77 protein-coding genes, 1 tRNA gene, 1 pseudogene and 1 riboswitch (1 of these 80 cut by a window edge) are annotated in these 83,018 nt (G+C 63.7%); of the genes and pseudogenes, 44 read left to right on the top strand and 35 right to left on the bottom strand.

Annotated elements, in window-relative coordinates:
* The coding region (locus AACY13_RS05865; protein ID WP_339459961.1) for a beta strand repeat-containing protein at positions 1 to 3,488 on the top strand (3,488 nt) is incomplete at its 5' end.
* A 71-nt stretch (positions 3,489 to 3,559) separates the two neighbouring features.
* Complete coding sequence (locus tag AACY13_RS05860) at positions 3,560 to 3,898, top strand: tryptophan synthase subunit beta (protein ID WP_339459959.1); 339 nt, start codon at positions 3,560 to 3,562, stop codon at positions 3,896 to 3,898.
* A 323-nt stretch (positions 3,899 to 4,221) separates the two neighbouring features.
* Here AACY13_RS05860 and lapD read toward each other — a convergent pair whose 3' ends face one another.
* From lapD to AACY13_RS05840, 4 genes are all read right to left on the bottom strand, one after another.
* Positions 4,222 to 6,156: a cyclic di-GMP receptor LapD gene (lapD, locus tag AACY13_RS05855; RefSeq protein ID WP_339459957.1), complete on the bottom strand. Its 1,935-nt coding sequence runs from the start codon at positions 6,154 to 6,156 to the stop codon at positions 4,222 to 4,224.
* A 22-nt stretch (positions 6,157 to 6,178) separates the two neighbouring features.
* Positions 6,179 to 6,841 carry a cysteine protease LapG gene (lapG, locus tag AACY13_RS05850; RefSeq protein ID WP_445262534.1) on the bottom strand — a complete coding sequence of 221 codons (663 nt, stop codon included), beginning with the start codon at positions 6,839 to 6,841 and terminating at the stop codon, positions 6,179 to 6,181.
* A 190-nt stretch (positions 6,842 to 7,031) separates the two neighbouring features.
* On the bottom strand, positions 7,032 to 7,283 hold the full coding sequence (locus AACY13_RS05845; protein WP_339459956.1) for a DUF1145 domain-containing protein: 252 nt from the start codon (positions 7,281 to 7,283) through the stop codon (positions 7,032 to 7,034).
* Between the two features lie 337 nt (positions 7,284 to 7,620).
* Positions 7,621 to 8,094 carry a hypothetical protein gene (locus AACY13_RS05840; RefSeq protein ID WP_339459954.1) on the bottom strand — a complete coding sequence of 158 codons (474 nt, stop codon included), beginning with the start codon at positions 8,092 to 8,094 and terminating at the stop codon, positions 7,621 to 7,623.
* A 38-nt stretch (positions 8,095 to 8,132) separates the two neighbouring features.
* Between AACY13_RS05840 and AACY13_RS22620 the strand changes: the two genes are divergently transcribed.
* Entirely contained in the window at positions 8,133 to 8,309 is a 177-nt protein-coding gene (locus tag AACY13_RS22620) for a hypothetical protein (protein WP_445262536.1), read from the top strand.
* A gap of 17 nt (positions 8,310 to 8,326) precedes the next feature.
* On the opposite strand, the gene AACY13_RS05830 is transcribed toward AACY13_RS22620, so the two are convergent.
* Positions 8,327 to 8,500: a hypothetical protein gene (locus AACY13_RS05830; RefSeq protein ID WP_339459951.1), complete on the bottom strand. Its 174-nt coding sequence runs from the start codon at positions 8,498 to 8,500 to the stop codon at positions 8,327 to 8,329.
* Between the two features lie 358 nt (positions 8,501 to 8,858).
* A riboswitch (guanidine-I (ykkC/yxkD leader) is annotated at positions 8,859 to 8,968 on the top strand.
* 67 nt (positions 8,969 to 9,035) lie between these two features.
* Between AACY13_RS05830 and AACY13_RS05825 the strand changes: the two genes are divergently transcribed.
* The 12 genes from AACY13_RS05825 (at position 9,036) to AACY13_RS05770 (ending at position 23,125) form a co-directional block, all read left to right on the top strand.
* Positions 9,036 to 10,103, top strand: coding sequence for a putative urea ABC transporter substrate-binding protein (locus tag AACY13_RS05825; protein WP_339459950.1), 1,068 nt, complete (start codon positions 9,036 to 9,038; stop codon positions 10,101 to 10,103).
* Between the two features lie 82 nt (positions 10,104 to 10,185).
* Positions 10,186 to 11,001 carry an ABC transporter permease gene (locus AACY13_RS05820; RefSeq protein ID WP_339459948.1) on the top strand — a complete coding sequence of 272 codons (816 nt, stop codon included), beginning with the start codon at positions 10,186 to 10,188 and terminating at the stop codon, positions 10,999 to 11,001.
* Positions 10,998 to 11,789, top strand: a complete 792-nt coding sequence (locus tag AACY13_RS05815; protein WP_339459946.1) for an ABC transporter ATP-binding protein — start codon at positions 10,998 to 11,000, stop codon at positions 11,787 to 11,789. The genes AACY13_RS05820 and AACY13_RS05815 overlap by 4 nt, the downstream gene beginning before the upstream one ends.
* Positions 11,790 to 11,798: 9 nt before the next feature.
* Positions 11,799 to 12,527 carry an urea amidolyase associated protein UAAP1 gene (locus AACY13_RS05810; protein ID WP_339459945.1) on the top strand — a complete coding sequence of 243 codons (729 nt, stop codon included), beginning with the start codon at positions 11,799 to 11,801 and terminating at the stop codon, positions 12,525 to 12,527.
* An 11-nt stretch (positions 12,528 to 12,538) separates the two neighbouring features.
* Positions 12,539 to 13,174: an urea amidolyase associated protein UAAP2 gene (locus tag AACY13_RS05805; RefSeq protein WP_339459943.1), complete on the top strand. Its 636-nt coding sequence runs from the start codon at positions 12,539 to 12,541 to the stop codon at positions 13,172 to 13,174.
* A gap of 181 nt (positions 13,175 to 13,355) precedes the next feature.
* Positions 13,356 to 17,012, top strand: coding sequence for an urea carboxylase (gene uca, locus AACY13_RS05800; RefSeq protein ID WP_339459941.1), 3,657 nt, complete (start codon positions 13,356 to 13,358; stop codon positions 17,010 to 17,012).
* A 133-nt stretch (positions 17,013 to 17,145) separates the two neighbouring features.
* Positions 17,146 to 18,951 (top strand): allophanate hydrolase, encoded by a 1,806-nt coding sequence (gene atzF / locus AACY13_RS05795; RefSeq protein ID WP_339459940.1) that lies wholly within the window; start codon positions 17,146 to 17,148, stop codon positions 18,949 to 18,951.
* A 325-nt stretch (positions 18,952 to 19,276) separates the two neighbouring features.
* Complete coding sequence (locus tag AACY13_RS05790; protein WP_339459939.1) at positions 19,277 to 20,749, top strand: sensor domain-containing diguanylate cyclase; 1,473 nt, start codon at positions 19,277 to 19,279, stop codon at positions 20,747 to 20,749.
* On the top strand, positions 20,746 to 20,964 hold the full coding sequence (locus tag AACY13_RS05785; RefSeq protein WP_339459937.1) for a cysteine-rich CWC family protein: 219 nt from the start codon (positions 20,746 to 20,748) through the stop codon (positions 20,962 to 20,964). Before AACY13_RS05790 ends, AACY13_RS05785 begins: the two co-directional genes overlap by 4 nt.
* 2 nt (positions 20,965 to 20,966) lie before the next feature.
* Positions 20,967 to 21,668 (top strand): pseudouridine synthase, encoded by a 702-nt coding sequence (locus AACY13_RS05780; RefSeq protein ID WP_339459935.1) that lies wholly within the window; start codon positions 20,967 to 20,969, stop codon positions 21,666 to 21,668.
* 403 nt (positions 21,669 to 22,071) lie between these two features.
* Entirely contained in the window at positions 22,072 to 22,956 is an 885-nt protein-coding gene (locus tag AACY13_RS05775) for an alpha/beta fold hydrolase (RefSeq protein WP_339459934.1), read from the top strand.
* Positions 22,957 to 23,051: 95 nt separating this feature from the next.
* Positions 23,052 to 23,125: transfer RNA gene (locus tag AACY13_RS05770), tRNA-Gly, on the top strand.
* A 387-nt stretch (positions 23,126 to 23,512) separates the two neighbouring features.
* Here the strand turns inward: AACY13_RS05770 and AACY13_RS05765 are convergent.
* The 8 genes from AACY13_RS05765 to AACY13_RS05730 all read right to left on the bottom strand — a co-directional run bounded on the left by AACY13_RS05765 (position 23,513) and on the right by AACY13_RS05730 (position 30,308).
* Positions 23,513 to 24,142, bottom strand: a complete 630-nt coding sequence (locus AACY13_RS05765) for a dihydrofolate reductase family protein (RefSeq protein WP_339459932.1) — start codon at positions 24,140 to 24,142, stop codon at positions 23,513 to 23,515.
* Positions 24,143 to 24,383: 241 nt separating this feature from the next.
* Positions 24,384 to 24,821 (bottom strand): YybH family protein, encoded by a 438-nt coding sequence (locus tag AACY13_RS05760; RefSeq protein ID WP_339459931.1) that lies wholly within the window; start codon positions 24,819 to 24,821, stop codon positions 24,384 to 24,386.
* Between the two features lie 24 nt (positions 24,822 to 24,845).
* A complete protein-coding gene (locus tag AACY13_RS05755; protein WP_339459930.1) occupies positions 24,846 to 25,628 on the bottom strand; it encodes a DUF899 domain-containing protein in 783 nt (260 codons plus the stop codon).
* Positions 25,629 to 25,707: 79 nt separating this feature from the next.
* A complete protein-coding gene (locus AACY13_RS05750) occupies positions 25,708 to 26,091 on the bottom strand; it encodes a YciI family protein (protein ID WP_339459928.1) in 384 nt (127 codons plus the stop codon).
* Positions 26,092 to 26,266: 175 nt separating this feature from the next.
* A complete protein-coding gene (locus AACY13_RS05745; RefSeq protein ID WP_339459927.1) occupies positions 26,267 to 27,493 on the bottom strand; it encodes an RNA polymerase sigma factor in 1,227 nt (408 codons plus the stop codon).
* A gap of 66 nt (positions 27,494 to 27,559) precedes the next feature.
* Positions 27,560 to 28,321 carry an ABC transporter permease gene (locus AACY13_RS05740; RefSeq protein WP_339459926.1) on the bottom strand — a complete coding sequence of 254 codons (762 nt, stop codon included), beginning with the start codon at positions 28,319 to 28,321 and terminating at the stop codon, positions 27,560 to 27,562.
* Positions 28,318 to 29,247, bottom strand: coding sequence for an ABC transporter ATP-binding protein (locus AACY13_RS05735; RefSeq protein ID WP_339459925.1), 930 nt, complete (start codon positions 29,245 to 29,247; stop codon positions 28,318 to 28,320). Before AACY13_RS05735 ends, AACY13_RS05740 begins: the two co-directional genes overlap by 4 nt.
* Positions 29,248 to 29,411: 164 nt before the next feature.
* Positions 29,412 to 30,308 carry a LysR family transcriptional regulator gene (locus tag AACY13_RS05730; protein WP_339460029.1) on the bottom strand — a complete coding sequence of 299 codons (897 nt, stop codon included), beginning with the start codon at positions 30,306 to 30,308 and terminating at the stop codon, positions 29,412 to 29,414.
* A gap of 94 nt (positions 30,309 to 30,402) precedes the next feature.
* Here AACY13_RS05730 and AACY13_RS05725 point away from each other — a divergent pair, with 94 nt between their 5' ends.
* From AACY13_RS05725 to AACY13_RS05690, 9 genes and pseudogenes are all read left to right on the top strand, one after another.
* On the top strand, positions 30,403 to 31,269 hold the full coding sequence (locus AACY13_RS05725; protein WP_339459923.1) for a pirin family protein: 867 nt from the start codon (positions 30,403 to 30,405) through the stop codon (positions 31,267 to 31,269).
* Positions 31,270 to 31,426: 157 nt separating this feature from the next.
* Positions 31,427 to 32,053: an isochorismate family cysteine hydrolase YcaC gene (gene ycaC / locus AACY13_RS05720; RefSeq protein ID WP_339459922.1), complete on the top strand. Its 627-nt coding sequence runs from the start codon at positions 31,427 to 31,429 to the stop codon at positions 32,051 to 32,053.
* Between the two features lie 96 nt (positions 32,054 to 32,149).
* Positions 32,150 to 32,557 (top strand): OsmC family protein, encoded by a 408-nt coding sequence (locus AACY13_RS05715; protein ID WP_339459921.1) that lies wholly within the window; start codon positions 32,150 to 32,152, stop codon positions 32,555 to 32,557.
* An 11-nt stretch (positions 32,558 to 32,568) separates the two neighbouring features.
* Positions 32,569 to 32,963 (top strand): annotated as a pseudogene (locus tag AACY13_RS05710) (NADPH-dependent FMN reductase); the annotation flags it as partial.
* A gap of 6 nt (positions 32,964 to 32,969) precedes the next feature.
* On the top strand, positions 32,970 to 33,131 hold the full coding sequence (locus AACY13_RS22615) for a hypothetical protein (RefSeq protein ID WP_445262535.1): 162 nt from the start codon (positions 32,970 to 32,972) through the stop codon (positions 33,129 to 33,131).
* A 30-nt stretch (positions 33,132 to 33,161) separates the two neighbouring features.
* Positions 33,162 to 34,106, top strand: a complete 945-nt coding sequence (locus AACY13_RS05705; RefSeq protein WP_339459920.1) for a pirin family protein — start codon at positions 33,162 to 33,164, stop codon at positions 34,104 to 34,106.
* A 256-nt stretch (positions 34,107 to 34,362) separates the two neighbouring features.
* On the top strand, positions 34,363 to 36,165 hold the full coding sequence (locus AACY13_RS05700) for a monovalent cation:proton antiporter-2 (CPA2) family protein (protein WP_339459918.1): 1,803 nt from the start codon (positions 34,363 to 34,365) through the stop codon (positions 36,163 to 36,165).
* Between the two features lie 164 nt (positions 36,166 to 36,329).
* Positions 36,330 to 40,985 carry a DEAD/DEAH box helicase gene (locus AACY13_RS05695; protein ID WP_339459916.1) on the top strand — a complete coding sequence of 1,552 codons (4,656 nt, stop codon included), beginning with the start codon at positions 36,330 to 36,332 and terminating at the stop codon, positions 40,983 to 40,985.
* Positions 40,986 to 41,084: 99 nt separating this feature from the next.
* The gene (locus AACY13_RS05690; protein ID WP_339460028.1) at positions 41,085 to 42,197 is read left to right on the top strand and encodes an NAD(P)/FAD-dependent oxidoreductase; all 1,113 of its coding nucleotides are present in this window, start codon (positions 41,085 to 41,087) and stop codon (positions 42,195 to 42,197) included.
* Between the two features lie 155 nt (positions 42,198 to 42,352).
* On the opposite strand, the gene AACY13_RS05685 is transcribed toward AACY13_RS05690, so the two are convergent.
* Positions 42,353 to 43,246, bottom strand: coding sequence for a LysR substrate-binding domain-containing protein (locus AACY13_RS05685; RefSeq protein WP_339459915.1), 894 nt, complete (start codon positions 43,244 to 43,246; stop codon positions 42,353 to 42,355).
* 104 nt (positions 43,247 to 43,350) lie between these two features.
* Between AACY13_RS05685 and AACY13_RS05680 the strand changes: the two genes are divergently transcribed.
* Complete coding sequence (locus AACY13_RS05680) at positions 43,351 to 44,337, top strand: DMT family transporter (RefSeq protein WP_339459913.1); 987 nt, start codon at positions 43,351 to 43,353, stop codon at positions 44,335 to 44,337.
* 14 nt (positions 44,338 to 44,351) lie between these two features.
* Here the strand turns inward: AACY13_RS05680 and AACY13_RS05675 are convergent, their stop codons facing one another.
* Both AACY13_RS05675 and AACY13_RS05670 read right to left on the bottom strand, forming a co-directional pair.
* Positions 44,352 to 46,562, bottom strand: coding sequence for a putative bifunctional diguanylate cyclase/phosphodiesterase (locus AACY13_RS05675; RefSeq protein WP_339459912.1), 2,211 nt, complete (start codon positions 46,560 to 46,562; stop codon positions 44,352 to 44,354).
* Positions 46,559 to 47,095 carry a heme NO-binding domain-containing protein gene (locus AACY13_RS05670; protein ID WP_339459910.1) on the bottom strand — a complete coding sequence of 179 codons (537 nt, stop codon included), beginning with the start codon at positions 47,093 to 47,095 and terminating at the stop codon, positions 46,559 to 46,561. The genes AACY13_RS05675 and AACY13_RS05670 overlap by 4 nt, the downstream gene beginning before the upstream one ends.
* Positions 47,096 to 47,394: 299 nt before the next feature.
* Between AACY13_RS05670 and AACY13_RS05665 the strand changes: the two genes are divergently transcribed.
* Complete coding sequence (locus tag AACY13_RS05665; protein ID WP_339459908.1) at positions 47,395 to 47,787, top strand: GFA family protein; 393 nt, start codon at positions 47,395 to 47,397, stop codon at positions 47,785 to 47,787.
* Positions 47,788 to 48,000: 213 nt separating this feature from the next.
* Positions 48,001 to 48,294, top strand: coding sequence for an I78 family peptidase inhibitor (locus AACY13_RS05660; RefSeq protein WP_339459907.1), 294 nt, complete (start codon positions 48,001 to 48,003; stop codon positions 48,292 to 48,294).
* Between the two features lie 42 nt (positions 48,295 to 48,336).
* On the opposite strand, the gene AACY13_RS05655 is transcribed toward AACY13_RS05660, so the two are convergent.
* Entirely contained in the window at positions 48,337 to 50,163 is a 1,827-nt protein-coding gene (locus AACY13_RS05655) for a long-chain-acyl-CoA synthetase (RefSeq protein ID WP_339459905.1), read from the bottom strand.
* Between the two features lie 158 nt (positions 50,164 to 50,321).
* Here AACY13_RS05655 and AACY13_RS05650 point away from each other — a divergent pair, with 158 nt between their 5' ends.
* Positions 50,322 to 51,389: an AraC family transcriptional regulator gene (locus AACY13_RS05650; RefSeq protein WP_339459904.1), complete on the top strand. Its 1,068-nt coding sequence runs from the start codon at positions 50,322 to 50,324 to the stop codon at positions 51,387 to 51,389.
* Positions 51,390 to 51,410: 21 nt separating this feature from the next.
* Positions 51,411 to 52,949 (top strand): sigma-54-dependent transcriptional regulator, encoded by a 1,539-nt coding sequence (locus AACY13_RS05645; RefSeq protein WP_339459903.1) that lies wholly within the window; start codon positions 51,411 to 51,413, stop codon positions 52,947 to 52,949.
* Positions 52,950 to 53,028: 79 nt separating this feature from the next.
* Here the strand turns inward: AACY13_RS05645 and AACY13_RS05640 are convergent, their stop codons facing one another.
* The 6 genes from AACY13_RS05640 to AACY13_RS05615 all read right to left on the bottom strand — a co-directional run bounded on the left by AACY13_RS05640 (position 53,029) and on the right by AACY13_RS05615 (position 57,902).
* Positions 53,029 to 53,796 (bottom strand): crotonase/enoyl-CoA hydratase family protein, encoded by a 768-nt coding sequence (locus AACY13_RS05640; protein ID WP_339459902.1) that lies wholly within the window; start codon positions 53,794 to 53,796, stop codon positions 53,029 to 53,031.
* A gap of 164 nt (positions 53,797 to 53,960) precedes the next feature.
* Complete coding sequence (locus AACY13_RS05635; RefSeq protein ID WP_339459900.1) at positions 53,961 to 54,872, bottom strand: SDR family oxidoreductase; 912 nt, start codon at positions 54,870 to 54,872, stop codon at positions 53,961 to 53,963.
* Between the two features lie 107 nt (positions 54,873 to 54,979).
* Positions 54,980 to 55,510, bottom strand: coding sequence for a DUF1569 domain-containing protein (locus AACY13_RS05630; RefSeq protein WP_339459898.1), 531 nt, complete (start codon positions 55,508 to 55,510; stop codon positions 54,980 to 54,982).
* The gene (locus AACY13_RS05625) at positions 55,489 to 56,394 is read right to left on the bottom strand and encodes an alpha/beta fold hydrolase (protein ID WP_339459896.1); all 906 of its coding nucleotides are present in this window, start codon (positions 56,392 to 56,394) and stop codon (positions 55,489 to 55,491) included. The genes AACY13_RS05630 and AACY13_RS05625 overlap by 22 nt, the downstream gene beginning before the upstream one ends.
* Complete coding sequence (locus AACY13_RS05620) at positions 56,391 to 57,173, bottom strand: class II aldolase/adducin family protein (protein ID WP_339459895.1); 783 nt, start codon at positions 57,171 to 57,173, stop codon at positions 56,391 to 56,393. Before AACY13_RS05620 ends, AACY13_RS05625 begins: the two co-directional genes overlap by 4 nt.
* Before the next feature lie 276 nt (positions 57,174 to 57,449).
* Positions 57,450 to 57,902, bottom strand: a complete 453-nt coding sequence (locus AACY13_RS05615) for a flavodoxin (RefSeq protein ID WP_339459893.1) — start codon at positions 57,900 to 57,902, stop codon at positions 57,450 to 57,452.
* Between the two features lie 112 nt (positions 57,903 to 58,014).
* Between AACY13_RS05615 and AACY13_RS05610 the strand changes: the two genes are divergently transcribed.
* The gene (locus tag AACY13_RS05610; RefSeq protein ID WP_339459891.1) at positions 58,015 to 58,476 is read left to right on the top strand and encodes a PAS domain-containing protein; all 462 of its coding nucleotides are present in this window, start codon (positions 58,015 to 58,017) and stop codon (positions 58,474 to 58,476) included.
* 56 nt (positions 58,477 to 58,532) lie between these two features.
* Complete coding sequence (locus tag AACY13_RS05605; protein WP_339459889.1) at positions 58,533 to 59,138, top strand: PilZ domain-containing protein; 606 nt, start codon at positions 58,533 to 58,535, stop codon at positions 59,136 to 59,138.
* Positions 59,139 to 59,735: 597 nt separating this feature from the next.
* Here AACY13_RS05605 and AACY13_RS05600 read toward each other — a convergent pair.
* Positions 59,736 to 59,939 carry a hypothetical protein gene (locus AACY13_RS05600; protein WP_339459888.1) on the bottom strand — a complete coding sequence of 68 codons (204 nt, stop codon included), beginning with the start codon at positions 59,937 to 59,939 and terminating at the stop codon, positions 59,736 to 59,738.
* Positions 59,940 to 60,147: 208 nt separating this feature from the next.
* Positions 60,148 to 61,101: a MerR family transcriptional regulator gene (locus AACY13_RS05595; protein ID WP_339459887.1), complete on the bottom strand. Its 954-nt coding sequence runs from the start codon at positions 61,099 to 61,101 to the stop codon at positions 60,148 to 60,150.
* Between the two features lie 91 nt (positions 61,102 to 61,192).
* On the opposite strand from AACY13_RS05595, the gene AACY13_RS05590 reads away from it, so the two are divergent.
* The 7 genes from AACY13_RS05590 to AACY13_RS05560 all read left to right on the top strand — a co-directional run bounded on the left by AACY13_RS05590 (position 61,193) and on the right by AACY13_RS05560 (position 65,160).
* A complete protein-coding gene (locus tag AACY13_RS05590) occupies positions 61,193 to 61,615 on the top strand; it encodes a thiol-disulfide oxidoreductase DCC family protein (protein ID WP_339459885.1) in 423 nt (140 codons plus the stop codon).
* A gap of 328 nt (positions 61,616 to 61,943) precedes the next feature.
* Positions 61,944 to 62,648: a dihydromonapterin reductase gene (folM, locus tag AACY13_RS05585; protein WP_339459883.1), complete on the top strand. Its 705-nt coding sequence runs from the start codon at positions 61,944 to 61,946 to the stop codon at positions 62,646 to 62,648.
* Between the two features lie 21 nt (positions 62,649 to 62,669).
* Positions 62,670 to 63,230 carry a GTP cyclohydrolase I FolE gene (gene folE / locus AACY13_RS05580; RefSeq protein WP_339459881.1) on the top strand — a complete coding sequence of 187 codons (561 nt, stop codon included), beginning with the start codon at positions 62,670 to 62,672 and terminating at the stop codon, positions 63,228 to 63,230.
* Positions 63,230 to 63,601, top strand: a complete 372-nt coding sequence (folX, locus tag AACY13_RS05575) for a dihydroneopterin triphosphate 2'-epimerase (protein ID WP_339459880.1) — start codon at positions 63,230 to 63,232, stop codon at positions 63,599 to 63,601. Before folE ends, folX begins: the two co-directional genes overlap by 1 nt.
* Before the next feature lie 139 nt (positions 63,602 to 63,740).
* Complete coding sequence (locus tag AACY13_RS05570; protein ID WP_339459878.1) at positions 63,741 to 64,031, top strand: DUF1244 domain-containing protein; 291 nt, start codon at positions 63,741 to 63,743, stop codon at positions 64,029 to 64,031.
* Entirely contained in the window at positions 64,031 to 64,375 is a 345-nt protein-coding gene (locus AACY13_RS05565; protein WP_339459877.1) for a HopJ type III effector protein, read from the top strand. The genes AACY13_RS05570 and AACY13_RS05565 overlap by 1 nt, the downstream gene beginning before the upstream one ends.
* 197 nt (positions 64,376 to 64,572) lie before the next feature.
* Positions 64,573 to 65,160, top strand: coding sequence for a putative glycolipid-binding domain-containing protein (locus tag AACY13_RS05560; RefSeq protein ID WP_339459875.1), 588 nt, complete (start codon positions 64,573 to 64,575; stop codon positions 65,158 to 65,160).
* 343 nt (positions 65,161 to 65,503) lie between these two features.
* On the opposite strand, the gene trxB is transcribed toward AACY13_RS05560, so the two are convergent.
* Positions 65,504 to 66,451 carry a thioredoxin-disulfide reductase gene (trxB, locus tag AACY13_RS05555; RefSeq protein ID WP_339459874.1) on the bottom strand — a complete coding sequence of 316 codons (948 nt, stop codon included), beginning with the start codon at positions 66,449 to 66,451 and terminating at the stop codon, positions 65,504 to 65,506.
* 273 nt (positions 66,452 to 66,724) lie between these two features.
* Between trxB and cysZ the strand changes: the two genes are divergently transcribed.
* Positions 66,725 to 67,477 (top strand): sulfate transporter CysZ, encoded by a 753-nt coding sequence (gene cysZ, locus AACY13_RS05550; RefSeq protein ID WP_339459873.1) that lies wholly within the window; start codon positions 66,725 to 66,727, stop codon positions 67,475 to 67,477.
* Between the two features lie 4 nt (positions 67,478 to 67,481).
* On the opposite strand, the gene AACY13_RS05545 is transcribed toward cysZ, so the two are convergent.
* Entirely contained in the window at positions 67,482 to 68,603 is a 1,122-nt protein-coding gene (locus tag AACY13_RS05545) for an SRPBCC family protein (protein WP_339459871.1), read from the bottom strand.
* 82 nt (positions 68,604 to 68,685) lie between these two features.
* Between AACY13_RS05545 and bsrA the strand changes: the two genes are divergently transcribed.
* The 3 genes from bsrA to AACY13_RS05530 all read left to right on the top strand — a co-directional run bounded on the left by bsrA (position 68,686) and on the right by AACY13_RS05530 (position 73,359).
* Positions 68,686 to 69,588: a LysR family transcriptional regulator BsrA gene (gene bsrA / locus AACY13_RS05540; RefSeq protein WP_339459869.1), complete on the top strand. Its 903-nt coding sequence runs from the start codon at positions 68,686 to 68,688 to the stop codon at positions 69,586 to 69,588.
* Positions 69,589 to 69,646: 58 nt separating this feature from the next.
* Positions 69,647 to 70,825, top strand: coding sequence for a glycosyltransferase family 4 protein (locus AACY13_RS05535; protein ID WP_339459868.1), 1,179 nt, complete (start codon positions 69,647 to 69,649; stop codon positions 70,823 to 70,825).
* Positions 70,826 to 71,274: 449 nt separating this feature from the next.
* The gene (locus AACY13_RS05530) at positions 71,275 to 73,359 is read left to right on the top strand and encodes a TonB-dependent receptor family protein (RefSeq protein WP_339459866.1); all 2,085 of its coding nucleotides are present in this window, start codon (positions 71,275 to 71,277) and stop codon (positions 73,357 to 73,359) included.
* 139 nt (positions 73,360 to 73,498) lie between these two features.
* On the opposite strand, the gene sfsA is transcribed toward AACY13_RS05530, so the two are convergent.
* Together sfsA and AACY13_RS05520 are read right to left on the bottom strand one after the other, a co-directional pair.
* Complete coding sequence (gene sfsA / locus AACY13_RS05525) at positions 73,499 to 74,206, bottom strand: DNA/RNA nuclease SfsA (protein ID WP_339459865.1); 708 nt, start codon at positions 74,204 to 74,206, stop codon at positions 73,499 to 73,501.
* Positions 74,196 to 75,377, bottom strand: coding sequence for a pyridoxal phosphate-dependent aminotransferase (locus tag AACY13_RS05520; RefSeq protein ID WP_339459863.1), 1,182 nt, complete (start codon positions 75,375 to 75,377; stop codon positions 74,196 to 74,198). The genes sfsA and AACY13_RS05520 overlap by 11 nt, the downstream gene beginning before the upstream one ends.
* A 207-nt stretch (positions 75,378 to 75,584) precedes the next feature.
* Here AACY13_RS05520 and dksA point away from each other — a divergent pair, with 207 nt between their 5' ends.
* Complete coding sequence (gene dksA, locus AACY13_RS05515) at positions 75,585 to 76,028, top strand: RNA polymerase-binding protein DksA (protein ID WP_305623958.1); 444 nt, start codon at positions 75,585 to 75,587, stop codon at positions 76,026 to 76,028.
* Between the two features lie 63 nt (positions 76,029 to 76,091).
* On the top strand, positions 76,092 to 76,979 hold the full coding sequence (gluQRS, locus tag AACY13_RS05510; RefSeq protein WP_339459858.1) for a tRNA glutamyl-Q(34) synthetase GluQRS: 888 nt from the start codon (positions 76,092 to 76,094) through the stop codon (positions 76,977 to 76,979).
* A gap of 190 nt (positions 76,980 to 77,169) precedes the next feature.
* On the opposite strand, the gene AACY13_RS05505 is transcribed toward gluQRS, so the two are convergent.
* The 6 genes from AACY13_RS05505 to AACY13_RS05480 form a co-directional block, all read right to left on the bottom strand.
* Positions 77,170 to 78,087 (bottom strand): ADP-ribosylglycohydrolase family protein, encoded by a 918-nt coding sequence (locus AACY13_RS05505; RefSeq protein WP_339459856.1) that lies wholly within the window; start codon positions 78,085 to 78,087, stop codon positions 77,170 to 77,172.
* 122 nt (positions 78,088 to 78,209) lie between these two features.
* Positions 78,210 to 78,599 carry a hypothetical protein gene (locus AACY13_RS05500; protein ID WP_339459854.1) on the bottom strand — a complete coding sequence of 130 codons (390 nt, stop codon included), beginning with the start codon at positions 78,597 to 78,599 and terminating at the stop codon, positions 78,210 to 78,212.
* A gap of 107 nt (positions 78,600 to 78,706) precedes the next feature.
* Positions 78,707 to 79,018, bottom strand: a complete 312-nt coding sequence (locus AACY13_RS05495; protein ID WP_339459853.1) for a hypothetical protein — start codon at positions 79,016 to 79,018, stop codon at positions 78,707 to 78,709.
* A gap of 111 nt (positions 79,019 to 79,129) precedes the next feature.
* Entirely contained in the window at positions 79,130 to 79,411 is a 282-nt protein-coding gene (locus tag AACY13_RS05490; protein ID WP_339459851.1) for a hypothetical protein, read from the bottom strand.
* Between the two features lie 60 nt (positions 79,412 to 79,471).
* A complete protein-coding gene (locus tag AACY13_RS05485) occupies positions 79,472 to 79,801 on the bottom strand; it encodes a hypothetical protein (protein WP_339459850.1) in 330 nt (109 codons plus the stop codon).
* 542 nt (positions 79,802 to 80,343) lie between these two features.
* On the bottom strand, positions 80,344 to 83,018 hold the 3' portion of the coding sequence (locus tag AACY13_RS05480; RefSeq protein WP_339459849.1) for an RHS repeat-associated core domain-containing protein. The gene runs 2,206 nt beyond the window's last position; 2,675 of the gene's 4,881 nt are visible here — the last part of the coding sequence; the start codon falls outside the window, past its right edge; its stop codon occupies positions 80,344 to 80,346.

Genomic DNA, 83,018 nt, shown 5'->3' with positions numbered 1-83,018 from the left:
ATGGCAGCCTGACCTTCGTTCCGGCAGCCGACTTCAACGGCACCATCAGCTTCGACTATGTGGCCCAGGACATCGACGGCGACACCGATACGGCCAGCGTCAGCATCGACGTCAACGCCGTCAACGACGCTCCCACCGGCAGCGATGGCACGATCAGCCTCAACGAAGACAGCAGCCACAGCTTCAGTGCTGCCGACTTCGGCTTTGCTGATCCAGACGTCGGCGATGCCCTGCAGGCGGTGCGAATCGATAGCCTGCCAGGGGCGGGTTCACTGCAACTCAACGGTACAGCGGTCACCGCTGGCCAGGTCATTAGCCTGGCCGAGCTGGGCAACCTGACATTCCGCCCCGCACCCGATGCCAGTGGCGATAACTACAGCGCCCTGACCTTCTCGGTCAGCGATCAGGCCGGTCAGTTCGCCCTCGTACCCAACACCCTCAGCTTCGATGTGACGCCAGTAGCCGATGCGCCTATCGTCACCATCGAATTGGGCGCAAGCAGCATCAGCACCACAACCATCACCACCGCCAACGTCGCAGCCAGCGGTCAGGGCTTTAGCGTCAGCGCCATCAGTCTCGACGGCACTCCAGGGGTGATTTCCATCAACGGCAGCCCCGTGGGCTTTGGCGTCGTGGGGAATGCCTCCGGTGCCGACAACGAACTGGGCCAATCTGGCGACCAGTCCGAACGCATCGTGGTGGACTTCGATGCACCGGTTGCGAGCGCGACCGTGAGCTTCGCCTGGCTGCACACCGGCGAAAGGGCAACCTATGAGCTTTTCGACAGCGCCGGCAACCCCATCGGCAGTGGCACAATCGCCGGGCTGACCGATGTCGTCGATCCGGCCATCACGCTGACAAGCGACAACGGTACGGCGATCAGCCGAATCGAGTTCAGCGCTCCGGGCGCTGGAGATGACTACCTGATCAACTCGATCGAGTTTGTTTCCAGCATCGGCTATCCGTTGACCATCACGGCCACGCCGACGGATATCGATTACTCCGAGTCGATTGCCAGCATTACGGTTGCAGTCCCTACAGGTGCCAGCCTCTCTGTCGGCACCAATAACGGTGACGGCACCTGGACGTTGCCGCTGACCAGTGCGGGCGGCTACTCCGTGGTGGTTGACCCCACCACCAAGGGCGTAACCATTACCGGCCTGGAGATGACTGTCCCGGGTAACCCGGTTGGCAGCCTGAGCGTCACCGTAACCGCAACGGCCCAGGACGGGGCCGACACTGAGTCGACCTCCAGCACCGTCACCATCGGCGATATTGGTGCGCCCGAGACCAATGCGCTAGCCGTCGTTGCCAATGAGGACACCTCGGTTGTCGTCACGCTCAGCGCGACCGACGCATCGAGCAGCATTGCCAACTTCACCATCACCAGCCTGCCGAGCAACGGCACACTGATCTACAACGGCCAGGCGGTCCTGGTTGGTCAGGCCATCCCGGCTATCGGCAACCAGGCCAACCTGAGCTTCATGCCGAACGCCAACTGGAATGGCAGCACCGACTTCCAGTACCTCTCGAGCGATGTCGCCGGTAACGTGGATCAAACGCCGGCCAGCGTGTCCATCGTGATCAACCCGGTCAACGATGCGCCGGTCAACCAATTGCCGGCTGGCTACACGACCAATGAAGACACCACGCTCAAGCTCAGCGGACTTTCGGTGAGTGACGTGGATGTCGATGCGGGCAGTATCTCGGTCTCCCTGAGCGTGAGCAGTGGCCTGCTCAGCGCCAGTTCGAACGCAGGCGTAAACGTCACGGGCTCCGGCACCGGCAATCTGGTGCTTAGCGGCAGCCTGGCGGATATCAACGCCTACCTCGCCGACGCAGCCAGTCAGCCGGTGTTTACACCGGTCGCTGACGCCAGCGGCAATGTCACCCTGACCATGGTCAGCAATGACAACGGCAATACCGGTGCGGGTGGTGCGCTGATCGATACGGACATCAGCACCATCAGCATCAACCCGGTCGCCGACGCCGTGCCCGGCAACGATGTTTCGCTGGTTATCGGTGTGCCTGTAGTCAACACGATTAATCTCAGCTCAGGCAGCAGTGGTCTTGCCGGCCTATCAAGCTACACACTGCAGAACGGCATCACCCTTTCCACCGGCAACCCCAATACACCTTTTAGCTGGACGAATGGTAGCAAGCTGGCAATTACTTCCGGCGGTGGCGATAACCGAATAGACGGTTCAGACACCATCACGATGACCTTCCCCTCCGGCATGCAGTACATGGCCATGGGGCTTAAGAATGCTTCCGATGACTCCCTTTTGGTCCGCAGCAGACTCGAAGTTGGCGACCTTACCAGCGGAACCCTCTCCGGCACCATCACGTCGACAGGAGGGAGCTTCTCGGCCTCCTCGCTCAAGGTCAACTTAGTGCTGGATGTCGTTAATGGCGGCACCACCAGCACCGTGACCCTGGTCGCTACAGTGAACCCGGGCGGCACTTGGTCGGTATCCTATAACGGCGTTAGCGGGACCATCACCAAGGCAACCGTCGAGTCATATATCGACGGCAGCAAGTTCAACCAGGGCGGCAATGGCTCGGCAAACTTCACTTACTCGATCAGCTCAGACATGCAAAGCATGTCCATTAGCCAGGACACCAGCAACACCTACTCGCAGAACAACAACGGCTTCCAGATCGACTATATCGCTCTGGACGCGAGTCCGACCGGGCTGACCAGCTACACCTACCCGATCGACCTCTACGCCGTGGTACAGGACACCGTCGGCACGGCGGAAACCTTTACCGGCCTGAGCCTGAGCGACCTGCCAGCGGGTACCACTCTCAGTGTGGTGCGCGCCGATGGCAGCTATCTGGAGATCACCCCCAACGCCCAGGGCGAATATGACTTGAGCGCCTATACCGCTCTACTGAACACGCCGACCACCACATCGGGCACCGACAAGCTCTACCTGGTCACCGAAACGGCGCTGCCCAGCGGCTTCGTCCCGACCCTGACAGTGGAGGTCAGCGACGGCGGCACCAGCAGCGCCAAGACCATTATCGGCGGCTCTGCCAGCTCGACGCTGACAGGCGGTGATGGCAACGACTATATCGATGGCGGTGCCGGCAACGACATCCTGATCGGTGGCGAGGGCGACGATATTCTCCTCGGTGGCAGCGGTGCGGATACCTTCGTCTGGCAGGCCGGGCATAGCGGCAACGACGTAATCAAGGACTTCAACACAACCGAAGGCGACCGCATCGACCTGCGCGATCTGCTGCAGAACGAAGAAAGCACCAGCGACATCACCCAGTACCTGCGCGTGGATACGGCCACCTCGACCCTGTTGATCAGCAGCACCGGCGTGCTCAACGCCGACGGCAGCAATGCCGACGCCAGCATCAAACTTGAGAACAACGGCACGCCCGTCAACCTGAACCCAGGTAACCTGAGTCCGTCCGATCTGGTCAACTCGCTGATCGCCGGGGCCGACCCGATGATCAAGACCGACCATATCTGATAGACAGAACCCCGCTACCATAAGGAGCGGGGTTGTTTATCCAGGGTGGCCACTAAGGCAAGGAGCGGTCGATGCTGTATATAAAGCGTGATGCGTGGGGCAACCTGCAACAGGTTGAGGCCGCGCCCTTCGAAGGCATGGATGGCGAGTTGGCGGCGGACAGTCAGGAGGCTCAGGCCTGGTATGCCAACCAGAAGGTCGAAAGCAGCCTGCTGCAACTCCAGCAGAGCGATCTGGACATGATCCGGGTGCTGGAAGACCTGATCACCGTACTGATCCGCAAGGGTGTGGTACGTATCACCGATCTGCCGGAAGCGGCGCAGAGCAAACTGGTCGGCCGCAGCAAGGCGCGCGATGCGCTGGGCGGCTTGCATCGCTTGATCAATGATGATGAGTCGGAGCTGATCTAAGAACCTGTTTACGATCTGCTGCGCGTCGGTCCTGCTGCGTTGCAACGACCAACGGGAGTAACAGCCGCAGGCTGGCCCGGAGGGCGAGCAAAGCGAGTCAAAACAGGCTCGGAAAGCCGCTTGCGGCTAACGCGCTACAGCGCGGTCCTAAGGGCGAGTGAAACGAGTAATGCTCATGTACAGCTCGTACACTCCGCCTCCTCGCCTGTTTTCTGCCTTGCAGGACTCTAGCTTGCGAGATCGTAAATAGGCTCTACCGCCTCGACACACCGAATCCCCCAATAGGGGCCGGCTTGCCGGCCCCTATTGGTTTTGGCTCGGCCCTATGCCCAGGGCCCCGGCTCGCCGAACAGACGCCCCTGCACGCCTTCGATACCCATGGCGCGCAGCACCTGCCACTCCCCTGCGGTTTCCACCCGCTCGGCGATCAGCGGCAGGTCGATGCTGTTGGCCGCGCGCTGCATGGCCTCGATAAACAGACGCTTGTCGTTTTCCTGGTCGATAGCACGGATATAGCTGCCATCCACCTTGAGATAGGCCAGGCCGAGCTTGGCCAGGTTGCCGATCATGCTGAAGCGCCCGCCGAAATGCTGCAGGCCGAGGCTGAAGCCCAGGCCGCGCAAACGCTGGGTCAGGGCCTCCAGCTCAGCCTGTTCGGGCAGCTGGTCCTCATCCAGCTCCAGGCTCAGACGCGGGCCCAGGTGGCGGTATTGCTGCAGTAGCTCATACAGCCGGGCCAGGGCCTGGGGCTCGCGTACCGTGTGGCCGGACAGGCTCAGGGCCACCGCGGCACCATGGTTTTCCATCTGCTGCAGCACCTGTTCGAGCATGGCCAGATCGAGCCGGCTCGACCAGCCGAAACGCTCCAGCCAGGGAAGGAAGCGCCCCGCCGCCAACAATCGGTCTTGCTCATCGAGCAGCCGCGCCAGCACCTTATGGTGCAACACCCGCTCCGGCTCGTCGGCGGCCACCACCGCCTGGAAGAACAACTGCAAGCGGCCCTGTGTCAGCGCCTGATCGAGCAGGCGGTACCAGTTCTGCCGCTCATCCACCGCCGCTGCCGACACCCTCGTCGCGCTGAAGGCCCAGTTCGGCTGGGCCTGGCTCGCGGCCTGAGCCAGGGCGGCATCCAGGGCGCGATAGAGGTCCTGCGGCTCATCGCCCGGGGCAAAGGCGCTTAGGCCGAGGTGGGCCACCGGCAGGCAATCGCTGGCTCCGGTCTGCTGCAGGCTGAGCAGCGCACGCTCGAGATCTTCCGCCAACTGCTGGGCCTCACCACGCTCCAGGCCCGCCGCCAGAATGGCGAACTCGCCGCCACGGTTGCGCGCCAGCACAAAGCGCCCCTGGCTCGACTGCTGCAACAGCTCGGCGACGGCCTTGAGCAACTGGTCGGTACGCTGACCGCCGAGACGCTGGTTGAGCCCGGCCAGGTCGTTCAAGCGCAGCAGCAGGAGAAAACCGCTACAGGCCTGTTCCTCGACGCTCAGGCGAGCATGCAGTTGCAGATCGAAATAGCGCCGGTTAGCCAGGCCGGTCAGGCTGTCCTGATAGGCCTCGGCGCGCAGCACCTCGCTGCGGGCGGCCTCCTCGGCGAACAGCGCCTTGAGCTTGCCGACCATCTGGTTCATGGCATTGACCACCCGGCGGAACTCTGGAGTCTTGGGCAATTCCGGCAGGCTGAGGAATTCGCGGCGGGCGATGGCGTTGGACTGCTCGACCATATAATCCAGCGGGCGCAACTGGCGCTTGAGCAACAATACGCCGAGACCGACACAGAACACACCGCTCAGGGCCAGCCACAGCAGATTGCCCAGGGCGCTCTGCCAGAGTTTGCCAACCGCGAACAGCGGATGGCTGATCACCTGCACCTGGGCGGCCTGTCGCCAGCCGTCGCTGACAATCGCGTCACCGCGGGCCGGGGCCAGATCGACCAGGCGGGCAAACCACTGCGGGGCTTCCCCCGAGACCGGAGCGCCGATGCGCTCGACCAGCAACTCGCCGCTGGCAGGGTCGACCACGCGAATGCTCTCGAAATAACCACTGTCGAAGATCGAGCTGACCATCAGTTCGATCATCGCCACATCATCGACATGCGGGCTCAGGGACAGGCCCAGGGCGGTGGCGGCATCCTGGGCGTGGGCACGCAGCTGGTTAACCTGCTGTTCGCGGGAACTCTCCACGCTGACCAGGAAGCTGCCGGTGAAATTCACCAGCATCAACACGCAGATGGCAATAAACAGCTGCTTGAACAAAGACATCAGTGACTCCCGCTAGGCACGCTCAAGGGAAACCCTCGGCGCGCATCTTTTTCAACAGATCCTGCCAGCGCGACAGCTTCTTGCTGTCGCCCACCTGCTTGCCGCCACCGGCACCGGGTAACCACAGGCCTTCGGCATTGAAGGAATACACCGGTACCAGGTCACTGCGCTGACTGGCCGGCTCGATGGCATCAATCAGGTTATCCAGCACCAGCGGCATGGCCAGCGGATGGGCGTAATAGGTCAGCACCATATGGGCCTGATTCAGGCGCACCGCCTTGACATAGGTGATGCGCAGCTTGTCGCTGGGCACGCCGAGCTGGCGCAGGCTGAAATACTTGGCAAGCGCATAGTCCTCGCAGTCGCCGGCCCCACGCCACAGCGCCTCGACCGGCGTGGCCCAGTAGTCCTGCACCCGCCATATGGCGATATCGTCACGAAAGCGCAGACGCAGATTGAAGAAGCGATTGACCGCCTTGAGCTGCTCCAGCTCATCGGCTCCAGCCTGCTCCTGCAACAGCCGTTGCCAATCATTGAGACGCGCGCGGCCCTCGCCCAGGGGGCCATACAGCTGCTCGGCCCGCGTGGTGATATGGCCGAAATCCCAGTCGGCACGCAACATGCCCGCCGCCAGGACGAACAGCAGCGCAAGAGCCAGCGCGGCTTTGCCTCCAGAAACACGCAGAATTTCGATCCAGCCCGACTGCACGCCACGACTTCCACCACAAGATGGCGGCCATGGTGCGGGCCACGCTGGCAAAAGGCAATCACGGTTGGACGGCGGCCGGGGGCCGGGGTGGTGTTTATCGCCATCGCGGTGGCACACAGCCCGATGCCGATGAGCGACCGCGAGGAAGAGGTTTAGCGGGGACAGTTCAGGCCCTGGGCAGGCCCTGGATATGCAGCACACCGAACAGCAGCACCTGGGCCCGTTCCAGCCAGGGCTGCGGACGCCCCTGCAAACGCTGACGAAACAGCAGCACCTCGCCGACATGGGCCAGCAACACCGCCGCAGCGGCCAGGTTGACCGGCCAGAACCAGGCCTCGCCCAGAGGTACGAACAGATTGGCCAGCGCCAGCAGCCAGAACATGGCCAGCGCGCCCTTGGCAAAACTCAGCAGATGCATCGGTAGACTCCTCGCGTGCAATGGAAGCACCGAGGATGCCGCAGTCGAGCCGCGCTGCCCGCTGGACTTTGGTTGAGCCATATACCGGCAGCCGCCGCCCCTAGGCTGCGGCCGGGCGCAAGGAGCTATAGAGGGAAGATGGCGGCTTCAGCCGTAGGCCGCAGCCGCCTGGTTGCACCGGCCCTGCGGGCCACTAGCAGGCTGTTGAAAAACTACCTGCGTTGCCATCGCGGCGTTAAAAACAGGCTCAAAATGCTCATTTACAGCTCGTAAACTGCGCTTTTTCGCCTGTTTGTGCCTTGCGCTGGCTGCCTCGCCAACGTTTCTCAACAACCTGCTAGTTGCGCTGCTGTTCCCAGCCACGCCGATTATCGCCGCGTTGCTCGGCCCCCCGCTGGCGGCCATCCTGACGGCGCGGCTGAGCATTTTCCTGACGCTGCTGACGTGGCCGCTCCTGCCGGCGCTCGCCGCGACCCTCCCAGCTGGCCGAGCGCTCTATGCCGCGGTATTTGTGCCCATTGGACTGATAATGGCGCGGCGCGGGGGCCGGCACATAGCGGCGCGGCGCATGCCGATCATCGTTATAACGGCGACCGTCATAGCGATGACCGTCATGGCGGCGCGCGTCATAGCGGTAACTGTCGTGCCGATAGTGGCGTGGCACCACATACACCGGTTGGCGCGGCACATGGTAATAGCTGGTCGAATAATGGCGGTCATAGCCGCGATGGCCATAGCCACTGCCGCCGTATACCGCACAACCGGTCAGGGTCAGCCCCAACAACGCGATAAACATGGATTTAAACAGCATGCTGGCCTCCGTACCGCCAGTGGATAAAAGGCCAGCAAATGCTGGCCTTCTGGAACCGCTGCAATCGAACTTGCGAATCAGCAGCGACCTTTTTTCGCCTGCCCTGGCGGGCAATGGGGTGGACCGCCACCGCTGTCGCCGATATCGATCCCGATGCCTGGAAGACGCAGGCTACAGCCCTGTACGCTGACGGCCAGGATGGCGACCAGAAATAAGCTCAAATAAGTTTTCATCAGCAACGCCCCTGCATACGTAGACCCGGTGGACAATGACCACCATTGCCACCGCCACCGCCATACCCCACATCCACCCGCACAGGTTCACCGATGCGCGCATGCACACCCGGCGCGCTGAAGGTACAGCCACCAAGCAACAGCACTAAAGCCATCAGAGTTAGAACACGCATTGCGATACTCCTTGAATTTTCCACAGGCATCAGGTGCCTGCGGCTACCTTGGCTCCCATAAACGGAGCGGGTATGAACTTCGACAGCGCCGGAGCGCACCTGTTCAATTGCCTGACAATAGAGAACCAGCCCGCGCCCAGACCAACCCGCCAAGCCCAGCGGCCACCCCCATACCCGCACTTTATTGCGGCACACCCAACCGAACACGCACCACAACAGCGCAATTACCCCAGGACTCAATCGCGGGGTACCCCACTCGCACCCCGCGCCAGAGGCTTGCGGGGCAACTGGCACGATGTTCGCTTAGTAACCAGCGTGCAGGAATAACCCGCCATGCGGGATCGCGGCACCACAATTTGCAATAGCCGACTAGGGTTCCGGGCCGCCGATCAGAGGATCGACGGCTGGCTGGTCCGAGAGTTGGCGACCTCCTTCGAGGTTACACGGCGGGATAAAAGCCCGGGAGAACGCGCCCCAGCGATGGGGAAACCGCCGCGCACTCCTGCCCGCCCACTTTCGAACTGGAGGTTCCACCATGCGTAAGCCCCGTCTGTTCTCCGCTCTCGCCGCCGGCCTGGTCGCCGCCATCAGCCTCAATAGCCACGCCGCAGTGAAAAGCGACTTCAGCGTCTGCTGGACCATTTATGCCGGCTGGATGCCCTGGGAATACGGTGCCGCAGAAGGCATCGTCGACAAGTGGGCGAAAAAGTACGACATCAATATCGATGTGGTGCAGATCAACGATTACGTCGAGTCGATCAACCAGTACAGCGCCGGCCAGTTCGATGGCTGCAGCATGACCAATATGGACGCCCTGACCATCCCTGCCGCGGGCGGCATCGATTCCACCGCACTGATCATCGGTGACTTCTCCAACGGCAACGACGGCATCGTGCTCAAGGGCGAGAAGAAGACCCTGGGCGACCTCAAGGGCCAGCCGGTCAACCTGGTCGAGTTGTCCGTCTCCCATTACCTGCTGGCCCGCGGCCTGGAAAAAGCCGGCCTCAGCGAGAGAGACCTGAAAGTGGTCAACACCTCCGACGCAGACCTGGTCGCTGCCTTCTCCACCAGCGACGTAACCGCCGTGACTACCTGGAACCCGCTGCTGGCCGAGATCGAAGCCACCCCAGGCGTGACCAAGGTGTTCGATTCCAGCCAGATCCCCGGCGAGATCATCGATCTGATGGTGGTCAACAGCAACACCCTCAAGGACAACCCGGCGTTCGGCAAGGCACTGACCGGTGCCTGGTACGAAATCATGGCCACCATGAGCGCCGATACCCCGGCCGGCCTTGCCGCCCGCGAGCATATGGCCAAGGCCTCCGGCACCGACCTGGCCGGTTACGAAGCGCAGTTGGCGGTCACCAAGATGTTCTATTCGGCCAAGGACGCCGTGGCATTCGCCAACAGCCCGAAACTGCCGGCCACCATGAGCAAGGTCGCCGAATTCTCCTTCGCCCATGGCCTGCTCGGCGAAGGCGCGCAGAGCAGCGACGCCATCGGCATGAGCTTCGCCAAGGGTGTGGCCACCGGCGACAGCGGCAACCTCAAGCTGCGCTTTGACCCCAGCTATATGCAAATGGCGGCTGACGGCACGCTCTGAGGCTCGTAGGGTGCGCCGAGCGCACCACCCACTCCCACGAGTACCGATGGTGCGCACGGCGCACCCTACGCAGAGATACCCTATGCGCCTGATCAACCGTCACCCGGATCGCAGCGGTCGCCTGCTGCTGATCCTACTGCCCTTCGCCCTGCTGCTGTTCGCCTACTTTGCCGGCTCGGCGCAGCGCCTGGCGGACAACCCCAACGACAAGCTGCTGCCCAGCGCCAGCCAGATGGGAGCCGCCATCGAGCGCCTGGCCTTTACCGAAGACAAGCGCAGCGGCCACTACCTGTTCTGGCAGGACAGCGCCGCCAGCCTCAAGCGCCTGGCCATGGGCATCGGCATCGCCGCCCTGGTCGGCCTGTGTCTGGGTATCGCCGCCGGTACCCTGCCGTTGTTCAGCGCACCGCTGTCGCCGCTGCTCACGGTGCTGTCGATGGTGCCGCCGCTGGCGATACTGCCGATCCTGTTTATCGTCTTCGGCCTCGGCGAGTTATCCAAGGTGATGCTGATCGTGATCGGCATCACCCCGGTGCTGGCCCGCGACCTGGAACAGCGCGCCCGGGAAATCCCGCCGGAACTGCTGATCAAGGCGCAAACCCTGGGGGCCAGCACCTGGACCCTGATTCTGCGCGTGGTGCTGCCGCAGATCCTGCCGCGCCTGCTGATCGCCCTGCGCCTGGTACTCGGCTCGGCCTGGCTGTTTCTGATCGCCGCCGAAGCCATCGCCAGTACCGACGGCCTCGGCTACCGGATCTTTCTGGTGCGCCGCTATATGGCCATGGACGTGATCCTGCCCTACGTGGCCTGGATCACCCTGCTGGCCTGGCTGATGGACCTGGGCCTGCGCCAGCTCACCCGCCTGTGTTTCCCCTGGTATGAGGGGGCCAAGGCATGAGCTTTATTCAGGTCAAAAACGTATGGCAGGAGTATGGCGATCAGGTTGTTCTGGAGCGCTTGAATCTAAGCATCAGCGAAGGCGAATTCTGCACCCTGGTCGGCGCGTCCGGCTGTGGCAAGTCGACCTTTCTGCGCCTGCTACTGGGCCAGGAGCGCGCCAGCCGCGGGCAGATTCTGCTGGGCGGCGAGCCGCTGGCGGGTGAGCCCGATAGCAGCCGCGGCGTGGTGTTCCAGCGCTATTCGGTGTTCCCCCATCTCTCCGTGCTGGATAACGTCGCCATCGGCCTGGAACTGCCACGCGCGCCGCTGCTCGGCCGGCTGTTTGGCCGCGCCAAGCGCGAGGCCCGCGAGCAGGCCGAAGTGATATTGCACAAGGTCGGCCTCGGCCACGCCCTGGACAAGTACCCCAGTCAGCTTTCCGGCGGCATGCAGCAGCGCCTGGCAATTGCCCAGGCGCTGATCATGCAGCCGCGCGTACTGCTGCTCGACGAGCCCTTCGGCGCGCTCGACCCCGGTATCCGCAAGGACATGCACACTCTGCTGCTGGAGCTGTGGCGCGCCACCGGCCTGACCGTGTTTATGGTCACCCATGATCTGAGCGAGGGCTTCAGCCTCGGCACCCGCCTGCTGGTGTTCGACAAGACCCGCGTCGACCCTCACGCACCGAATGCCTTCGGTGCGCGCATCACCTACGACATTCCCTTGAACAGCGACCGCCGCGCCCGGCGCGCCGCCGTCGACGCCTTGCCCGCGCATATCGCCGGCAAGCTGCACCCGGCCCTGTAAGGAGTTGCCATGACAGCTGCACCGACCCTGCGCCCCACCCTCTACGAAGAATTCGTGCCCGGCGGTGGCCACACCTCCTTTGTCCTCAAGCGTGGTCAGTTGCTGCGCATCACCGATCTCGAAGGCGCGGCCAATGTCAGCCTGCTGCTGCTCAACGCCGTTGAAAAAAGCGAACGGCTGAATCTGCCCGACAGCCTCAAGTGCCAGCACACCGCCAAGCTCACCGCCGGCCACTGCCTGTACTCGGATATGGGCCGGGTCCTCGCCGCCATCACCGCCGACACCTGCGGCTGGCATGACAGCTTCGGCGGCGTACTGAATGCCGAAGAAGTTGCCGAAAAATACGGTCAGGGCTGCTATCAGGAGCTGCGCAACGGCTTCTTTCGCAACGGCGTGGACAACCTGCTGGTGGAAATGGGCAAGTGGAACCTGGGCCTTGCCGACCTGCTGATGTGCCTCAACCTGTTCAGCAAGGTCACGGTCGACAGCGACGGTTGCTTCCACTTCCAGCCGGGCAACTCCAAGGCCGGCGACTATATCGAGCTGTACGCGCCGATGGACACGCTGGTCGTGCTGACCGCCCTGCAGCACCCCATGGACCCCAACCTCGAATACGCGCCCAAGCCGCTCCAGCTGAGCTGGCATGCAGTGGCCAGCGACGGCATCAGCGTGCTGTGCCGCACCTCGCGCGCGGAAAACCAGCGCGGCTTCCATAACACCGAACGTCTGTATCTCTGAGGGTGGCCAGCATGACTCTTATCGCAAGCGACAAACACTCCGAAGCGGCGGTGTACCGCGCCACCATCGGTGCCGGCGAGCCCTTTCTCTGTGAAGTAAAAGCCGGCCAGACCCTTCGCCTGCTCGACCTGGAAGGCAACCAGGCGGTCGATACGCTGTTCTACTCGGCGCGCAACCCGCGCGAGCGCTACGACGTGCAGCGCACCCTGCGCAAACAGAACCGCGTCTACCTGACCACCGGCAGCGTGCTGTATTCCAACCTGGGCCAGCCGATGCTGAGCATCGTCGCCGACACCTGCGGGCGTCACGACACCCTCGGCGGTGCCTGCGCCCAGGAAAGCAACACGGTCAGGTACGCCCTGGACACGCGCTATATGCACAGCTGCCGCGACAACTTCCTGCGCGCCAGCCTGCACGACGGCCGCCTGAACAAAGCCGACATCAGCGCCAATATCAACTTCTTTATGAACGTGCCGGTCACCCCAGAAGGCGGCCTGACCTTCGAAGACGGCATCTCCGCCGCCGGCAAATACGTCGAACTGAAGGCGCATATGGACGTGATCGTACTGATCTCCAACTGCCCGCAACTGAACAACCCCTGCAACGGCTACAACCCGACCCCGGCCGAGGTGCTGGTGTGGGATTGAAGAAGCCAAACAACCTGTAGGAGCCAGCTTGCTGTGGTTCGGCACTCCGACGATGCTTTTGTGTCGCAGCTGATCGCCAGCAAGCTGGCTCCTACAAAAGGCACACCTGATTTTCAACCACGGACGACCGTGGTGCAGACCCAATACTGCGGGACGGCCCGCCCCTTCGAGGACACCTCGAATGTTCAGCAAACTCCTGATCGCCAACCGCGGTGCCATCGCCTGCCGCATCCTGCGCACCCTGCGAGCCCTCGATGTACAGGGCGTGGCCGTCTACTCCGAAGCCGACGTCGCCAGCCTGCATCTTCAGCAAGCAGACGAGGCGCACAGCCTCGGCGAAGGTCCGGCAGCCAACACCTACCTGGTGGTCGAGAAGATTCTAGAAGTCGCCAAGCTCAGCGGGGCCACCGCGATTCATCCCGGCTATGGCTTTCTCTCCGAGAACGCCGCCTTCGCCGAAGCCTGCGAAGCGGCGGGTATCGCCTTTGTCGGCCCGACCCCGGAGCAACTGCGGGTATTCGGTCTCAAGCACACCGCAAGGGCTCTCGCGAAACAGCATGGCGTGCCGATGCTCGAAGGCACCGAGCTGCTGGATAGCCAGGGCGCCGCGCTGATCGCCGGCGAGCAGGTCGGATACCCGGTGATGCTGAAAAGCACCGCCGGCGGCGGCGGCATCGGCATGCGCGTCTGCAACAGCGCCGCCGAGCTGAGCGAGGCCTTCGACACGGTCAAGCGCCTGGGGCAGAACAACTTCAGCGACAGCGGCGTGTTTATCGAGAAATACATCCCGCTTGCCCGCCATCTGGAAGTGCAGGTATTCGGCGACGGCTGCGGCGAAGTGCTGGCCCTGGGCGTGCGCGACTGCTCGGTGCAACGGCGCAACCAGAAGGTGCTGGAAGAAACCCCGGCCCCCAACCTGCCGTCCGGCATGGCCGATGAACTCTGCGCGGCAGCGATCCAGCTGGCCAAGGCGGTGAATTACCGCAGCGCTGGCACCGTGGAGTTCGTCTACGACAGCGAGGCGGCGCGCTTCTATTTCCTCGAAGTGAACACCCGCCTGCAGGTCGAACACGGCGTTACCGAACAGGTGTGGGGCGTCGACCTGGTGCGCTGGATGATCGAGCTGGCGGCCGGCGACCTGCCGCCGCTAAGTGAACTGGCAAAAACCCTGAAACCCCGCGGCCATGCGATCCAGGCGCGCCTGTACGCCGAAGACCCCGGCCGCGATTTTCAGCCCAGCCCCGGCCTGCTCACCGCCGTCGCCTTCCCCAAGGCCGACGGCCAAGCGCTGCGCATCGACACCTGGGTCGAGACCGGCTGCGAGATCCCGCCCTACTTCGACCCGATGATCGCCAAACTTATCGCCTGGGCCGATAACCGCGAAGCCGCCAGCACCGCCCTCGGTCAGGCCCTGGCCGACACAGTGCTGTATGGCGTGGAAACCAATAGCCAGTACCTGCGGCAGATCCTGCGCGACGCCCCCTTCGCCAGCGGCCATCCCTGGACCCGCTGCCTGGACGACCTGGTCTATCAGGCCAGCACCTTCGAGGTATTGAGCGCCGGCACCCAGACCACGGTGCAGGACGTCCCCGGCCGCCTCGGCTACTGGGCGGTTGGCGTACCGCCCTCCGGGCCGATGGACAGTCGCGCCCTGCGCCTGGGCAACCGCCTGCTGGGCAACGAGACTGCCGCCGCCGGCCTGGAAATCACCATGAGCGGGCCGACCCTGCGCTTTAACAGCGATGCGGTGGTGGCGGTAACCGGCGCGCCGATCCCGCTAAGCGTCGATGGCAGCGAGCAGCCACTCAATACCGCGCTGCTGATCAAGGCCGGCAGCACCCTGAGCCTCGGCACCATCCAGGGCGCAGGCGCACGTAGCTATCTAAGCCTGCGTGGCGGCGTGCAGGTGCCGGATTACCTGGGTAGCAAGAGCACCTTTACCCTCGGCCAGTTCGGCGGCCATGGCGGTCGTGCCCTGCGGGCCGGCGATGTGCTGCACCTGCTACCGCTTGGCGATACCAGCAGCGGTGCACAACTGCCCGTCGAGCTATGCAGCGCCCTGCCAGCCGTGCGCGAAATCCGCGTGATCTACGGCCCCCATGGCGCGCCTGAATACTTCACCGAGGGTTATATCGAGACCTTCTTCGCCACCGACTGGGAGGTGCACTTTAACTCCAGCCGCACCGGCGTGCGCCTGATCGGGCCCAAGCCTGAGTGGGTACGCGACAGCGGCGGCGAAGCCGGCCTGCACCCCTCCAATATCCACGACAACCCCTACGCCATCGGCGCGGTGGACTTTACCGGCGATATGCCGGTGATCCTCGGCCCGGACGGCCCGAGTCTGGGCGGCTTTGTCTGCCCGGTGACGATTATCGAGGCGGATCTGTGGCAGCTGGGGCAGCTCAAGGCCGGGGATAAGGTGCGCTTTGTGGCGGTGGATATCGCCACGGCGCGGGAGCTGGCCAAGAGCAACCATATTGAATGCAACGACCTCTGTAGGAGCCAGCTTGCTGGCGATCCTTCGGTATCGCTGATCGCGAGCAAGGGCTATGGTGCCCCCCTCGCTCCTACAAAAGACAATACCCTCACCTCCCCCATCGTCCTCGATATCGGCGAGGCCGATAAACGCCTGGTTGCGCGCCTGTCCGGCGACACCCATCTGCTGCTGGAGATCGGCGCGCCGGAGCTGGATCTGGTGCTGCGTTTCCGTGGCCATGCGCTGATGCAGGCGCTGGAGGCCAAGCAGCTGGTTGGGGTGATCGACCTCACCCCCGGCATTCGCTCGCTGCAGGTGCACTACCAGCCGGAAACCCTGGCCCTGAGTGATCTGCTCGGCATAGTTGCCGGCGAATGGGATGCGGTGTGCGCCGCGCAAGACCTCAAGGTGCCCTCGCGGATCGTCCATCTGCCTCTGTCCTGGGACGACCCGGCCTGCGCGCTTGCCATCGAGAAATATATGACCACGGTGCGCAAGGACGCGCCCTGGTGCCCGAGCAACCTGGAATTTATCCGCCGGATCAACGACCTGCCCAATCTCGACGAGGTCTACAGAACCGTCTTCGAGGCCAGCTATCTGGTGATGGGCCTGGGCGACGTCTACCTCGGTGCGCCGGTGGCCACCCCGCTGGACCCGCGCCATCGCCTGGTCACCACCAAATACAACCCGGCGCGCACCTGGACTGCGGAAAACTCGGTGGGCATCGGCGGTGCCTATATGTGCGTGTACGGCATGGAAGGCCCCGGCGGTTACCAGTTCGTCGGCCGCACCCTGCAGATGTGGAACCGCTACCGCGAAGTGGCGGCGTTCGACGGCAAGCCCTGGCTGCTGCGCTTCTTCGACCAGATCCGTTTCTACCCGGTCTCGGCCGAAGAGTTGCTGCGCATCCGCCGTGATTTCCCCCTGGGCCGCTTTGACCTGCATATCGAACACAGCGAACTGCACCTGGCCGATTACCAGGCCTTTCTCGACCGCGAAGCCGAGGGCATCGAGGCCTTCCGCAGCCAGCAACGCGCCGCCTTCGACGCCGAGCGCCAGCGCTGGATCGAATCCGGTCAGGCGCATTTCGACAGCGAGGAAGTCGCCCCTGATCTCGGCGAAGACGCCCCGCTCGGTGCCGGCCTGCACGGCATCGAAAGCCATATCGCCGGCAACCTCTGGCAGGTGCAAGTGGCGGTTGGCGCGACGGTGAAAGCCGGCGAGGTGCTGGTGATTCTGGAGTCGATGAAGATGGAAATCCCCCTGCTCGCCCCGATAGACGGCGTGGTCAGCGAGGTGCGCGTACAGCCCGGCTCGCCGGTACGTGCCGGCCAGCGGGTGGTGGTACTCGAGGAAGCCTGACAGCCAACCGTAGGGTGGATCACGCTTCACCGATCCACCAAGCGGCCACCCCAATTGCGATGCCACGGCATCGACGGTGGATGGGTAAAGCGCCAGCTACGCGCCCCGATCCACCCTACAGAGGACGCTACCTATGCAACACGAATTCGATCTACGCCTCGATGCACTAAAAGCCGTCTACCAGGCCGGCAGCACCACCCCGCGCCAGTTGATCACCGCCCTGCGCGACCAGGCCGCGGCGCTTAACCCCGAGTTCAAGCTGTTTATCCATCTGCTGAGCGAAGCGGAGCTGGAGCCCTATCTGGCTGCACTGGATGACAAGTCGCCGAGTGAGCTGCCGCTGTACGGTGTGCCCTTTGCCATCAAGGACAATATCGACCTGGCCGGTATCCCCACCACCGCGGCCTGCCCGGCCTTTGCCTACACGCCGGAGCAGAGTGCCACCCTGGTTGAGCAACTGCTTGCCCTCGGGGCAGTGCCACTGGGCAAGACCAACCTCGACCAGTTCGCCACCGGCCTCAACGGCACCCGCTCGCCCTACGGGGCCTGCCGTAACTCGGTGCATCCGGACTATCCGTCCGGCGGCTCCAGCGCCGGCTCGTCCCTGGCGGTGGCACTGGGCGTAGCCAGCTTCGCCCTGGGCACCGATACCGCCGGCAGCGGCCGGGTGCCAGCCGCGTTGAACAACCTGGTCGGGCTGAAAGCCAGCAAGGGCCTGCTCTCCACCGCAGGCGTGGTGCCCGCCTGTCGCAGCCTGGACTGCGTCACCTATTTCACCGCCACGGCCAGCGAGGCCAGCCAGTTGCTGGCCCTGACCGCCGCCCTCGACCCGCGCGACGAATACAGCCGGGTCAACCCGCTGTGGAACGATGGCAGCGCCTTTGGCACACCCCGCCCGGGTTTTCGTTTCGGCGTGCCCAAACAGCTCGAATTTCTCGGCTGCAGCGAGAGCCCGGCGCTGTTCGCCGCCAGCATCGAGCAGCTCAAGGGCCTGGGCGGCGAAGCGGTGGAGATCGACTTCGCGCCCTTCCTCGAAGCCGCCCGCCTGCTCTATGAAGGGCCCTGGGTGGCCGAGCGCTACAGCGTCGCCGGCGCGTTGATCGAGCAGCAGCCCGACGCGGTACTGCCGGTGATCCGCGCCGTACTGGAAAAGGCACCGGGAACCACGGCCGTCGACGCCTTCCGCGCCCAGTACCGCCTGCAGGCGCTGAAAGCGCTCTGCGACAAGATCATGGCCGATGTCGATTGCGTACTGACCCCGGCCTACCCACGCCCGGTGACCCTGGCCGAACTGCAGGCCGAACCGGTGGAGCGCAACGCCGGCCTGGGCTACTACACCAACTTTATGAACATGCTCGACTACGCCGCCGTCGCGGTGCCGGCGGGTTTTATGGCCAATGGTCTGCCCTGGGGCGTGACCCTGTTCGGCCGCGTCTTTACCGACCAGTACCTCTTGAGCCTGGCCGCGGCCCTGCAACGCCAACATGCGCTGCCCCTGGCCGGCAAACGCAGCCTGGAGCCAGCCGCGCCGGCCACCAGCGCGCGCAATGACCGCGCCCGGCTGGTGGTCTGCGGTGCCCATCTGGATGGCCTGCCGCTCAACTGGCAACTCAAACGGCGCGGCGGCCGGCTGCTCGAAGCCACCCACAGCTCGTCGGACTATCAGCTCTACGCCCTGGCTGGCGGTCCACCGTTGCGGCCCGGCATGCTGCGAGTTGCCGAAGGCGGCGTGGCCATCGCCGTGGAAGTCTGGGAACTGCCGAGCGCCGAGCTGGGTTCCTTCCTCACCGGCATCCCGGCCCCCCTGGGCCTGGGCAAGGTGCAGCTGGCCGACGGCAGCTGGGAAAGCGGCTTTATCTGCGAACCCTATGGGCTGGCCGGTGCAGTCGACATCAGCCATTTCGGCGGCTGGCGGGCTTATCTGCAGAGCAAGGCCTGAGACCCGTAGGCTGCGCCGCGCGCACCGCCAAGCACCTGGCTGGCCCTGGAGCGCACGGCGCACCCTACACTCACCCGCTGTTCGCAGGTCGTTGAAAAATGTAGGCGAGGCCGGCAAAACAAGGCAAAAGCAGGCGAGAAACGCAGCGTAGCGAAGTAACAGCCATGGGCTGGCCCGCCGGGTGAGCGAAGCGAATCAAGTGGAGCTTACGAGTCGTAAATGAGCATTACTCGTTCTACTCGCCCTACGGGGCCGCGCAATAGCGCCGACAGATGCCGATGGCCGGGGCTACAATGCGCTTAACCTTACCCCGTAGACCTTACGTATGCCCCGCCCCGCCCCCGTTACCCGGCAACGCTCGCTGCTTCTGCTGATCCTGCTATTGCTCGGTTGTGGTTTCCTCACCACCTCGCTGGTCAGCTATTACACCGCCCTGGACTCGATCCGCGCGGGGATTATCGACACCGAGCTGCCGCTGACCTCGGACAACGTCTATTCGGAAATCCAGAAAGACCTGGTCCGCCCCATCCTGATTTCCTCGATGATGTCCCGCGACACTTATATGCGCGACTGGATTCTGGCCGGCGAGCAGGACGCCGCACAGATCACCCGCTACCTGCAGGAAGTGCAGGAGCACTACGGCACGGTCACCAGCTTTCTGGTCACCGAGCAGAGCCGCACCTACTACCAGGCCAAGGGTGTGCTCAAGCAGGTCGAGGCCGACGAGCCGCGCGACGCCTGGTATTTCCGCGTGCGCGATATGCAGGCCCCCTACGAGATCAATGTCGACGTCGACATGGCCAACGACGACCGCATGACCGTGTTTATCAACTACAAGGTGTTCGACTACCAGCAGCGCTTTATCGGCGCGACCGGTGTCGGCCTGACCGTGGATGCGGTGGTCAAGCTGATCGACACCTACCAGCAGCGCTACAGCCGCAGCGTGTTCTTTGTCGACACCGACGGCCGTATCGTCCTCACCGGAGCCAGCGGCGGCCCGATGGGGGCCAGGGTCGGCCAGTCGCTCAGCGAACTGCCGGAGCTGGCCAACCTGATGGCGCAACTGCCACTGCCCGGCAGCGGCAACTTCGAGTATCGGCAACAGGGCCGCGGCCACTTTCTCAATGTGCGCTTTATCCCCGAACTGAACTGGTACCTGTTTGTCGACAAGCCGGAAAACGCCGCCCTCGACGAGCTGCGCTACTCCCTGTACCTGAACCTGCTGATCTGCCTGCTGGTGACCCTGGTGGTGATCGGTCTGGTCAGCCTCGCCCTGCGCCGTTACCAGGCGCGCATCACCGCCCTGGCCACCACCGACCAGCTCACTGGGCTGCTCAACCGCCGCGGCTTCGACCTGCTGGCAGGCCAGGCATTGCAGGAGGCACGGCGCAACAACAGCCCGCTCTGCGCGCTGCTGCTGGACCTCGACAATTTCAAGGCGCTCAACGACCAGCATGGCCATCTGGCCGGCGATGCGGTGCTATGCGGCTTTGCCGACAACCTGCAGAACAATCTGCGCAAGTCCGACATCATCTGCCGCTGGGGCGGCGAGGAATTTATCCTCCTGCTCAAGGACACCGCCCCCGAACAGGCGCGCGAACTGGGCGAGAAAATCCGCCAGCAGACCGAGCACAACCGCGTCCTGCACAACGGCATCGACCTGCAGATCACCAGCAGTATCGGCCTGGCCCACCTGCAGGCGGACGACGCCCTCGACCAGCTGATTGCCCGCGCCGACCGCGCCCTGTACCGGGCCAAACAGAGTGGCCGCAACCGCCTGTGCGAAGAAACCGCATGAGCCCCTCGCCCCAGCATTGCCCGCGTTGCGGCCAGCCCAACCAGTGCGCCCAGGCGGGCGCAGCCGCTCCCGTCGAACACTGCTGGTGCTTCGACCTGAGCATCGCCCCCGCTGTGCTCGACAGCCTGCCCGCCGAGACCCGCGGGCGCACCTGCCTGTGCCCGCGCTGCGCCCGGGAACTGCCGTCGACGCAGCCCGACCAGCCTGCCGACTAACCATGCGTCTGGATCGTTTTCTCGCCAACCTGCCGCACTGCAACCGCCAGGCAGCCCGCCAACTGCTCGCCAGCGGCCGGGTGCAGGTGGACGGACAAATCCAGCGCGAAGGCCGCAGCGAAGTCAGCCAGTTCAGCCGCGTGCAGCTGGACGCAGAGCTGCTGCAGGCCGGCAAGGCCGCGCGCTACTTTATGCTGCACAAACCGGTCGGCGTGGTCAGCGCCACCGAACACCCCGAGCACCGCACCGTGCTCGACCTGCTCGACGAGCCGGATAAACACGAGCTGCACCTGGCCGGCCGCCTGGACCTCAACACCAGCGGCCTGCTGCTGCTCACCAACGACGGCCAGTGGTCGCGCCGGGCCACCGCCCCCACCGGGCAGCAACCCAAGGTCTACCTGGTCGAAACCCAGGATTTGATCGACCCGGCCTGCATCGAGGTCTTCGCCCGCGGCCTGTACTTCCAGTACGAGAACCTGACCACCCGCCCCGCCATCCTCGAACTGCTCGCACCGCGACACGCTCGCCTGACCCTCTTCGAAGGCCGCTACCACCAGGTCAAGCGCATGTTCGGCCACTTCCAGAACAAGGTGATTGGCCTGCACCGCGTCAGCATGGGCGCGATCCAGCTCGACCAGCGCCTCTGCCCCGGGCAATACCGCGCGTTGAGCGCGCTGGAGATCGCCAGCCTCGACAAAACCTGACGCTAATTTCCCCCGAGGTCACATCGTTCGCAAGCTAACCGATAAACGGTAGTATCCTAAGGGAATAAAGCCTTGCCAGCGCCAGGGTCCACTGCTTAAATCCAGCCATAAGGTCTTGATGTGACCGGCGAGTCACAGATGACCATCTAAGCGTTCTTTCGGTTGCTTGCGCGCTGCGCGAAATGGGTTCCTGCCTGGTGACACGACATCCCTCCGATAACTTGAGAAAGGTCGGCGCGATGCTCTATTTCAGCCCTAACCGTTTGAAAAATAAATACTTATAAAAATCTCCCAGCCTGACATTCGTTTGTCATGTCCAGGCGCTTTCCTGACTGTCCTTTATGCCCGGTTTAACGGCCCCCGCCGTTTTGCCACGCCCCGACTTGCGCCAGGAGAAAACGACATGAAGCCAGCCACCGCTGTCGTCGATGTTCACGGGATCTACAAGATCTACACGGAGTTCTACGCCAATCCGAGCGCGCGCAAGACCATCATCCTGGTCAACGGCTCACTCTCCACCACCGCCGCCTTCGCGCAAACGGTCAAATACCTGCGCACCCAGTTCAATGTGGTGCTCTACGACCAGCCCTATGCCGGCCAGTCGAAGCCGCACAACCATCACCACCAGCCGATCACCAAGGAAGACGAGGCCAGCATCCTGCTCGAGCTGATCGAACAGTTCCGTGCCGACCACCTGATGTCGTTCTCCTGGGGTGGCGTCGCCGCCATGCTGGCCCTGGCCCAGCGCCCGGCGCGTATCGAGAAGGCGGTGATCACCTCCTTCTCGCCGCTGCTCAACGAGCCGATGGTCGACTACCTGGAAAAAGGCCTGGCCCATCTGCACGCCCTCGACGGCGACCAGCTCGGTCACCTGGTCAACAGCACTATCGGGCGCTACCTGCCGTCGCTGTTCAAGCGCTATAACCATCGCCATATCAGCAGCCTGGACAGCCACGAATACCAGCAGATGCATGCCCATGTGCACCAGGTGCTGCACCTCGACGCCCATTGCCAGATGCAATGCCTGGCGGCCATCGATATCCCGGTGCTGTTCGTCAACGGCGAACACGACGCCTACACCTCGCCGGAAGACGTGCGCCTGTTCGCCGAGCACCTGCACGACTGCCAGTTCGTCACCATCGACAACGCCGGACACTTCCTCGACATGGAGCACAAGGCCGCGTGGCTGCAGAGCCAGGCCGCACTACTGGGCTTTCTGCAGAGCAAGCCACTGCGCCAGACCCACTACCGCCCACAGATGGACGTGCTGCACGCGCTGGCCGTATGAAGCCTGCACACAACCCGTGCCCGCACCGCGATATTGCAGATAACCGCGGCGCGGGCTTCATTTCAGGCCAGACTTCCGGTATAAAGGCACCCGCTGCGGGCGTCGTATAGTGGTAATACCCTAGCTTCCCAAGCTAGAGCTGTGGGTTCGATTCCCATCGCCCGCTCCAGATGTCTAACGAAAAAGCCCTGCTGATGCAGGGCTTTTTCGTTTCTGGCGTTACGCAGTGTCGTAAAAGTGTCGATTGGCGGGTTGAGCGCAAAGCCTTCTCAGGTGATCCAGCGACTGGTATGCATAGCCCATGACCAGGGATGCCTGCCCCATGATCCTCTGTAACGTCAGGTTGTTCCGCCGTCGACGACGAAGCAACCGGCAAACCCGATGAACGATTGATCACCTACCCCCGCTGCGCGAACTACAGAATGGCCAGGGCGGTAAAGCCCACAACAGGCCGGATATACGAATGCAACCGCGCTGACGACAGGTGCAAAAGAAAGGCTTTGCTCACTGCTTGTGGGGAGAGTCCATATAGTCCATATAGGTTGTTAGGCCGCCCTTACTGACGCACATAGCGCAAGTGTGTGGCGGCTGGACCATCAAGAACCCTGTCAATGCGAAACTGCGGCCCGGGCTCGCGTAAGTTCTCGAAGAGACGCCGCCCGCCGCCAAAGAACACGGGTGCCAGGGCGATTTCCAGCTCGTCGACGACTCCCAGGTTCAGGTACTGCTGGATCACATCCGCTCCACCCGCGATACGAATATCACGACTGCCTGCGGATTCCCGAGCCAGTTCTAGGGCACGCTCCGGCCCGTCATTGATGAAGTAAAAGGTCGTCCCGCCGGGGCGCACCCAAGGTTCGCGTTTCTCATGGGTAAGAACGTATACCGGTGTGTGAAACGGAGCCTCCTCTGGCCAGGCGACCTCGCCTTGGTCGAACATTCGCTTGCCCATAATGTTGGCACCGATGCGTTCCGTGGTGCTTCGAACCAAGTCATTGACCGGGCCGGTCTCCCCCCCTGGCCCGAGCTTGAGGTTGTCGCGGAAGTACTGTTGATTGATGATCCAGGCCATCAGCGCCCCCCACTTCGCGCCCCAGTTTTTGTACTCAGGCTTGCCCATGGTCATTCCTTCAGGTGCCATGTAGCCATCGAGGCTAAGTCCAATGTTGACGAATACTTTGCTCATGATTCTCCTCTCGCGTGTTCGGATCTCGGCCTAACGAGATTGTAGAAAAACTGAATGGCAAGTTTTACAGCTGGGGTTCTGGCTGTTTTTTTCAACCAAAAGCCAGCATCTCTCTTGAGATCTGACGTGTTCATTTCTCTTAATCCCTCCGGATCTCGCGTACGGAATAAGCTTTGAAGTTTTTCTACAGTCTCAACGAAAGGCCCTGCGCATGCAGGGCCTTTCGTTTTGCTTGGCTCACCTACTCCGGCTGCAGATCGAACAGCGCCTTGCCGCTCTCCATATCGCAGGGCATGGAGAAGTGTTCGTGCATGATCAGCCAGCGTCCGTCTTGCTGGCGCAGGCACTGGGTTACGCGCATCCAGCAGCTCTGCATCTGGCCTTTGTCGTCGCTGCCGCCGCAGTGCAGCAGGTAATGCGCCACGCCCAGTTCGCCGCTGGCGATAAAGCTGGGATCGTGGGGTTCGAACAGGGTCTCGCCGCTGCACATTTCCATGCAGGCCTGCCAGTGCGCCTGGTAGGCGGCCCGGCCGACGAAGCGCAGCGGGCCGATGGCGTCGTAGGCCACTACGTCTTCGCTGTAGTGGGCCATGATGCGCGCCACGTCCTTGCTTCTGCAGGCCTGGGTCCAGCTGTCCAGGGTGGCCTGCAGCGCGGTGTGAAGACTGTGATTGCTCATGCCGGTTGCCTCCTTGTGGGTGATTCAAGCCTTGTGGGCACAGCAGTCTTGCTGCGCCGCGGGCTGTTCGTACTCGTCGTGCAGGCGGGTCCAGTTCAGGCCCTTGCCGTCCAGGTCGGGCATGCCGTCCCAGCCTTCGCCACGACCGAAGGGGGTGAGGTCGAGGTAGTGGAAGCTGCTCATCAGCATTTCCAGGCCACGGGCGTAGCAGGAGTAGCTGTGGAACAGCTGGTCGCCGTCGCGCAGAAACACGCTGACCCCGGGCTGCTCGCCCTGCAGGTGGTAATCCAGGCCCAGGCGCTGCAGCTCGGCCTTGTCGCGGTAGTTGTATTCGACCGGGGCGACGCTCTCGTCGGTAGTGGCCTGGTAGTCGTAGTTGAAACGGCTGCCGTAGGAGCTGTACCAGGGCAGGGTCCAGCCCATGCGCCGCTTGAAGGCTTCGAGGTCGGCCAGGGGCGCGCGGGAGACCAGCACCAGGGTGGTGTCGCGGGCATGCAGGTGGGCCTGATGGCCGATGTTGTCGACCAGGCAGGAGCAACCGTCGCAGCCCTCGCCGCGGTCCATGTGGTACATAAAGTGATAGACGATCAACTGGCTGCGCCCGGCGAACAGGTCGAGCAGGCCCACTTCGCCCTGCGGGCCCTGAAAGCGGTAGTCCTGCTCCACGGCCACCATGGGCAGACGCCTGCGCGCCATATTCAGCGCATCGCGCTGACGGGTCAGGGCCTTTTCCTGCTCCAGCAGGGCCTTGCGCGCCACCAGCCACTCTGCGCGGCTGACGACCGGGGGAAAGTAACTGCGGTCCATGGCAAATCCTCCATTGGGATGATGGTTAACCGCCCCGGACTGCGGCCCTCGGGGCGTTGTTGGCTGCGCCACATGGCAATCAGATGCCGCGGCTCTCGCGAACCTGCTGCGGGGCCTGCTCGACCTGCAGCTCGCGCACCGGACGCACTTCCACGCAGCCGACCCGCGCCGCGGGGATATGTCCGGCCAGCTGGATGGCCTCATTGAGGTCGCGGGCCTCCACCAGGTAGAAGCCGGCCAGCTGCTCCTTGGTTTCGGCGAAGGGGCCATCGGTGATCGACAGCTTGCCGCCGCGCATGCGCACCGTGGTAGCGGTCTGCACCGACTGCAGGGCCTCGGCGGCAAGCATGCGGCCGCTCTGCCCCACCGCCTCGGCGTAGGCGAAGCATTCGGCGTCGTGGGGGCTGTCGGGGGAGCTGTGCAGCTCCTGTTCGTTGGCATAAACCAGGCAGAGGTATTTCATGGCGGACTCCGGTTCCTTTACGGGGTGAGTACTGGATAGTCGAGCGCGGCGCGTGGCGTTCGACAAGTGCGGAAAAAATATCGCTGCGGCCGACGAATGGTCGATGCCTCGGCTGTCGCGCAGCGTTGGCCGAGTGCATGTCCGGCAGCCAATGTCTCGGTGCGCGCGGCGCACCCTAGGTTTGCAGTTCGGCCAGGCGCTGTTGCAACAACTGTCGATCCGGCCCCTGCTGGGCCAGTTGCAAGGCGCGCTGGTAGGCCGCGCGGGCCGGGGCGATGCGGCCCAGGCGGCGATTGAGGTCGGCACAGGCGGCATGAGCCAGGTGGTAGTCCGCCAGTTCGCCGCTGGCCAGCAACCCCTCGATCAGCGCCAGGCCGGCCTCGGGGCCCTGCTCCATGGCCACCGCCACGGCGCGGTTGAGTTCGATCACCGGCGACGGGCTCAGGCGCAGCAAGGCGTCGTAGAGCCCGACTATCTGCGCCCAGTCGGTCTGCTCGGCGCTGGCGGCCTCGGCATGCACGGCGGCGATGGCGGCCTGTAGGCTGTAGGCACCGAAGCGCCGCGAATGCAGGGCCTGCAAGACCAGGGCCTCGCCCTCGGCGATCAGCGCGCGGTCCCACTGGCTGCGGTCCTGCGCCTCCAGCAGCACCACCTCGCCGCTGGCCGTGCTGCGCGCGCCGCGCCGTGACTCATGCAGCAGCATCAGGCCCAGCAGGCCCATCACCTCGGGCTCGGGCAGCAATTGCAGCAGCAGCCGCGCCAGGCGGATGGCCTCGTCGGACAGCTGAGTGCGGGTCAGCTCGGCACCGGAACTGGCGAAATAGCCTTCGTTGAATACCAGGTAGATCACCCGCAGCACCGCATCCAGACGCTCGGCCAATTCGCTGCGCCCCGGCACTTCATAGGGAATGCGCGCGTCGCGGATCTTCGCCTTGGCGCGAACGATGCGCTGGGCCAGGGTCGCCGGGGTGGTGAGAAAGGCGCGGGCAATGTCCTCGGTACCCAGGTCGCAGACTTCGCGCAGGGTCAGGGCCACCTGGGCATCGCTGGCCAGGGCCGGGTGGCAGCAGGTGAAGATCAGCCGCAGGCGGTCGTCTTCGAGCAGCTCGTCGTCCTCCAGCACCGTTGCGGCGGGGAGCTCGGTCTGTTCGTCGAGGGGCTGGAAGCGGCGCAGGCGGCGCAACTGGTCGATGGCCTTGAAGCGCCCCGCCGACACCAGCCAGGCCCGCGGGTTGGCCGGTATGCCAGCCTCTGGCCATTGTTCCATGGCCGCGCGAAAGGCTTCGTGCAGCGCCTCCTCGGCCAGGTCGAAATCCCCCAGCAGGCGAATCAGACTGGCCAGCACGCGGCGCGATTCATCGCGGTAGATGGCGTCGAGCTGGGCTCGTTGAGCGTCGTCCATAACCCTCCCCGTAACGCTTGCGTGGAATGGAGTAACCCGGATTGCCTCCAGGCTACGGTTTCTGCCTTAGCTTTTAAGCCGATAACCGGTCTTGAAGATCCAGCCCACCGCCAGGATGCACAGCAGCAGAAAGCCGAGAATCATCCCCAGGCTGAGTACTACATTGACATCGGAAACGCCGTAGAAGCTCCAGCGGAAGGCGCTGATCAGGTACACCACCGGGTTGAACAGGGTCACCGTCTGCCATACCGGCGGCAGCATGCTGATGGAGTAGAAGCTGCCGCCGAGGAAGGTCAGCGGCGTGACGATCAGCGCCGGCACGATCTGCAGTTTCTCCCAGCCATCGGCCCAGACGCCGATGATAAAACCGAACAGGCTGAAGGTCAGCGCGGTGAGCACCAGAAAGGCCAGCATCCAGAACGGGTGGAGAATCTCGAAATCGACGAACAGCCGCGCCGTGACCAGGATCACCAGGCCGAGGATGATCGACTTGGTGGCCGCCGCGCCGACATAGCCGATCAGGATTTCCAGGTAGGACACCGGGGCCGACAGCAGCTCGTAGATGCTCCCCGAATACTTGGGCATATAGATGCCGAACGAGGCGTTGGAAATGCTCTCGGTGAGCAGCGCCAGCATGATCAGCCCCGGCACGATAAAGGCCCCGTAGCTCACCCCCTGGATCTGGGTCATGCTCGAACCGATGGCCGAACCGAACACCACGAAATACAGCGAGGTGCTGATCACCGGGGTGGCGATGCTCTGTAACAGGGTGCGCCAGGTGCGCGCCAGCTCGAACAGATAGATGGCCTTGATGGCATACAGGTTCATGCGCGCGACTCCTTGACCAGGCTGACGAAAATCTCCTCAAGAGAGCTCTGGCTGGACTGCAGGTCCTTGAAGTCGATGCCGTGCTGGGCCAGGTTCTTGAGCAGCTCGGCGATGCCGGTGTGCTCGCTTTGCGCATCGAAGGTGAACACCAGGGCATGGCCCTCGTCCGCCAGTTCCAGGCGGTGGCCGTTGAGCTCCGCCGGCAGGCTGGCCAGGGGTTGCTGCAAATGCAGGGTCAGCTGCTTCTTGCCCAGCTTGTGCATCAGCACCTGCTTGTCTTCCACCAGGATGATCCGGCCCTTGCTGATCACCCCGATGCGGTCGGCCATTTCCTCGGCCTCCTCGATGTAGTGGGTGGTGAGAATGATGGTCACCCCGCGCTCGCGCAAGCCGCGCACCATGTTCCACATGTCGCGGCGCAGCTCGACGTCGACCCCGGCGGTGGGTTCGTCGAGAAACAGTATCTGCGGCTCGTGGCTCAGCGCCTTGGCGATCATCACCCGGCGCTTCATGCCACCGGACAGCTCGAAGATCTTCGCCTCGCGCTTGTCCCACAGCGACAGGTCGCGCAGCAGCCGCTCCAGGTAGGCCGGGTCGGGCTTCTTGCCGAACAGGCCACGGCTGAATTTCACCGTCGCCCAGACCGTCTCGAACACGTCGCTGACCAGCTCCTGGGGCACCAGGCCGATCTGCGAACGGGCCGCGCGGTAGTCCTGAATGATGTCCTTGCCGCCCACCAGCACCCGCCCACCGCCCGGATTGACGATGCCGCAGACGATGCTGATCAGGGTGGTCTTGCCCGCGCCGTTGGGCCCGAGCAGGGCAAAAATCTCGCCCTGGCGAATATCCAGATCGATGTTCTGCAGCGCCGGATGGCCGCTGGCGTAGGTCTTGCTCAGTTGCTGAATCGAGATCACCGGTTGCACGGGAAGGCCTTGCCTGGAAGAGAGAGGGACAGAGTGTATGTAACTTGGGGTGGGGTCAGGCAAGTGCCATCGTGTTTGCAGCTGACCCAGCGCCCGCGAGCGGGCTCAGGGTCTGTTGCCGTTTCGTGGCGAGCCGTGTTGCTGCGACGAAACGGCAACAGACCCTAGGACAAGGGCAGCTGCTCGGCGAGAAAATCGATCAGGCCGCGCACCGAGGGCAGCAAGCCACGGCGCGAGGGGAACAGCGCATGCACCACGCCGCAGCGCGGCACCCACTGCGGCATGATGTCGAGCAACCGCCCCTGCGCCAATTCCTGCTCGACCACCATGCACGGCAGCTGCACCAGGCCAACGCCGCGCAGGGCGGCCTGTAGCAGAGTCGTCATGTCGTCGCTGATCAGGCGCGGCTGATGCCGGACCTCGGCCATGGCTCCATTGGGGCCTTCCAGTTGCCACAGATGATCGCCCTGTTGCCGCCAGTCCAGGCTGGGCAGGCCACTCAAGTCGGCGGGTAGCAAGGGCAAGGTGCGGCCCTTGAGCAACTCCGGACTGGCGACCAGGCGCTGGGGGCTGTCGGCCAGCACGCGCATCACCAGGTCGCTGTTTTCCAGCGGCGGGAAACGCACGCGCAGGGCCAGGTCGAGGCCTTCGCCGAGCACGTCGACGTGCCTGTTGGTGGCGTCCAGGTGCACCTGAACCTTGGGGTTGAGGACCATGAAACGGCTGATCAGGTCGCCAATCCGGTACTGCAGCAAGGTGGTGGGGCAGCTCATGCGCACGATGCCCTGGGGTTCCGAGCGCGTGCGTTCGATCGCCTCCCGCGCGGCTTGCGCCTCGATCAGCATGGCCAGGCAGTGCCGATGATACTCCTGACCGATTTCGGTGACCGAGAAGTGCCGGGTCGAGCGCTGCAGCAGGCGTACGTCCAAGCGTTCCTCGAGCAGGGCAATGCGCCGGCTGAGCTTGGACTTAGGCGTATGCAGCGCCCGGCCTGCCGCCGCGAAACCGCCGTGTTCGACCACTTGGGCGAAGTAGTACAGGTCGTTAAGGTCATCCACCAGTGTTCTCCTTATAGAACGCTGAGGCTAATTTAACGGGTCTACCGCGATAAGTGTTGCACTCATAAGCTTTCTCCATGCACAGAGGAGGCATCTCATGAAAAAGATTCTTGGTCTTTACAGCAGCCCCAAGCAGCACTGGGTCGGTGACGGCTTTCCGGTTCGCTCGCTGTTTTCCTATGACAGCCTGGGCCAGCACATCAGCCCGTTCCTGCTGCTCGACTATGCCGGCCCCCATGAGTTCGCCCCAGCCCAGCAGCCGCGCGGCGTCGGCCAGCACCCGCATCGCGGTTTCGAAACCGTGACCATCGTCTACCAGGGCGAGTTGGAGCACCGTGACTCGACCGGCAGCGGCGGCCTGATCGGCCCCGGCGACGTGCAGTGGATGACCGCGGCCTCGGGCATCCTGCATGAAGAGTTCCACTCCGCCACATTCACCGAGCAGGGCGGCACCCTGGAGATGGTGCAGCTGTGGGTCAACCTGCCGGCCCGCGACAAGCTGGCCGCACCGGGCTACCAGACCATTCTCGATCAGGACATCCCGGTGGTGCCGCTCGACGACGGCACCGGTTCCCTGCGCCTGATCGCCGGGGAGTTTGCCGGGCAACAGGGGCCGGCCCACACCTTCACCGCCATGGACGTCTGGGATATCCGCCTGAATGCCGACAAGCCGCTGGCCTTGCCCGTCACCGAGGGCCGCAGCACTGCGCTGATCGTGTTGCGCGGCACCGTGCTGGTGAACGGCAGCCAGCTGGTCAGGGAGGCGCAGATGGTGCTGCTCGACCGCGCCGGCGACGAACTGTTGCTGGAAGCCAACAACCAGGCGCTGGTGCTGCTGCTCAGTGGCGAGCCCATCGATGAACCGGTGGTCGGTTACGGCCCCTTCGTAATGAACAGCCAGGCCGAAATCGCCCAGGCGGTTAAGGACTTCCAGAGCGGCTCGTTCGGCCAACTACCGGCCTAACGGTCATTCGCCGCCGGTATCACCATCTAGGCTGAATGGGCCGGTTCTTTGGGTCCCGATGATTGAGCCGGCCCGCGAGCACAGTAAAGAAGCAAGATTCCACCCCCGCCGAGCCCTGCACAGGGTTCGGCACTCACCCACCCATGAGGAAACCGTCATGAGCACTCCCTACAAGCGTCTCGACAAGGATCAGGCCGCGGTCTTGCTGGTCGATCACCAGACCGGCCTGCTGTCGCTGGTGCGCGACATAGACCCGGACAAGTTCAAGAACAACGTGCTGGCCCTGGCCGATCTGGCCAGCTACTTCAAATTGCCGACCATCCTCACCACCAGCTTCGAGGATGGCCCCAACGGCCCGCTGGTGCCCGAGCTCAAGCAGCAGTTCCCGGATGCGCCCTATATCGCCCGCCCCGGCCAGATCAATGCCTGGGATAACGAGGACTTCGTCAAGGCGGTGAAAGCCACCGGCAAGAAGCAGCTGATCATCGCCGGGGTGGTCACCGAGGTCTGTGTGGCATTTCCGGCGCTGTCGGCGATCGAGGCAGGCTTCGAGGTGTTCGTGGTCACCGATGCCTCCGGCACCTTCAATGAAATCACCCGCCAGTCGGCCTGGGATCGCATGTCCGCCTCCGGTGCCCAGCTGATGACCTGGTTCGGTCTGGCCTGCGAACTGCACCGCGACTGGCGCAACGATGTCGAGGGCCTGGGCACGCTGTTCTCCAACCACATCCCCGACTACCGCAACCTGATCAACAGCTACACCACGCTGACCGCGGGCAAGTAAGCGCTCAGCAAGGGCTGCGTTGCGCAGCCCTTGCTCTTTGCGCCACCTGCAGCTGTTCTTAACAGCCTCAGCAGTCCAACTGGATTGGAGTTTGCAATGAGCACAGCGTCAATCACCGCCTCCCTCGGCGGACTGCCCTATCAGGTCAAGCTCAGCGATGGCGTACACCAGTGGCTGGCCGACGAACCCCGGGCCAACGGCGGTGGCGACAGCGGGCCGTCGCCCCATCAGCTGCTGCTCTCGGCCCTGGGTGCCTGCACCTCGATCACCGTGGCCATGTACGCGCAACGCAAGGGCATGCCGCTGCAGGGCATCGATGTGCAACTGAGCCTGCTGCAAGCGCCCAGTGCGCAGCATCCGCAGACCCGCATCGGTCGCGACATCCACTTGTCTGGCGAACTGAGCGATGCGCAGCGCCAGCGCCTGCTGGAAATTGCCAACGCCTGTCCCATCCATAAGCTGCTGAGCGGCGAGATTCTGATCGACAGCCAGCTGGCCGACTGAGGAGCACCGACATGACCACGACTCCAACCATCAAGGTGCTGGGTATCTCCGGCAGCCTGCGCGGTGGTTCCTACAACACGGCCGCCCTGCGCGAGGCGGCGCGGCTGGCACCGCCCGGGATGCAGATCGAGCTGGCGGACATCGCCGGCATTCCCTTGTACAACGAGGATGACTACGCCCAGGGTTTCCCGCCGGCGGTCGAACGCCTGCGCGAGCAGATCCGCGCCGCCGATGGCTTGCTGCTGGTGACCCCGGAATACAACTACTCGATGCCCGGGGTGCTGAAGAATGCCATCGACTGGGTCTCGCGGCCGCCGGAGCAGCCCTTCTCCGGCAGCCCGTGGCCATCATGGGTGCCAGCCCCGGCCGTTTCGGCACGGCGCGGGCGCAGTACCACCTCCGGCAAAGCATGGTGTCCCTCGACGCTCACCTGCTCAACCGCCCGGAGGTGATGATCGCCGGGGCGCAGAAGCTGTTCGACCCGCAGGGCAACCTCACCGATGAGCCGACCCGCGTACATATCCGCGGCCTGCTCGAAGCCCTCCACGTCTGGACCCTGAAACACAACGGCTAACCAGGTGCAACAAACAGCGAGGATAACGCCATGAGTACCCACGAGACCCAATGTCAGCTGTCGTCATCCAGCGATTGCCCGCTGGACAATGGCCAGCGCAGCATCCAGCGCGTGACCTCGCGCAGCGCCGAGATCGGTGGCGGCATTTCCGTCAGCCGCCTGCTGCCTAGCGCGCAACGGCGCATGATCGGTGCCTGGTGCTTCCTCGACCATGCCGGCCCCGCCACGTTTGCGGCCGAGCACGGCCTGCGAGTCGGCCCGCACCCACACATCGGCCTGCAGACCTTTACCTGGATGCTCGAAGGCGAAGTGCTGCACCGTGACAGCCTGGGCAATGTGCAGGTGGTGCGGCCGGGCCAGGTCAACCTGATGACCGCCGGACGCGGCATCAGTCATACCGAGGAGTCCCTGGCGGACGAGCGTCACCTGCATGCCGCGCAGCTGTGGATCGCCCTGCCCAGCAGCGAGAGTCAGCGCGAGCCGGCCTTCGAGCACCATCCCGAGCTGCCCAGCTGGGATCAGCAGGGTTGCCATTGCACCCTGCTCGCCGGCCTCTATGCGGGCCACTCCGCGCCGACCCGGGTCTACTCACCGCTGCTCGGTATCGACCTGCACAGCACGGCGGGTGCCACGCTTGAGCTGCACCTCGATCCGGCGTTCGAGTACGGCATTCTGCCGCTGCAGGGCGAGGTGCAGATCCAGGCCGAGCGCTTCGCCGACAACCAGCTGGCCTATCTCGGCCGCGGCCGCGACCAGCTGAGCGTAGGGCTGGCACCGGGTAGCCGGGCGCTATTGCTCGGCGGCGAACCATTCGTCGAGGAAACTCTGCTGTGGTGGAATTTCGTCGGCCATAGCCGCGCCGAGATCAGCCAGGCCCAGCTCGATTGGCAAGCCGGACACCCGCGTTTCGGCCGGGTCGAGGGCTATGACGGCGCGCCCCTGGTAGCGCCGCCCCTACCCTGGTCGGGTGCCTGATTCGACGCGATAAGATCAGCCGATAAGACCTGGTGGGTTAGCGGCGCACAGACGGACTGGCAAAGTCACCGCGCAAGTTGTGCGCCGCGTAACCCACCAAGCGCTGATCGGCCAGCTCCATCTGCTGGGTTACGGCCCTCGTATTGGGGCCACAAACATTCAATAACCCGTGCCCCCGGCTCTAGCGGGGGGCACCAAGCCTGTGCGGGAAGCGCTACCCTAGGCCGCTCAAGCCATCGCCAGTTAAGGAGTCCCCATGGCCGAACCAGGCAGCCTGTTGCAGACCTCTGTGGTGTTCCTGCTCGCCGCCGTATTGATCGTGCCCCTGGCCAAACGCCTGCAACTGGGCGCGGTGCTCGGCTACCTGCTGGCCGGGGTGCTGATCGGCCCGGCGGCCCTGCACCTGGTCGACGACCCGCAAAGCGTCAGCCATATCTCCGAGCTGGGGGTGGTGCTGCTGTTATTCATCATCGGCCTGGAACTGTCGCCCCGGCGCCTGTGGGTAATGCGCAAGTCGGTATTCGGTGTGGGCCTGGCCCAGGTGCTGCTGACCGGCCTGGTGATCGGCGCGGTGGCCATGTTCGGCTTCGCCCAGCCGCTGAAGGCCGCGCTGGTGCTCGGCCTCGGCCTGGCCCTGTCGTCGACCGCCTTCGGCCTGCAGTTGCTCGCCGAGCGCAAGGAGCTGACCAGCCCCCACGGCCGCCTGGCCTTCGCCATTTTGCTGTTCCAGGACATCGCGGCCATTCCGCTTATCGCCCTGGTGCCACTGCTCAGTAGCACCGCGGCACCCGACACCGGCAGCGACTTCGGCCAGCTGTTCAAGGTGCTCGGCAGCATTGGCCTGGTGGTCATCGGCGGCCGCTACCTGCTGCGCCCGGTGTTTCGCATCGTCGCCAAGACCGGCCTGCGCGAGGTGTCCACCGCCACCGCGCTGCTGGTGGTGATTGGCACCGCCTGGCTGATGGAGCTGGCGGGCATCTCCATGGCCCTCGGTGCCTTCCTCGCCGGGCTGCTGCTGGCCGACTCGGAATACCGCCACGAACTGGAATCGCAGATCGAGCCATTCAAGGGCCTGCTGCTCGGCTTGTTCTTTATCAGCGTGGGCATGACCGCCGACATTCGTCTGCTGTTCGCCCAGCCGCTACTGGTGCTCGGGCTCACCGCCCTGCTGATCCTGCTCAAGCTGCCGCTGCTGGTGCTGCTCGGCCGTCTGCCCGGCGGGCTCAATGCGCGTAGTGCCTTGCGCCTGGGTGTGGTGCTGGCGGCCGGCGGCGAATTCGCCTTCGTGGTGTTCCAGATGGCCCGCGACCAGGGCCTGTTTGAATCACATCTGCACAGCCTGCTGGTGCTGGTCATCACCCTGTCGATGGCCGTCACGCCGCTGTTGGTGCTACTGGTGGCGCGCCTGTGCAAGGTCAAGGAGCAACCCCGTGAGGTGCCGCCGGAGTACCGCGAGATCGACAGCGATGCGCCGCGCGTGGTGATCGCCGGCATCGGCCGCATGGGCCAGATGGTCGCGCGGGTGCTGCGCGCGCAACGGGTACCGTTTATTGCCCTGGACACCGAGGTCGACACCATCGAACTGTCGCGCAGCCTGGGCAGCATGCCGATCTTCTACGGCGACCCGCTACGCCCGGAGATTCTCCACGCGGCCAAGACCGAGCAGGCGGAGTATTTCATCGTCGCCACCGACGACCCGGAGATCAGCCTGCAGACCACCGAGCTGGTACGCCGCCTCTACCCGCACATGAAGATCATCGCCCGCGCGCGCAACCGCCAGCACGTCCATCGCCTGCTGGACGCCGGTGCCCTGCCGATCCGCGAGACCTTCCACTCCAGCCTGGAGATGAGCCGCCAGGTATTGCTCGGCCTGGGCCTCGACGAAGCGCAGGCGAACCAGCGCATCAAGCGTTTTCAGCAGCACGATGAAGAAGTGTTGGAGGCCCAGCACCGGGTCTACAACGACAAGGCCGCGGTGCTGCAGACCGCCCGCGAGGCGCGCGCCGAGCTGGAGACCCTGTTCGATGCCGACACCAGCGAGGCACCGCCGTCAGCCTAGATCCGTAGGATGGGTTGAGGCGCGTAGCGACGATACCCATCGAGCACAGTGATGGGTATCGCTGCGCTCAACCTGCGCGGCCCGACCCATCCTTGTATTTCGACTATTGCCTCCCTGACCCGCAGCCGGCCGAACGGCGCTTGAGGCCGGCGCACGGCGCTAGCATGATGGGTGACATGAAGCCGACTGCCGATTGCCTGCAAGCCGATGCCGCGCTGACGACCTTTCACCCGGCGGTCGCCGCCTGGTTTCGCCGCCAGTTCGAGACGCCCACCGCGGCTCAGGTCGGTGCCTGGCCGGCGATCGCCGCCGGCCGCTCGACCCTGGTAGCCGCGCCCACCGGTTCGGGCAAGACCCTGACCGCCTTCCTCGCCGCCATCGACGCTCTGGTGCGCCAAGGGCTGGCCGCCGGCGGCGAGCTGGAGGAGCGCTGCAGCGTGGTCTACGTCTCGCCGCTCAAGGCGCTGTCCAACGACATCCGCCTCAACCTCGAAGAGCCGCTGGCCGGCATCCGCGCCGAACTGCAACGCCAGGGCCTGGCCGATGTGCAGATCCGCAGCGCGGTGCGCACCGGCGACACCACCCAGGCCGAACGCCTGGCGATGCGCAAGCAGCCGCCACATATCCTGGTGACCACCCCGGAATCGCTCTATGTGCTGCTCGGCTCCGCATCCGGGCGGGAAATGCTCAGCGGCTGCCGCAGCCTGATCGTCGACGAGATCCACGCCATCGCCGGCAGCAAGCGCGGCAGCCACCTGATGCTCAGCGTCGAGCGCCTGGAAGCGCTGTGCCAGCGGCCACTGGTGCGCATCGGCCTGTCCGCCACGCAGAAACCGCTGGAGGCGGTGGCGCGCTTTCTGCTCGGCAGCCAGGCGGCGTTGCCGGCGGCGGCCGACGAACCAGCCCCGGATCGGCAGGTCGACAGCGACACTGGCCACGCTGCGATCAAAACTCCCTATCCTCTCCGGGGAGACGACTGCATGGATGCAGGAGGTAGGGCGACGCAGGACGCCAAAGCCGAGGGCTGGGGTGAGGGGCCGACGGCAGCCACCACTACCACTAAAGAAGACACACTCCCCGCCTGTCATATCGTCGATATCGGCTACACCCGCCCCCGCGACCTGGCCATCGAAGTACCGCCGCAGCCGCTCGAAGCGGTGATGAGCAACGAGGTCTGGGACAGCGTCTACCAACGCCTGGCCGAACTGGCCCAGCAGCACCGCACCACCCTGGTGTTCGTCAACACCCGCCGCCTGGCCGAGCGCGCCTGCCGCCATCTGGCCGAGCGCCTGGGCAACACTGCGGTCGCCGCCCACCACGGCAGCCTGGCCAAGGAGCTGCGCCTGGATGCCGAGCAGCGCCTCAAGCGCGGCGAGCTCAAGGTGCTGGTGGCCACCGCCTCGCTGGAGCTGGGCATCGACATCGGCGAGGTCGAGCTGGTCTGCCAGCTCGGCTCGCCGCGCAGCATCGCCGCGTTCCTGCAACGGGTTGGCCGTTCTGGCCACAGCGTCGGCGGCACGCCCAAGGGCCGGCTGTTCCCGCAGTCGCGCGACGAGCTGATCGAATGCGCCGCCCTGCTCGACTGCGTGCGCCGCGGCGAACTGGATGCCCTGGTGATCCCCCACGCGCCGCTGGACGTGCTGGCCCAGCAGATAGTCGCCGAGGTGGCCTGCCGCGAGTGGCGCGAAGACGAGCTCTACCAGTTGCTGACCCGCGCCGCGCCCTACGTCGACCTGCCACGCGTCAGCTTCGACGCCCTGCTGAAGATGCTCGCCGAGGGTTACAGCGGCCGCCGCGGGGTACGCGCCGCCTATATCCACCGCGACGCGGTCAACCAGCGCCTGCGCGGTCGCCGCGCCGCCCGCCTGACCGCACTGACCAGCGGCGGCACCATCCCCGACACCGGCGACTACAGCGTGCTGCTGGAACCCCAGGGCCTGCAGGTCGGCACCCTCAACGAAGACTTCGCCATCGAGAGCATGGCCGGCGACATCTTCCAGCTGGGCAACCAGTCCTATCGCATCCTGCGCATCGAGCCGGGCAAGGTGCGGGTCGAGGACGCCCGGGGCCAGTCGCCGACCATCCCCTTCTGGCTCGGCGAGGCCCCGGGGCGCACGGACGAACTGTCGGCCGCGGTGGCGCGCCTGCGCGAACAGATCGACCTATTGCTCGGCGGCACCGACCCCATCGCGGCCGAGGCCGCGCCTACAGCGCCCATGACTCCCCGCAGGAGCGGTCTTGACCGCGAAGCACTTCCGGCCACCAGCGTAAACATCGACAACGCTACCAACTGGCTGATGCAAAGCATCGGCCTCGAGCCATCCGCGGCGCAGCAGATCGTCGACTACCTGGCCCGCGCCCGCGCCGCCCTCGGCAGCCTGCCGACCCAGCGGCGGCTGGTGATGGAGCGCTTCTTCGACGAATCCGGCGGCATGCAGCTGATCATCCACTCGCCGTTCGGCAGCCGCCTCAACCGTGCCTGGGGCCTGGCCCTGCGCAAGCGTTTCTGCCGCAGCTTCAACTTCGAACTGCAGGCCGCCGCCACCGAGGACGCGCTGATCCTCTCACTGTCGACTAGCCACAGCTTCCCGCTCGACGAGGTGTGGCGCTATTTGCATTGCAACAGCGCCGAGCAGCTGCTGATCCAGGCCGTGCTGGACGCGCCGCTGTTCGCCGTGCGCTGGCGCTGGAACGCCGGCGTCGCCCTGGCCCTGCCGCGCTTCGCCGGTGGGCGCAAGGTGGCACCGCAGCTGCAGCGCATGCGCAGCGAAGACCTGCTGGCCACGGTGTTCCCCGACCAGGTGGCGTGCCTGGAAAATATCGTCGGCGAGCGTGAGATCCCCGATCACCCGCTGGTGGCCCAGACCCTCGACGACTGCCTGCACCAGGCCATGGACTGCGAGGCCTGGCTGGCCCTGCTGCGGCGCATGGAGGCCGGCGAGATCGAGCTGCTGGCCCGCGATCTGCCGGCCCCCTCGCCACTGGCGGCGGAAATCCTCAATGCGCGGCCCTACGCCTTCCTCGACGACGCGCCGCTGGAGGAACGGCGCACCCAGGCGGTACAGAACCGGCGCTGGTCCGCCCCCGAGTCGAGCGACGACCTCGGCGCGCTGGATGCCGAAGCCATAGCAGCGGTGCGCCAGGAGGCCTGGCCCGAGGTGCAGGGCGCCGACGAGATGCACGAAGCGCTGCTGAGCCTCGCCGCCATCACCCAGGCCGAGGCGCAGGACCATCCCGGCTGGTCGGCCTGGCTGGCGCAGCTGGCCAAGGGCAAACGCGCCACCTGCCTGCACCTGGCGGGCGCGCCGGCGCTGTGGCTGGCGGTCGAACGCCTCAGCCAATGGCAGGCGCTGCATGCAGACGCCACGTTCAAGCCAGCCATCCAGGCCCCTGCCGGCTTCGACGCGCCCTGGACGGCCGAGGCAGTCCTGATCGAACTGGTCCGCGCCCGCCTCGGCGGCTTCGGCCCCCTGCCCTTGCCACGGATCGCCGCCGACCTGCTGCAGGAAGAACCCGCGATCAACCTCGCCCTGCTGGCCCTGGAGCGCGAAGGCTATGTGCTGCGCGGGCGTTTCTCCCCAGGTGGCCGGGAGGAGGAATGGTGCGAGCGCCACCTGCTGGCGCGCATCCACCGCTATACGGTGGGGCGTCTGCGCCGCGAGATCGAGCCGGTGGAGCGCGCCGACTTTATGCGCTTTCTGTTCGACTGGCAGCGCGTGGCACCGGCCAGCCGGGTACGCGGTGCCGAAGCCCTGGCCGGGGTACTCGGCCAGCTGGAGGGTTTCCAGGCGGCGGCCGGTGCCTGGGAAAGCGAGATCCTGCCGAGCCGGGTGGCCGACTACGGGATCAACTGGCTGGACGACCTGTGCCGCTCCGGGTACCTGCTCTGGTGCCGCCTGGCCGGACGCAGCCGCAGCGCCGGCGGGCCACTGCGCAGCACGCCAATCGTCCTGCTGCCGCGCAAACACCTGGGCCTGTGGCGCGCCTGCCTGGCGGACAGCCCGGCCGCCGAGCTCTCGCCGCGGGCCGAGCGCCTGCGCCAGGTGCTGGCCAGCCAGGGCGCGCTGTTCTTCGACGAACTGCAGGACGAGGCGCACCTGCTGCGCAGCGAACTGGAGGATGCCCTCGGCGAGCTGGTCAGCCTCGGCCTGGTCCATGCCGACAGCTTCGCCGGGCTGCGTTCGCTGCTGCTACCGGCGGCCAAACGCAGCCAGCAGCAACGCCGTGCCCACCGCGCCCTGGCCAATATGCAGGACGCCGGGCGCTGGGCCCTGCTGCGCGGCGGCAGGCAGGCAGCCGACCCCAAACAGGCGAGCGAGGCCCTGGAACATGTGGCGCGCAGCCTGCTGCGTCGCTATGGCGTGGTCTGCTGGCAGCTGCTCGCGCGCGAGGCCGACTGGCTGCCGTCCTGGCGCGAGCTGCTGCGGGTCTATCATCGTCTCGAGGCCCGTGGCGAGATCCGCGGCGGACGCTTTGTCGCTGGCATCTCCGGCGAACAGTTCGCCCTGCCGGAGGCGGTCGGCCTGCTACGCGAGGTGCGCAAGCGCCCGGGCGACGAAAGCCTGGTCGGCCTCTCGGCCTGCGATCCGCTGAACCTGCTGGGCACCCTGCTGCCCGGCAACAAGGTGCCGGCGCTGGCCGGCAACCGCCTGCTGTACCGCGACGGCGTAGCGGTGGCGAGCCTGGTCGCGGGCAAGATCCAGCTGCTGCAACAGGCCGACACCTTCACCGCCGGGCAGTGGCAGGCCGCCCTGATCCGCCATCCCGGCACACCGCTGCCCCTGAGCCACGGCCCGCAGCGCATCGGCTCGCCACCCTGACAGGCTCACCCCCCCCTGTAGGAATCCGCTGGCTGGCTGCAATGGCGGACGGTCAAGGGCATCGTGCACGACCCGGACTCACGCCATTCGATCATCAAGCTGTCGTACTATCGCCCGGTCGACAGAACGGAGGTTGATATGGGCAATGCCGTAGGCAAACGGGTCGTGGTCGTTGGCGCAGGCATAGTGGGCGCGTCCCTGGCCTATCACCTGGCGAGCAAAGGCGCGCAGGTCACCGTGCTCGAGGCGGCAGGCATAGCGTCCGGAGTGACTGGACGCTCATTCGCCTGGCTCAATACCTCACACAGCGGGCCCGACCCAATCGCGCAATTGCGCGGTGCAGCCATCAAGGAGTACCGCCGACTCGAAGCCGAGCTGCCTGGTCTGAAGGTACGCTGGACAGGCTCCCTGTCTTACGACGCGAGCTCGGCTGCAGTGCTGCAGGCCTCAGGTCACCCGCCTGCGGCAACCCGGGTGTCCCGTGCCCAGATTCTCGGCCTTGAGCCAAACCTCAAGAATCCCCCTCGACATGCCCTGTATAACGCCGAAGAAGGCGCGCTGGACGCTGTGGAGGCAACCCATGCGTTGCTCACAGGTGCCCAGGCTTATGGCGCAACGGTTGTCACACAGACGCGGGTTCTCGGCGTGACAACCCAGGGGGCAACGGTGACGGGAGTCGAGACCACAACGGGCATCATCGATGCCGACATCGTCGTACTGGCGGCAGGGACAGGCATCACCCAGCTGGCAGACAGGCTTAAAGTGCCCCTGCCGATAGAGGCCTCTCCGGCAATCTTCATCCGCTACACAGCGCAAGCCAAGCTCGTGCACAGCATCATCTCCAGCCCTGAAATGGAAGTGAGGCAAAGCGCGGATGGGACGCTGCTAGCGGCGGAAGATCATCTGGACGACGCCGTGGAAAATCAGCCAGAAGCAATGGCGCTACGAACCGCCAAGGCCATCCAGAATGAACTCTACGGAGTGTTGTCCATTGAACCGGAAGTGGCCTGTGTCGGCCTCAGACCCATGCCTATCGATGGCATCCCGATCATCGGCTATCTACCGAGTATCGGCGGCCTGTACGTTTGCGCGATGCATCCTGGCGTCACCCTGGCGGCGGTAGTGGGCCGTCTTGCCAGCGAGGAGATAATCGACGACAAGGCATCGTCGGCCCTGGCTCCATGCCGTCCCAAGCGGTTCTTCCAAGCGTAGGGGATGCCCATCCTGGCCCTCAGCCCAGCACTCGCGATCAGCGGGTTGAGCTCGACGCGGCGGAGCCCGGTCAAGCCAGACGCGCCCCATCGCCAAGGCATCCCACCGGTGGTTGGCATCGCCCTCGCGGGCGAGGTGGGCCCAGCCTAGGCTGTTCAGTCGTCTTCGCCCGCGCTCAGAAAGTCGACCAGATCGGCGGCGAAGTGGGACAGGGACTCGCGTTTGCGCACGCACACTTTCAGGTCGCGCCGCGCCCAGGGTTCTTCGAGCTCGACGACGGCCAGCGGGGCCTGTGCGGCACCTGTCGATACCGCGCTAAGGGGCACCATGCCCAAGCCGACGCCGGCGCTGACCATTCTGCACACGGCCTCGAAGCTGCGCACCTGGATGCGCACTTCGAGATGCCGGCCGAGCGCGGCCGCGGTGTTCATCGTGAAGGTGTGGATGGCCGACCCCGCATGCAGCATCACGAAGGGGTAGTCGAGCACCTCGGCAAAGCGCGTGCTGGCCTGCTGCGCCAGCGGGTGGTCGGCGGGGGCGATCAGCACCAGGCGGTCGGTGCGGTAGGGAATGAGTTCGACTTCGGCACCCTCGACCAGATCCGCCACCACACCGACATCGACCTCGCCGCGGGCCACGGCCATCACCACTTCGGGGCTGGTGTGCTCCTCCAGGCTGATGGTGACCTGCGGATGGCGCTGCAAAAAGGTCGCGAGGCTGTCCGGCAGAAAGGTATGGGTGGCGTGGGTGTTGGCCCACAGGCTGACATGCCCGCGCACGCCTTTGGCGTAGGGCGTGAGGTCGGCGTGCATCTGCTCGAGCTGGGCGAACACCTGGCGCGCGTGGCGCAGCAGGGCCTCGCCGGCGCGGGTCAGGCTGACGCCGCGCGGCTCGCGCAGCAACAGCGCGGTGCCGATCGACTCTTCCAGCGAGCGCATGCGATGGCTGGCCGAAGACGGGGCCAAATGCACGCGCTCGGCACCACGGGTCAGGTTCTTCGCCTCGGCAATCGCGACGAAGAGGCGCAGGTCGGTCAGGTCGTAGCTCATAGGGTTGGTTAAATCCGAACGCCAGGTTGCGAAAACGCCAATTCTATAGGGGTTATACACCCGTCATCATTCGTCTCAAGACAACTCTTTGGGATTTATCCGCTATGCCGTGGAAAATGTGGTCGGCCGAACGAATGGGCATCGCGCTGGCGATCCTTGCGGCCTTTGGGTTTTCCTTCAAGGCGATTTTCGTCAAGCTGGCCTATGCCGCCGCGCCGGTGGATGCGGTCACGCTGCTGACCCTGCGCATGACCTTTGCGTTGCCGATCGTGCTCTGGGTCAGCCTGTCGCTGCGCCGCTCCGCCCCGCCGCTGACGCGCAAGGACTGGGGCCTGCTGATCGCGCTGGGCCTGCTCGGCTACTACGGCGCGAGCATCCTCGACTTTATCGGCCTGCAGTATATTTCCGCCGCGCTCGAGCGCCTGATTCTGTTCATCTACCCGACCATCACCGTACTGATCGGCGTGCTCGCCATGGGCAAGCGCCTGGAGAAACGCCAGGTGGCGGCGCTGTTGCTGTCCTATGCCGGCATCGGCCTGGCGTTCGCCCACGACCTGCAGGTGGCGCAAGACATCAACGCCGTGCTGATCGGCGCGGCCTTCGTCTTCGGCTCCGCGGTGTCCTACGCGCTGTATAGCGCCGGGGCCGAGATCGCGGTGCATCGCCTCGGTACCCTGCGCTTCGCCGCGCTGGCGATTCTGGTGTCCACCGTCGCCACGCAACTGCACTTCCTCGCCACCCAGCCGTTCTCCGCCTTGATCCAGCCCGCGCCGGTCTATGTGTATGGCGCGGCGATGGCGCTGTTCTCGACGGTACTGCCAGTGTTCTGGCAGTCGGCCGCGGTTCGCCAGATCGGCGCGGCGCGCACCGTGCTGATCGGCACGCTGGGGCCGATACTGACGATCCTGTTCGGCTGGCTGCTGCTCGCCGAGCCGGTGTCCCTCGCGCAACTGGCCGGTGCCGGCCTGGTGCTGGCGGGGGTGCTGCTGGTCTCGCGGCGCAGCAGCGCGCCGGTTCGGCTGGAGGCTGGTGGCGCGGCGGCCTCCGCCGAGGGCACGAGCGCGATCGCACGCCCTGCGGCCAGCCCGTAGACGTTAGCCGTGCCCTATAGCTGGGTGGCAGGAGGCGTGAAAGCCCCCTGCCTGTCGCGCGTCTCCACGTTTGCCTCCGCATCCAGCAGCCGATTGAAGGCCTCGATGCTCAGCGGCGGGTAGTAGTAATAGCCCTGCACCTCATCGATACCTTCGGCCTGGACCAGTTGCAGCTGCGCGGCGGTCTCGACCCCTTCGGCGGTGGTCTGCAGCGACAGGGCGCGGCACAGCCCCACGATTGACGACAACAGCGCCCGGCCGCGCGGCGACTGCTCGAGGTCAGAGATAAAGCTGCGGTCGATCTTCACCCGGTCCAGCGGCAGGTCCTTGAGATAGCTCAGGGACGAGTAGCCGGTGCCGAAATCGTCCAGGGCGATACGAAAACCGGCGTCACGCAGGGCCTGCAGGCGTTGCCGGGCGAAGGCGGCATCCTCCAGCAGAATCGACTCGGTGACTTCCAGCTCCAGCGCCTCGGCGGGTGCCGCGCACTGCTCCATGCTCTCGCACAACACCGGCAGCAGTTGCTCGTCGCGCAGTTGCCGGGCCGACAGATTGATCGCCAGGGTCAACGACCAGCCACGCCCTTGCCAGTCGTCGAGCAGCGCGGCGGCCTCGCGTACCAGCCAATGGCCGATCGGTACGATCAGGCCCAGTTCCTCTGCCAGGGGGATAAAGCTGTCCGGTGCAACCCGGCCGAATTCGTCGGTATCCCAGCGCAGCAAGGCCTCGGCCCCGACAATGCGTCGGTCGCTCAGGCGGATCTTCGGTTGCAGCGCCAGACTCAGCTGGTGTTGCGCCAGCGCGCGGCGCAGCAGGTTGGCCAGCCTGACCCGCTGCAGCAGCTGCTCGTTGAGTTCCGGGCGGTACAAGGCGTACTGGTTGCGCCCTTCGCGCTTGGCCACATACATGGCGGCGTCGGCATGACGCAGCAGGTCGCCGGCCTCCTCGCCGTGTTCGGGTGCCAGGGCGATGCCGATGCTGGGTGTCGCGGTGAGGATGTGGCCGGCAAAATCCATGGGTTCGTTGAGCGCCTTGAGCAATTTATCGGCGACCAGCAGGACTTCGTCCTGGCAACGCAATTCCAGCAGCACCACGAACTCGTCGCCGCCCCAGCGCGCCACCAGGTCGTCCTGGCGCAGGGTGTGCTGCAACCGCATGGCCACCTGTTGCAACAAGGCATCGCCAATATCGTGGCCGAAGGCGTCATTGACCTGTTTGAAGTCATCCAGGTCGACGAACAGCAGCGCCAGGTAACTGTCGTCCTGACGGTGCTGCAGGGCGCGCTGCAGGCGCTCCTGGAACTGCAGCCGGTTGGGCAGCTGGGTCAGCACATCGAGGCGAGCCAGGTGCTGCAGATGATCGGCGGCGCGGCGACGTTCGCTGATGTCGCGCAGCGACAGCACCAGCTGGCCGAGCGGCTGGTCGCGGGTGCGCACCAGGGTGCTGGTCAGCTCGATGGGGGTGCGTTGGCCGTTCTGCCGCAGGCAGGTCAGCTCACCTTGCCAGTGATCGCTGCTGCTCAGCACCTGCCAGGGGCAGCGTTCGTCGCTATCGAGCAGCAGCTGGTCCAGCCGCAGCGCGGGCAATTGCGCGGGGCCGATCCCCATAAGCTCGAGAAAGGCGGCGTTGGCTTGCAGCACGCGCTTGTCGCTGGCCAGTACCGCGCAGGCATCGCGGTTGTTGGCGAAGGCCGCGGCCAGCAGGCGCAGGTGTTCCTCTGCCTCGCGCTGGCGGCTGATGTCCTTGCAGGTGCCGGTGATGCGCTGCGCCAGGCCGGCCGCGTCACGCTCCACCGCGCGGCCCTGGGTTCTCAGCCAGTGCCAGGCATCCTCGGGCGTGCTGCGCACGCGAAATTCCAGGTCGTAGTAGTCGCAATGACCGCAGAGGTGATCATCCCAGGCGCGCAAGGCTGCGTCTTGATCATCCGGGTGCAGGCGCTGCACCCACTCGGCCCAGGGCAGGGTTTCGCACAGGGTTTCGCCAGGCTGGCTGGAGAAATAGTGCAGGCGCATCAGGTTGTCCTGGGCCTGCCACTCCCAGATCAATTCCCCGCTGCCCCACAGCGCCAGCTGCAGGCGGCGCTGGTCTTCCGAGGCGGCCAGGGCCTGCTTGAGTTCGACGGTGCTCTGGTACAGCTCGCGGGACTTCTCCGTGAGCAACTGCTCGGCGGTCTTGCGCGCCCGGCGCTCGCGGTCCAGGCGGCGCTGCCAGAGCTCTTCGCTCATGCGCGGGTCATTTCGAAGCGCGTCACGTATACGCCATCGTTGCTGGGCAGATCCTCGCGGTGTACCTGGATGGCTTCGCCGTAGTGGCCGATACAGCCGCGGATCAGGCCTTCGGCGAGATCGGCCAGGCCGCGGCTGGAACGGTAGATCAACACCAGCCGCTGCGCCGTGTGCTCGGCGGTTTCGAAGACGGGTAACTGCGCCTGCGGATAGAGCTTGTGCACCTCCTGGTGGACATGCCCGTCGACGCTGGCCAGCAGGCTGAAGGCATCGTGACAGTGCTGGAGCATCTGCGGGTAGAGTTCGACAAAGCGCTGGAACAGGTGCTCGCCATAGACCCGTACCAGCACTGGCACGCTACTACCGGTCAGCCTGGACAGGGTCGCCAGCAACGCCTGCATTTCCTCAAAGGGGTAGTAGCCAACGGCGGTGTAGGCCCCATCATTGGTCAGCCCGGTCTCGGTCAGCATCCGGTCCGCCAACTCGGGCGAAAAACGCTGTTCGACCATTTCCAGGAACTCGGTGAATACCATGCCCAGCATCGTGCGTCCCTTTGGGTAAACAGGCTATAGCAGGCCGTTGCAAAACGTAGGCGAGGCAGCCGAGGCTAGGCAAAAACAGGCGAAAAAGCGGAGTTTACGTGTTGTAAACGAGCATTTTGAGCCTGTTTTTAACGACGCATCGGCAACGCAGGTAGTTTTTCAACAGCCTGATAGAGGGTATAGATGGCGACAGTAAGGCCGGCAAGTGTGGCGACACCAGGCAGGATAGTCTGCTCACAAGCCTGCGCCAGACCCATCCCGCCACCAGTCGATGTCAGAGGAGACGCACTATGGACCGATTTACCGGTGGTTGCCTGTGCGGCAACGTCCGCATCGAGGCGTCTGGACGCCCCTACCGGGTCGGCCTTTGTCACTGCCTCGACTGCCGCAAGCATCATGGGGCGCTTTTCCACGCCTGCGCGGTATTCCCCCAGGAGGCGGTGACGATCACTGGCGAAACACGCGACTACGCCGGGCGGTTTTTCTGTCCCCGCTGCGGCTCGTCGGTGTTCGCCCGCAGCGCCGACGAAATCGAAGTGAACCTGGGCTCCCTGGATGCCCCTGACCAGCTGCAGCCAACCTACGAGCTCTGGACCCTGCGCCGCGAGTCCTGGTTGCCGCCGTTTCCGCTCAGCAAGCGCTACGCGCGCGACCGTGACGCCACGGGTCGCCTTGAGGAGTAGGCGGTGCGCAGGGCCAAAGCTTCGTGGCCAGGGCCGCACCTAGAGGTTCGCCGGGCACTCCCGGGCGGGGTGAGGGCGGCGATGCCACCCAGCAAACAGTCGCAATTGGCACGGCAACGTTGAGCGGCCATGGATACGGCTGCTAGGCTGGCAACAACCGTGCAACGCGTCGCACCCGCCATCGCCAGCGGTCCCCCAGACAAGGAATAGACCATGCGCTTCAGTCATCACCTCGCCAGTCTGGCCGTCATCGCTCTGCTGGCTGGTTGCAGCTCCCAGGACCCGGCGCAGCAGACCGGCCAGCGCGAGTGCAATGTGGACAAGCTGCAAGACCTGCTGGGCCAGACCATCAACGTGAGGCTGGTCGAACAGATCCAGCAGCAAGCCGGTGCCGGGCAGGTCCGGGTACTCGCCCCTCGCTCCCCCGCCACCATGGACTACAACCCGCAACGCCTGAATATCGATATCGACGACGCCGAAGCCATCCTGCGCCTGACCTGCGGCTGAGTGACCACTGAATCTTGAAGCTGGTGCATAGGCTGCTAGGCCTCAGTAACGGTAATTACCGGCGGCGATGGCCACCTGTAGCTCGCGCGTCAGCGGCACATAACGATCTGACCCTGGCAACCAGGCATACAGCGGATCGCTGCAGCGTTCGAGGTCATAGGCTTGCTCCTTCAACGGGGCCTTCTTGTGCTTGAAGGTACCGGTGGTTTCCATCGCTGTACTCAAACGCAAGAACAGCGGCACGGCGTAGGCCGGCAGTTCCTGGCGCAAGTGCGTGAGCAATGCCTGGAAATCAAAATCCTGTGGCGCGCAGGCCAGACGGATGCAGGCCATGCCGGCGCGGCCGTTGGTGTTGGCCACTTCGACGCCATAGACCACGGTCTCGCTGACCTCGGCAACGCCATCGAGCACCGCCTCGACCTGGGTGGTGGAGACGTTCTCGCCCTTCCAGCGGAAGGTATCACCCAGACGGTCGACGAACTGCGCATGGCGAAAGCCCATGTCGCGCATCAGGTCGCCGGTGTTGAACCAGGCGTCGCCCGGTTCGAACACGTCACGCAGGATGCAGCGCTCGGTGTCATGCGCACTGGTGTAACCATGGAACGGCGACTTGTCGGTGATCTTGCCCAGCAGCAGGCCCGCCTCTCCCTTGGCCACTCGCTGCAAATGGCCATTCTCGCGCAGCGGTGCCTCGCGCTCCTGGTCGTAGCGGACGATGGCATAGGGATAGGGCGAGAAGCCCACGGTGTTGTCCAGGTTAAGCAGGTTGGTGAAGCCGACGTTGCCCTCGCTGGAGGCATACAGCTCGACCACCCGTTCGACCGCGAAGCGCTGCTTGAACGCCTGCCAGATGCTCGGGCGTAGGCCATTGCCGACCATCACCCGGATCGGGTTGGCGGCGTCGCCGGGGCGCGATGGTTGGTCGAGCAGGTAGCGGCACAGCTCGCCGACATAGCCGAAGGCGGTCGCCCGATGCCGTTGCACCTCGTCCCAGAAGCGGCTGGCGCTGAACTTGCGCACCATGATCAACGCCGCCTGGCCAGCCAGCACCGAGCCCCAGCACACCACCATGGCGGTGCCGTGATAGAACGGCAGGCTGACGTACATGCGGTCCTCGCGGCCCAGGCGCACGGCGGCAAAGCCGAAGGCACCATAGCCTTTCAGAAAGCGCCCGTGGTTGAACACCACGGCTTTCGGCAGGCCGGTGGTGCCGGAGGTGTAGATGTAGAAGCAGGGGTCGGCGGCGCGCACCGCACGTTCCAGCAGCGGCGCATCGACGGGATAGTCATGCAGCGCGGCAGCCGGATGCTGCCAGCCCGCGGGTGCCTCGCCAGGGTCGCGCCAGGTCGGGCGGTCGGCGAAGTAGTGGCAGGCATCGGCGGGCAGCGCCAGCTCCGCCGCAATTTCCGTGAAGGCATCCAGCAGCTCCTCACCCACCAGCAGCATGCGCGGTGCCGCCAGGCCGATGCTGTGGGCCAGCACGCGACCGCGCTGGCTGCTGTTGATCAGCGCACTGACCGCACCGAGCTTGGCGCAGGCGACGACCCCGGCGAGCAACTCGAAACGGTTCTCGAACATCAGCGCCACGCTGTCGCCTTGGCGCAGGCCCTGAGCACGCAGGTAGTGCGCCAGCTGGTTGGCCCAGCGGTCGAACTCGGCATAGCTGAGTTGCTCGTCGCCCTGGATCAGCGCCGCGCCGTGCGGGTTGTCGCGGGCCGCCTGCTCGATACAACTGGCCAGGCTGACGGGATAGTCGCCACGGCTGCGGTTGCCGATATGCAGCCCCTTGACGATGCCCGGCAGGTCGACGAGCAGACGGGGCAGGCGGGACAACAGGCGGGGCAAGGTGATCAGATCGGCATGACTCATGGCGCAGGACTCCAGACGGTGCGAAGCACTCGATGTTGTTTGCCGGTCAATCTAGTCGCTCGCTGCTGTGCTTTTAATAGCCAGCGGTTGCATCGCAGTGGCAATTTGTCTCACTGGCAGCGCACAATCGAGCACCCCAGGTTGGAAAAGGACGCCCCATGCCACTGGCACACACACCTAGCGCGACCGCTTCACAGTTGCTGGATCTGTACCTGTCGCTGCAGGGGTTCGCCCTGGTCGGCCCCGACGATCTGCAGGAACTGGGCGTCGAACCGGAACAGTTGAAGAACGTGGACATGCGCGTGCCGGTGCCCTGGGCCTTGCACCTCTGGCAGCGAGCGGCCAGCCGTGGCGCGCGAGCGGAGATCGGCCTGCTGGTTGGCCAACAGCGCCATTTGCACACCCGCGGGCCCGTCGCCCAACTGGCCGCGCAGAGCGCCACGCTGGGCGAGTCGATAGAACTGTTTCTGCGCTATATCCCGGTCATGAGCGAGTGCGAGCACCTGCGCGTCGAGCCATTGGCCGGGCGGGTGCGTATCCACTTCCTGTTCACCGCGCCGCTGCTCGGCCACGCCGTAGCCTGCGAGCACAGCATCAGTTCGGCGCTGTGCTGGGCGCGCCAACTCACAGGGGTGCGACTGGTGCCGCAGGCCGTGGGCTTTCGCCATGAACCACTGGCGGCACCGGCGATCTATCGACAGGTGTTCGGGGTGCAGCCACGCTTCGTCGAGACGTTCGATTACCTGGATCTGCTGGAGACTGATCTGCTGCTACCGATACCGGGGGCCAATGCCTATCTCAAGGGGCTGATGCAGCAACGGGTAAGCGCCATGCAGGCACAGTTGCCGACGCAGCACAGCACCCGTCTGCAGGTGTTGCAACTGATCGAGCAGAGCCTGCTCAGCGGCGAACTGTCGGCGCAGAGCGTGGCGCGGCAGCTGGGTATCAGCCGGCAAACCCTGCATCGCCACCTGCGCGAGGAAGGCTGCTGCTTCTCCGAACTACTGGCCCAGGTACGCCGCGAGCAGGCGCTGCAACGTCTGCAACAGCCAGGCTGCCGGGTCGAGGCCCTCAGCCGCGAACTGGGCTTCAGCGAACCGAGTGCCTTCTACAAGGCCTTCAAGGGCTGGTTCGGCCTGTCGCCCAAGGCCTACCAACAGCACGCCGGCAGCGAGTCGACAGATTTAACTAAGCCAGGCAGACCGGGCATACTGGCGCACCTGTAAACCTGTCGGCCGCCCGTTTCCATGCGTATTCACGTCACCTTTATCGACCGCGTTGGCATCACCCAGGAAGTCCTGGCCCTGCTCGGTGGGCGCAATCTCAACCTGGATGCGGTGGAGATGGTGCCGCCCAACGTGTATATCGACGCGCCGACCCTCAGCCCCGCGGTGCTCGACGAGCTGCGCGAGGCGCTGTTCAAGGTGCGTGGGGTACAGGCGGTGACCATCGTCGACATCCTTCCCGGCCAGCGCCGCCATCTGCAGCTCGACGCCCTGCTCGCCGCCATGACCGACCCGGTGCTGGCGGTCGATAGCCAGGGCCGCGTGCTGTTGGCCAACCCGGCACTGATCGAGCTGTGCGGTCAACAGCCCGACGGCCTGGGCATCGGCGAGCTGTTCGCCGACCAGCAGTTGCAGGCGGAGCTGCTCGACCAGGGCTTTCGTCTGCCGATGCGCGAGGTCACCCTCAAGGGCCAGGCCCTGCTGCTGGACGCCGCGCCGATCAGCGAGACCAGCGACACCGGCGAGCTGCACCTGGCCGGCGCACTGCTGACCCTGTACGAGCCGAGCCGCATCGGCGCGCGCCTGGCCGCCCTGCACCATGATCATGCCGAGGGTTTCGACTCGCTGCTCGGCGATTCCGCGCCTATTCGCAACCTGAAAACCCGCGCCCAGCGCGTCGCCACCCTGGAGGCACCGCTGCTGATCCAGGGTGAAACCGGCACCGGCAAGGAGCTGGTGGCGCGCGCCTGTCACGCCATCAGCACGCGGCGCACCGCGCCGTTTCTGGCGCTGAACTGCGCGGCATTGCCGGAGAACCTCGCCGAAAGCGAGCTGTTCGGTTACGCCCCCGGGGCCTTTACCGGGGCCCAGCGCGGCGGCAAGCCGGGGCTGCTGGAGCTGGCCAACCAGGGCACGGTGTTTCTCGATGAAATCGGCGAGATGTCGCCTTACCTGCAGGCCAAGCTGCTGCGTTTTTTAAGCGATGGCAGCTTCCGCCGGGTCGGAGGGCAGAGCGAGGTCAAGGTCAATGTGCGCATCCTCAGCGCCACCCACCGCGACCTGGAAAAGATGGTCAACGAAGGTGCCTTCCGCGAGGACCTGTTCTATCGCCTCAACGTGCTCAAGCTGGAAGTACCGCCGCTGCGCGAGCGTGGCCAGGATATCCTGCTGCTGGCGCGGCACTTTATGCAGCAGGCCTGCGCGCAGATCCAGCGCCTGCCCTGCCGGCTGACGCCAGACACCTACCCGGCGCTGCTGGGCAATCGCTGGCCGGGCAATGTGCGTCAGCTGCAGAACGTGATCTTCCGCGCGGCGGCCATCTGCGAAAGCAACCTGGTGCAGATCGATGATCTGGATATCGCCGGCACCGCAGTGGCCGCGCAGCAGGTGGATGGCGAAGTCAGCAGCCTGGAGGCCGCGGTGGCCGAGTTCGAGAAAGCCCTGCTGGAAAAACTCTACCCCAGCCACCCCTCGACCCGGCAGCTGGCGACCCGCCTGCACACCTCGCACAGCGCCATCGCCATGCGCCTGCGCAAATACGGGATTCCGGGCAAAGACTGAACCCGGGCGCGACTCGAGTGTTCGCGGGCATGGGACTGGGCGTCCCCCCGCGCCTACAGGACGGGGCCAGCCAGGGTTGTCAGAAGCTCCCATGGCGGCCTTTGCCGTCCTTGAAGCGCTGCGCCCCCGCCTGGGTTTCGCCACTGGCGACCACCGCCATACCACCACGGAATTCGTTGGCAATGGCCTCAACGAACGGCAGAGCCCACTGCGCATAGGCGCTGGCGCGGTCGGCGAGCATGCAGCGCTGCGGGAAGCCGGCGAGCTCCAGCGCAAGCTGCTGCGCCGCTGCCAGCGCAGTACCAGTAGGCACCACCCGATTGACCAGGCCCATGCCCAGCGCCTCCTCAGCCAATACCGCACGACCGGTGAGGATCAGATCCAGCGCACGGCCCTGACCGATAATGCGTGGCAGACGTACGCTGCCGCCGTCGATCAGCGGCACGCCAAAGCGTCGGCAAAATACCCCGAGCACGGCGTTATCCGCCATCACCCGCAGGTCGGCGAGCAGAGCCAGCTCCAGGCCACCGGCCACCGCATGGCCCTCGATGGCGGCGATCAGCGGTTTGCTCAGCTGCATGCGACTCGGCCCCATAGGCCCGTCACCCTCTACCTGCAGACAATTGGCGCGCTCAGCGCCATCGGCCACCGCGCCCAGATCAGCGCCGGCGCAGAAGGTCCCACCGGCCCCAGCCAATACCGCCACCCGCGCCTGCTTATCCGCCTCGAAGGCACGCAAGGCGGCAGCCAGCGCCTCGGCCGTCGGCCGGTCGACGGCGTTGCGCACCTGGGCGCGGTCGATGATCAGGGTGGTAACCGGGCCGTTGTGTTCGATGATCACGCTCATGACAAGCTCTCCGTAGGGTGCGCCGCGCGCACCAGGACGCGAAATTCGGTGCGCGCGGCGCACCCTACAAAAGCCAAAGGCCGGCATTTAGCCGGCCTTCACCTTAAAACCTTTGCGATAGAGAAATCAGCCTGCTGACCGATCTCCCCAGCAGAGTGGCGCAATCAGAGGGCGTATTTCTGCAAGTTCGCCATCATCTCCTTTAGCGCCTCGAGGTTGTCGGCCGGGTGGGCCGCGCCTTCGAAGTCGCAGATCTGCGCGAAGTTGGCCGCCACATCTTCCGGGCTGTAGCCCACGCGCGGGTCGAAACCGGCACCCAGGCTGCGCTCCCAGCGCACCTTGCCCATCCAGCCGCCGCCGACTTCGAACAGACCGGAGGTTTCTTCGCAGGCGTTGCTCGCCAGGTACACCACCAGCGGGCTAACCAGCTCGGGCTTGAGCTGCTCGAACACCTGCGGCGGGATCAGCCCTTCGGTCATGCGCGTGCCACCGGTGGGGGCAATGGCGTTGACCAGGATATTGTTCTTGCGCCCTTCGATGGCCAGGGTGCGGGTCAGGCCGTACAGGCCGAGCTTGGCCATGCCGTAGTTGGACTGGCCGAAATTGCCGTAGATGCCCGAGGTGGACGCGGTGAAGATGATGCGGCCATAACCCTGCTCGCGCATATGCGGCCAGGCGGCGCGGGTCACCTTGTAGGCCCCCTCGACGTGAACCTTGTAGACCAGGTCCCAGTCGGCGTCTTCCATCTTGTGGAAGGTCTTGTCGCGCAGGATGCCGGCGTTGTTCACCACCACGTCGATGCGCCCGAAGGTATCCAGGGCGCACTGCACGATCTTCTCGCCGTCGGTCACCGAGTCATGGTTGGCCACCGCAGTGCCGCCAGCGGCGCGGATTTCCTCGACCACCTTGTCCGCCGCCGAAGCATTGGCCCCTTCGCCGTGGGTGCTGCCGCCCAGATCGTTGACCACCACCTTGGCCCCGTGTTTGGCGAACAGCAGCGCATGGGCGCGACCCAGCCCACCGCCGGCCCCGGTGACGATTACAACCTGATCTTGAAAACGGATGGCGTCGCTCATGCAGCATTCCTCGGCAGATTAACAATGCCCCGAGTGTCCAGCAGTCGCGCTCTGGTCACAATAGGTACGCGCCGCGCTGAATGGTGCGCAATAAAGCAGCGGGATAGTCAGGCCGGCCTAATCAGGCTGAGGTGGTTATACAAATGCAGCACATGGGCCTTGGCATAGTCAGCGTGATCTAACGCGCCATAGGCAAAGTGCGGCTGTAGCTCGCCCTGATAGGCGGCGAAATCGGCAAAGGCCTGCTGCAAACGCTGCAGGGCCTGGGCCTGAGTGGCCGGCATGTTCAGCGCGGCGGCAGCGGGGATGGCCTCATCCAATGGGTGGCGCATGGCCCCACGGGCAGCAAATACGCTGAACGCCAACGGGCCGACGCTGCTGCGAAACCAGCCGGGCTTGAGCTCGGGATAACCGCTGATGGAGTATTCGATGCTCTGCGCGCAGTGGTTGAACACTTCGGCCGGGCTCCAGCCCTTGAGGCTGAGCAACGGCTGATCGACCAAACCGGCTAGCAGCTGCCGAGCCGCGTCGAGGCTTACGGCGGCTGGTGCTTCAGCGCTGGGCAATGCCCAGAAGCCCGCGCCCAGAACCGCCACACTGCCGAGGGCGGCACCTTTCAGGACTGTACGTCGTCGCATCCTTTAGCCTCCAGCCGTTGACGGAATTGCAGGTAATGCGCCAGCACCTGATCCGGCGCTTCGGTCTGCGGATAATGGCCAATGCCCTCCAGCAGCACGGTGTCCGGCTTGGCAATCAGCTCGCGATAACGCGCCACCATATGCGCCCCGGAGATCGGGTCGACAGCGCCATCGATTACCCGCATCGGTACCGCAGTGGCCTGCATCGCCGCCACCCAGCGCTCACGCTGCGCGCGGCGCTCGGGCATATAGCGGATCAGCCGGTGCATCACGCCGGGGCCGTTATTGGCAGCAATCAGGCTCCAGAAATCATTCAGCTCGCTAACGCTGGGCTGGGTTTGCGGACCGAACACCTTGGCAAAGCTGGCGGCCAGTTTCTGGCGGTTGAACAGCCGACCGATCAGTGGGCCGATGGGACTGAGCAGCAGCTTCTGCACCAGCACCGGACGATGGGTTTCTGGAAACAGCCCGCCATTGAGAAACACACAGCTGGCCAGCGTGATACGCCCTTGCTGATGCCGGGCCAGCAGTTCCTGGGCCACGCTGTCGCCATAGTCGTGGGCCAGGACATGCACCGGCTCACCAATACCCAGGTGCGCCAGCAGCGCCTGCTGCAGATCGGCCTGTTCCAGCAGGCTGTAGGCATGACCGCGCGGCTTGGCCGAGTCGCCGAAGCCGAGCATGTCGCAGGCAACCACCCGGTATTGCTCGGCCAACGCTGCCCACAGGTAATGCCAGTCCCAGCTGGCCGTGGGGAAACCGTGGATCAGCAGCAGGGGCTCGCCCTGCCCGGCCGTCCAGTAGCGGATGCCATGGCCGTTAAAGCGCAAATCCTGCCCCGCGCTGCGCCAATCCGCCAGGGCGATCCCTGGCAGCGCACTCATGCGGCGTAACCCGGCATCTGCTGATCCAGCTTGCGCAGCAACGCCGGCCAGGGCAGCGCGCCGCCCATGCCCTGCGGGCTTTTCATCACCCCGGCGACCATGGCCTTGGCACCGTCGAGGACCTGCTGCGGGATATGGATCAGCTCGGTGCCACCGCTTTGCGCCATGACCTGGATCTCGCAGGCGCGCTGCAGAATGAACATCATCAGGAAGGCGTCGGCGATACTGCCGGCGGCGGTGAGCAGGCCGTGATTGGGCAGGATCATAAAGTTCTTGTCGCCCAGATCGGCCTGCAGGCGGGCCTTCTCGTCATGGTTGAGAGCCACGCCTTCGTAACCGTGGTAGGCCAGGCTGGCGAGGACGAACAGCGACTGCTGCGACAACGGCAGCAGGCCCTGCTTCTGCGCGGACACGGCAATCCCCGCCGGGGTGTGGATATGCAGCACGCAGGCCACATCGTGGCGCACCTCGTGTACCGCGCTGTGGATGGTGTAGCCGGCCGGGTTGATGTCGAACGGACTGTCCATCAGCTTGTTGCCGGCCAGGTCGATCTTTACCAGGCTGGAGGCGGTGATCTCGTGGAACATCAGGCCATAGGGGTTGATCAGGAAATCTTCGCTGCCGGGAATCTTCGCCGAGATATGGGTGAAGATCAGGTCATCCCAGCCATACAGGGCGATCAGGCGGTAACAGGCGGCCAGGTCGACGCGGGCCTGCCATTCGGCGGCAGACACCTGATCCTTGAGGCTGACAACAGGCAGTGCGTGGGCAGCGGTCATGATTTACACCTCGGCTTTTTGTTATTGACGTGCCAAGGAGTCTAGCGAGGGCGGCGGCAAAGGTGAGTCGCCCTGGCGGCCAGCATGCTGACCTTGCGGGTCAAACCAGCTCGGGGTATTGCAGCGCGTAGGGCGGCCCGGGACGCCGGCCGCTCGTCGCGCAGCGACAACCCGCCAGCTTTTGCGCCGCAGCGATCACCTCTGGTGCACTGTCTGCGACAAGTGCCCCTACGGCGCGCAGGTTGCCCTAGATCAGCGCCAGCGCGCGCGGGTGCATCAACCTTGCAGCGCCACAGTAAAGTCCGCCAGCCAGGGCTCGGCGTCGCTTTCCGGGGTGACGCTTTCGCTGCTGTCCAGACGCAGCATTGGCTGCACTTCACGGATGCCCAGCTCGGCATACAGCTCGCGCACCAGCTCGCCACCGCCACAGAAGGTATCGCCATAGCTGGAATCGCCCAGAGCAATCACCCCGCCCGGCAGGCCGCTCCAGGCCGGTAGATGGTCACGGATGGCGTAGTACAACGGCTGCAGATTATCCGGCAACTCACCCATGCCGGTGGTCGAGGTCACGGCCAGAAAAGCCTCGGGGGCAAAGGCCTGAATCTCTGCCAGGCTGGCGCGCGGGTTGTGCCAGGCCTCATGACCTGCGGCGTTGAGCAGGCGCTCGGCGTGGCGGGCGACTTCCTCGGCGGTGCCGTACACCGAACCGGAAAGGATGGCGATCTTCATGCAAAACTCCGAAACAGTCAGAACCAAATCGATAAGCCCGGCATTATGCCGCAAGTAGACAGCCCGCCCGGATGTTTTAGAATGCAGCGGACATAGACTGGGAAATCGCCTCATGATCAACGCCAAACTGCTGCAACTGGTGATCAACGCCTCCAACGATGGCATCGTGGTGGCCGAACAGGAAGGCGACGACAACATCCTGATCTATGCCAACCCCGCCTTCGAAAAGCTCACCGGCTACGCCAGCGAAGACATCCTCTATCAGGATTGCCGCTTCCTCCAGGCCGACGACCGCGACCAGCCGGGCCTGGCCGCCATCCGCGAAGCGGTGAAGAACCATCGCCCATGTCGGCAGATCATCCGCAACTACCGCAAGGACGGCAGCCCGTTCTGGAACGAGCTGTCGATCACCCCGGTGGTCAATGAAGCCGACCAGCTGACCTACTACATCGGCATCCAGAAGAACGTCACCGAGCAGGTCGAGGCCCAGGAGCGGGTCAAGCAACTGGAGGCCGAACTGGCCACCCTCAAGGCCGAGCTGGCGCGCTTACAGACGGTCGCTGCCAAGCAGTAACAAAAGGCCAATCTTGCGGTCACACGTGTAATAGCTATTACGCGTAGAACTCGATCATGCAAGAGCGCCCACTTCTCACTGCGGCTGAACTGGCCTTTATCCGCCAACTGCAGGATTCGACAGCGGACGCCGAAAAAACGGACCAAGCGGCTCTGCGGGTCGATGCGAGCGAGCAGATCGGCGAACTGCTTTCTCAGTGTGCAGCCAACGAACAGTTGAGCATTCATGCGCATATCGCCAACCAGCACCTGACCTTCGACCTGCATCTGAGCCGCGATGCGCAGAATGAACCGTGCCTGCAATTGGGTACCCCGCAGATTTTTGACGAAGGCGCGATCAACCGTGCCTGGCGCTCGCCACTACCGCAGCCCCTGCTCCTGCAACGCCCCGACTCCCGCCCCTGCGACCTGTGGGTTCACCAACTGTCGATGAATGGTGCGCTGATCGAACAGCGCGCGCGGCGCAAGCCCCCCGCGCATTTCCGCCTGATGCTGCCACTCGATGAACAACCGGCCATCACCCTTGAGGGCGAGCTTGTGCGTAAAACCGACGAAGGCCTGTTCGCCTACCAGGTGCATACCCTCGACCCGGACAGCGACGAGCATTTGCGCCTGTTTCTCTATCAGCAACACCGCCGGTACGAACAACAGCTGCAGCGCTAGGCAGCGGCTTCAGCCGAGAAACTCGCGGACAAACCCGCGCCCTGAATAGCCCCATCAGCCAATAACCTGTCTTAAGGCAATGTCCCAGTGCTGCGTTGCACTCGGACACCGCTACTCGAATGAGGGAGAAGGCAGGTGAGCGGAGCGCGTAGGAGCGGGCCATGCCCGCGATGACTTCACCGAGCATGCCCTGTTCGCGGCCATCATAGGAGTGGGCGTCCCCGCCGCGCTTACGAAGCCGCCAGTTGTGCAGGCCTGAATCGCGCAGCCCCTCTCCCCGTAGGGGCGAGGGCCTAATCGGCCTAAGCCGGACAATTGCGCACAGATAGTGGGTACATCCCCCCAAAAAAACCGCTCACTTGTCAGGTCAGCGGTATGACCGCCAAGGGCGGGACCGAAATGCAGGAATGATTCCTGCGGCAGGGATAAAAAAATCCGCTAGCCGAAAATGGGCACATCAGCTGGCTACCGGATTGCGCAGTCTTTCTAGGCCGCAAATGCTTCTTCGCAAACAGCTCGTCGATTTCGCCGTGGCGGCACCCCCACCGCCAGGCCAGGCTGGCCCGGGCCACGTAATCGCGCACCGCACAGCAGCGCCTAGCGGCAACCCGACTTGTCGTCAGGGCCGTTCAGCGGAGCCAGCACGTTCTCCGCCAGCCTGACGGCGTCTTCCAGAATGGTGCCACCGAGGTCGTCTCCGAACTCGCGCTGACCAGGCAGCGACTTCAAGGTGGCATAAACGTCGAGCACCTCGTCAAAAACACAACGCCTATCACGAAGGGATGCGCGGTATTGAGTCATGTTGCCGAGCCATCAATCTGTACAAGCGGACACAGATTATACAAAAACTAATAATGTACAGCACCTGTATAGCAAGCAACACCAGATAGCAAGCAGTTTTCTGTACAAGCAGTACAACTATCCGGAACCGGCGACAACTGGCAGACACGCAAAAGCGCGATCGCCATGGCGGCGGCCGCAACTGTTCAGGCGTGCTTGATAAGAGGAATCAGGTATCCAGGTGCCCAGCCAGAAACTGCTGCAGGCGGCGCTGCATCAGTCGCCCCTCGTTGCCCAGACAGGCAATCGGTGAGCCGCTGAGGCTTTCCTCGGCCAGGTCGGCACCGTCACCGGCCATCACCAGCGGGCAATCCAGCGCCAGGGACAGGCGCGCCAACATGCGTGGCAGATCATCGCTGGGCGGCTGATTGGAGAACAGCACCAGCGCCTGGGGCTGCATCTTCTCGCAGATCAGGGTCAGCTCTTCCAGCGGCTGCCCCAGCCCCAGCACGCTGACCGCGACCTCGGAACTGCTCAGCAGCAGCCCGGCGACCAGCAGCTCCAGTTCGCGGCAGTGCCCCGGCAAGGCCGCCAGCAACACCCGCTCCTCGACCTGGACGCGCATCATCTGCAGGCGCAGCAAGGTGCGCGCACGCAGAAAGGTGTCGAGAAACAGCCACTCGCTGGTCTGGCCGAACTCGTCCTGACGCAGCAACAGCTCCTGCCACAGCGGCATCAGGATGTCCTGAAACACCACCGGCAGCGGGTAGCTGGAGAACACCTGGCCATACAGACGATCCAGTCGCCCCTCATCGAAGGCCGCGACGGCACGGCGCAACTGCGCCTGCCACTCGGCCCATTCGCTGGCGCTGACTTCTTCATAAACCGGGGCACTGGCCGCCTTGATCGAGCTGCTTTTGGCGAGAATCTTGCCAACCTTGCTGACCGACACACCGCGCTCGATCCACGCCAGAATGCTGCGTACCGACTCGATATCCACCTGGGAATAGAGGCGATGGCCACTCTCGGTGCGGGTCGGCTGGATCAGCCCGTAACGCCGCTCCCAGGCGCGCAGGGTGACCGGATTGACCCCGGTCAAGCGCGCCACCTCGCGAATGGGGAACAACTCTTCCTGCTTGAGGGCATTCGAAACGAGGGACGAAGCACCGGCGTGATCGGACATGGGAGGCGGCATCACAGCAAAAATGTTACGCGCATTGTAACTCAGCTCCTTAGCGCATACTTTGTACAACACCTATACAAAGAGTTAGACCATGAACAACCCACCACAATGGCCCCTGACCCTCTACTACGATGGCAGCTGTCCACTGTGCGCCAGGGAAGTACGCATGCTGCGCCAGCGTGCCAGCAGACAGCGCCTGAGACTGGTGGATATCAGCCAGCCCGACTTCCAGGCCACTGCCCTCGGCCTGACCCAGAAAACCCTGCAAGACCGACTGCACGCGCACTTCGCCGATGGCCAGTGGCTGACCGGGCTGGACGCTACCCTGTGGAGCTGGCGCGCCGCCGGCATGGCTGCCTGGGTCGCGCCTCTGGCCTGGCGGCCCGTGCGTCCTCTATTCGAGCTGGGCTATCGCCTGTTCTGCCGGTTGCGCCCCCACCTCGACTGGCTGCCCCACCCGGATGCCGGCCAGCGCTGCCGGGAGAAGGCGTGCTCGAGCCGCGAGCGACGCTAAGCCTGTGACGGCCCGACCTGGCGACAGACCAGCGCCAGCCGCAGCTGCCAAGCCCCATAGCGCACCCCTCATACCTGTACAAGATCGCCATACTTGTACACGATAGAAACAATTATTTCAGCGCCTTCTCCTCGATGAAATCCCTTGCAGCTCAATAAAATAGGCAAAACCTCACCATCACACCCAGTACCCACACAGTGCAGATGGTTGTACAAAGCGCATTGCTGGTATAACTTTACCCCTGGTTCAGTCGAGGCCGCGCCCTACTGGTCAGGTATCCCGGCGCAGCGTCGCTGAACCCACCCCTTATCCTTCTACAGAGTCGAGCATGAGCGCAGCCCCCATCCTGATTACCGGAGCCAGCCAGCGTATCGGCCTGTACTGCGCCGAACGCCTGCTGGATGACGGCCATGCGCTTATCGTCACCTATCGCAGTGAGCGCGAAGGCATCGAACAGCTCAGGCAGCGCGGCGCGCTGACACTGCAGGCCGACTTCGCCAGCGAGGCCGGCATCCTCGGTTTTATCGCCACCCTGAAAAGCCACACCGACAGCCTGCGCGCCATCGTGCACAACGCCTCCGACTGGCTGGACGAAAAACCGGGCCAGGAAGCGGCCGCCTTTCAGCAGCTGTTTGCCGTGCATATGCTCGCGCCGTACCTGATCAACCTGCACTGCGAAGACCTGCTGCGCCGTTCGACACCCGCCGATATCGTGCATGTCGGCGACGACGTAACGCGCAGGGGCAGCGCCAAGCGCCCGGCCTACTGCGCCAGCAAGGCCGGGCTGGACAGCCTGACCCTGTCGTTTGCCGCACGCTTCGCGCCACAGATCAAGGTCAACGGCATCGCCCCGGCGCTGATCCTGTTCAACCCGGACGACGATGACGAATACCGACGCAAAACCCTGAACAAATCGGCACTGGGCATAGAACCCGGGCCGCAGGTGATCTACCAGAGCCTGCGCTACCTGCTCGACAACCCTTACGTCACCGGCACCACTCTTACCGTAAACGGCGGCCGCCACCTCAAGTGAGGTGCGCCGCGAGGACCTGCAATGAATTCTCAGATGCTTGACCACTACCGCGAGATCCTCGTGGGCGTCGGTGAAAACCCCGAGCGCGAAGGCCTGCTGGACACCCCCAAGCGCGCCGCCAAGGCCATGCAATACCTGTGCAACGGTTACCACAAGAGCCTGGAAGAAATCGTCAACGGCGCGCTGTTCGAGTCGGATAACGACGAGATGGTGATCGTCCGCGATATCGAGCTTTATTCATTGTGCGAGCATCACATCCTGCCGTTTATCGGCAAGGCCCATGTGGCCTATATCCCCACCGGCAAGGTGCTCGGTCTGTCGAAGGTGGCGCGCATCGTCGACATGTATGCGCGCCGCCTGCAGATCCAGGAAAACCTCACCAAGCAGATCGCCGATGCCATCCAGCAGGTCACCAATGCCGCCGGGGTGGCCGTGGTGATCGAGGCCAAGCATATGTGCATGATGATGCGCGGGGTGGAGAAGCAGAACTCGGTGATGACTTCATCGGTGATGCTTGGAGCCTTCCGCGAATCCTGCAACACTCGCCATGAATTCCTGCAACTGATCGGACGGAGCAAGTAATGCCGCGACTGGAACCTGGGATGGCGCGTATCCGCGTCAAGGACCTGCGCCTGCGCACCTATATCGGCATCAAGGAAGAGGAGATCAACAACAAGCAGGACGTATTGATCAACCTGACCATCCTCTACCCGGCGGTGGAGGCGGTACAGGGCAACGACATCGACCATGCCCTCAACTACCGCACCATCACCAAGGCGGTGATCCGCCACGTCGAAGAAAACCGCTTCGCCCTGCTGGAGCGCATGACCCAGGAGATTCTCGACCTGGTGATGGCCAATCCGGACGTGCGCTACGCCGAAGTGGAAGTGGACAAACTGCACGCCCTGCGCTTTGCCGAATCGGTCTCCATTACCCTCGCCGGCCACCGCTAGGAAGCACTTGCAGAACCCCGGCGCTGCCAGTGCCGGGCGACCCGGTCATCGCCGCCGCCGGGGAAGTAATTGACAGCACGCCCCATGCTCTTATCATCGCCGGCAACCTCTCCCCTGCCCGTCCCATGAGAGCACTGCCATGACCGAACAAGAACGTCTCGAACTCGAAGCCGCCGCCTTCCGCAGCCTGGTGCAACACCTGCGCTCTCGCCCCGATGTGCAGAACATCGACCTGATGAACCTGGCCGGCTTCTGCCGCAACTGCCTGTCCAAGTGGTTCAAGGCCGCCGCCGACGATATCGGCGTGCAGATCACCCCCGACGAGGCCCGCGAAGAAATCTACGGCATGCCCTATGCCGAGTGGAAAAACAAATACCAGAAGGAGGCCAGCGGCGAGCAGCAGGCCGCCTTCGCCAAAGGAAAAAAGTAATGAGTGCCTTGAACGATTTTCGCGCCAAGCTGCGCAGCGAACACGTCACCTTCGCCGAGACCCTGGCGTTTATCGCCGCGCACCATGACTACCAGCCCAGCGCCTTCAGCAATGGTCAGGTCGCCAACGCCGCCGGGCAGAACGAGGGCTCGTGCAAGACCCTGGGCCTGGCCCTGCTCGAAGACCTGAGCCTGGAAGAGACCCTGCTGTGCTTCGGCGAACACTACCGCAGCGTGCTGGCTACCCCGGACGGCAACGACCACGGCAATATCCGCGCCCTGATGGACACCGGCCTGGCCGGCGTGCGCTTCGAACAGCCTTCGCTGCAACGCAAGGCGCTGTAAGCCGGCCCGGACGGACTCGTCGAGACAGCGCGCAAAAACTTGCGCAACTGTCGGCAAAGGCTGACAGACAGCCGACTTGCGAGGCATTACCCTGGCGGCCATCAACGATCGGGCCACCAGGGAAGGTGCTTGTGCCAAGCCTCACGGCCGTACGCGACCTCCCTGCCCCCAACCCTAGCTGGCTTGGAGTCGCGTGCATGCAGCAGACCTTGGTATGGAAACCATGGCATAACCCCGGCGTGGAAAACCTGCGCCTGAATATCGACGAAAACGGCATCCAGGCCACCAGCCACCTGATGCAGAGCCTGCGCGGCCACAGCATCGCCGCCACCTATGTGCTCAACTGCGACCCGCGCTGGCGCTTTCGTCGCCTGTGGCTGAAAGTCGACAATCACGGCCAACGGCGCATCGACCTCAAGCGCGATATACGTGGCAACTGGTTCCATAACGGCGAACCACGACCCGACCTGCAAGACTGCCAGCAGGTCATGCTCTCCGACTCGCCCTTTACCCACACCCCGGCCCTGCAGCGCTGCGCCCTGGAAAACGGCCAGAGCGAACAGCTGCAGGTGGCCTATGTCGACCTGCTGACGCTCAAGATCGAAGCCCGCGGCCAGCGCTACCAGCACCTGCGCCAGGAAGGCGACACCACCCTGTACCGCAGCGACCCCGAAGGCCTGCAGAGCTGCGAACTGGCCGTGGACGAACACGCCCTGCTGGTCAAGGCCAGCGACCAGTTCCTGCGCCTGAGCTCGCGGGATCTCAGGCTCAATACCTGGGTCTGAGAAGTCGCAGAAAGGCCCCGGGCCTATCGCAATACTCCAGATAGATGCAGACCTGGTGTGGGAGGGGCTTTCGGCTCTGGCATCCTGCTTCGCGATCCACATGGATGTGGTGAATGCCGCAGGCCCGCCGGGAGCGGGTGCGGCCCTACCTCCTGCATCCATGCAGCCGCAGCCGCAGCCGCAGCCGCAGCCGCGATACAACCCCTATAAAGCTCGCCGCTGAAGCGCCTCCCACGAGGTTTCGCCATCACCTTAGGTTCCCGCCCCAGGCATAAAAATGCCGCTCACTTGATCCAAGTGAGCGGCATTGCGGCTTACATCGAGGCGTTGGGTAGTTACAGCCTTACTGACCGTCGAGATAACGCTCAACATCCAGCGCCGCCATGCAGCCGGCCCCGGCCGAGGTGATGGCCTGACGATAGACATGATCGGCCACGTCGCCGGCGGCGAACACGCCCGCTACGCTGGTGGCGGTGGCATTGCCGTCGCGGCTGCCACTGACCTGCATATAGCCATCCTTCAAGGCCAGTTGGCCCTCGAACAACGTCGTGTTCGGCGTATGGCCAATGGCGACGAACAGGCCATCGACTTTCAGCTCATCGCTGCTGCCATCGTTGTTCTTTACCCGCACCCCGGTCACGCCCATGTTGTCACCCAGCACCTCATCGACCTCGGCGTTGAGTTTGAGCACGATCTTGCCTTCGGCGACCCGCGCCTGCAGCTTGTCCTGCAGGATCTTCTCGGCACGGAAGGTCTCGCGGCGATGCACCAGGGTCACCTTGCTGGCGATATTGGCCAGGTACAGCGCCTCTTCCACCGCGGTATTGCCCCCACCGACCACCGCCACTTCGCGATTTCGGTAGAAGAAGCCGTCGCAGGTGGCGCAGGCCGATACGCCTTTGCCCATGAATGCCTCTTCGCTGGGCAAGCCCAGGTAACGGGCGCTGGCTCCGGTGGCGATGATCAGCGCATCGCAGCTGTAGGTGGCGCTATCACCCACCAGGGTGAAAGGCTTGCCGGCCAGGTCCACGGCATTGATGTGGTCGAAGACGATCTCGGTCTCGAAGCGCTCGGCATGCTCCTGCATGCGCTGCATCAGTGCCGGGCCAGTCAGGCCGTGGACATCGCCCGGCCAGTTGTCCACCTCGGTGGTGGTGGTCAGTTGGCCACCGGCCTGCATGCCGGTGATCAGCAAGGGTTTGAGGTTGGCCCGGGCGGCGTACACGGCAGCGCTGTAACCGGCAGGGCCGGAACCCAGAATGATCACGCGGGCATGGCGAGTGGCAGACATCGTTAACTCCTCTCCGGCACGGCCGGCGTAATAAAAGGGGCCCCCGTCGCTCAGGGACAGACACACGCGACAGGAGCCCGATAACAGGGAAAACCCGACAATGCCGCGCAGCCTAGGGGCACGCGCGTCATAGAGGAAATACCCTTTAGCAATTCCCTACATAGACGCGCCCTATGACAGCCCGCCACGGGCATGCAATCACGCCCCGACGCTTTCCCCTGACCGGCAAAGCCGGTAAGGTCGGCGCGACTTTTATCTCGCGGAGACCGCCCCATGCCTGCCCCCGTGCTCACCGGCCCGCAGTACCTCAGCGAAGGCCTGAAGCTGGTCCTCAGCCCCGGCCTGCGTCTGTTCGTGCTGCTGCCGCTGACGATCAATCTGCTGCTCTTCGTCGCCCTGATCGGCTTTGCCGTGCAGCAGTTCGGTGGCTGGGTCGACACCTTTATGCCCAACCTGCCGAGCTGGCTGAGCTTTCTCGAATACGTGCTCTGGCCGCTGTTCGTGGTGTTGGTACTGCTGATGGTGTTTTTCACCTTTACCCTGCTGGCCAATATCATCGCCGCGCCCTTCAACGGCTTTCTCGCGGAAAAGGTCGAGGTGGTGGTACGCGGCCAGGACGACTTCCCACCGTTCAGCTGGGCCGAGCTGGCAGCCATGGTGCCGCGCACGTTGGGCCGCGAGATGCGCAAGCTGGGCTACTTTCTGCCGCGCGCCATCGGTCTGCTGATCCTGACTTTTATCCCGGTGGTCAACCTGATCGCCGCGCCGCTGTGGCTGCTGTTCGGCGTGTGGATGATGGCCATCCAGTACATCGACTACCCGGCGGACAACAACAAGATGAGCTGGCAGGACATGCTCGCCTGGCTGCGTGAGAAGCGCTGGCAGAGCCTGGGTTTTGGCGGCATTACCTACGCCGCGCTGTTGGTGCCGGGCCTGAATATCCTGATGATGCCGGCGGCAGTGGCCGGTGCCACGGTGTTCTGGGTGCGTGAACGCCAGGAGCAGGCGCTCACGCCCACTCCCTAAGTTCTCACTCTACGGGCTGGCTGCGCTCGAGCACCGCGCGCAGCGCCTGCATGGATGCCAGGGATTCGCGCTCGATACGCCGCCCCAGCAGCAGGCGGTTGGCCAGACGCATCAGCATGCCGTCGAAGCCGTACTCCAGGGTGCGCACGAACTCACAACCGCCCTCCACTTCGATGCACTCGTAGGTCAGCAGCAGCGCCAGACCGTGATCGCCACGGGCGCTGGCCTGCCAGCGGCGGGCCGGCTGGTAGTCGAGTACGTCCCAGCGCAGATGGCCGCTACGGCCGCCGGCGTGGATGTCCTCCTCAAATACTTCACCGGCGAGCAACGCGCCATCGCGGCCGTAGATGCGCAACGACGACGGGTGCCACTCGGGCCAGTGGACCGGGGCGGCGGCATAACTCAGCACCTCATCGGCTGAACGGGCGATATGCACGCGATGCTGCTGGCGATTCTGTTTATGGGTCGCCTCTGCTTCCCAGTGCAGGGTGCCGTACAGCCAATCCATCAGCGGGTGAACGATGCCGAAGTTGCGCGACTGCATCAGCTCACGGCGATGATGCAACGCATGCAGGCGGCGCATCTGGCGAATCCACGGCAGGCGCGACACCGGGTGCTCGGCCGGCAGGTGTTCGCAGGCATGCACCAGCTCATAGGCCATGTAGCCCAGCAGCATGCTACCGGCGAACAGCGCGGCGAGGTTGCCGTCGATCTGTGCCAACAACCACCAGCTACCCAGCAGCGGCAGGCTGTAGAGCACGATCAGCCAGGCCGGAAAGAGGATCACCCGCCAGTCGCGCGGCGTCTCGTAACGCATCAGGCCCTCGACGAAGAAGCTGTGGTGATCGCCGGTATGACGCTTGTAGAACAGCTGGCCGAAGCGCGTCTTGTTGTGCCCCAGGCGCTTGTGCACCTGGTACTCGCCCCAGCTGAAGAACACCAGGCTCAGCGGCACCAGCAGCCACTGCCAGGCCGGCACCGCATCCAGGGTCCGCCACAGCAGGCCCAGGCAGGTCAGGCCGTAGGCCAGCACGAAGGCGGCATGCAGCCAGGGGTTGTACAGCGGATGGATGGCAGCCCGATAGCCTGTGCGGAACGCCTGGGCATTGTCGTTGTTATAGGCCATGGCAAGGCTCCTGTGCGGATTGACAACAGTCTAGGCCCGGTCAGATCATTCGAATAATGGATATTTAAAAAGAGCATTATTCTTGATAACGAATTTGCGCCAACTCGACCTCAACCTGCTGCTGGTCTTCGACGCGCTGATGCAGGAAGGCAACCTGACCCGCGCCGCCGAGCGCCTGCACCTGAGTCAGTCGACGGTGAGCAATGCCCTCGCCCGCCTGCGCCAGCAACTGGGCGAGGAGCTGTTTCTGCGCACCGCCCGCGGCATGACCCCCAGCGCCCGCGCCCAGGCCCTGTATGTACCGGTGCGTCAGGCCCTGCGCCTGTTGCAGACCGGTCTGGGCCCGGCCGAGCCCTTCGACCCGCAGACCCCGCATGCCTTCAGCCTGTCGCTCAACGACTATGCCCAGGCCGCGCTGCTGCCCATGTTGCAGGCGCATCTGGCGCGAGTCGCCGCGCAGGTCGAGCTGCTGGTGCAAACCGATGATGCCGACAGCCTGGTGCAACGCCTGGAAAGCGGCGCGCTGGACCTGGCCATCGACTACCTGCACTTCGAAGCGCCCGACCTGCACTATGCGCCCCTGCGCGAAGAATCGCTGGTGGTGATCGGTCGCGCCGGTCACCCGGCTTTCGTCGGTGGGCTGAGCCTGGACGACTACCAGCAAGCGCGTCATATCAGCGTGACACCGCGCGCCGGGCGGGGCTCGCCGCTGGAGATCGTCCTCGGCTCAGCCAGGGTGCGCCGCCAGGCGGCGCTGCACTTGCCCAACTACCTGCCGATCCCGGCCATCGTCGCCCAGACCGACCTGCTCGGCACCGTGCCCGCGCGCCTGGCCGAGGCCTTCGCCCCGGTGCACGCGCTGGAAATTGCGGCGCTGCCCTTCGATATGCCGCCGGTGCAGGTCAGCCTGATCTGGCATCGCCAACAGCACCTCGACCCGGCGCACACCTGGCTGCGCCAGCAGCTGATCGAGCTGCTCGACTGAAACACAAGCGCAACCCAAACGTCACAGTCACTACATAACAGCGGCCGACACTGCTGCCATGACTACAGCCTCCCTGCATATCGCGCTGATCAGCGAAACCTTCCCGCCGGAAATCAACGGTGTGGCCAACACCCTCGGTCGCCTGGTCGAGGGCCTGCGTGGCCGCGGCCACTGCGTGCAACTGGTGCGTCCACGACAGAACAGCGACCCGCACGGCGCAGCCGATCAGGCACTGTTGCTGACCCGTGGCTGGCCGCTGCCCGGCTACCCCGGCCTGCAATGGGGCCAGTCGTCCATGCACAAGTTGCTGCGCAGCTGGCAGCGACAGCGTCCGGATGTGCTGTATATCGCCACTGAGGGGCCGCTGGGGCTGTCCGCCCTGCGCGCCGCGCGGCGCTTGCAGATCCCGGTGGTCAGCGGCTTTCATACCAACTTCCAGCAGTACACCGGGCATTACGGCGTCGGCCTGCTAACCCGCCTACTGACCAACTACCTGCGCTGGTTTCATAACCGCTCGCAGATGACCCTGGTGCCCAGCGTCAGTCAGCAGATCGAGTTGCAGCGCCGCGGCTTCGAGCGCCTCGAACTGCTCGCGCGCGGCGTCGACAGCCAGCTGTTTCACCCGGCCAAACGCTGCGACAGACTGCGCGCCAACTGGGGGCTGGCAGAAGGCGATATCGCCATCCTGCATGTCGGCCGCCTGGCCGCGGAAAAGAACCTGGCCCTGCTCAGCAAAAGCTTTCAGGCGCTGCAACAGGCGCACCCGCAGCGGCGGCTGAAACTGATCCTGGTCGGCGACGGGCCGCAGCGCGCCAGCCTCCAGCAGCAACTTCCCGAGGCGCTGTTCTGCGGCCTGCAACGCGGCGAAGCCTTGGCCGCGCACTACGCCTCGGGCGACCTGTTCCTGTTCCCCAGCCTCTCGGAAACCTTCGGCAACGTGGTGCTCGAGGCCCTGGCTTCGGGACTTGGCGTGGTGGCCTTTGACCAGGCCGCGGCGGCGCAGCATATCCGCCATGGCCACAATGGAGCCCTGGCGGGCGCGCAGGACGAGCAGGGCTTTATCCAGGCGGCCAACGGCTTGCTGAACGATGCCGAAGGCCTGCGCCGGGCCCGCCTGAATGCCCGCCGGCACGCCGCCGGGCAAGGCTGGGCGGCGATAGTCGAACTGTTCGAACAGCACCTGCGCAGCGCCATGCAGCCAACCAACGACATGCCCGTCATGCATTCGCGGCCCTAAGCGGTGTCTTCAGGCCGATAGCGCCCCAGCCGCCTTGACCCAGCGCACCCACTGGGCGCGAGTTGGCGGCCATAGATGCCTGCACGATCGCCTCACAAAGCATATGGCTCTGCCACCGGGACGCACACCCAGAACGGGTCATACAAGATCAAGCGACCACAAACAGATTTACATTACCAAATGATAAGAACTACCATTTGGTAATGTAAATAAAACCGCTGCAGACCTTATGACCCATCACTGCTCCGCCCTCGCCCGCCAACACCATGGCGAAGAGGCCTGCGCCCCCGCTCAACGCTGCACCCTCGTCCCGCCCCGCTGCACCCCGACACTTTGCACGCCCAGGGTGTCCGCAGCCTTCGCCGGCGAAGACCCTGGCCTGCTGCACAGCGCCTTGAAGGCGCGGCTGCATGACCTGAAATCCATCTCTGAACCTTGATGAAGTGCCCATGACCCCGACCGTTCGATTGTTTTCCCTGCCACTCAGCCTCCTGGCGCTGGCCATCAGCCATGCAGCCTGCGCCGAAGAAACCAGCCCACAGAAAGTCCTCGCCCCGATGGTCATCAAAGGCGACGTGCTGAGTAGCGCCAGCGATAAAGAAGTGCGCACCTATGCCGGCAGCCGCAGCGTGGTCGACAGCGCAGACCTGAGCAAAGCCAGCGTGCGCGGCCTTGACGACGCCCTGCAGCGCGTCCCCGGGATCAAGGTATTCGACGAGACCGGCACCGGTGCCCTGCCGCAGATTTCCGTGCGCGGTCTGTACGAGAGCCGCAGCGGCCGCGCCCAGGTGCTCTCCGACGGCATCCCGCTGTCGCTGGCACCCTATGGCCAGACCAGCCTCTCGCTGTTCCCGCAGACCCTGGCCACCGTCGAGCGCATCGATATCGTCCGTGGCGGCGCGGCGGTGCAGTACGGGCCGAACAACGTCGGCGGGGTGATCAACCTGATCAGCAAGCCGATCCCTCGCACCTGGGAAACCACCCTGCAGGAAAAGGCCACCTTCGCCCCCGGCGGGCGCAGCCTGTGGGACAGCTACATCGGCACCGGCGGCTACCTGACCGACAACTTCGGCCTGCAACTGGACCTCAACACCGTCAGCGGCGAATACGGCCGCGAACATTCCGACAGCGAAGTGCAGAACTATCGCCTGCGCGGCCAGTGGGACATCGACGACACCCGCAGCCTGAGCTTCGGCGTGCAACGCTATATCGCCGACCTGGACCTGGCCGGAGCCCTCAGCGTCGCCGATTACAAGGACGACCCGCGCCAGTCGACCCGCGACCTCGACCGTTTCGAAGGCGATACCGACCGCGTCTGGGGCACCTACAGCCAGTACCTGGGAACCATCGGCCCCTTCGATGCGGTGGAATTCAGCTGGAGCAACTTCGCCCATCACAGCTATCGCAACTTCCAAGTCGGCCTGCCCTTCACCCCGGATGCCGAACCGACCACCTTTCAGGACGCCCCGCGCGACTTCCGCGTCTGGGGCAGCGAGCCGCGCCTGAGCCTGAGCATCGACGGCGATAGCGTCAGCCAGACCTGGCTGCTCGGCGCGCGCCTGGTCAAGGAAGACGTCGACTTCAAGGTCAACCGCGAGAACCTCAGCAGCGGCGCGCACAGCGTGATCCGCGACTGGACCTTCGACGACGAGGCCAAAGCCGTCTACCTGAGCAACGAGATCAAGCTGCTCGACGATCGCCTGACCCTGACCCCCGGCGTGCGTTACGAACACGCGCGCATGGAGTATGCCGATGGCGTCAGCGGGGTCGAGCGCGAAACCGTCGCCGAGGAATGGCTGCCCGGCCTGAGCGCCGGCTACCAGCTCACCGACCAGTGGTTCGTCTACGCCAACGCCCAGCGCTCACTGCGTTTGCCGCAGATCACCTCGATCGTCAAGGACGGCGATGTCGCTGCCGAACTGGCCTGGAACTACGAGAGCGGCGTGCGCTACACACCCTGGAACGGCCTGCGCGTCGACCTCGGCCTGTACCGCATCGATTTCGACGACCAGATCGAATACAACCGCAGCAACGACCGCTTCGAGAACCTCGGCAGCACCCGCCATCAGGGCATCGAAACCGAAGTGTTCTGGACCCCGGCCGTACTGCCGACCCTCGATCTGCACGCCGGCTATGCCTACCTCGACAGCGAACAGCGTAGCGGAGAGTTCAAAGGCAACGAAGTGCCCTTCGCCTCTGCACACCAGCTCACCGTCGATGGCCGCTACCGCTTCGCCGAAAACTGGACCTATACCCTCGACGGTCTCTACGTCAGCAGCGCCTACACCGACGCGGCCAACAGCCACGCCGAGGATGCCGCCGCGACAGTCGGCGAGCTGCCCGCCTACTGGCTGTGGAACACCGCCATCGAGCGCGAGTTCAAGCTCGACGACGGTAGCCTGCTGACCACCTCCGCCGGGGTCAGCAACCTGTTCGACCGCCAGTATTACTTCCGCGGTATCGACACCAGCCCCTGGGGCCGCCAGCCGGCACCCGGCCGCACCCTGACCCTGGGCGTCAACTACCGCTTCTGATCCGCACCCTTCGCACCTCGGCCCCTTACCCCAGGGGGGCCGTCCCGCCTACGCCTGCCAGCCGCCCCGGGCCGTCATCGACGGCCCGGACGGGCGGTGCCTGACGCCCATCAAGCCCCAGCCACCACGGAGCAGGCATTTAAAGCAGCACATCCAGACGCCTGACCAGCCGTACCTCCTGCGCGCTGATAGCCGCGCCATAGGCCAGCACTTCAACACCCGCATCGACCGCCTCACGCAACGCGGCGGCATAGGCCGGATCGATTTCCGCGGCCGGGCGCACCGCATCGATACCCGTCAGATTCACGCAATACAGCTGCACGGCACGGGTGCCGGCGCGGGCCAGCGCGGCCAGTTCGCGCAGGTGTTTGCTGCCACGCTCGGTGCGCGCATCGGGAAAGGCGGCAACACGACTGTCGGCAAAGCCCAGGGTGACGCTTTTGACTTCGACAAAGGCCGCTCCCTCTGGATAGTCCAGGCGGAAATCGATACGGCTGCGTTCCTGACCGTAAGGCACTTCGCGCTTGAGGCCGGTAAAGCCGTTCAGCTCGGCAATCAGTCCGCCGCGCAGGGCCTCCTCCACCAGGGCATTGGCGCGCCCGGTGTTGATCACCGCCAGGCGGCCATGGGGCGTTTCGCCAATCTCCCAGGTGCCCGGCAACTTGCGTTTGGGATCATTGCTGCGGCTAAACCAGATGCGCGCGCCCTCACTCATGCAGTTGAGCATCGAGCCGGTATTGGCGCAGTGGATGGTCAATAGCTCACCGCTGGCGGTCTCGATATCGGCGAGAAAACGCTTGTAGCGGCGCAGCAGTCGTCCTTCTTCGAGGGGGGGATCAAAGCGCATCGTGCTTCCAGCTGTTCAGGCCACGTTTGATCCGGTCAACCGCCTGTTGCAGGCGCGACAGATCCTGGGTGTAGGCAAAACGCACATGCTGCGCCGCCAGATGGCGACCGAAATCCAGGCCCGGGGTAAAGGCCACGTGCTCGGTCTCCAGAAAGTGCTGGCAGAAGGCGAAGGCATCGCCCCCGAAGGCGCTGATATCGGCGTACAGGTAAAACGCCCCCTGCGGCTCCACGGCGATCTTGAAACCCAGCTCGCGCAGGGCCGGCAGCAGGAAATCGCGGCGGCGCTGGAACTCATGGCGGCGCTGTTCGAGGATCTCCAGGGTCTGCGGCTGAAAACAGGCCAGCGCGGCATGCTGGGCCATGCTCGGCGCGCTGATATAGAGGTTCTGCGCCAGCTTCTCCAGATCGGCGACCGCTGCAGACGGCGCGACCAGCCAGCCGAGCCGCCAGCCGGTCATGCCGAAGTACTTGGAAAAGCTGTTGAGCACAAAGGCCTCGTCATCCGCCTCGAGCACGCTGGTGGCGTCCACGCCGTAGGTCAGGCCGTGATAGATCTCATCCACCACCAGATGCCCGCCCCGCGCTTTCAACGCCTGGGATAGCCCCGCCAGCTCGTCACGGGCCAACAGCGTGCCGGTCGGGTTGGCCGGTGACGCCACCAACGCACCAACGCTGTCCTGATCCCAATAGCGCGCCACCAGATCGGCGGTCAGCTGATAGTTCGCCTCGGGTCCCACCGGTACCAGCTGCGCCGCGCCCTCCACCAGGCGCAGGAAGTGGCGGTTGCAGGGGTAACCGGGATCGGCCAGCAGCCAGTGCTTGCCGGGGTCGACCAGCAGGCTGGTGGCCAGCAGCAGGGCCCCCGAGCCCCCAGGGGTAATCAGAATCCGCTCAGGGTCTATGCTTAGCCGATAACGCTCGGCATAGAAGCCGGCAATCGCCTCGCGCAGGGCCGGTAAACCGCGCGCGGCGGTGTAGCGGGTATGGCCATCGGCCAGGGCGGCCTGGCCCGCGGCGACTATGGGTGCGGCGGTGGTGAAGTCCGGTTCGCCGATTTCCAGGTGAATCACATCATGGCCTGCAGCCTGCAACTGATTGGCGCGGGCCAGTAGCGCCATCACGTGAAAAGGTTCTATGGCGCGGCTGCGCGCACTGTAGGACGGGGCCATGGAGCTGCCTTCAAATGGATTAAGGCGCGGATTCTAAACCAAGGCCTGGGCGAAACGTCAGTCACCACGACAACAGGGAGTGGCGCCGTGCGAGTCGATCTGGTAAGTTCGCCCGCTTGCAGCCGCAGGGCCAGTTCTACTCGACGTAGGATCGGCAAGGGACACCGTCCTGCGCAGTGGATTAGAGAGAGTGAGAGGCGGTCATCCATGCCCACCAAAGCAAAAGCAAAAAGCAGCCAACTGACTCGTGGTTTCGAGCCCTATAAAGAAGTAAAGGGCGAGGAATATATGGGTGAGCCGATGCGCGCCCACTTCACCGGCATCCTCAACAAGTGGAAGCTTGAGTTGATGCAGGAAGTCGACCGTACTGTGCACCATATGCAGGACGAAGCGGCCAACTTCCCCGATCCAGCGGACCGCGCCAGCCAGGAAGAAGAATTCAGCCTGGAACTGCGTGCCCGTGATCGCGAGCGCAAGCTGATCAAGAAGATCGACGAAACCCTGCAGTTGATCGAAGACAACGATTACGGCTGGTGCGATTCCTGCGGCGTCGAGATCGGCATCCGCCGCCTCGAAGCCCGCCCCACCGCCACCCTTTGCATCGATTGCAAGACGTTGGCGGAAATCAAGGAAAAACAGATCGGTTCCTGATCTGACCCAGAGGGTGCTTCGGCACCCTCTGTTGTTTCTGTCTCCCTGTGTGTGCCACGGCAAATGAACACACCTGCCTATATCGGCCGCTTCGCCCCCACCCCTAGCGGTTACCTGCACTTTGGCTCACTGGTCGCAGCCCTTGCGTCCTACCTCGACGCGCGCGCAGTAAATGGCCGCTGGCTGCTGCGCATGGAAGACCTCGACCCGCCCCGGGAAGTCCCCGGCGCGCAGAGCGCCATTCTCAAAACCCTGGAAAGCTACGGCTTACAGTGGGATGGCGAACTGGTGCACCAGAGCAGCCGACATGCCGAATATGCCGCCCTGGTCGATGACTTGCTGGCGCGCGGTCTGGCCTATGCCTGCACCTGCTCGCGCAAGCAGCTGGAAGGCTATCAGGGTATCTATCCGGGTTTTTGCCGGGGGGCCGGGCATCCTCGCGCCAATGCAGCGATTCGCCTGCGCGTAGCCGAACGGAGCTATGGCTTCACCGACCGGGTACAGGGCCCTTACAGCCAGCACCTGGGCCGCGAAGTCGGCGACTTCGTGATCCAGCGCCGCGACGGGCTATACGCCTACCAGCTTGGAGTAGTGATTGACGATGCCTGGCAGGGTGTAACCGACATAGTGCGCGGTGCCGACCTGCTCGACTCCACCCCGCGCCAGCTCTACCTGCAACAACTGCTGGGCCTGCCGCAGCCGCGCTACCTGCACGTACCCCTGATCATCCAGCCCGACGGCCACAAGCTAGGCAAATCCTACCGCTCGCCACCGCTACCGGCCGACCAGGCCACTCCCCTGCTGATCCGCGCCCTGCGCACCCTCGGCCAGCCAGTGCCGGAAGGCGCAACCTACGGTCAGCCACAGGAACTGCTGCACTGGGCCAGCCAGCACTGGAACGCCGAACGCATCCCGCGCACCCGCACCCTGGCCGAGGCGCAGCTGCGCTAAGAGCCGGAGTGCTCTGGTCGGATCTTGATTTGTGGCTGGGCTGGGTTAAATGGCGACGAAGTTGCAGAGGTCGCTAGCCGGCGACCGTGATTGAAGCCGTGCTCGGCGATAGCCAAGCTTTTGATGCCGCACAGGCAGCCCTGCTGCCTGTGCGCGCCCGACCGGAGTGGGCTGACGGCTGTTACAGAAATCAGGCCTGCCTAGACTTGGCGGCATGAAGCAGCGCCACCGCCATCTCTTTAATCTCCGTCCGCATATACAGCTTCTCAAGCCATTGAGCAGGAATACCCGACTCGCCATAGAACGCGCCGGCTAACTGACCGGTTATCGCTGCGGTGGTATCAGCATCATCGCCAAGGTTGGCCGCTTCCAGGATGGCCGACTCGAAGCTTTCCGAACGCCAAAAACACCATAACGCCGCTTCCAGCGAGGCAACGCTATAGCCCGTGCCAGCAATTTGCTCGCGGGTCTTAGGCATATATTCCCCAGCCGCGATGCTGCGAACCTTATCTTCGCTAAAGGTTGTCTGCGAAGCGCCGAGTATTTCGGTCTTGGACTTGCCTGACAAAGCCTTGGCGATCAGCTCTCCGAGCAGTTGGCAGCACTCGGTCGCTTCTGGGGCAGAGTGGGTTGTGCATGAGCTTGCCACTGTGAATTTGGCGACTTCATGAGGGGATGGGTAGTAGAAAAGCACCACAGGAGCGAGACGCATAAGTGAGCCGTTGCCAGCTGTATCTGGCTCTATGGAACCGGCAAAGGGTTGATTCGTTTGCTGGTACTTCAGGAGCGCTTGCCTGACTGTATTACCTATGTCAAAGCACTCGCCTGTGGAGCTCATATAACCCCATTGCCACCAGTTGAGATACCGTCCCATCTGATCTTTGGCATCGAAGCCATTCTTCGTCAGCAGGCTTTCCGCAAGGCATAGGGCCATTGATGTATCGTCAGTCCACTGGCCCGGTACAAGATTAAATGGGCCTCCTCCGACCATATCTACGAGCGGGCTGAACGTACCGCGGGGACAAAATTCCACTGATGTTCCCACTGCATCGCCGCAAGCCAAGCCCAGCAAGCTTCCTGCGTAGCGATCTGAAAGGCCAGGTGTCATCTGTCATTGTCCATGGTCTGGTTGAGTCGAATTATGGTGCTACCGGGCCAACCTGGATAAGCCTTCAATGATGGGCCGTAGGATCAATACGCAACGCCCGACCAGTATCATTTGCTAGAATATTACTTTAACGAACCGAGCCATTTCTTGAAAAAATCTGCTTGCTCTTCCGGCCCCTTAACGATATCTGATTCGTCGTAATCGAATATATTTACAATATCTTTTTTCAACGTTTGCTCGCCCAGCTTTAATTCATAGGCTAATAGCCCATTAGCCATCTGTGACGACATTCTAGATGGATACACATTTCTCTTTGCTCCCTTACACAAAAACACTATGTTTGGCAGCGACGCTCTTATCTGTGAGAAACATTCAAAAAGATTACTGCCAGAGCTTTTGATAGAGGAGCCGTCAGCAAAATGGACACTCAAGGCTACTGGGTCAGTCTCATAGAGAACCTCTGCAGCCTCGACATTCCGATTATTAATTATAGTTATGTATTTAGATCCCATGATTTTCACTTGAGAGATGGGTTTGACTTGGCGTTACACCCAGAACAACCTCTCTGGGCATGGGGTTTTCCGCCTCGTCGCTCGGTAGTATCTGATCAGCGCCCCTGTTAAGACTTTATTACTTCTACGGCACCTAATTTTGTTTTTATTTGCTTGACAAAAACATCTTTACTAGGGAGCCCTGTATTATCTATTAAATTTATAAACCAGTGGGCATCCAGCTCTGTAAATAATCCGCCCCATCTGACCTCTCTTGCAAGTGATTCCTCTAGTACCGCCCCATTAAACCCATGACCATTGCCCTCAATAAACAAAAAAGTGTTTTCCTCATAGCAATAGCCAATAATTTTTGGCCAATCTGGGCTATTTGGAAGCACCGGATCAACGGTCTTCTGCGCTATCACATAGAATTCTTTCATTAGTTATTCTGGCGGACATCCATTTCCGAAGCCTAGATGAGAAATCTACTTACTGATTTCACCATTCGAATTTTTAGTAAAGGCTGCAAGCTATAGTTAAATTGCTTCAGCCTACTTCGCGGCTAACAACCATGCCTCGCATTGATTTGCTTTTTCATGATCAGACATTGCATGCGAGAACTTTTTATCGAGCTCTTCGAATTTGGCTGGCGTATTTTCACGATAAAATATTAACCACCCGTCTCGTCCTTCGTGCTCAATCAGATAGTTATGTCCACCTTTATTGACAGTAATCGACCAAGAGGAGAAAAAATCTGGATGATCAGAAAACTGCACTATTTTGAAACCGCACTGCACGGCTATGCCATGAAGCTCACATTGACTTATCGGCATAAGACTCCAAAATAAAAGTCAATAACCGAACTACACTCAACTCCAGCAACAATGTAGGCTTTACTTGTCAGTGGTAATGAAAAATTCACTAGGAGCGGTCCAGCTAATCATTGTGAATTTCCCACTGAGAAGGCCAGTATCTCGAAGATGCTCAAACACTTCAGATGGACACCACTCTCTTCCATCAGAGAAACAAACATCCATATCTCTCAATCTGCTAAAGATTTCAGCTTTTTTCTCATCACCTAGAGTTACTATCTTGTATTCATTTAAGCCAACATCATTTATAAATCCAATATCTACTAATTTACCTTTTATCTTTGCATCTAGGATTTTTACTCTAACAAAATTGCCATCTGACTTTGTCACATATACTTTGACTGCATTCATTTAGCGGGCACCTCTGCTGTAGTAAAGACATTTGGCGAATCAGTCGTAGGAACTTAACCAACAAGCATCTCAGATGCACTCTCAAGGAGATGATTGCCCAGACCTTCAAACATGTCATTGCCAACTGGCAGCTTTCTCCGCACGCGTTTTTGCCACTCCATTTTTTAAACCATTACAACACCTTGCTTGCCCCCCATACATCTCGATATCATTCCGCCCAGCCAGACACAACCCAAATATAAAACTCAAGATCGGATCAACACCATTAACAGGACCGAACTACACGCCCCACATATACCGACGCGCTATTTATTGAAATACGGGAGGAGTAATCTCCCGATGAATATACAATGAGTAATTACTCCTTATATGCTCAGATAATTCGGCTGTTTGCTCAATACTAAGACTGCACTCATCACCATCCAGCAAGAAGGTCCTAGGATAATCTATTTGGTCAAAGAAAATCACAGTAATGACTTTTCTCCCATCAAGCAGATACAAATTGAAATCCCAGTCTTTTTTATGTAGAAGCTCTATCGTACTCATAATTTCTCTCCTGACCCTATATCCGTAGCGATGTAGTCGACGTCTTTCCCCATGCCTTCTGTTTTAAGAATGGCCTCAGACTTTCCGGTAGGGAGTTTACCTCCAGGAATCCACTGCGGGTTAGTTCCAAACTCGTTACCTGATGGCATTTCTGGTCGATATTTATCAGTAACTAGAAAATCAATCCGAATGAGCGAACCATTACCTAATTGCTCTCGGGGTATCCCTAGGGACTCTGAAATACGACCAACATCCCCATCGCTTTCTTTTAACAAGGAGTCTATATCATCTTTTGTACTTACATACTCAGTTCGGCCTGTATCAGGCTTACCAATACCATATTGCTCATAAGCATCTTTCAAAACAATTCTTGATGAGCCACCACTGAACTCATCCAAATGTGAATTTATATAGCTTTTCGGCAAATATGTTTCCGGAGCGGGTCTCTTCCCTTTAGGTTGAGTAACTATCTCGTCGATTTTTTCTTGGGAAATCGGCGGCAGATCACCTCTAGGACAATCCCCCTTCACCCCAGCCAACCCCAACGGATCCACCCACCCCGTCGGGTTGTTCACATACTGGTAGTTATTCAGTCCACCCGCCAGCTTGATCGGGTCGGGGGTGAGGTAGCTGCCGGTGTTGGGATTGTAGTAGCGGTGGCGGTTGTAGTGCAGGCCGGTTTCCGCGTCGAAGTACTGGCCCTGAAAGCGCAGGGGGTTGTCGACTTCGGCGATTTCCAGTTTGGCGACGTTGCCGTAGGCGCGGTATTTCACCGACCAGAGGATCTCACCGGCGGCGCTGGTGAGTTCCTGCGGGGTGCCGAGGTGGTCGAGCTGGTAGTAGAACGGCTCGGCCTCTTTACCCTTGCCCTGGAGCATGGCCAGGGGGCGGAAGCTGCCGGGTTCGTAGATGTAGCTGCGGTACTGCTCGGGGTCGCTTTCGGCGATCAGGCGGTCGCCTTGCCAGAGAAACTCTGTGGTCTTGCCGTCGACGACTTTAGCGATGCGCCGGCCGAAGGCGTCGTAGCGGTAGCTCACCTGGCTGCCGTCGGGCAGGCTGGCGCCGATCAAGCGGTGTTGGCTGTCGTAACGGTAGTCGGTGATCAGCCGCTGACCGGCACCGCGGCGTTCACGCATGAGGTTGCCGAAGGCGTCGTAGTCGAAGTGACGGTCGCCCTGCATCAGCAGGCGGTTGCCTTTGACATTGGCGCGGTCGTCGGCGACGGCACTGCTTTGTGCCAGCAGGGTGCCGGCCGGGTCGTGGGCGAAGCTTTCCGGGGTGTCGCCGCGCACCGCCACCAGGCGATCCAGCGGGTCGTAGTGGAAACTCTTGCTGCCTTTGCGCGAGTCGTCGATGCCGGCCAGGTTACCGTTGGCGTCGTAGCGGTAATTGCGCTGCAGCACGCGTTGCTGTTCCTGGCGCAGGCTGTGGGCGCGCAGGCGGCCTTGTTCGTCGTACTGGTATTCGCTGAGCAGCGCGCCCTGCTGGCGGTACTGTTCGCGCCCGCCCGCAGTAAATTGGTGGGCAGTCAGTGACTGGCCGTTGAGGTCGATCGCGGCGAGCGTACCGCCGCTCTGGTGGCGGTAGTCCAGGCGGCTGCCGTCAGGTAGACGGCAATGGCTGAGCTGGCCGAGGGCGTCGTACTCGTAACGCAGCGTGGCCCAGCCCTGGTGTTCTTCGATCAAGCGATCCTGCAGGTCGTAGCGGTAGGCCAGCGGCCACTGGCCGTCGTCGACACCTACCAGGCGGCCGAGGGCGTCGTAGGCGTAATGCACCTGCTCGCCGTCCGGCAGGGTTTTCACCAGCAGGCGTCCGGCGGCGTCGCGTTGGTAGGCGGTGATCAGCTCGCTGCCGTTGTCACCAAACTCCTTCTTCTCGATCAGGTGGCCGTTGAGGTCATAGGCGTAGGCGGTGCTGCGCCCGTCGAAGGCGGTTTCGCGCTGGATCAGGCCATTGGGGTGGTAGTCCAGTTTGTAGTGCTCACCGCGCTCGTTCTCGATCTCGGTGAGCAGCAGACGAGCATTGTCGTAGCGGTAACGCAGCTGGCTGCCGTCCGGGTTGATCCGCCGGCTGACCAGATGCAGGCCGTCGGCGTATTCGTAGCGAGTAACGCGGCCGAGTTCGTCGCGCTCGCCGGTGACCTTGCCGTAGGCGTTGTAGCTGAAGGCGCGGGTGCAGCCGCCGGGCAGGGTGATTTGCGCCAGACGACCCACGGCATCCCACTGGTACTGGGTGATGGCACCGCTTTCGACCTGGCGGGTGATCTGCCGGCCCTGGGCGTCGTAGCGGTAGCGCCGCTCACCGCCACTCGGCAGCTGTTCCTCGATCAACTGGCCCAGCGGGTTCCAGGTCAGTTTGTGCGTGCTGCCATCGGGGTGGCTGATGGCGAGCAGGCGACCCTGGGCGTCGTAGCTGTAGCGGGTGGTGTGGCCGTGGGGGTCGGTTTGCGCGGTGATATCGCCCTGGGCGTTGCGCCGGTATTTCCAGGTCGCCTCGCCGCGCTGCACCGCGCTGACGAAACCGTCGCGGTATTCGTAGGCGATCGGCTGGTCTTCCGGCGGGATCACGGCGGTGAGGCGGCCGGCCTCGTCGTAGCGGTATTCGGTGACGCCGCCGAGGGCATCCTGCTCGGCAATCAGTTGGCCTTTGTCGTCGTAGGACTTGAGGGTTT

Origin of the sequence: Pseudomonas sp. EA_105y_Pfl2_R69, assembly GCF_963970915.1 — a bacterium.
Taxonomy (GTDB): domain Bacteria; phylum Pseudomonadota; class Gammaproteobacteria; order Pseudomonadales; family Pseudomonadaceae; genus Aquipseudomonas.
This window is presented reverse-complemented; position numbering and strand designations above follow the sequence as displayed.

Excerpts from the sequence above, each read along its gene's own strand:
- AACY13_RS05860 (WP_339459959.1), top strand. The coding sequence starts at position 3,560 with ATGCTGTATATAAAGCGTGATGCGTGGGGCAACCTGCAACAGGTTGAG.
- lapD (WP_339459957.1), bottom strand. The coding sequence starts at position 6,156 with ATGTCTTTGTTCAAGCAGCTGTTTATTGCCATCTGCGTGTTGATGCTG.
- AACY13_RS05845 (WP_339459956.1), bottom strand. The coding sequence starts at position 7,283 with ATGCATCTGCTGAGTTTTGCCAAGGGCGCGCTGGCCATGTTCTGGCTG.
- AACY13_RS05840 (WP_339459954.1), bottom strand. The coding sequence starts at position 8,094 with ATGCTGTTTAAATCCATGTTTATCGCGTTGTTGGGGCTGACCCTGACC.
- AACY13_RS22620 (WP_445262536.1), top strand. The coding sequence starts at position 8,133 with ATGCTGGCCTTCTGGAACCGCTGCAATCGAACTTGCGAATCAGCAGCG.
- AACY13_RS05830 (WP_339459951.1), bottom strand. The coding sequence starts at position 8,500 with ATGCGTGTTCTAACTCTGATGGCTTTAGTGCTGTTGCTTGGTGGCTGT.
- AACY13_RS05825 (WP_339459950.1), top strand. The coding sequence starts at position 9,036 with ATGCGTAAGCCCCGTCTGTTCTCCGCTCTCGCCGCCGGCCTGGTCGCC.
- AACY13_RS05820 (WP_339459948.1), top strand. The coding sequence starts at position 10,186 with ATGCGCCTGATCAACCGTCACCCGGATCGCAGCGGTCGCCTGCTGCTG.
- AACY13_RS05815 (WP_339459946.1), top strand. The coding sequence starts at position 10,998 with ATGAGCTTTATTCAGGTCAAAAACGTATGGCAGGAGTATGGCGATCAG.
- AACY13_RS05810 (WP_339459945.1), top strand. The coding sequence starts at position 11,799 with ATGACAGCTGCACCGACCCTGCGCCCCACCCTCTACGAAGAATTCGTG.
- AACY13_RS05805 (WP_339459943.1), top strand. The coding sequence starts at position 12,539 with ATGACTCTTATCGCAAGCGACAAACACTCCGAAGCGGCGGTGTACCGC.
- uca (WP_339459941.1), top strand. The coding sequence starts at position 13,356 with ATGTTCAGCAAACTCCTGATCGCCAACCGCGGTGCCATCGCCTGCCGC.
- atzF (WP_339459940.1), top strand. The coding sequence starts at position 17,146 with ATGCAACACGAATTCGATCTACGCCTCGATGCACTAAAAGCCGTCTAC.
- AACY13_RS05790 (WP_339459939.1), top strand. The coding sequence starts at position 19,277 with ATGCCCCGCCCCGCCCCCGTTACCCGGCAACGCTCGCTGCTTCTGCTG.
- AACY13_RS05785 (WP_339459937.1), top strand. The coding sequence starts at position 20,746 with ATGAGCCCCTCGCCCCAGCATTGCCCGCGTTGCGGCCAGCCCAACCAG.
- AACY13_RS05780 (WP_339459935.1), top strand. The coding sequence starts at position 20,967 with ATGCGTCTGGATCGTTTTCTCGCCAACCTGCCGCACTGCAACCGCCAG.
- AACY13_RS05775 (WP_339459934.1), top strand. The coding sequence starts at position 22,072 with ATGAAGCCAGCCACCGCTGTCGTCGATGTTCACGGGATCTACAAGATC.
- AACY13_RS05765 (WP_339459932.1), bottom strand. The coding sequence starts at position 24,142 with ATGAGCAAAGTATTCGTCAACATTGGACTTAGCCTCGATGGCTACATG.
- AACY13_RS05760 (WP_339459931.1), bottom strand. The coding sequence starts at position 24,821 with ATGAGCAATCACAGTCTTCACACCGCGCTGCAGGCCACCCTGGACAGC.
- AACY13_RS05755 (WP_339459930.1), bottom strand. The coding sequence starts at position 25,628 with ATGGACCGCAGTTACTTTCCCCCGGTCGTCAGCCGCGCAGAGTGGCTG.
- AACY13_RS05750 (WP_339459928.1), bottom strand. The coding sequence starts at position 26,091 with ATGAAATACCTCTGCCTGGTTTATGCCAACGAACAGGAGCTGCACAGC.
- AACY13_RS05745 (WP_339459927.1), bottom strand. The coding sequence starts at position 27,493 with ATGGACGACGCTCAACGAGCCCAGCTCGACGCCATCTACCGCGATGAA.
- AACY13_RS05740 (WP_339459926.1), bottom strand. The coding sequence starts at position 28,321 with ATGAACCTGTATGCCATCAAGGCCATCTATCTGTTCGAGCTGGCGCGC.
- AACY13_RS05725 (WP_339459923.1), top strand. The coding sequence starts at position 30,403 with ATGAAAAAGATTCTTGGTCTTTACAGCAGCCCCAAGCAGCACTGGGTC.
- ycaC (WP_339459922.1), top strand. The coding sequence starts at position 31,427 with ATGAGCACTCCCTACAAGCGTCTCGACAAGGATCAGGCCGCGGTCTTG.
- AACY13_RS05715 (WP_339459921.1), top strand. The coding sequence starts at position 32,150 with ATGAGCACAGCGTCAATCACCGCCTCCCTCGGCGGACTGCCCTATCAG.
- AACY13_RS05705 (WP_339459920.1), top strand. The coding sequence starts at position 33,162 with ATGAGTACCCACGAGACCCAATGTCAGCTGTCGTCATCCAGCGATTGC.
- AACY13_RS05700 (WP_339459918.1), top strand. The coding sequence starts at position 34,363 with ATGGCCGAACCAGGCAGCCTGTTGCAGACCTCTGTGGTGTTCCTGCTC.
- AACY13_RS05695 (WP_339459916.1), top strand. The coding sequence starts at position 36,330 with ATGATGGGTGACATGAAGCCGACTGCCGATTGCCTGCAAGCCGATGCC.
- AACY13_RS05685 (WP_339459915.1), bottom strand. The coding sequence starts at position 43,246 with ATGAGCTACGACCTGACCGACCTGCGCCTCTTCGTCGCGATTGCCGAG.
- AACY13_RS05680 (WP_339459913.1), top strand. The coding sequence starts at position 43,351 with ATGCCGTGGAAAATGTGGTCGGCCGAACGAATGGGCATCGCGCTGGCG.
- AACY13_RS05675 (WP_339459912.1), bottom strand. The coding sequence starts at position 46,562 with ATGAGCGAAGAGCTCTGGCAGCGCCGCCTGGACCGCGAGCGCCGGGCG.
- AACY13_RS05670 (WP_339459910.1), bottom strand. The coding sequence starts at position 47,095 with ATGGTATTCACCGAGTTCCTGGAAATGGTCGAACAGCGTTTTTCGCCC.
- AACY13_RS05665 (WP_339459908.1), top strand. The coding sequence starts at position 47,395 with ATGGACCGATTTACCGGTGGTTGCCTGTGCGGCAACGTCCGCATCGAG.
- AACY13_RS05660 (WP_339459907.1), top strand. The coding sequence starts at position 48,001 with ATGCGCTTCAGTCATCACCTCGCCAGTCTGGCCGTCATCGCTCTGCTG.
- AACY13_RS05655 (WP_339459905.1), bottom strand. The coding sequence starts at position 50,163 with ATGAGTCATGCCGATCTGATCACCTTGCCCCGCCTGTTGTCCCGCCTG.
- AACY13_RS05650 (WP_339459904.1), top strand. The coding sequence starts at position 50,322 with ATGCCACTGGCACACACACCTAGCGCGACCGCTTCACAGTTGCTGGAT.
- AACY13_RS05645 (WP_339459903.1), top strand. The coding sequence starts at position 51,411 with ATGCGTATTCACGTCACCTTTATCGACCGCGTTGGCATCACCCAGGAA.
- AACY13_RS05640 (WP_339459902.1), bottom strand. The coding sequence starts at position 53,796 with ATGAGCGTGATCATCGAACACAACGGCCCGGTTACCACCCTGATCATC.
- AACY13_RS05635 (WP_339459900.1), bottom strand. The coding sequence starts at position 54,872 with ATGAGCGACGCCATCCGTTTTCAAGATCAGGTTGTAATCGTCACCGGG.
- AACY13_RS05630 (WP_339459898.1), bottom strand. The coding sequence starts at position 55,510 with ATGCGACGACGTACAGTCCTGAAAGGTGCCGCCCTCGGCAGTGTGGCG.
- AACY13_RS05625 (WP_339459896.1), bottom strand. The coding sequence starts at position 56,394 with ATGAGTGCGCTGCCAGGGATCGCCCTGGCGGATTGGCGCAGCGCGGGG.
- AACY13_RS05620 (WP_339459895.1), bottom strand. The coding sequence starts at position 57,173 with ATGACCGCTGCCCACGCACTGCCTGTTGTCAGCCTCAAGGATCAGGTG.
- AACY13_RS05615 (WP_339459893.1), bottom strand. The coding sequence starts at position 57,902 with ATGAAGATCGCCATCCTTTCCGGTTCGGTGTACGGCACCGCCGAGGAA.
- AACY13_RS05610 (WP_339459891.1), top strand. The coding sequence starts at position 58,015 with ATGATCAACGCCAAACTGCTGCAACTGGTGATCAACGCCTCCAACGAT.
- AACY13_RS05605 (WP_339459889.1), top strand. The coding sequence starts at position 58,533 with ATGCAAGAGCGCCCACTTCTCACTGCGGCTGAACTGGCCTTTATCCGC.
- AACY13_RS05600 (WP_339459888.1), bottom strand. The coding sequence starts at position 59,939 with ATGACTCAATACCGCGCATCCCTTCGTGATAGGCGTTGTGTTTTTGAC.
- AACY13_RS05595 (WP_339459887.1), bottom strand. The coding sequence starts at position 61,101 with ATGTCCGATCACGCCGGTGCTTCGTCCCTCGTTTCGAATGCCCTCAAG.
- AACY13_RS05590 (WP_339459885.1), top strand. The coding sequence starts at position 61,193 with ATGAACAACCCACCACAATGGCCCCTGACCCTCTACTACGATGGCAGC.
- folM (WP_339459883.1), top strand. The coding sequence starts at position 61,944 with ATGAGCGCAGCCCCCATCCTGATTACCGGAGCCAGCCAGCGTATCGGC.
- folE (WP_339459881.1), top strand. The coding sequence starts at position 62,670 with ATGAATTCTCAGATGCTTGACCACTACCGCGAGATCCTCGTGGGCGTC.
- folX (WP_339459880.1), top strand. The coding sequence starts at position 63,230 with ATGCCGCGACTGGAACCTGGGATGGCGCGTATCCGCGTCAAGGACCTG.
- AACY13_RS05570 (WP_339459878.1), top strand. The coding sequence starts at position 63,741 with ATGACCGAACAAGAACGTCTCGAACTCGAAGCCGCCGCCTTCCGCAGC.
- AACY13_RS05565 (WP_339459877.1), top strand. The coding sequence starts at position 64,031 with ATGAGTGCCTTGAACGATTTTCGCGCCAAGCTGCGCAGCGAACACGTC.
- AACY13_RS05560 (WP_339459875.1), top strand. The coding sequence starts at position 64,573 with ATGCAGCAGACCTTGGTATGGAAACCATGGCATAACCCCGGCGTGGAA.
- trxB (WP_339459874.1), bottom strand. The coding sequence starts at position 66,451 with ATGTCTGCCACTCGCCATGCCCGCGTGATCATTCTGGGTTCCGGCCCT.
- cysZ (WP_339459873.1), top strand. The coding sequence starts at position 66,725 with ATGCCTGCCCCCGTGCTCACCGGCCCGCAGTACCTCAGCGAAGGCCTG.
- AACY13_RS05545 (WP_339459871.1), bottom strand. The coding sequence starts at position 68,603 with ATGGCCTATAACAACGACAATGCCCAGGCGTTCCGCACAGGCTATCGG.
- AACY13_RS05535 (WP_339459868.1), top strand. The coding sequence starts at position 69,647 with ATGACTACAGCCTCCCTGCATATCGCGCTGATCAGCGAAACCTTCCCG.
- AACY13_RS05530 (WP_339459866.1), top strand. The coding sequence starts at position 71,275 with ATGACCCCGACCGTTCGATTGTTTTCCCTGCCACTCAGCCTCCTGGCG.
- sfsA (WP_339459865.1), bottom strand. The coding sequence starts at position 74,206 with ATGCGCTTTGATCCCCCCCTCGAAGAAGGACGACTGCTGCGCCGCTAC.
- AACY13_RS05520 (WP_339459863.1), bottom strand. The coding sequence starts at position 75,377 with ATGGCCCCGTCCTACAGTGCGCGCAGCCGCGCCATAGAACCTTTTCAC.
- dksA (WP_305623958.1), top strand. The coding sequence starts at position 75,585 with ATGCCCACCAAAGCAAAAGCAAAAAGCAGCCAACTGACTCGTGGTTTC.
- gluQRS (WP_339459858.1), top strand. The coding sequence starts at position 76,092 with ATGAACACACCTGCCTATATCGGCCGCTTCGCCCCCACCCCTAGCGGT.
- AACY13_RS05505 (WP_339459856.1), bottom strand. The coding sequence starts at position 78,087 with ATGACACCTGGCCTTTCAGATCGCTACGCAGGAAGCTTGCTGGGCTTG.
- AACY13_RS05500 (WP_339459854.1), bottom strand. The coding sequence starts at position 78,599 with ATGGGATCTAAATACATAACTATAATTAATAATCGGAATGTCGAGGCT.
- AACY13_RS05495 (WP_339459853.1), bottom strand. The coding sequence starts at position 79,018 with ATGAAAGAATTCTATGTGATAGCGCAGAAGACCGTTGATCCGGTGCTT.
- AACY13_RS05490 (WP_339459851.1), bottom strand. The coding sequence starts at position 79,411 with ATGCCGATAAGTCAATGTGAGCTTCATGGCATAGCCGTGCAGTGCGGT.
- AACY13_RS05485 (WP_339459850.1), bottom strand. The coding sequence starts at position 79,801 with ATGAATGCAGTCAAAGTATATGTGACAAAGTCAGATGGCAATTTTGTT.